Annotated in this window: 130 protein-coding genes (1 of these 130 running past the window's edge); 52 read left to right on the forward strand and 78 right to left on the reverse strand. The window is 64.5% G+C overall.

Translation table 11 applies throughout. The annotated features are described in order from the left end of the window. Positions 1–269 precede the first annotated feature (269 nt). Positions 270–1,298 carry a MerR family transcriptional regulator gene (locus G3N96_RS03770; RefSeq protein ID WP_206136262.1) on the forward strand — a complete coding sequence of 343 codons (1,029 nt, stop codon included), beginning with the start codon at positions 270–272 and terminating at the stop codon, positions 1,296–1,298. Between the two features lie 107 nt (positions 1,299–1,405). On the opposite strand, the gene G3N96_RS03775 is transcribed toward G3N96_RS03770, so the two are convergent. Both G3N96_RS03775 and G3N96_RS03780 read right to left on the reverse strand, forming a co-directional pair. Next, a complete protein-coding gene (locus G3N96_RS03775) occupies positions 1,406–1,936 on the reverse strand; it encodes a DUF4124 domain-containing protein (protein ID WP_206136263.1) in 531 nt (176 codons plus the stop codon). An 86-nt stretch (positions 1,937–2,022) separates the two neighbouring features. Further along, positions 2,023–3,420 carry a sigma 54-interacting transcriptional regulator gene (locus G3N96_RS03780; RefSeq protein WP_206136264.1) on the reverse strand — a complete coding sequence of 466 codons (1,398 nt, stop codon included), beginning with the start codon at positions 3,418–3,420 and terminating at the stop codon, positions 2,023–2,025. 248 nt (positions 3,421–3,668) lie between these two features. Here G3N96_RS03780 and G3N96_RS03785 point away from each other — a divergent pair, with 248 nt between their 5' ends. From G3N96_RS03785 to G3N96_RS03795, 3 genes are read left to right on the forward strand one after another with little or no spacing between them, the layout of a single operon-like run. Continuing rightward, on the forward strand, positions 3,669–4,553 hold the full coding sequence (locus tag G3N96_RS03785; protein WP_206136265.1) for an MBL fold metallo-hydrolase: 885 nt from the start codon (positions 3,669–3,671) through the stop codon (positions 4,551–4,553). 34 nt (positions 4,554–4,587) lie between these two features. Next, the gene (locus G3N96_RS03790) at positions 4,588–6,255 is read left to right on the forward strand and encodes a bifunctional protein tyrosine phosphatase family protein/NAD(P)/FAD-dependent oxidoreductase (protein ID WP_206136266.1); all 1,668 of its coding nucleotides are present in this window, start codon (positions 4,588–4,590) and stop codon (positions 6,253–6,255) included. An 18-nt stretch (positions 6,256–6,273) separates the two neighbouring features. Next, positions 6,274–7,080: a sulfite exporter TauE/SafE family protein gene (locus tag G3N96_RS03795; RefSeq protein WP_124583394.1), complete on the forward strand. Its 807-nt coding sequence runs from the start codon at positions 6,274–6,276 to the stop codon at positions 7,078–7,080. A 177-nt stretch (positions 7,081–7,257) separates the two neighbouring features. On the opposite strand, the gene G3N96_RS03800 is transcribed toward G3N96_RS03795, so the two are convergent. From G3N96_RS03800 to G3N96_RS03815, 4 genes are all read right to left on the reverse strand, one after another. Beyond that, the gene (locus G3N96_RS03800) at positions 7,258–8,079 is read right to left on the reverse strand and encodes an ABC transporter permease subunit (RefSeq protein ID WP_039357879.1); all 822 of its coding nucleotides are present in this window, start codon (positions 8,077–8,079) and stop codon (positions 7,258–7,260) included. Then, a complete protein-coding gene (locus G3N96_RS03805) occupies positions 8,076–9,002 on the reverse strand; it encodes an ABC transporter permease subunit (protein ID WP_124583393.1) in 927 nt (308 codons plus the stop codon). Before G3N96_RS03805 ends, G3N96_RS03800 begins: the two co-directional genes overlap by 4 nt. After that, the gene (gene potA, locus G3N96_RS03810; RefSeq protein WP_206136267.1) at positions 8,999–10,159 is read right to left on the reverse strand and encodes a polyamine ABC transporter ATP-binding protein; all 1,161 of its coding nucleotides are present in this window, start codon (positions 10,157–10,159) and stop codon (positions 8,999–9,001) included. Before potA ends, G3N96_RS03805 begins: the two co-directional genes overlap by 4 nt. An 86-nt stretch (positions 10,160–10,245) precedes the next feature. Then, the gene (locus G3N96_RS03815; RefSeq protein ID WP_124583389.1) at positions 10,246–11,340 is read right to left on the reverse strand and encodes a polyamine ABC transporter substrate-binding protein; all 1,095 of its coding nucleotides are present in this window, start codon (positions 11,338–11,340) and stop codon (positions 10,246–10,248) included. Between the two features lie 420 nt (positions 11,341–11,760). Here G3N96_RS03815 and G3N96_RS03820 point away from each other — a divergent pair, with 420 nt between their 5' ends. Further along, on the forward strand, positions 11,761–11,964 hold the full coding sequence (locus tag G3N96_RS03820; RefSeq protein ID WP_010095552.1) for a DUF1289 domain-containing protein: 204 nt from the start codon (positions 11,761–11,763) through the stop codon (positions 11,962–11,964). Positions 11,965–12,045: 81 nt separating this feature from the next. Here the strand turns inward: G3N96_RS03820 and G3N96_RS03825 are convergent, their stop codons facing one another. The 3 genes from G3N96_RS03825 to G3N96_RS03835 all read right to left on the reverse strand — a co-directional run bounded on the left by G3N96_RS03825 (position 12,046) and on the right by G3N96_RS03835 (position 15,502). Further along, a complete protein-coding gene (locus tag G3N96_RS03825) occupies positions 12,046–12,687 on the reverse strand; it encodes an OmpW family outer membrane protein (RefSeq protein ID WP_124583387.1) in 642 nt (213 codons plus the stop codon). A 65-nt stretch (positions 12,688–12,752) separates the two neighbouring features. Next, the gene (locus G3N96_RS03830; RefSeq protein WP_206136268.1) at positions 12,753–13,943 is read right to left on the reverse strand and encodes a nitronate monooxygenase family protein; all 1,191 of its coding nucleotides are present in this window, start codon (positions 13,941–13,943) and stop codon (positions 12,753–12,755) included. 122 nt (positions 13,944–14,065) lie between these two features. Continuing rightward, on the reverse strand, positions 14,066–15,502 hold the full coding sequence (locus G3N96_RS03835) for an aldehyde dehydrogenase family protein (RefSeq protein ID WP_206136269.1): 1,437 nt from the start codon (positions 15,500–15,502) through the stop codon (positions 14,066–14,068). 134 nt (positions 15,503–15,636) lie between these two features. Here G3N96_RS03835 and G3N96_RS03840 point away from each other — a divergent pair, with 134 nt between their 5' ends. Continuing rightward, positions 15,637–16,398, forward strand: a complete 762-nt coding sequence (locus G3N96_RS03840) for a hypothetical protein (protein WP_206136270.1) — start codon at positions 15,637–15,639, stop codon at positions 16,396–16,398. A 314-nt stretch (positions 16,399–16,712) separates the two neighbouring features. Beyond that, complete coding sequence (locus tag G3N96_RS03845) at positions 16,713–17,078, forward strand: hypothetical protein (RefSeq protein WP_069248063.1); 366 nt, start codon at positions 16,713–16,715, stop codon at positions 17,076–17,078. Positions 17,079–17,206: 128 nt separating this feature from the next. Here G3N96_RS03845 and G3N96_RS03850 read toward each other — a convergent pair whose 3' ends face one another. Next, on the reverse strand, positions 17,207–17,686 hold the full coding sequence (locus tag G3N96_RS03850) for a DUF2501 domain-containing protein (RefSeq protein WP_206136271.1): 480 nt from the start codon (positions 17,684–17,686) through the stop codon (positions 17,207–17,209). A 284-nt stretch (positions 17,687–17,970) separates the two neighbouring features. On the opposite strand from G3N96_RS03850, the gene G3N96_RS03855 reads away from it, so the two are divergent. Both G3N96_RS03855 and G3N96_RS03860 read left to right on the forward strand, forming a co-directional pair. Next, on the forward strand, positions 17,971–18,519 hold the full coding sequence (locus G3N96_RS03855) for a hypothetical protein (RefSeq protein WP_206136272.1): 549 nt from the start codon (positions 17,971–17,973) through the stop codon (positions 18,517–18,519). Between the two features lie 85 nt (positions 18,520–18,604). Further along, positions 18,605–19,180 (forward strand): polysaccharide deacetylase family protein, encoded by a 576-nt coding sequence (locus tag G3N96_RS03860; RefSeq protein ID WP_206136273.1) that lies wholly within the window; start codon positions 18,605–18,607, stop codon positions 19,178–19,180. Positions 19,181–19,192: 12 nt separating this feature from the next. Here the strand turns inward: G3N96_RS03860 and G3N96_RS03865 are convergent, their stop codons facing one another. After that, positions 19,193–20,158 carry an aminoglycoside phosphotransferase family protein gene (locus G3N96_RS03865; RefSeq protein ID WP_346778873.1) on the reverse strand — a complete coding sequence of 322 codons (966 nt, stop codon included), beginning with the start codon at positions 20,156–20,158 and terminating at the stop codon, positions 19,193–19,195. A gap of 25 nt (positions 20,159–20,183) precedes the next feature. Between G3N96_RS03865 and G3N96_RS03870 the strand changes: the two genes are divergently transcribed. Next, positions 20,184–20,873, forward strand: a complete 690-nt coding sequence (locus G3N96_RS03870; RefSeq protein ID WP_206136275.1) for a CmcI family methyltransferase — start codon at positions 20,184–20,186, stop codon at positions 20,871–20,873. Here G3N96_RS03870 and G3N96_RS03875 read toward each other — a convergent pair. The 6 genes from G3N96_RS03875 to G3N96_RS03900 form a co-directional block, all read right to left on the reverse strand. After that, on the reverse strand, positions 20,830–22,038 hold the full coding sequence (locus tag G3N96_RS03875; RefSeq protein ID WP_206136276.1) for a glycosyltransferase: 1,209 nt from the start codon (positions 22,036–22,038) through the stop codon (positions 20,830–20,832). The genes G3N96_RS03870 and G3N96_RS03875 overlap by 44 nt on opposite strands. A 7-nt stretch (positions 22,039–22,045) precedes the next feature. Next, a complete protein-coding gene (locus G3N96_RS03880; RefSeq protein ID WP_206136277.1) occupies positions 22,046–23,107 on the reverse strand; it encodes an asparagine synthase-related protein in 1,062 nt (353 codons plus the stop codon). Then, positions 23,104–23,982, reverse strand: a complete 879-nt coding sequence (locus G3N96_RS03885) for a radical SAM protein (protein ID WP_206136278.1) — start codon at positions 23,980–23,982, stop codon at positions 23,104–23,106. Before G3N96_RS03885 ends, G3N96_RS03880 begins: the two co-directional genes overlap by 4 nt. Before the next feature lies 1 nt (position 23,983). Then, complete coding sequence (locus G3N96_RS03890; RefSeq protein ID WP_206136279.1) at positions 23,984–24,976, reverse strand: phosphotransferase; 993 nt, start codon at positions 24,974–24,976, stop codon at positions 23,984–23,986. Further along, positions 24,977–25,726 carry an FkbM family methyltransferase gene (locus G3N96_RS03895; RefSeq protein ID WP_206136280.1) on the reverse strand — a complete coding sequence of 250 codons (750 nt, stop codon included), beginning with the start codon at positions 25,724–25,726 and terminating at the stop codon, positions 24,977–24,979. 243 nt (positions 25,727–25,969) lie between these two features. Continuing rightward, entirely contained in the window at positions 25,970–27,562 is a 1,593-nt protein-coding gene (locus G3N96_RS03900) for an ABC-F family ATPase (RefSeq protein ID WP_124583360.1), read from the reverse strand. A gap of 172 nt (positions 27,563–27,734) precedes the next feature. Here G3N96_RS03900 and G3N96_RS03905 point away from each other — a divergent pair, with 172 nt between their 5' ends. After that, positions 27,735–28,187: a lipocalin-like domain-containing protein gene (locus G3N96_RS03905; protein WP_089494962.1), complete on the forward strand. Its 453-nt coding sequence runs from the start codon at positions 27,735–27,737 to the stop codon at positions 28,185–28,187. A 12-nt stretch (positions 28,188–28,199) separates the two neighbouring features. Here the strand turns inward: G3N96_RS03905 and G3N96_RS03910 are convergent, their stop codons facing one another. After that, complete coding sequence (locus tag G3N96_RS03910; protein ID WP_206136281.1) at positions 28,200–30,497, reverse strand: AsmA family protein; 2,298 nt, start codon at positions 30,495–30,497, stop codon at positions 28,200–28,202. A 152-nt stretch (positions 30,498–30,649) separates the two neighbouring features. Between G3N96_RS03910 and G3N96_RS03915 the strand changes: the two genes are divergently transcribed. Together G3N96_RS03915 and fetB are read left to right on the forward strand one after the other, a co-directional pair. Next, positions 30,650–31,351 (forward strand): ATP-binding cassette domain-containing protein, encoded by a 702-nt coding sequence (locus tag G3N96_RS03915; RefSeq protein WP_206136282.1) that lies wholly within the window; start codon positions 30,650–30,652, stop codon positions 31,349–31,351. Next, positions 31,348–32,151 carry an iron export ABC transporter permease subunit FetB gene (fetB, locus tag G3N96_RS03920; RefSeq protein ID WP_039357836.1) on the forward strand — a complete coding sequence of 268 codons (804 nt, stop codon included), beginning with the start codon at positions 31,348–31,350 and terminating at the stop codon, positions 32,149–32,151. The genes G3N96_RS03915 and fetB overlap by 4 nt, the downstream gene beginning before the upstream one ends. Positions 32,152–32,192: 41 nt before the next feature. Here the strand turns inward: fetB and G3N96_RS03925 are convergent, their stop codons facing one another. From G3N96_RS03925 to G3N96_RS03935, 3 genes are all read right to left on the reverse strand, one after another. Continuing rightward, entirely contained in the window at positions 32,193–32,666 is a 474-nt protein-coding gene (locus G3N96_RS03925) for a PliI family lysozyme inhibitor of I-type lysozyme (protein WP_124583354.1), read from the reverse strand. A gap of 234 nt (positions 32,667–32,900) precedes the next feature. Next, the gene (locus tag G3N96_RS03930) at positions 32,901–33,452 is read right to left on the reverse strand and encodes a DUF6013 family protein (protein WP_206136283.1); all 552 of its coding nucleotides are present in this window, start codon (positions 33,450–33,452) and stop codon (positions 32,901–32,903) included. Between the two features lie 159 nt (positions 33,453–33,611). Then, positions 33,612–34,628: a zinc-binding alcohol dehydrogenase family protein gene (locus G3N96_RS03935; protein WP_206136284.1), complete on the reverse strand. Its 1,017-nt coding sequence runs from the start codon at positions 34,626–34,628 to the stop codon at positions 33,612–33,614. Between the two features lie 122 nt (positions 34,629–34,750). Between G3N96_RS03935 and G3N96_RS03940 the strand changes: the two genes are divergently transcribed. Further along, entirely contained in the window at positions 34,751–35,692 is a 942-nt protein-coding gene (locus tag G3N96_RS03940) for a LysR family transcriptional regulator (RefSeq protein ID WP_206136285.1), read from the forward strand. 166 nt (positions 35,693–35,858) lie between these two features. Then, on the forward strand, positions 35,859–36,704 hold the full coding sequence (gene serB, locus G3N96_RS03945; protein WP_124583346.1) for a phosphoserine phosphatase SerB: 846 nt from the start codon (positions 35,859–35,861) through the stop codon (positions 36,702–36,704). 87 nt (positions 36,705–36,791) lie between these two features. On the opposite strand, the gene G3N96_RS03950 is transcribed toward serB, so the two are convergent. From G3N96_RS03950 to rimO, 4 genes are all read right to left on the reverse strand, one after another. Next, positions 36,792–37,973, reverse strand: coding sequence for a cystathionine beta-lyase (locus tag G3N96_RS03950; RefSeq protein ID WP_206136286.1), 1,182 nt, complete (start codon positions 37,971–37,973; stop codon positions 36,792–36,794). 113 nt (positions 37,974–38,086) lie between these two features. Next, positions 38,087–38,629 carry a hypothetical protein gene (locus G3N96_RS03955; protein ID WP_206136287.1) on the reverse strand — a complete coding sequence of 181 codons (543 nt, stop codon included), beginning with the start codon at positions 38,627–38,629 and terminating at the stop codon, positions 38,087–38,089. A gap of 110 nt (positions 38,630–38,739) precedes the next feature. Next, positions 38,740–39,666, reverse strand: coding sequence for a sugar kinase (locus G3N96_RS03960; protein WP_206136288.1), 927 nt, complete (start codon positions 39,664–39,666; stop codon positions 38,740–38,742). 3 nt (positions 39,667–39,669) lie between these two features. Beyond that, positions 39,670–41,055: a 30S ribosomal protein S12 methylthiotransferase RimO gene (rimO, locus tag G3N96_RS03965; protein ID WP_206136289.1), complete on the reverse strand. Its 1,386-nt coding sequence runs from the start codon at positions 41,053–41,055 to the stop codon at positions 39,670–39,672. Between the two features lie 14 nt (positions 41,056–41,069). Here rimO and G3N96_RS03970 point away from each other — a divergent pair, with 14 nt between their 5' ends. Both G3N96_RS03970 and G3N96_RS03975 read left to right on the forward strand, forming a co-directional pair. Further along, positions 41,070–42,710 (forward strand): recombinase family protein, encoded by a 1,641-nt coding sequence (locus tag G3N96_RS03970; RefSeq protein ID WP_206136290.1) that lies wholly within the window; start codon positions 41,070–41,072, stop codon positions 42,708–42,710. 92 nt (positions 42,711–42,802) lie between these two features. Further along, the gene (locus tag G3N96_RS03975) at positions 42,803–43,165 is read left to right on the forward strand and encodes a hypothetical protein (RefSeq protein ID WP_206136291.1); all 363 of its coding nucleotides are present in this window, start codon (positions 42,803–42,805) and stop codon (positions 43,163–43,165) included. Between the two features lie 39 nt (positions 43,166–43,204). On the opposite strand, the gene G3N96_RS03980 is transcribed toward G3N96_RS03975, so the two are convergent. Next, positions 43,205–43,921, reverse strand: coding sequence for an SOS response-associated peptidase family protein (locus tag G3N96_RS03980; protein WP_206136292.1), 717 nt, complete (start codon positions 43,919–43,921; stop codon positions 43,205–43,207). A 42-nt stretch (positions 43,922–43,963) separates the two neighbouring features. Between G3N96_RS03980 and G3N96_RS03985 the strand changes: the two genes are divergently transcribed. The 3 genes from G3N96_RS03985 to G3N96_RS03995 all read left to right on the forward strand — a co-directional run bounded on the left by G3N96_RS03985 (position 43,964) and on the right by G3N96_RS03995 (position 46,472). Further along, positions 43,964–44,428: a hypothetical protein gene (locus tag G3N96_RS03985; RefSeq protein ID WP_346778875.1), complete on the forward strand. Its 465-nt coding sequence runs from the start codon at positions 43,964–43,966 to the stop codon at positions 44,426–44,428. Between the two features lie 79 nt (positions 44,429–44,507). Further along, positions 44,508–45,221, forward strand: a complete 714-nt coding sequence (locus G3N96_RS03990; protein ID WP_206136294.1) for an SGNH/GDSL hydrolase family protein — start codon at positions 44,508–44,510, stop codon at positions 45,219–45,221. Positions 45,222–45,284: 63 nt separating this feature from the next. Next, on the forward strand, positions 45,285–46,472 hold the full coding sequence (locus G3N96_RS03995; RefSeq protein ID WP_206136295.1) for an acyltransferase: 1,188 nt from the start codon (positions 45,285–45,287) through the stop codon (positions 46,470–46,472). Positions 46,473–46,508: 36 nt separating this feature from the next. Here the strand turns inward: G3N96_RS03995 and G3N96_RS04000 are convergent, their stop codons facing one another. Genes G3N96_RS04000 through G3N96_RS04015 form a run of 4 tightly spaced genes read right to left on the reverse strand, consistent with a single transcriptional unit; the run spans position 46,509 to position 48,199 of the window. After that, positions 46,509–46,985 carry a DUF2514 family protein gene (locus tag G3N96_RS04000; RefSeq protein WP_206136296.1) on the reverse strand — a complete coding sequence of 159 codons (477 nt, stop codon included), beginning with the start codon at positions 46,983–46,985 and terminating at the stop codon, positions 46,509–46,511. Continuing rightward, positions 46,982–47,530: a hypothetical protein gene (locus G3N96_RS04005; RefSeq protein WP_206136297.1), complete on the reverse strand. Its 549-nt coding sequence runs from the start codon at positions 47,528–47,530 to the stop codon at positions 46,982–46,984. The genes G3N96_RS04000 and G3N96_RS04005 overlap by 4 nt, the downstream gene beginning before the upstream one ends. Then, positions 47,527–48,024 (reverse strand): lysozyme, encoded by a 498-nt coding sequence (locus G3N96_RS04010; RefSeq protein ID WP_206136298.1) that lies wholly within the window; start codon positions 48,022–48,024, stop codon positions 47,527–47,529. The genes G3N96_RS04005 and G3N96_RS04010 overlap by 4 nt, the downstream gene beginning before the upstream one ends. Then, positions 48,017–48,199 carry a hypothetical protein gene (locus tag G3N96_RS04015; RefSeq protein WP_006495243.1) on the reverse strand — a complete coding sequence of 61 codons (183 nt, stop codon included), beginning with the start codon at positions 48,197–48,199 and terminating at the stop codon, positions 48,017–48,019. Before G3N96_RS04015 ends, G3N96_RS04010 begins: the two co-directional genes overlap by 8 nt. Positions 48,200–48,373: 174 nt before the next feature. Here G3N96_RS04015 and G3N96_RS04020 point away from each other — a divergent pair, with 174 nt between their 5' ends. From G3N96_RS04020 to G3N96_RS04030, 3 genes are all read left to right on the forward strand, one after another. Beyond that, on the forward strand, positions 48,374–48,664 hold the full coding sequence (locus tag G3N96_RS04020; protein ID WP_206136299.1) for an XRE family transcriptional regulator: 291 nt from the start codon (positions 48,374–48,376) through the stop codon (positions 48,662–48,664). A gap of 42 nt (positions 48,665–48,706) precedes the next feature. After that, positions 48,707–48,913: a hypothetical protein gene (locus G3N96_RS04025; protein WP_206136300.1), complete on the forward strand. Its 207-nt coding sequence runs from the start codon at positions 48,707–48,709 to the stop codon at positions 48,911–48,913. A 140-nt stretch (positions 48,914–49,053) separates the two neighbouring features. Beyond that, entirely contained in the window at positions 49,054–50,193 is a 1,140-nt protein-coding gene (locus tag G3N96_RS04030; RefSeq protein ID WP_206136301.1) for an acyltransferase, read from the forward strand. 139 nt (positions 50,194–50,332) lie between these two features. On the opposite strand, the gene G3N96_RS39080 is transcribed toward G3N96_RS04030, so the two are convergent. The 5 genes from G3N96_RS39080 to G3N96_RS04055 all read right to left on the reverse strand — a co-directional run bounded on the left by G3N96_RS39080 (position 50,333) and on the right by G3N96_RS04055 (position 55,550). Further along, positions 50,333–52,543, reverse strand: a complete 2,211-nt coding sequence (locus G3N96_RS39080) for a hypothetical protein (RefSeq protein WP_241022467.1) — start codon at positions 52,541–52,543, stop codon at positions 50,333–50,335. A gap of 61 nt (positions 52,544–52,604) precedes the next feature. Further along, entirely contained in the window at positions 52,605–53,267 is a 663-nt protein-coding gene (locus G3N96_RS04040; protein WP_206136302.1) for a DUF2612 domain-containing protein, read from the reverse strand. After that, positions 53,267–54,448, reverse strand: a complete 1,182-nt coding sequence (locus tag G3N96_RS04045; protein ID WP_206136303.1) for a baseplate J/gp47 family protein — start codon at positions 54,446–54,448, stop codon at positions 53,267–53,269. The genes G3N96_RS04040 and G3N96_RS04045 overlap by 1 nt, the downstream gene beginning before the upstream one ends. After that, the gene (locus G3N96_RS04050; RefSeq protein ID WP_206136304.1) at positions 54,445–54,798 is read right to left on the reverse strand and encodes a hypothetical protein; all 354 of its coding nucleotides are present in this window, start codon (positions 54,796–54,798) and stop codon (positions 54,445–54,447) included. Before G3N96_RS04050 ends, G3N96_RS04045 begins: the two co-directional genes overlap by 4 nt. Positions 54,799–54,806: 8 nt before the next feature. Then, on the reverse strand, positions 54,807–55,550 hold the full coding sequence (locus G3N96_RS04055; RefSeq protein ID WP_206136305.1) for a Gp138 family membrane-puncturing spike protein: 744 nt from the start codon (positions 55,548–55,550) through the stop codon (positions 54,807–54,809). Between the two features lie 9 nt (positions 55,551–55,559). On the opposite strand from G3N96_RS04055, the gene G3N96_RS04060 reads away from it, so the two are divergent. Next, positions 55,560–55,931, forward strand: coding sequence for a hypothetical protein (locus tag G3N96_RS04060; protein WP_241022468.1), 372 nt, complete (start codon positions 55,560–55,562; stop codon positions 55,929–55,931). Here G3N96_RS04060 and G3N96_RS04065 read toward each other — a convergent pair. The 24 genes from G3N96_RS04065 to G3N96_RS04175 all read right to left on the reverse strand — a co-directional run bounded on the left by G3N96_RS04065 (position 55,928) and on the right by G3N96_RS04175 (position 75,101). After that, positions 55,928–56,896 carry a hypothetical protein gene (locus G3N96_RS04065; RefSeq protein ID WP_206136366.1) on the reverse strand — a complete coding sequence of 323 codons (969 nt, stop codon included), beginning with the start codon at positions 56,894–56,896 and terminating at the stop codon, positions 55,928–55,930. The two genes, G3N96_RS04060 and G3N96_RS04065, sit on opposite strands and share 4 nt — an antisense overlap. Positions 56,897–56,937: 41 nt before the next feature. After that, positions 56,938–57,348 carry a hypothetical protein gene (locus G3N96_RS04070; RefSeq protein ID WP_206136307.1) on the reverse strand — a complete coding sequence of 137 codons (411 nt, stop codon included), beginning with the start codon at positions 57,346–57,348 and terminating at the stop codon, positions 56,938–56,940. Next, positions 57,335–58,036, reverse strand: coding sequence for a hypothetical protein (locus tag G3N96_RS04075; protein WP_206136308.1), 702 nt, complete (start codon positions 58,034–58,036; stop codon positions 57,335–57,337). The genes G3N96_RS04070 and G3N96_RS04075 overlap by 14 nt, the downstream gene beginning before the upstream one ends. 125 nt (positions 58,037–58,161) lie before the next feature. Next, the gene (locus G3N96_RS04080; protein ID WP_206136309.1) at positions 58,162–58,476 is read right to left on the reverse strand and encodes a hypothetical protein; all 315 of its coding nucleotides are present in this window, start codon (positions 58,474–58,476) and stop codon (positions 58,162–58,164) included. Further along, positions 58,476–59,051: a phage baseplate protein gene (locus G3N96_RS04085; RefSeq protein WP_206136310.1), complete on the reverse strand. Its 576-nt coding sequence runs from the start codon at positions 59,049–59,051 to the stop codon at positions 58,476–58,478. The genes G3N96_RS04080 and G3N96_RS04085 overlap by 1 nt, the downstream gene beginning before the upstream one ends. Next, positions 59,048–61,168 (reverse strand): mannosyl-glycoprotein endo-beta-N-acetylglucosamidase, encoded by a 2,121-nt coding sequence (locus G3N96_RS04090; protein WP_206136311.1) that lies wholly within the window; start codon positions 61,166–61,168, stop codon positions 59,048–59,050. The genes G3N96_RS04085 and G3N96_RS04090 overlap by 4 nt, the downstream gene beginning before the upstream one ends. After that, the gene (locus G3N96_RS39645; RefSeq protein WP_256991387.1) at positions 61,161–61,292 is read right to left on the reverse strand and encodes a hypothetical protein; all 132 of its coding nucleotides are present in this window, start codon (positions 61,290–61,292) and stop codon (positions 61,161–61,163) included. The genes G3N96_RS04090 and G3N96_RS39645 overlap by 8 nt, the downstream gene beginning before the upstream one ends. Before the next feature lie 59 nt (positions 61,293–61,351). Beyond that, complete coding sequence (locus G3N96_RS04095) at positions 61,352–61,912, reverse strand: phage tail assembly chaperone (RefSeq protein ID WP_206136312.1); 561 nt, start codon at positions 61,910–61,912, stop codon at positions 61,352–61,354. Positions 61,913–61,914: 2 nt separating this feature from the next. Continuing rightward, positions 61,915–62,355 (reverse strand): phage protein, encoded by a 441-nt coding sequence (locus G3N96_RS04100; protein WP_206136313.1) that lies wholly within the window; start codon positions 62,353–62,355, stop codon positions 61,915–61,917. A gap of 15 nt (positions 62,356–62,370) precedes the next feature. Further along, complete coding sequence (locus tag G3N96_RS04105) at positions 62,371–63,846, reverse strand: DUF3383 domain-containing protein (RefSeq protein WP_206136314.1); 1,476 nt, start codon at positions 63,844–63,846, stop codon at positions 62,371–62,373. Positions 63,847–63,855: 9 nt separating this feature from the next. Next, positions 63,856–64,446, reverse strand: a complete 591-nt coding sequence (locus G3N96_RS04110) for a hypothetical protein (protein ID WP_206136315.1) — start codon at positions 64,444–64,446, stop codon at positions 63,856–63,858. Beyond that, complete coding sequence (locus G3N96_RS04115) at positions 64,443–64,820, reverse strand: hypothetical protein (protein ID WP_206136316.1); 378 nt, start codon at positions 64,818–64,820, stop codon at positions 64,443–64,445. Before G3N96_RS04115 ends, G3N96_RS04110 begins: the two co-directional genes overlap by 4 nt. A gap of 61 nt (positions 64,821–64,881) precedes the next feature. Continuing rightward, a complete protein-coding gene (locus G3N96_RS04120; RefSeq protein ID WP_206136317.1) occupies positions 64,882–65,361 on the reverse strand; it encodes a hypothetical protein in 480 nt (159 codons plus the stop codon). Positions 65,362–65,389: 28 nt separating this feature from the next. Beyond that, on the reverse strand, positions 65,390–65,773 hold the full coding sequence (locus tag G3N96_RS04125) for a DUF4054 domain-containing protein (RefSeq protein WP_206136318.1): 384 nt from the start codon (positions 65,771–65,773) through the stop codon (positions 65,390–65,392). Between the two features lie 63 nt (positions 65,774–65,836). Beyond that, positions 65,837–66,292 (reverse strand): hypothetical protein, encoded by a 456-nt coding sequence (locus G3N96_RS04130; RefSeq protein WP_206136319.1) that lies wholly within the window; start codon positions 66,290–66,292, stop codon positions 65,837–65,839. 1 nt (position 66,293) lies between these two features. Then, positions 66,294–67,385, reverse strand: coding sequence for a DUF2184 domain-containing protein (locus tag G3N96_RS04135; RefSeq protein ID WP_206136320.1), 1,092 nt, complete (start codon positions 67,383–67,385; stop codon positions 66,294–66,296). Positions 67,386–67,454: 69 nt separating this feature from the next. Beyond that, complete coding sequence (locus G3N96_RS04140) at positions 67,455–67,961, reverse strand: hypothetical protein (RefSeq protein ID WP_206136321.1); 507 nt, start codon at positions 67,959–67,961, stop codon at positions 67,455–67,457. Between the two features lie 9 nt (positions 67,962–67,970). Continuing rightward, positions 67,971–69,440: a DUF2213 domain-containing protein gene (locus G3N96_RS04145; RefSeq protein WP_241022469.1), complete on the reverse strand. Its 1,470-nt coding sequence runs from the start codon at positions 69,438–69,440 to the stop codon at positions 67,971–67,973. A gap of 145 nt (positions 69,441–69,585) precedes the next feature. Next, positions 69,586–70,107 carry a hypothetical protein gene (locus tag G3N96_RS04150; RefSeq protein WP_206136322.1) on the reverse strand — a complete coding sequence of 174 codons (522 nt, stop codon included), beginning with the start codon at positions 70,105–70,107 and terminating at the stop codon, positions 69,586–69,588. An 80-nt stretch (positions 70,108–70,187) separates the two neighbouring features. After that, complete coding sequence (locus tag G3N96_RS04155) at positions 70,188–70,943, reverse strand: phage minor head protein (protein ID WP_206136323.1); 756 nt, start codon at positions 70,941–70,943, stop codon at positions 70,188–70,190. Beyond that, complete coding sequence (locus G3N96_RS04160) at positions 70,940–72,406, reverse strand: DUF1073 domain-containing protein (RefSeq protein ID WP_206136324.1); 1,467 nt, start codon at positions 72,404–72,406, stop codon at positions 70,940–70,942. The genes G3N96_RS04155 and G3N96_RS04160 overlap by 4 nt, the downstream gene beginning before the upstream one ends. Positions 72,407–72,426: 20 nt before the next feature. Beyond that, on the reverse strand, positions 72,427–73,980 hold the full coding sequence (gene terL / locus G3N96_RS04165) for a phage terminase large subunit (RefSeq protein WP_206136325.1): 1,554 nt from the start codon (positions 73,978–73,980) through the stop codon (positions 72,427–72,429). After that, positions 73,931–74,410 (reverse strand): DUF2280 domain-containing protein, encoded by a 480-nt coding sequence (locus G3N96_RS04170; protein WP_091923369.1) that lies wholly within the window; start codon positions 74,408–74,410, stop codon positions 73,931–73,933. The genes terL and G3N96_RS04170 overlap by 50 nt, the downstream gene beginning before the upstream one ends. Positions 74,411–74,432: 22 nt before the next feature. Then, positions 74,433–75,101, reverse strand: coding sequence for a putative metallopeptidase (locus G3N96_RS04175; protein WP_206136326.1), 669 nt, complete (start codon positions 75,099–75,101; stop codon positions 74,433–74,435). Between G3N96_RS04175 and G3N96_RS39650 the strand changes: the two genes are divergently transcribed. After that, a complete protein-coding gene (locus G3N96_RS39650; RefSeq protein WP_206136371.1) occupies positions 75,038–75,502 on the forward strand; it encodes a DUF6173 family protein in 465 nt (154 codons plus the stop codon). The two genes, G3N96_RS04175 and G3N96_RS39650, sit on opposite strands and share 64 nt — an antisense overlap. 83 nt (positions 75,503–75,585) lie before the next feature. Here the strand turns inward: G3N96_RS39650 and G3N96_RS04185 are convergent, their stop codons facing one another. The 7 genes from G3N96_RS04185 to G3N96_RS04215 form a co-directional block, all read right to left on the reverse strand. Further along, positions 75,586–75,978 carry a hypothetical protein gene (locus tag G3N96_RS04185; protein ID WP_206136327.1) on the reverse strand — a complete coding sequence of 131 codons (393 nt, stop codon included), beginning with the start codon at positions 75,976–75,978 and terminating at the stop codon, positions 75,586–75,588. Positions 75,979–76,233: 255 nt separating this feature from the next. Then, entirely contained in the window at positions 76,234–76,827 is a 594-nt protein-coding gene (locus G3N96_RS04190) for a DNA-binding protein (RefSeq protein ID WP_206136328.1), read from the reverse strand. After that, a complete protein-coding gene (locus tag G3N96_RS04195) occupies positions 76,824–77,150 on the reverse strand; it encodes a hypothetical protein (RefSeq protein ID WP_206136329.1) in 327 nt (108 codons plus the stop codon). The genes G3N96_RS04190 and G3N96_RS04195 overlap by 4 nt, the downstream gene beginning before the upstream one ends. 11 nt (positions 77,151–77,161) lie before the next feature. After that, the gene (locus G3N96_RS04200) at positions 77,162–77,632 is read right to left on the reverse strand and encodes a RusA family crossover junction endodeoxyribonuclease (protein ID WP_206136330.1); all 471 of its coding nucleotides are present in this window, start codon (positions 77,630–77,632) and stop codon (positions 77,162–77,164) included. After that, complete coding sequence (locus G3N96_RS04205) at positions 77,629–77,796, reverse strand: hypothetical protein (RefSeq protein ID WP_206136331.1); 168 nt, start codon at positions 77,794–77,796, stop codon at positions 77,629–77,631. The genes G3N96_RS04200 and G3N96_RS04205 overlap by 4 nt, the downstream gene beginning before the upstream one ends. Beyond that, positions 77,793–78,053, reverse strand: a complete 261-nt coding sequence (locus tag G3N96_RS04210; RefSeq protein ID WP_206136332.1) for a hypothetical protein — start codon at positions 78,051–78,053, stop codon at positions 77,793–77,795. The genes G3N96_RS04205 and G3N96_RS04210 overlap by 4 nt, the downstream gene beginning before the upstream one ends. Next, complete coding sequence (locus tag G3N96_RS04215) at positions 78,050–79,165, reverse strand: DUF1376 domain-containing protein (RefSeq protein ID WP_206136333.1); 1,116 nt, start codon at positions 79,163–79,165, stop codon at positions 78,050–78,052. Before G3N96_RS04215 ends, G3N96_RS04210 begins: the two co-directional genes overlap by 4 nt. Before the next feature lie 95 nt (positions 79,166–79,260). Here G3N96_RS04215 and G3N96_RS04220 point away from each other — a divergent pair, with 95 nt between their 5' ends. Next, positions 79,261–79,968 carry a hypothetical protein gene (locus G3N96_RS04220; protein WP_206136334.1) on the forward strand — a complete coding sequence of 236 codons (708 nt, stop codon included), beginning with the start codon at positions 79,261–79,263 and terminating at the stop codon, positions 79,966–79,968. Positions 79,969–79,991: 23 nt separating this feature from the next. On the opposite strand, the gene G3N96_RS04225 is transcribed toward G3N96_RS04220, so the two are convergent. Both G3N96_RS04225 and G3N96_RS04230 read right to left on the reverse strand, forming a co-directional pair. Next, positions 79,992–80,213, reverse strand: coding sequence for a hypothetical protein (locus G3N96_RS04225; protein ID WP_206136335.1), 222 nt, complete (start codon positions 80,211–80,213; stop codon positions 79,992–79,994). Beyond that, entirely contained in the window at positions 80,210–80,584 is a 375-nt protein-coding gene (locus G3N96_RS04230) for a hypothetical protein (RefSeq protein WP_206136336.1), read from the reverse strand. Before G3N96_RS04230 ends, G3N96_RS04225 begins: the two co-directional genes overlap by 4 nt. Before the next feature lie 455 nt (positions 80,585–81,039). On the opposite strand from G3N96_RS04230, the gene G3N96_RS04235 reads away from it, so the two are divergent. The 13 genes from G3N96_RS04235 (at position 81,040) to G3N96_RS04295 (ending at position 90,813) form a co-directional block, all read left to right on the forward strand. Further along, positions 81,040–81,432 carry a helix-turn-helix transcriptional regulator gene (locus tag G3N96_RS04235; RefSeq protein WP_089472953.1) on the forward strand — a complete coding sequence of 131 codons (393 nt, stop codon included), beginning with the start codon at positions 81,040–81,042 and terminating at the stop codon, positions 81,430–81,432. 1,210 nt (positions 81,433–82,642) lie between these two features. Further along, entirely contained in the window at positions 82,643–83,059 is a 417-nt protein-coding gene (locus tag G3N96_RS04240) for a hypothetical protein (RefSeq protein ID WP_206136337.1), read from the forward strand. A 51-nt stretch (positions 83,060–83,110) separates the two neighbouring features. After that, positions 83,111–83,701 carry a hypothetical protein gene (locus G3N96_RS04245; protein ID WP_206136338.1) on the forward strand — a complete coding sequence of 197 codons (591 nt, stop codon included), beginning with the start codon at positions 83,111–83,113 and terminating at the stop codon, positions 83,699–83,701. A 28-nt stretch (positions 83,702–83,729) separates the two neighbouring features. Next, positions 83,730–84,056, forward strand: a complete 327-nt coding sequence (locus tag G3N96_RS04250) for a hypothetical protein (RefSeq protein ID WP_206136372.1) — start codon at positions 83,730–83,732, stop codon at positions 84,054–84,056. Continuing rightward, positions 84,053–84,298, forward strand: a complete 246-nt coding sequence (locus G3N96_RS04255; protein WP_206136339.1) for a hypothetical protein — start codon at positions 84,053–84,055, stop codon at positions 84,296–84,298. Before G3N96_RS04250 ends, G3N96_RS04255 begins: the two co-directional genes overlap by 4 nt. A gap of 172 nt (positions 84,299–84,470) precedes the next feature. Then, positions 84,471–84,845: a hypothetical protein gene (locus G3N96_RS04260; RefSeq protein ID WP_206136340.1), complete on the forward strand. Its 375-nt coding sequence runs from the start codon at positions 84,471–84,473 to the stop codon at positions 84,843–84,845. Then, complete coding sequence (locus tag G3N96_RS04265; RefSeq protein WP_206136341.1) at positions 84,842–85,009, forward strand: hypothetical protein; 168 nt, start codon at positions 84,842–84,844, stop codon at positions 85,007–85,009. The genes G3N96_RS04260 and G3N96_RS04265 overlap by 4 nt, the downstream gene beginning before the upstream one ends. A 98-nt stretch (positions 85,010–85,107) precedes the next feature. Further along, a complete protein-coding gene (locus tag G3N96_RS04270; RefSeq protein WP_206136342.1) occupies positions 85,108–85,407 on the forward strand; it encodes a KTSC domain-containing protein in 300 nt (99 codons plus the stop codon). Beyond that, positions 85,404–86,213 (forward strand): PD-(D/E)XK nuclease family protein, encoded by an 810-nt coding sequence (locus G3N96_RS04275; protein ID WP_206136343.1) that lies wholly within the window; start codon positions 85,404–85,406, stop codon positions 86,211–86,213. Before G3N96_RS04270 ends, G3N96_RS04275 begins: the two co-directional genes overlap by 4 nt. Before the next feature lie 15 nt (positions 86,214–86,228). Beyond that, positions 86,229–87,515, forward strand: coding sequence for a hypothetical protein (locus G3N96_RS04280; RefSeq protein ID WP_241022470.1), 1,287 nt, complete (start codon positions 86,229–86,231; stop codon positions 87,513–87,515). Between the two features lie 30 nt (positions 87,516–87,545). After that, positions 87,546–88,430, forward strand: coding sequence for a DNA translocase FtsK (locus G3N96_RS39655; protein ID WP_206136344.1), 885 nt, complete (start codon positions 87,546–87,548; stop codon positions 88,428–88,430). Next, positions 88,427–90,193 carry an ATP-binding protein gene (locus tag G3N96_RS04290; RefSeq protein ID WP_206136345.1) on the forward strand — a complete coding sequence of 589 codons (1,767 nt, stop codon included), beginning with the start codon at positions 88,427–88,429 and terminating at the stop codon, positions 90,191–90,193. The genes G3N96_RS39655 and G3N96_RS04290 overlap by 4 nt, the downstream gene beginning before the upstream one ends. Beyond that, positions 90,190–90,813, forward strand: a complete 624-nt coding sequence (locus G3N96_RS04295) for a 1-pyrroline-5-carboxylate dehydrogenase (RefSeq protein ID WP_206136346.1) — start codon at positions 90,190–90,192, stop codon at positions 90,811–90,813. The genes G3N96_RS04290 and G3N96_RS04295 overlap by 4 nt, the downstream gene beginning before the upstream one ends. A gap of 89 nt (positions 90,814–90,902) precedes the next feature. Here G3N96_RS04295 and G3N96_RS04300 read toward each other — a convergent pair whose 3' ends face one another. The 3 genes from G3N96_RS04300 to G3N96_RS04310 form a co-directional block, all read right to left on the reverse strand. After that, a complete protein-coding gene (locus tag G3N96_RS04300) occupies positions 90,903–91,391 on the reverse strand; it encodes a hypothetical protein (protein WP_206136347.1) in 489 nt (162 codons plus the stop codon). 67 nt (positions 91,392–91,458) lie between these two features. Then, entirely contained in the window at positions 91,459–91,728 is a 270-nt protein-coding gene (locus tag G3N96_RS04305; RefSeq protein ID WP_206136348.1) for a hypothetical protein, read from the reverse strand. 165 nt (positions 91,729–91,893) lie between these two features. Next, positions 91,894–92,379 (reverse strand): hypothetical protein, encoded by a 486-nt coding sequence (locus G3N96_RS04310; protein WP_206136349.1) that lies wholly within the window; start codon positions 92,377–92,379, stop codon positions 91,894–91,896. Positions 92,380–92,688: 309 nt separating this feature from the next. Between G3N96_RS04310 and G3N96_RS04315 the strand changes: the two genes are divergently transcribed. Both G3N96_RS04315 and G3N96_RS39095 read left to right on the forward strand, forming a co-directional pair. Continuing rightward, entirely contained in the window at positions 92,689–94,596 is a 1,908-nt protein-coding gene (locus tag G3N96_RS04315; protein WP_206136350.1) for a DNA cytosine methyltransferase, read from the forward strand. Between the two features lie 16 nt (positions 94,597–94,612). Continuing rightward, positions 94,613–96,112: a hypothetical protein gene (locus G3N96_RS39095; protein ID WP_241022471.1), complete on the forward strand. Its 1,500-nt coding sequence runs from the start codon at positions 94,613–94,615 to the stop codon at positions 96,110–96,112. Between the two features lie 2 nt (positions 96,113–96,114). Here G3N96_RS39095 and G3N96_RS04325 read toward each other — a convergent pair whose 3' ends face one another. Next, the gene (locus G3N96_RS04325) at positions 96,115–96,375 is read right to left on the reverse strand and encodes a DUF1488 family protein (protein WP_206136351.1); all 261 of its coding nucleotides are present in this window, start codon (positions 96,373–96,375) and stop codon (positions 96,115–96,117) included. Positions 96,376–96,608: 233 nt separating this feature from the next. On the opposite strand from G3N96_RS04325, the gene G3N96_RS04330 reads away from it, so the two are divergent. The 7 genes from G3N96_RS04330 to G3N96_RS04360 are packed head-to-tail and all read left to right on the forward strand — an operon-like array spanning position 96,609 to position 99,991. Then, on the forward strand, positions 96,609–97,169 hold the full coding sequence (locus G3N96_RS04330) for a helix-turn-helix transcriptional regulator (RefSeq protein ID WP_206136352.1): 561 nt from the start codon (positions 96,609–96,611) through the stop codon (positions 97,167–97,169). After that, positions 97,166–97,402 carry a hypothetical protein gene (locus G3N96_RS04335; protein WP_206136353.1) on the forward strand — a complete coding sequence of 79 codons (237 nt, stop codon included), beginning with the start codon at positions 97,166–97,168 and terminating at the stop codon, positions 97,400–97,402. The genes G3N96_RS04330 and G3N96_RS04335 overlap by 4 nt, the downstream gene beginning before the upstream one ends. Further along, a complete protein-coding gene (locus G3N96_RS39100; RefSeq protein WP_241022472.1) occupies positions 97,399–97,848 on the forward strand; it encodes a hypothetical protein in 450 nt (149 codons plus the stop codon). The genes G3N96_RS04335 and G3N96_RS39100 overlap by 4 nt, the downstream gene beginning before the upstream one ends. Before the next feature lie 25 nt (positions 97,849–97,873). Next, positions 97,874–98,926 (forward strand): phage Gp37/Gp68 family protein, encoded by a 1,053-nt coding sequence (locus G3N96_RS04345; RefSeq protein WP_206136369.1) that lies wholly within the window; start codon positions 97,874–97,876, stop codon positions 98,924–98,926. Between the two features lie 38 nt (positions 98,927–98,964). Beyond that, on the forward strand, positions 98,965–99,120 hold the full coding sequence (locus G3N96_RS04350) for a hypothetical protein (RefSeq protein ID WP_174959596.1): 156 nt from the start codon (positions 98,965–98,967) through the stop codon (positions 99,118–99,120). Then, positions 99,117–99,707 carry a hypothetical protein gene (locus G3N96_RS04355; RefSeq protein ID WP_206136355.1) on the forward strand — a complete coding sequence of 197 codons (591 nt, stop codon included), beginning with the start codon at positions 99,117–99,119 and terminating at the stop codon, positions 99,705–99,707. The genes G3N96_RS04350 and G3N96_RS04355 overlap by 4 nt, the downstream gene beginning before the upstream one ends. Continuing rightward, complete coding sequence (locus G3N96_RS04360; RefSeq protein WP_206136356.1) at positions 99,704–99,991, forward strand: hypothetical protein; 288 nt, start codon at positions 99,704–99,706, stop codon at positions 99,989–99,991. The genes G3N96_RS04355 and G3N96_RS04360 overlap by 4 nt, the downstream gene beginning before the upstream one ends. Before the next feature lie 31 nt (positions 99,992–100,022). Here the strand turns inward: G3N96_RS04360 and G3N96_RS04365 are convergent, their stop codons facing one another. Together G3N96_RS04365 and G3N96_RS04370 are read right to left on the reverse strand one after the other, a co-directional pair. Beyond that, positions 100,023–100,361, reverse strand: coding sequence for a type II toxin-antitoxin system PemK/MazF family toxin (locus G3N96_RS04365; RefSeq protein ID WP_206136357.1), 339 nt, complete (start codon positions 100,359–100,361; stop codon positions 100,023–100,025). 26 nt (positions 100,362–100,387) lie between these two features. Beyond that, positions 100,388–100,660, reverse strand: coding sequence for an AbrB/MazE/SpoVT family DNA-binding domain-containing protein (locus G3N96_RS04370; RefSeq protein WP_206136358.1), 273 nt, complete (start codon positions 100,658–100,660; stop codon positions 100,388–100,390). Positions 100,661–101,805: 1,145 nt separating this feature from the next. Here G3N96_RS04370 and G3N96_RS04375 point away from each other — a divergent pair. From G3N96_RS04375 to G3N96_RS04385, 4 genes are all read left to right on the forward strand, one after another. After that, the gene (locus G3N96_RS04375; RefSeq protein ID WP_241022474.1) at positions 101,806–103,104 is read left to right on the forward strand and encodes a pitrilysin family protein; all 1,299 of its coding nucleotides are present in this window, start codon (positions 101,806–101,808) and stop codon (positions 103,102–103,104) included. Next, on the forward strand, positions 103,104–104,450 hold the full coding sequence (locus G3N96_RS04380) for a pitrilysin family protein (protein ID WP_206136360.1): 1,347 nt from the start codon (positions 103,104–103,106) through the stop codon (positions 104,448–104,450). Before G3N96_RS04375 ends, G3N96_RS04380 begins: the two co-directional genes overlap by 1 nt. A 290-nt stretch (positions 104,451–104,740) precedes the next feature. Further along, on the forward strand, positions 104,741–104,866 hold the full coding sequence (locus G3N96_RS39660; protein WP_260431380.1) for a hypothetical protein: 126 nt from the start codon (positions 104,741–104,743) through the stop codon (positions 104,864–104,866). A 116-nt stretch (positions 104,867–104,982) separates the two neighbouring features. Then, positions 104,983–105,231, forward strand: coding sequence for a hypothetical protein (locus G3N96_RS04385; RefSeq protein WP_089440216.1), 249 nt, complete (start codon positions 104,983–104,985; stop codon positions 105,229–105,231). Between the two features lie 127 nt (positions 105,232–105,358). Here the strand turns inward: G3N96_RS04385 and G3N96_RS04390 are convergent, their stop codons facing one another. The 4 genes from G3N96_RS04390 to G3N96_RS04405 all read right to left on the reverse strand — a co-directional run. Next, the gene (locus G3N96_RS04390) at positions 105,359–106,180 is read right to left on the reverse strand and encodes a lysozyme inhibitor LprI family protein (RefSeq protein ID WP_346778874.1); all 822 of its coding nucleotides are present in this window, start codon (positions 106,178–106,180) and stop codon (positions 105,359–105,361) included. A gap of 431 nt (positions 106,181–106,611) precedes the next feature. Next, a complete protein-coding gene (phaR, locus tag G3N96_RS04395) occupies positions 106,612–107,178 on the reverse strand; it encodes a polyhydroxyalkanoate synthesis repressor PhaR (protein WP_006485265.1) in 567 nt (188 codons plus the stop codon). Between the two features lie 119 nt (positions 107,179–107,297). Further along, complete coding sequence (locus G3N96_RS04400; protein WP_124583329.1) at positions 107,298–108,038, reverse strand: 3-ketoacyl-ACP reductase; 741 nt, start codon at positions 108,036–108,038, stop codon at positions 107,298–107,300. Between the two features lie 149 nt (positions 108,039–108,187). Continuing rightward, a protein-coding gene (locus tag G3N96_RS04405; RefSeq protein WP_046197065.1) for an acetyl-CoA C-acetyltransferase crosses the window boundary here: on the reverse strand, positions 108,188–108,527 show its final stretch. It continues 842 nt past the right edge of the window; the window shows 340 of its 1,182 coding nt (coding positions 843–1,182); the start codon falls outside the window, past its right edge — the gene reads right to left on this strand; the stop codon is at positions 108,188–108,190.

Raw genomic sequence — 108,527 nt, forward strand, 5'->3', positions numbered from 1 at the left:
CGCGGACACCGCGCGGCTTTACCAGGCGATGGGCACGCCGCCGGTCGACAAGCCCGGCCAGTCCGGCAGGACCGACAAGGCGGCCGACGCGCCCGCCACCGGCCAGCAAGCGCGCGCCGCCGGCGCCGACACGCCGCCTTCGCCGCAATAAGCCGGCCCTGCGATCGGGTGCGCGGAATTCCGCCGCGCACCCGATTTCCGATCTTCCGCTTGACCCTCACGTAGCGTAACGTTCGAGACTCCAGTGTGCGACCCGAATGGAGGAACGAATGCGACTGAAAGTGGGAGAGCTGGCGAAACGCAGCGGGCTGACCGTCCGCACGCTTCGTCACTATCACGCGATCGGTCTGCTGACGCCTTCGGCGCGCGCCGACAACGGCTACCGGCTGTACGACCGCCACGACATCGCGCGGCTCCACCAGATCCAGGCGCTGCGTCGCTTCGGCCTGTCGCTCACCGAAATCGGCGACCACCTGAACCAGCCCGACACACCGCTCGTCGAGATCGTCGCGAAGCAGATCGCGCTGCTCGACCGTCAGCTCGCGCAGACCGCGCAGCTGCGCGAGCGGCTCGTGAACCTGCATGCGCAGCTCGCCGCGGGCACGGAGCCGGAGCTGGCCGATTGGCTCACCACCCTGGAGTTGATGACCGTGTACGACAAATACTTTTCCGAGGAAGAACTCGCGCGCCTGCCGATGTACCAGAAGAGCCAGGCGGGCGACGCCGAATGGATCGCACTCGTCGACGCGGTGCGCGCGCTGCACGACGCGGGCGTGCCCGCCGAAGACGAACGCACCCGTGCGCTCGCCAGCCGCTGGATGGCGCTGCTCGTGCGCGACACGAACAACGATCCACGGCTGCTGGCGAAGCTGAACCTGATGCACGAATGCGAACCGGCGATGCAGTCGAAGATCGGCATTTCGACCGCGCTGCGCGACTATGTGCTGCGCGCGTCGGCGGAAACCAAGATGCGGATCTTCGAGAAGTACCTCACGCCGGACGAGATCCGCTTCATGCGCGCCCACTACGGTGAAAGCGCGATGGCATGGCCGCAACTGATGGGCGACGTGCGCGACGCGATCGAGGCGGGCGCCAGGCCGGATTCACCGGAAGGCCGCGCGCTCGCGCAGCGCTGGCTCACGCTGTTCTGCAGCTATGCCGGCAACGATCCGGCCACGCATGCGAAATTCCGCCGGGCGATGATGAACGAGCCGTCGCTGACGAAGGATTCGTGGATCGACGACACGTTGATCGGCTTCGTGCGGGAGGCGATGGCGCAGCTGGCGCCGGCGCGATGAACAGGTTGAACGCATGACGTTGCGGGCGGCGGGCGGGTTTTCCGCGTGCCGCCCGTTTCACCGACAGGCGCGCGTCGAACGCACCGTCGCGGCCGCCGCGCGCATGCCTACCGATAGTCGCGCGCGCTGATCCCGCGCCAGCGCTTCGTCATGTAACGCAGAAACGCGGGCTGCGCCTTCAGGTCCGCATTCGGCACGGGCGCCGCACCGCCGTCCATGAACTTGCCGTTGACCGTCACCGTCTCCTCGCCGCGCAGCACGTACTTCGTGCCCTGGTCGATCAGGAAGTACTTGACCTGGTCGACGCTCACATCGCCGCGACAACCGATCTTGTACGCGAACAGGAACTGCTTGCGGCCGTTGCCGAGCAGGTCGCGCATTTCGATCGACGCAGGTACGACGTCGAGAATCACGTCGACCGGGCATGCCTTCACGTAGTCACGCACGGTCCAGTCGGGCCGGCCGTCGAGCGTCGCGGCGACCTTGAGTTCGACGTCGTCGCCGGACTCGGTTCTCGTGAGCGTCACCGCATGCGCGCCGGCCGCGTCGGTCCACGTGTACTCGGCGGCGGCCTGCGCCAGGTTGCACAACGCAGTGGCTGCGAGAAACAGGCAAGGCGAAAGGAAGCGTCTCTTCATCGGCGACGTGGGAGGCGGGATCTGGATCGAACGCGCCATTATCGGCAAAGCCGCTTTTCGCCGCCAGCCGCGCGCAGCATGCGCGCTCAGCCTTCGCGCGTGCCAAGCCCGAGCGCCTTCATTCGCCGGTACAACGTCCGCTCGCTCATCCCGACCTGCTCGGCGAGCGCCTTGCGCGTGCCGTCGAACGTGCGCGCGATCCGCACGAGCTCTGCATCCGACACGCCGCGCACACCAGCCGCCCCCTCCTGCTGCACCGCCGATGCAACAACCAGCTCGGCCGGCAGATGCTCGATCCGGATCGTCCCGTCGTCCGCGAACAGGCACGCGCGTTCGAGCACGTTGCGCAGCTCGCGGATGTTGCCCGGCCACGCGTACGCATCGAGACACGCGAGCGCGCGCTCGGTCAGCACGAACGGCCGGGCCGCGAACGGCCGCGCGCCCGCGTCGCCCGCGCTGGCACGCGCGTTCGCGATCCGCCGCAGGATCGATTCGGCCAGCAGCGCGACGTCCCCGCGCCGCTCGCGCAGCGCCGGCAACGGAATCGGAAACGCGTTGATCCGGTAATAGAGATCCTGCCGGAACCGGCCGTCGTCGATCATTTCGCGCAGCGGCTTGTGCGTGGCCGCGACCAGCCGGAAATCCGCGCGCAGCGCCTCGACGCCGCCGACGCGCCGGAACGTGCCCGACTCGATCAGCCGCAGCAGCTTCACCTGCATCGGCAGCGGCACGTCGCCGATCTCGTCGAGAAACAGCGTGCCGCCCTGCGCGGTCTCGACGAGGCCCGGCTTGCGCTGGTTCGCGCCGGTGAACGCGCCCTTCTCGTAACCGAACAGCTCGCTCTCGAACAGCGTCTCGGCGATCCCCGAACAATCGACGACGACGAACGGCCCCATCGCGCGGTCGCTCGCCTCGTGCAGCGCGCGGGCGAACAGCTCCTTGCCGGTGCCCGATTCGCCGAGCAGCAGCACCGGCAGCATCGACGGCGCGACGCGCTGCAATGCGCCGAGCGCCGCATTGAACGCGTCGGCGCCGCCGACGAGCCCTTCCGCGCTCGGCTGCGCGGATGCGCTGCGCACCGTCGTCAGCCGCTCGACGTACGCGATCACATTGCCGTCGGCATCGAAGATCGGCCGCAATTCGACGTCGACATGCTCGGGGCCGCGCGGCGTGTGGTGGATGTGCAGCACGCGGTTCAGCCCGCGCGATTCGAGCGCCTGCTTCATCGGGCAATGCTCGCCGGCCTGGTCGCACGGCACGTCGTAGTGATGCGAGACCTGGAAACAGTGCCGGCCCACGTGCTCGACGCCCGCGACGCCGAACTGGCGCCGGTACGCATCGTTCGCCGCGAGGATGCGGTAGTCGGGATCGACGACGATCATCGGCTGCGGATCCTGCTCGAGATACGCGACGAGCGCGCGCACGTCGGGCATGGCGTCGCGGCGCGGCGCGGGGACGATCGGGATGGTGTCGTGCGGATTCATGCGGACGCTCGGTGAAGGCGTGCCTGACGAACTGCCAGGCAGACTGCCAATTCTGCCACGATACTGCCAGATGTGGCAGTCAGCAGTGACGAACGGAGGCCAACGACGTCCGTTCATTGCTGCAACCGCACCGAAAATCCGAGCCGAATCAAGTCCCTGGCGGATCGGCCGGTGCGTCGGCGCACGCTGGCACGCTTCTTGATTTACCCATCCCGATTGCAGATACAGAACCCGATCGAGGACACCCCGTGAGCCATGCCACCACGCTGTCGGTCGAAGGCTTTTTCGACCCGGCGACCCACACCGTCAGCTATCTGCTGCTCGATACCGCGAGCCGCGCGTGCGCGCTGATCGACAGCGTGCTCGACTACGACCCGAAATCCGGCCGCACGCGCACCGCGAGCGCCGACCGGCTGATCGCCCGTGTCGCCGAACTCGGCGCCGACGTGCACTGGCTGCTGGAAACCCACGTGCACGCCGACCACCTGTCGGCCGCGCCGTACCTGAAGGAACACGTCGGCGGCCGGATCGCGATCGGCTCGCACGTGCGCCGCGTGCAGCACGTGTTCGGCACGCTGTTCAACGCGGGCTCCGGTTTCGCGCAGGACGGCCGCCAGTTCGACCGGCTGCTCGACGACGGCGACACGCTCGCGCTCGGCGCGCTGACGATCCGCGCGTTGCATACACCGGGCCACACGCCCGCGTGCATGACCTACTGCGTCGACGACGCGACACAGCGCGCGGCATTCGTCGGCGACACGCTGTTCATGCCCGACTACGGCACGGCCCGTTGCGATTTCCCGGGCGGCGACGCGCGCACGCTGTACCGCTCGATCGCGCGCGTGCTCGGCCTGCCGCCCGACACGCGCCTGTACCTGTGCCACGACTACCAGCCGGGCGGCCGCGACGTGCAGTTCGAGACGACCGTGGCCGAGCAGCGCCGCGCGAACGTGCACGTGAAGGACGGCGTGACCGAGGACGATTTCGTCGCGATGCGCACCGCGCGCGATGCCACGCTCGCGATGCCCGTGCTGATGCTGCCGTCCGTGCAGGTCAACATGCGCGCCGGCCACCTGCCCGAGCCCGAAAACAACGGCGTGCGCTACCTGAAGATCCCGCTCGACGCGATCTGAGCGACACGCCCCGCCCCATCCGGAGCCCCCCGACATGACCCTCCGCAAGCTGACCGACACGCTGTCGGTCTCGCCGCAGATCGCGGCGGCCGACCTGCCCGCGCTTCACGCGGCCGGTATCCGCGCGATCATCTGCAACCGCCCCGATGGCGAAGGCCCCGACCAGCCGACCGTCACCGAGATCCGCGCGGCCGCCGCGCCGCTCGGCATCGACGTGCATTACCTGCCGGTCGATACCGGCAAGGTGACCGACGACCAGGCCGCGCAGTTCGGCGCGCTCGTCGCGTCGATCGACGGCCCGGTGCTCGCGTACTGCCGCAGCGGCACGCGCTCGGCCACGCTGTGGGCGCTGTCGCAAGCCGCCCTGCGTCCGCTGAACGACATCGTCGCGACGGCCGCTGCGGCCGGCTACGATCTGCACGCGATCGCGTCGCGTGTCGCGCAAGGCGGCAGGCAGGCGGCGCCGGCCATCGACGCGCGGCACGACATCGTGATCGTCGGCGCGGGCGCGGCCGGCATCGCGGTCGCGTCGAGCCTGCTCGCGCGTGACGCATCGCTCGACATCGCCGTGATCGATCCAGCCGACGTCCACTACTACCAGCCGGGCTGGACGATGGTCGGCGCGGGTGTGTTCCGCCCCGAGACCACCGCGCGCCGGATGACCGACGTGCTGCCGCGCGGCGTGCAGCACATCCAGGCCGCCGTCGCGGGCTTCGAGCCCGAAGCGCACACGGTCGTGCTCGACGGCTGCCGCCGCATCGGCTATCGCAAGCTCGTCGTGTGTCCGGGACTCAAGCTCGACTGGCACGGGATCGAAGGCCTCGCCGACACGCTCGGCCGCAACGGCGTCACGTCGAACTACCGCTACGATCTCGCGCCGTACACGTGGGAACTCGTTCGCGCATTCCGCGGCGGCAACGCGCTCTTCACGCAGCCGCCGATGCCGATCAAGTGCGCGGGCGCGCCGCAAAAGGCGATGTACCTGTCATGCGACCACTGGCGACGCGCGGGCCGCCTCGAGGCCGCGAACGTCGAGTTCCTGAATGCGGGCGCCGCGTTGTTCGGCGTCGCCGACTACGTGCCCGCGCTGATGGAGTACGTGAAAAGCTACGACATCGCGCTGTCGTTCGGCCACAACCTCGTGTCGATCGACGGGCCCGCGCGCCGCGCGACGTTCGCGCGCGCACTGCCGGACGGCGGAAAGGAAACCGTCGTGCGTGCGTTCGACATGATCCACGTCGTGCCGCCGCAGAAGGCGCCCGACTTCGTGCGATCGAGCCCGCTCGCCGATGCGGCCGGCTGGATCGACGTCGATCCGGTGACGCTGCGGCACAAGCAGTATCCGGACGTCTACGCGCTCGGCGACGCCACCAACACGACCAACGCGAAGACGGCCGCGGCCGCCCGCAAGCAGGCACCCGTCGTCGCGCACAACCTGCTCGCATCGCTCGGCCGCGCGCACGGCGACGCCGCGTACGACGGCTACGGCTCGTGCCCGCTCACCGTCGAGCGCGGCAAGATCGTACTCGCCGAGTTCCTGTACGGCGGCAAGGTCGCGCCGACCTTCCCTGCGTGGCTGATCGACGGCAAGCGCCCGTCGCGGCTCGCGTGGCTGCTCAAGGAGCGCGTGCTGCCGCCGCTCTACTGGAAGGCGATGCTCAAGGGCCGCGAATGGCTTGCGAAGCCCGCGATCGCACGTTGACCGGAGCGAGATGACGTCATGCTGATTTCCCTCGTCCTGGGCGGTTTCGTCGGTGCCGTGCTCGGCCTGACCGGCGCCGGCGGCGGCATCCTCGCGGTGCCGGCGCTCGTCGTCGGCATGAGCTGGCCGATGCAGCAGGCCACGCCCGTCGCGCTCGTCGCGGTGGCCGGCAGCGCCGCGCTCGGCGCGCTCGAAGGTTTCCGCCGCGGGCTCGTGCGCTATCGCGCGGCGCTGCTGATGGCCGTGGCCGGCGTGCCGCTGACCACGCTCGGCGTACGGCTTGCGCACGTGCTGCCGCAACGCCTGCTGCTCGCGTTGTTCGCGCTGACGATGCTGGTCGTCGCCGGCCGCCTGTTGCGGCAGGCGCTGCGGCGGGCGCCGGTCGACGCGGAAGCGTCGCCGCTGTGCGTCGGCCGCGTGAATCCCGATACGGGCCGGCTCGTGTGGTCCTGGCCGGTCGGCGTCGCGCTGGCGTCGACCGGCGCGATGACGGGCCTGATGACGGGATTGCTTGGTGTCGGCGGCGGTTTCGTGATCGTGCCGATGCTGCGCAAGTTCACGAACGTGTCGATGCACGGTGTCGTCGCGACGTCGCTGATGGTGATCGCGCTCGTCGGCACCGGCGGCGTGTTCGCGACGCTCGTGTCGGGCACGCGCGCACCGCTCGACGTGACGCTGTGGTTCACCGTCGCGACCGCGCTCGGCATGGCCGCCGGCCGCGGCGCGTCGCGCCACCTCGCCGCGCGGCACGTGCAGGCCGGGTTCGCGGCCGTGCTCGTGTGCGTCGCGCTCGGGCTGCTGGCGAAGGCGGCGTTCGGCGCGTGAGCCGGCGCGAGATCGGGCGCGGGAATCGAACCCGCGTCCCGTCTACGATGCCGTTCATCTGTCGCAATCGCGTATAGACCGGCACTGATCCACACGCAGCGCCCCCCAAACAAAACGCCCGGCCCGACTCGTCGTCGGCACCGGGCGCTTTTTACAGCAGCGATCCCAACCCGAACGTCAGGTCGCGAACCCCGCCATCCGCTTGCGTTCCTGGCGCAGCATCACGAAGTTCGCGATCACGACGCCGGCCGTCACCGCGACGATGAACAGCGTCGCGAGCGCGTTCATCTCCGGGTTCAAGCCCAGCCGCACACGCGAGAACACCACGAGCGGCAGCGTCGTCGAGCCGGGGCCCGACAGGAACGCCGACAGCACGAGGTCGTCGATCGACAGCGTGAACGACAGCAGCCAGCCCGCGATCAGCGCCTGCGAAATCAGCGGCAGCGTGATCGTGAAGAACACCTTCAGCGGTGTCGCACCGAGATCGAGCGCGGCTTCTTCCAGCGACGGGTTCAGCTCGCGCACACGCGACTGCACGATGATCGCGACGTACGAGATGCACAGCATCACGTGGCCGAGCCAGATCGTGAACACACCGCGCTCGGCCGGCCAGCCGATCCACTTCGCCAGCTCGATGAACAGCAGCAGCAGCGAGATCCCCTGGATCACCTCGGGAATCACGAGCGGCGCGTTGATCATCCCGCTGAACAGCGCGAAGCCGCGGAAGCGCCCCATCCGCGCGAGCACGAAGCCGGCCCACGTGCCGATGAACACCGACGCGAACGCGGTCAGCACGCCGATCTTCAGCGACAGCCACGCGGCCGTCAGCAGCTCGTCGTCCTCGACGAGCGCCGCGTACCAGCGGAACGAGAAGCCCGACCACACGGTGACGAGCTTCGACTCGTTGAACGAATAGACGATCAGGCTGATGATCGGGATGTACAGGAACGCGAAGCCGGCAAACAGCGCCGCGAACTGCAGGTAACGATTCGGCTTCATCGGCGGCCTCCCTGCTCCTTCGCCTGGAAGTGCTGGAACATCGCCATCGGCACGAGCAGCAGCAGCACCATCGCGCAGGTCACCGCCGACGCCATCGGCCAGTCTGCGTTGTTGAAGAACTCGTTCCACATCACGCGGCCGATCATCAGCGTGTTCGCGCCGCCGAGCAGTTCGGGAATCACGTACTCGCCGACCGCCGGGATGAACACGAGCAGGCAGCCCGCGATGATCCCGTTCTTCGACAGCGGCAGCGTGATCTGCACGAACGCCTTCCACGGCTTGGCGCCGAGGTCGTACGCGGCTTCGAGCAGGCGCAGGTCCATCTTCACGAGATGCGCGTAGAGCGGCATCACGAGGAACGGCAGGTACGAATACACCATCCCGATGTACACCGCGTAGTTGGTGCGATACAGCTCGATCGGCGTATGCGTGAGCCCGATCCACATCAGGAAGTTGTTCAGCAGCCCGTTGTTCTTCAGGATGCCGATCCACGCATACACGCGGATCAGGAACGACGTCCAGAACGGCAGCATCACGCCCATCATCAGCAGGTTGCGGGTCGCCGGGTTCGAGCGCGCGATGTAGTACGCCATCGGATAGCCGATCAGCAGGCACAGCAGCGTCGTGATCGCGGCGACCCACACCGAGTTCACGTAGGTCGCGAAATACAGGCTGTCCGTGAACAGGAACGCGTAGTGCGACAGGTTCAGCGCGACGTGCACGACGCCGTCGGTGTACGACGCGAGCTCCGTGTACGGCGGGATGCCGAGCTGCAGCTCCGCGAAACTGATCTTGACGACCAGCACGAACGGCACGAGGAAGAACAGCACGAGCCACGTGAACGGCCCGGCGACGACCGCCGTGGCGCCCGTCAGGTTGAAGCGCCGCACCGGCCACTCGAGCAGGGACTTGAACGCGGTCATGACGTCAGCACCACGCCGGCCGTCGCGCTCCAGCGCACGTAGATCTCGTCGCCGAGCGCAGGCGTCTCGAGCTCGGAAATCGCGAGGCTCGACACGTTCGCGATCACCGTCTTGCCGCCGTCGAGCTTCACGTGATACAGCGAGTAGCCGCCCATGTACGCGACGTTGCTGATCCGGCCGCGCGCCCAGTTGAACGCGCCTTCGGGCGGCTTGCGCGTCAGCGCGATCCGTTCGGGGCGCACCGACACGGTGACCGGCATCCCGAGCGGGCCCGAGATCCCGTGGCTCACGTACAGCCGGCTCGGCAGCTCCGGCGATTCGATGTACACGTGGTCGGGTTCGTCCTCGACGGTCACACCGTCGAACAGGTTCGTCGAGCCGATGAATTCGGCCGAGAAGCGGCTGTTCGGATATTCGTACACCTCGTTCGGCGAGCCGATCTGCACGATCTGCCCTTCGCTCATCACCGCGAGACGATTGGCCATCGTCATCGCTTCTTCCTGGTCGTGCGTGACCATGATGCAGGTGACGCCGACCTTGTTCAGGATGTTGACGAGCTCGATCTGCGTGCGCTGGCGGATCTGCTTGTCGAGCGCGGACATCGGCTCGTCGAGCAGCAGCAGCTTCGGCCGCTTGACCAGCGAGCGCGCGAGCGCGACGCGCTGTTGCTGGCCGCCGGACAGCTGATGCGGCTTGCGCTTCGCGTACTTGCTCATCTGCACGAGTTCGAGCGCCGATGCGACGCGCGCCTTCAGCTCGGCCTTCGGCGTGCCTTCCTGCTTGAGACCGAACGCGACGTTCGACTCGACCGTCATGTGCGGGAACAGCGCATACGACTGGAACATCATGTTCACGGGCCGCTTGTACGGCGGCATCTGCGCGAGGTCCTCGCCGTCGATCAGGATCTTGCCCGACGTGACCGTCTCGAGGCCCGCGAGCATCCGCAGCAACGTCGACTTGCCGCAGCCCGAGCTGCCGAGCAGCGCGAACAGCTCACCCTGGCGCACGGTCAGGTTGACGCTGCGCACGGCTTCGGTGTCGCCGAACTTCTTGACGACGTCGACGATCTGGACAAAGTTCTCGGCGCGCGCATCGGCGCCGGAGGAGGAAACGGAGGACGGCGCGCCCGCGACCGGCGCACCCGACTGGCTATTCATGATGTGCTGCTTCTCTCCTGCGTTGAACGAACAAAGCCCCCGGGGGCACCAGGGGCTTCATGACTGCTGATTCACTCCGGCTCGCGTCAGCGGCCCGACTTCAGCTCGGTCCACAGACGCGTCTGCAGACGCTGGATTTCAGGCGGCAGCGGCTTGAGCAGGAACAGCGTCTTCACGACGTCGGCCGGCGGATAGACGGCCGGGTCGTTCGCGACGTCGGGCCGCACGTACTTGCGGGCCTCTGCGTTGGCGCTCGGGTAGTACACCGCGTTCGTGATCGCCGCGTGCACCTTCGGATCCTCGATGTAGTTGATCCACTGCAGCGCGGCATCCTTGTTCTTCGCGTCCTTCGGGATCGCCATCACGTCGAACCACACCGGCGCGCCGCCCTTCGGAATGTAGTACTCGACCTTGTACGACTTCTTCGCCTCGATCGCGCGATGCTTCGCGATCACGACATCGCCCGACCAGCCGAACGCGAAGCAGATGTCGCCGCCGACCAGGTCGTTGATGTAGCCCGACGAGTTGAATTGCGTGATGTACGGGCGGATCTTCTTCAGCACTTCCATCGCGGCCTTGTAGTCGGCCGGGTTCGTGCTCATCGGATCCTTGCCGATATAGTGCAGCGTCGCCGCGAACATCTGGTCGGGTGCGTCGAGCACCGACACGCCGCAGGTCTTCAGCTTCGAGATGTTTTCCGGCTTGAACAGGATGTCCCAGTTGTCGAGCGGCACCTTGCCGAGCGCCTGCTGCGCCTTCGTCAGGTTGTACGCGAGACCGGTCGTGCCGTACGCCCAGGGCACCGAGAACTTGTTGCCCGGGTCCGCGCCGGCGACGAGCGCCATCAGTTGCGGATCCAGGTACTTGAGGTTCGGCAGCTTCGACTTGTCGAGCGGCGCGAAGATGCCGGCGGCGATCTGCTTGCCTGCGTAGTTGCTGGTCGGCACGACGATGTCGTAGCCCGAGCTGCCCGTCAGCAGCTTCGCCTGCAGCGTGTCGTCGCTGTCGTAGTTGTCGTAGCGAACCTTGACGCCCGTCTGCTTCTCGAAGTTCGGGATCGTGTCCTTCGCAATGTAGTCCGACCAGTTATAGACATTGAGCTGCGACTCCTTCGCCGCTGCCGCCGATGCACCCACGCACAGCGCGAGCGCTGCGAACCGGCCCACTACCTTTGCTTTCATCCCGTTCTCCCTCCGGCCGGACCGTGTGTCCGGCTGCCGTCTGCCTCGTCATGACGGCGCATTCTGGCGCGCCGCCCCTCGAAAACCCCGAAAACTACCATCATTCGCGCGCCGTCACAAAAAAATCATGCCGGTGTCGCGCAAACGGAACAGATTACCGCCGCCGGCCAGGCTGGCCGCCCGTGCGGCGGGGCGTTCCCGGGGAATTCTATCGGGTAATCGGCGGCTGTCCACCGGGAAAAACGGGCGGCGGCGCGCCCGCGTGCTCCGGCCGGACGCGAACCGCCCGGCGGCCGTGCCTGAACCCCGCCGTACTGTCACGCTGCTGCAGCGGTACGGCATGCCGGCCGCACCCGTCCGACCGTCCGGCCGCGATGCATTAAAATGGCGGCTGACGATTCAACTGCGTGAACCCTTTCGATGGCCTCCAATCTCCACGACCTGCCCGACAGCCCCTGCATCGGCGTGTGTTCGACCCTCTTCGACGAAGTCTGCAAGGGCTGCGGCCGCACGGCCGCCGAAGTGTCGAACTGGGTGTTCCTGAGCGACGACGAAAAGCGCGCGGTGTGGGAGCGCATCTCGCGCGAAGGTACCGCGATGCGCTTCCAGTACGACAAGCTGTAAATCCGCCGCCGCTGCGCATAAAAAAAGCGGCATGCCGACCGACATGCCGCCAACCCCAACTCTGTTCTGTTCCCTTCGCGTCTAGAACTTCATCCCGACGCCCACGCCGACGATCAGCGGATCGATGTGCAGCGTGCCGATGCCCTTGTCGCCCAGCGTCGCATCGGTGCTCATCCAGATCTTCTTCACGTCGACGTTCATGAAGACCTTCTTCGTCAATTGCACGTCCACGCCGAACTGCAGCGCGGGGCCGAAGCTGCTCTTGTTGATCGACACGCCCTCGCCGCCGACGTTGAGCCCGTTGTTGTAGAAGTACGTGTAGTTCACGCCCGCGCCGACGTACGGACGCACCTTGCCGGCATGGTTGAAGTGGTACTGCAGCAGCAGTGTCGGCGGCAGCACGCCCACGCCGCCGAGATTGCCGACGCTCGACGTCAGCTGGTGCCGCGACGTACCCAGGATCAGCTCGACGCCGAGGTAGTCGCGGATCATGTACGTGAAGTCGAGCTCGGGCACGATCGCGTTGTTCACCCCGACGTTCAGCGCGCCCAGCGTATCGCTCGCGCGTTCGTTCGGCTGGATGCTGATCGCGCGCAGCCGGACCAGGACGTCGCCCTGGTTGATGCCGTCGCCCGGCGAGGCTGCGTGCGACAGCGAAGGCATCGCGGCGAAAGCGGCTGCAACAGCGGCAGCGGTGACACAAGTTCGAATCGTTTCATGCATGGTACGGACCCCCAAAGAATGGTTTCCATTCTCCCTGTAGGGTCTTTTCTTCATCTTGATATTCGTCAAGCCAGCGTAAACGTGGGGCGGTTTGCCGCAGGCTCCGTCGCAGCGCCCGTCAGCAACAGGTCGAGCAGATCGCGCACGCTGCGGATCGCACGGCCGAACGGCAACGCTTCGCGGCCGCGGAAGAACAGCCCGTTCGCGACGTCGCCGCGCAGCGCGGCCGCGAGCCGCGTGTCGATGCAGAAATGGCCGAACTTCTCGATGCCGTCGCGCAAGCCGCATACGCTCAGGCATTCGAGCGCGGTCGGGCAGCGCTGTTTCAGCGCGCCGAGCTTGATGCGGATGCGCGTCTCGTTGCGCAGGTAACGATCGAGCCACGGCGTCTTCACCGCCCGCGCGGGCAACCCCGTCACGCTGACGAAGTCGACGATGTCCTCGGGCGTCGCGTCGGCCAGCACGCGCTTGAAGTGCGGATGCGCATCGCCCTCTTCCGTCACCGCGAACGGCGTCCCCACCTGCACGCCGTTCGCGCCGGCCTCGAACGCCGCACGCACCGTGTCGTGACTGTTGATCCCGCCCGCAACGATCAGCGGGATCGTTTCGCGCGCAAGGCCGAGCGACGCCATCACCTGGGCGGTCTCGTCGAGCACGCGCGCGAAATCGAAGCGAGGGTCGTGCATGTCGTCGATCTGCGTGACGCCGAGATGGCCGCCCGCATGCGCCGGATGCTCGATCACGATCGCGTCGGGCAGGCGCCCCTTCTTCATCCACTTCTTCAGCACGAGCGCGATCCCGCGGCTGTCCGACAGGATCGGAATCAGCGCGATGTCGTGTCCTTGCGTGAGGTCGGGCAGATCGAGCGGCAGGCCCGCGCCCATCACGATCGCGTCCGCCCCCTCGTCGCACGCGACCCGCACGTAGTCGGCATGCGCGCTCACGGCCTTCATCACGTTGACCGCGATCATCCCGCGCCCTTCGCTGTAGGTCCTCGCGAGGCGGATCTCGCGTGCGAGCGCCTCGAGGTTCGCGGCCTCGAGCGTCGCGCGATCGGGTTGCGCGCGGCAACGCGCGAGCAGGTCCGCATGATGGTGGCGCAGGTCGATGCTCGCGATCGTGCCGACCGCGCCTTCGCGCGCGACGCTGCCCGCCAGCCGGTGCGCGGAGATGCCGACACCCATGCCGCCCTGCACGACGGGCAACAAGGTGCGGCCGCGAATCGTCAGCGGCGGAAAGGAAGTGCGTACGGTCATCTGAAACCTCGTCGGAACATCGGAACCGCGATGATCGACGATCCACCGACGCGCACCTTGACGGCCGTCAATAAAAAACGGCACGCGAGCGTGCCGTTTTCATGTCATGCCGCGAGAAACGTTCAGGCCGGCTTCGCGGGCTTGAGCTGCATCGACTTGTACTCGAGATATTCTTCGAGTCCGTACACGCCGTTCTCGCGGCCGTGTCCCGACTGCTTGTAGCCGCCGAACGGCGCGGCCATGTTCCATGCGCCGCCGTTGATGTCGACCTGCCCGGTGCGGATGCGGCGCGCGATGACCATCGCGCGTTCGTCGCTGCCGGCCCATACCGCGCCGCCAAGCCCGTACGGCGAATCGTTCGCGATCCGCACGGCCTCGTCTTCATCGCGATACGTGATGATCGACAGCACCGGCCCGAAGATTTCTTCCTGCGCGATCGTCGATTTCGGATCGACGCGGCCGAACACGGTCGGCTTCACGAAGAAGCCTTTATCCAGCCCTTCCGGGCGGCCCGTGCCGCCCGTCACGAGTTCGGCGCCTTCGTCGATCCCGCGCTGGATGTAGTCCTGCACGCGCTGCTGCTGCACGGCCGATGCCAGCGCGCCGAGGCGCGTCGCATCCTGCCGCGGATCGCCGGCGACGTAGGTTTCGGCCGCCGCCTTCGCGAGCTCACGTGCCTCGTCGTAGCGCGCTTCCGGCACCAGCATGCGCGTGTGCGCGGAGCAGGTCTGCCCCGCGTTCAGGTAGCACGCGTTGACCGTGCCCTTCACCGCCGTCGCGAAATCGGCATCGTCGAGGATCACCGACGCCGACTTGCCGCCCAGTTCGAGCGCGACGCGCTTGACGCTCGCGGCCGCCAGCTCGGCCACGCGCTTGCCGGCGCGCGTCGAGCCCGTGAACGACACCATGTCGACGTCCGGATCCGTGGCCAGCACTTCACCGACGACCGGGCCATAGCCGCACACGAGGTTGAACACGCCGGCCGGCAGCCCGGCTTCATGAATCGCTTCGGCGAGCATGAACGCATTGAGCGGCGCGACTTCGGACGGCTTCAGGACGACCGTGCAGCCGGCCGCGAGCGCCGGCGCAACTTTCAGCGTGATCTGGTTGAGCGGATAGTTCCATGGCGTGATCGCCGCGACGACGCCGACCGGCTCGCGCACGACGAGCGAGTTGCCGACCTGTGCGTCGAACTCGAACGACTCGGCGAGCTTCGCGTACGCCTTCCAGTTGTAGATCGGGCCGCCGACCTGGATCGCGCGCGACAGCTTGATCGGCATCCCGACTTCGCCGGTGATCGACTGCGCGAGTTCCTCGCTGCGCGCCTGCAGATGCTCGACGATCTTGCGCAGGTAGCCCGCGCGCGTCGCGGGCGGCGTGGCCGCCCACGCGTCGAAGGCTGCGCGCGCCGCGCGGATCGCGTCCTGCGCGTCGGACGCGATGCCTTCCGGAATCCGGCCGATCACCGCCTCGGTGCCCGAGTCGATCACGTCGATCGTGCCGGTGCCGGCCGGTTTGCGCCACGCGCCGTCGATATAGAACTGGTCGTAGATTTTCATCGCTTTCCGCCTCCAGGAAAGCCGCCATTCTAGCGAGCGTTTCGGTGCGCCGGTGTGACGCGGCGTGACGATTGACAGCCATTCGAAAGGTCTTTAGCCTCGGCGCCTCATTCATCATAAGAAAGGAGAATGCCTTGAGCATCCTGACCAAAATCGAGGGCGGCTATCTTCAGGTATTGCGCGTGATCGTGCTGTTGTTCGCGACCGCGGTCCTGATCGGCGGGGTCATATTCGGCGCGGTCGCACTCGATGCGCGCCTGTCGAAACCGCCGAAGGTCGATTCGGCCATCCAGGTCGATCCTGCATCGTTCGCGTGGGAGAACGATGCGCCCGCCAAGGCCACGCCGGCCGCCGGCGGCGCCGCAGCCAGGGACGACGATGCGTCGCCCGCGCTGCGCCTGTCGACGCAACTGTCCGGCATCGTGCAGAAGCACGGCCGCGCGGCCCTGTCGCCGGACTACGCGGTCGACCGCGACGCGTACGAGCCGTCGTTCCAGCGCGTGCTCGGCGACGACGACCATCCGGACGTCGCGTACTACGAGCAGCAGATCGCGTATCTCGACAAGGTGCTGTCGCGCCCGGACGTCGCGGCCAGCGTCAAGAAGAAGGTCACCGGTCACGGCGACGAATATGCGCGAGAGCAGGCGTACACCGACGTCGTGTCGGCCGTCATGCGCGACTTCTCCGAGCGCTACGACGCACGCCGCACCGCGATCGACAACGAGAAGAAGGCCGCGGAAGAAACCGCTGCCGAGAACGGCCAGACCGCGCGCTACGCGGGCGTCGCCGCGCTCGTCGCGCTGTATTCGTTCGTGTCGCTCGCGGTGCTGATCATCCTGATCCGCGTCGAGCGCAGCATCCGCTCGATCGCGCGCGCCCCGCACACGACGACCTGAGTTCGCTCATCGGCAGCCGGGCCCGCGGGCCGGGCTGCGGCGGCCTCGGCGACGGGGCCGCTTCACGGCGCCGACGGCCGTTCACGGCCGCCTCATCCCGCGCCGCTCCTCACGCGCTTGCGCACTTTCCGTTCCCGCTGCCCCCCTGACTTCGCCTTCGGCGATCCTCGCGGGCACGGCGTCCGTTTCACCACCGCGATGTCAGCATCCGCCCGGGTGCGCGGTCGGGCCCGCATCGTGCTATGTTTTTATTATCGGCACCGGTGCAATGCAACCGGCGCCGCCCGGAATCGACGTATTTCGTGAGCGCTGCCATGTCCGACGCACCCCATATCCTCGGCTCGCAAGACCGCCTGGAACTGCTTTGCTGGCTCACCTGCGGCAATCTCGGCGCGTTTTACCTCAACGAATCGTGGCCGGACGCCACGTTCCAGGTCCAGGCCGCGCACCGCTGGCTCGACCGCCATCATCGCCAGGCCGACTGGCTGGCCGTTGCCAAGCTCGCGGCGCTCGCGCAGGACATCGCGAAGCGGCATGCCGGGTTCGTCGATGCGTCATGGGCACGCGACGCGGTCGAGGAAATCGTCGATACCGACGATCTCGACTATCGGGCGAAACTCGTGCAATGGGTCTACGAAGACTGCTGCAAGGCGCTCGCCGACAAGCGGCTGGCCGATTGAGTCCATCCGTACGGGCCGCGGCATCGCGCGGCCGCCCGTCTGTTCGTCAATGCGCGCATGGCCATCGCGATGATCGGCGGGCGCGGTACGCATCGCACCGCCCCCTGCGCCGCCACGCACCGCGACACTTACAGCAGCGACTTCGCCTGCGTCAGCACCTTGTCGCAGATCTGCTTGGTCACCTGCTGCTTCAGGCCGCCGCCGCTCAGGTCGAGCTTGCTGCCGTTGCCGGCATCGAGCACCCCGCTCGCGCCGCTGGTATAGCCGCTGTCGGACGATGCGTTGCCGCCGAGCTTGCCGATCAGCGCGTCCTTCACCGACGACGCGCCGCCGGACGCCCCGCCGAGATAGTTGTTCTGGATGCAGAACTGCAGCAGGCCGGCGACGTTCCCGGTGCTGCCCGGCGTCAGCGACGCACCGCCCCCGCCCGCCAATGCACCGCCGAGGCCGCCGAGATTGCCGAGCGCACCGCCCGCGCTGCCGCCAGAGTCGCCACCGCCGCCGACCTGCTTCAGGACGTCGCCCAGCTGCGCATGCGCGACCGAAAACGGCGCGAGCAATCCGATCAGCGCGCCGGCAACGGTCGCGCGGTATAGACGTGCATTCATGTGAAGCCTCCCGGTTGTGATGGCATGAGTACCGCGAATCGAATCCAAGGATACTCAATCGACCCGTGCATGACAGCTTTCGGATGCCGCCTGAAACGTCAGGCATCGTGATATCGCCACAATTTGACAAAGCTTGACGGCGGGCCGTGTGCGGAACGTCGGTTTGACGCAGGCTCGCGATCGCTGCGCCAGGTCGCCGGCGCGCGTGAAGCGTCATAGAATCGTCGGGCCGGCCGTTCGGACCCTCCGGCCCGATCCCCATCCCGAACCCGAAGGATGCTCGCGTGATGCTTGCCCATCGACTTCTGCTGATCGCCGGCGCATCGGCCGCGCTGCTTTGCGGGTCCGGCGCCGCCCGCGCGGCGACGGCCACGGCGGCCGCCGCATGCCCGTCGCCTTCGTTCGACCGCTATCCGGCACCCGCCGCGAGCGCGCCGCGCAAGCCGGCTGCGGCGCCCCGCCTGACCACCCGGGAAACCCGGCTCTACCGCACCGTCATTCGCGACGAATTCACGCAACCGGCCAATTTTGCCGGCCACTACCGGGTCGCGATCTGGGGTTGCGGAACGGATTGCCGCAATTTCGCGATCGTCGACAAGTACACGGGCGCGACGTACACGATGCCCGGCGTGCAGGCCATCGCAGGCGTGATGGGCAACGACGAGGCGCGCGTCGATTTCCGTCCCGGCAGCAGGCTGATGATCGTCGCGGGTTGCTTCAACGACGAATGCGACGACAACAGCGCGAAGGCCGCCCGGTTCTTCTACGAGTGGACCGGTACGCAGTTGCGTCGGATCGGCACCTGTCCGCTGGCGATCGAGCCGCTCCAGTAGCCGGCCAGTGAGCGCGCCGGCCGCCGCTCGCCGCGACTTGCGCTATCGTTGCTCCGGTACACCTTGAACGGCGCACCCATCCGCGATGTCCATCCGCCTCAGTTTCGACGACGGGCCCGGTCCCTCGACACCCTTCTTGCTCGATGTTCTACACGCCGCGTCCTGCCAGGCGACCTTCTTCCTGCTCGGCCAGAATCTCGAAGACGCGCTCGATGTCGCGGCAAGCATGGTGAGCGAAGGCCACCCGCTCGGCAATCACACCCATTCGCACGCGAAGCCCGGCGCGCTGGCGGACGATGCACTGATCGACGAGATCGAGACGACCGACGCGCTGATCCGCGAAGCCTATCGTCGAGCCGGCGTTCCGGCGCCGGACACGATTCCATTGCGCCTGCCTTACGGCCTGATGCCGCAGGACAGTCGCGCCGGCGTGCTGGCGCGGCTGCAGCGCGAACACACGGGCTGGACCGCGATACTGGACGACTGGCAGCGGCCGGCGCCGTCGCCGCAGGCGCTGTTCGACGCGATGTGCGCGCACGCCGACGCCAGCGCGGCACGGCAACATGACGTGCTGTTCTGCATGCACGACGGATCGCGACGCGGCGAGGCGCGGCCCCATACGGTCGAAGCGGTGCGCCTGTTCCTGAATCGGCCGCGCTGACGAAGCAGCCGGTTAACGTCCCGGCGCCGCACCATCGAGCAACTGCCACCAGCCGCCGAGAAAACCGATGCCCGGCCCCGGCGTCCACAGCCCGCGCTGTGCGGCTTCGAGATGGATCAGCGTCTGGTCCGCGCAGAACAGGCCCATCACCGCATCGCGGCGGCCGTGCAGCCAGTCCGGCACGTCATCGGCCCGAGTCGCGGCATAGGCTTGCAGGCCGACACCCCAGCGCCGCGCATCGAATACGAAGCGATCGTCCCTGCCCGCATCGCGCGACAGCGCGAACAGCGCAAACGCCGCCTCGAGCCACTGCGCGCCCTGCCCGACATCGTCGAAATCGAGCACGCCGTTCACCGCGTGCCCCACGTACAGCAGATTGCCCGCGTGATAGTCGCCGTGCAGCCAGTGCACCGCTCCCGTCAGCCAGCGGGCAGCAGCGCCGAGATGTGCGCCGATCCGACGCATCATCGTCTCGTAGTGGCCGCTCAGGTCACCCGGCAACGACGGTGCGGCACGCGCCGCTACGCGTGCGTGGCGCGCAGACAGCCAGGCGAGCGGCGCCGATTCGGTCACGGGTATCGCTGCCATCTCCGCATGCAGATGCGCAAGCGCACGCATCGCGTCGCTCGTGCCTGCCTCCTCATCACCCGGCAGGCCGGGGCGGCCGTCGATATGCTCGAACAGATGCAGCCAGCTCCCGTCGGGCAGTTGCACACCGGACTGGGCGTCCACGGTCGGCCGCAGCTTCGGCAGCGCAGGCAGCATCGGCGCCGCACGCGAGCGGCCGAGATGGCCGAGCATCGCCGCCTCGCGATGCACCTGCTCGATCGACTTGCCGGGCCACGACACGCGCAGCACCGTACGCCCCGCATCGCACTCGACGAGATACGTTTTGTTAGTATGGCCCGATGCCAGCGCCTGCAGGTGCGCCGGCCCGATGTTCCAGTACCGGTGAAGCCACGGTTCCAGCGTTTTCACGTCACTCCTACTCGTTGCATTGACCATGTCAAAGCGTCCCTCGGCCCGCATGCGGGACATCAATATCGAATGGCTGACGCGCGCCGCCGAATTCGACCATCTGTTCCAGACGCGCTGGCTCGGCGAGCGCTTCTTCCACCTGCCCGGCGACATGCTCGCGCTCCAGGAGCTGATCTGGCGCGAGCGTCCCGACTGCATCGTGCAGACCGGGATCGCGGCGGGCGGCGGCGTCGTATTCTCCGCGTCGATGCTGGAGCTCGCTGGCGACAGCGGCCGCGTCGTCGCGATCGAACCGCGCCTGCGCGACGAGGTCAGGCAGCGCCTGCAATCGCACCGGCTCGCCCACCGGATGACGCTGATCGAAGGCGAATCATGCGCGGACGACACGCTCGCATCGGTACGTGCGCACATCGATGACGACGCGCGCGTGATGGCGATCCTCGATCTCACGCACACCCACGCGCACGTGCTGCGCGAACTCGAATGCTATGCGCCGCTCGTGACGCCCGGCAGCTACGCGATCGTGATGGACACCATCATGGAGTACCTGCCCGCGTCGATGTTCGATGGCAAGCCGTACGGCAAAGGCAACAACCCGGCCACCGCCGCGCACGAATTCCTCGCTCGCGACAACCGCTTCGAGATCGACGACGACATCGAGGACCGCGTGCTCATGACGCTGTCGCCAGGCGGTTTCCTGAAGCGAGTGCGCTGATCAGGCGCGCCGCCTCGGCCGAACCGTCGCGCGACGCGTAGCTCGCGCGGATCCGCGCCGCCTGGTCGCGCAACGTCCCGGGCCGCAACAGGCGTTCGAGCGCATCGGCGATATCCGCCACGCCGGCTTGCTGCAGATCCAGCACGCACCCCGCGCCGGCCCGCTCGACGAAGTGCGCCGAATGGAACTGGTCATTGCAGAACGGCGACAGCAGCATCGGCACGCCGCACGCAAGCGACTCCATCACCGAATTCGCGCCGCCGTGACTGACGAACGCATGCGTGCGCTGCAGCAGCGCCAGTTGCGGCACGTAACGCACCGCGATCACACGCCCGTCGTCGGCCGGCAGCAGATCCGAATCGACCAGTTCACCCACCGACAGCACCAGTTGCGCCGACGTCGCGCGCGCCGCCTCGATGGCCTTCGCAAACACATCGGGATGGTAGTAAAGCTGGCTGCCGAGCGACATATAGACCAGCGGACGATCCGCATCGAGGCGTTCCCACGGGAACGGCGTCTCGTCGCCGCGCGGGCCGGACGGCATTGCCGGGCCGACCAGCTCGACGCCCGGCGGCGGCGCACCGACCAGCGCGTCGGTCGTGAACGCGAGCGTCATGTGCGGAGAGAGGATGTCGCATCCGCGAAAGCGCGCATCGAGCCCGTAGCGCGCGAACAGCCGCGTGCGTTCCGGCGTGAGCCATCGCACCGTGCGCAGCAGTTCCGAATCGAGATCGTCCGGCAGCACCGGATTCAGCGAATTCGACATCGAGACCCACGGCAGCCCTTCCAGCTCCGCCGCAATCGCCGCCGCATAGAGCAGCGGATCGATCACGACCACGTCGGGCCGCCAGTCGCGCAGCACCGCGCGGATGCCGTCCACCTGCGCGGGCGCGAGATCGATCAACAGCGTGCGGATCCAGTGCCGCAACCAGTCCGCGTCGCGGATGTTCGCGGCGAAGCTCGCGCCGCGCGACAGGTCGTGACGCTCGGGCGTCTCGCGCGGCCCCACAAACGTGAAACCGCCCGCGCCGTCGAGCTGTGCGCTGAGATCGGCCGGCGCATAGAACGCGACGTCGCACCCGGCGGTACGCAGATGCTGGGCCGGGCCGATACACGGATTGACGTGCCCCTTTTCGGGCACCACGCAGAACAGGACGCGTTTCATGAACGATTCAGGTTGGGCGATGCGCGGCATCGAGGGAATCGAAATGATCGAGAAGCAGGGAAAGCGTCGCCCACAGCACGCGTTCGGTATCCGCCTGCAGCGTGGGCGCGGCCAGGCCGAGCGCGTCGGCCAGCGCGTGCGTGCGGTCGCGATCGAGCAGCGCCGTAAGATCCATCGCCGGGGCGAGCCGCCCGCGCTTCGGGCCGTGTACGAGACGGTCCGGCAGGTTCAGGCACGCACCCAGGTCGCGCAGGCATTGCTTCTCCGGGTCGGGCGCGATGCTCGTCAGATGCGCGACGACGGCAGCGTCGACGAACGGCGGATGCAGGTCGACCGACGCCGCATCGAACAATGCATGGCACAGCGGCAGATAGTTGGCCGACTGGTCGCGTCGCAGCACCTGGTCCGCGCCGTCGCCGGTGATGGCCACCTCGACGCCGTCCCCGGCCATCGCCTCGGCGAGCAGCAGCTTCGCGACCGGATGCAGGTTGAACATCGGCTCCTCGACCGCATGCGTCGTTCTCGGCAGCGCCGCGACGAAATCGGCTTCGTTCGCGCGCACGATCTTCACGTTCGCCTGCATCTGCGCGGCCAGTTCGAGTGCGGCATCGCGTTCGCAATAGTCGGGCATGTCGGTCACGAGGACGTAGGACGTCACGTCCCGCTGCGCGCCGAGTTCGCGCAGCAACGCGAGCAGCAGCGCCGAATCGAGCCCGCCGCTCAGCGCCAGCGCAACGCGCTTGCCGCTGTCGAGCGCGCGCTGCAGCGACGCGCGCAGCACGGTTTCCAGATCGGCGTGCTGCGGCTGCCCGGGTGCCGGCTGCACGGTCAGCCCTTGCGGTGAACGGACCAGCGCATGGCCGGGCGGCACTGCGCGCACGTCGCGCAACACGGTGCGGCCGACCAGCCGCTCGCCGCTCAGGTAGCCCGCGATGGCCGCCGCGTCCGGCTCGCCGGCCGGTTGCCCCGACGTGTGCAGGAGGGCCCGGATGCCGGACGCCGCCGCACCGCTGCGCGGATGGTAGTGAAGCCGGTCGAAGCCGAACGGGTCGCGCGTGCCGACGATCATGGATAACGCGCCTTCAAGGCGTCCACTTCGATACGTTTGAGGATGCGATGCGGCGCCACCGGCGCGCTGCCGCCCTGGCAATGCAGGCACGCTTCGAGCGGCGCCTCGCGTTGCAGATAGGCGAGCATCGCGTCGAGCATGCCTGCGTCGTCGCGCAGCGGCAGGCCGTCGGACTGAAAATCCTTCTCGCCCCGGTAGAGCGTATGGAAATGAGCCGGGCGCGTGCACGTATAGAACATGCCGTCGCGAATCATATGGCAGCGCTCGCGAATCCAGCAATCGTGATAAAGGCGCTGCGCTTCGTCACGATCGGTACCGGGTTCCGCGCGGTTCATCGTCGTGAACACGTCCTGCACCTTCCAGTTCAGGCGCACGTCGAAGCGCGCGGCCTGGCGCTCGATGTGCGCGACCAGGTCGGGCGACAGCGACGGCTTCGGATAGCGCGAGATCGTCAGCGCATCCACCGCCTGCCAGAACGCGTCGGTCATCTCGCCGAGCTTCAGGCCGTTCGTCGTGACGGAGATCACGGGCGCGATGCCCGTGGCGCGCACGCGCCGGACGAGTTCGACGAGCGCCGGATGCAGCAGCGGCTCGCCGCCGACCAGCTTGAACATGCGCGGGCGCAGCACCTTCGCGGCGCGGCGCAGATCGGCTTCGATCGATTCGGGGCTCGCATACCACTCGGGCAGCAGCGGCGACAGCGAGCAGCATTCCGCGCAGGTCAGGTTGCAGTGATCGACGATGTGCGCTTCGAGCGAGCGCGTCAGCACGCGCCCGTCTTCGACGCGGTAATCGCGATCCAGCGGCGGCGGAAACACATGCTGCCGCTCGGTGGGCGGCGTCGGATTCGACATCCGGTTCAGATTCGCATTCACTTCAGCGTCCTGCTTCCATGCAACGGGAAAAGAAATCGACCAGACGGTCGCGCGCATCCACCATCGCGGAAGCCATCGTCACCGCGCCGTTCAGATACGATGCAAAGCGCGACGGATCGTCGAGCCAGCCTTGCACGATCCAGAGCTTGAGCGCGTGCTGCAGACACGCGGCATCGACCGCCCATGCAAGGCGCGCGGGATCGACCGGCCGGGTCCGCCGATAGGCCAGCACGAACGCTTCCGCCAGATGCGGCGCCTCCAGCGGTAGATGATTCAGGCAACGCACCAGCTCGTATTCGCGCGGCGCGCCGATCGACGCTTCCCAGTCGAGGATGAGCGGCGGCAGCGTGCCCGTGAACAGATAGTTGAACTGGTTGTAGTCGTTGTGGATCGGGTGCTGCGGATCGTCGGCGGGAAACGCGTCGATGCTGCCCGGATAGTAGCGGTCGAGCAGGCGCAGCGCGAGATCGACGTAGCGGCGCAGGTTGTCGGCGGCGTGGTTCGAGCGTGCGCGATCGAGTGCGTCGTGCAGGCGGCGGCGCACTGCGTCCGCGTCGATCGCGGTCAGGCGTGCGCGGATCGTGTCGAGCTGCGGCAAATGAAGCGGCTCGAGACTCAGATGCAATGCGGCCAGGCTCGCGCCGAGCGCATCCCATTCGGCCGGCGAAAACGTGTCGTAGGTTCTGAACTGCCCGGCTTCCCAGCGCGTCAGCATCGCGTGCGAGCGTTGCCCCGTCCACAGCGGCTCGCCGGATGTCGTGCGTTTCAGCGCCTGCACATGGAAACGCGCATCGCGATGCGTCTCGAAGTGCGCGAGCACGGCCGCTTCCTTGGCCGCACGCGCATGGTGTTCGAGCGCGTAGAGCTTGACCGCTACGCCGCCGTCATCGGTCGGCAGGTGCCATACGCGTTCGCCGACCTGGCGCGGCGGCCCGCTGCGGCCCAGCGCATAGGTATCGCGGATCTCGTCGAAAGTCGCGGCGAGCGAGTCCATTCAGATGTGCTCGGCCGGCCCGTATCGATACGGATGGCCGCTCAGGAACGTGTTGTGACCGACGTAGCGCACCTTGTACATCGCCGGGCGGAACAGCACCGAAGGATCGTTGTTCGCGATGCCGAGCAGCGGATACAGGTCCCGCCGCACGAAGAACGCGTTGTTGCCCATGTCGTCGCAGCAGACGAGTTCATAACCCTTCTGCCTGCCGAGCTGGACGAGCGATTCGAGGCTCGCGCCGTAATACGTCGAGCCGTCCCATTCGTGGTCCGGGTTGAAGCACATGACCCAGCGCTCGGGCGGCGTGTAGTACGGGTTGTATTCGATCACGACGATGCGCGGCTGGAACGCTTGCAGGCCGCGCCAGACCCAGTAGTCGTTGCCGTCGATATCGATCGACAGCAGGTCGAAGTCGGTTGGCGTGTTGGCATCGGCGAGCAACGTGTCGATCGTGTCGGGCTGGACGCGGTCGTGGTGCAAGCGAACGCGATCCGCTCCCGCGTAGTGGGCGGCCAGCTTGCCGAAGCGGTACGCACTCCCTTCCACCAGCACGCCGGACCAATCCCGTTCGCGCAGCAGCCGCGCGGTGTTGCTGTTGCGCAGGCCGTCGCTTGCGCCGATATCGACGCAGAAGCGGTGGGTCGGCGCGATCCGCTCCATCAGGCGCGACAGGATGCCTTCCTCGGTGCCCTGCGCATAGAGGCTTGGCGCAAGGCCGGACAGGTCGAGCGGGAAAGGATGGTCCTGCATCGAGGGAGCGGCTCCGGGTCGGAATGGAAGGTGGTATTCGGAGCGTAATTTACCCGAAGTCGATTGACGGGAGGAAACGGGAATGTGCGACACCCCGCGCTTCACCGGCACGGAAATGAAAAAGCCCGCATCGACAATACTGTCGATGCGGGCCCGATACGCTTCTGGCGGCTTCGCGCTGCTATGCGCCCCGGCTTCGTACTACTGCCTGGCAGCCACGCATGAGTGGAAGCGTCAGGACAATTACTCCTGCCCCTGACTCGTCAGGAACTCCTCGTAATTGCCGCCGAAGTCGAACAGCGTGCCATCCGTGCGCACTTCGATGATCCGGTTCGCCAGCCCGCTCACGAATTCGCGGTCGTGCGAAACGAAAATCAGCGTGCCTTCGAACTGCTCGAGCGCGATCTGCAGCGACTCGATCGACTCCATGTCCATGTGGTTGGTCGGCTCGTCCATCAGCAGCACGTTGTGGCGGCCGAGCATCAGCTTGCCCCAGATCATGCGGCCCTTCTCGCCGCCCGACAGCACCTTCACCGACTTCTTGATGTCGTCCGACGAGAACAGCAGGCGGCCCAGCGTGCCGCGCACCATCGTTTCGTCGTCGCCGTCCTTGCGGTACTGGTCGATCCAGTCCATCAGCGTGATGTCGTTCGGGAACTCCTCGTACGTGTCCTGCGGCATGTAGCCGACGTTCGCGTTCTCGGACCACTTCACCGTGCCGTGCTCGAGCGCGAGCGCGCCGAGCAGCGAACGCAGCAGCGTCGTCTTGCCCGCGCCGTTCTCGCCGATGATCGCGATCCGCTCGCCCGGCTGAACCGACAGGTTGAAGTTCTGGAAGATCGTGCGCTCGTACTTCTTCGTGATCTCTTCAGCGACCACCGCGACGTTGTGCAGCTTCTTCTCGAACTCGAAACGGATGAACGGGTTCTGGCGCGACGACGGCTTGAATTCCTCGATCTTGATCTTGTCGATCTGCTTCGCACGGCTCGTTGCCTGACGGGCCTTCGACTTGTTCGCCGAGAAGCGGCGCACGAAGTCCTGCAGTTCGGCGACACGCTCCTTCGCACGCGTGTTCGCCGCGGCCTGGCGCTCGCGCGCCTGTGCCGACGCGAGCATGTAGTCGTCGTAGTTGCCCGGCCAGACCTTCAGCGTGCCGAAGTCCATGTCGGCCATGTGCGTGCACACCGAGTTCAGGAAGTGACGATCGTGCGAGATGATGATCATCGTCGAGTTGTACTCGTTGAGCGTTTGCTCGAGCCAACGAATCGAGTTGATGTCGAGGTTGTTGGTCGGTTCGTCGAGCAGCAGCACGTCCGGCTTCGAGAACAGCGCCTGCGCGAGCAGCACGCGCAGCTTCCAGCCCGGCGCGACGTCGCTCATCGTGCCGTTGTGGAATTTCTCCTCGATGCCGATGCCGAGCAGCAGCGCGCCCGCGCGCGCCTCGGCGTCGTAGCCGCCGTATTCGGCGAACTTGCCTTCGAGCTCGGCGGCATGCATGTAGTCGTCGTCGGTGGCTTCCGGGTTCGCGTAGATCGCGTCACGCTCGGTCATGGCGGCCCACATTTCGGTGTGGCCCATCATCACGACGTCGAGCACGCGCACGTCTTCGTACGCGAACTGGTCCTGGCGCAGCTTGCCGAGACGCACGTTCGGCTCCAGCGCGACGTTGCCGGCGCTCGGCTCGAGGTCGCCGCCGAGGATCTTCATGAACGTCGACTTGCCACAGCCGTTCGCGCCGATCAGACCATAGCGGTTGCCCTCGCCGAATTTGACCGAGATATTCTCGAACAAGGGCTTCGGCCCGAATTGCATCGTGATGTTGGCAGTAGAAAGCACGGCAGGTCCCGTTAAAGGATAAATCGACGGAAAACCGTGTATTTTAGCAGGTGTCGGAGAAACTGCCGACCACGCCGTTCCGGCAGCGCATTTCCGGCCCTCCCCGTCCTGCCGCCCGACGGCCCGCCAACACGACGGCACGCGCCCCACCGCCGTCTCACCGGAATCCCGCATGCTTGCCAGCCAGCTTCGCGAACAACTCGTCGGCGCATGGCGCCTCGTATCCTACGAAGTCCGCCCGCGCGACGGCAGCGCGGTCACGTATCCGCTCGGCCGCGACGCGCGCGGCTGGATCCTGTACACGCCGGACGGCTACATGTCCGCCCAGTTGATGGCCGCCGGCCGACCGCCCTACGCGGACGGCGACCTGCAGGGCGGCACCGCCGACGAGCGCGCGGCGGCCGCCGGCGGCTACATCGCGTATTCCGGCCCCTTTCAGGTCGCCGACGACGGCACGCTGACCCACGAAATGGACGTCAGCCTGTTCCCGAACTGGATCGGCAACGTCCAGCAGCGCGCCGTCAGGCTCGACGGCGATCGCCTGCAGCTCGGCACGGCCGCCCCGGTACGGATCGACGGCCGGGAAGTCGATGCCGTGCTGCTCTGGGTGCGCGCGGGCCGCTGACGCGCACGCGCGTCACTTGCCGGCCTTCGCCGCTGCCCGCTGTGCCGCCTTCGCGTTCATCTGACCGAACAGCTCCGAACACGGCACGTCGCGGTTGTTGCTCGGCGCGATCAGCGGAATCAGGGCCGCAAACGGATTGATCAGTCCGAGGCCGACCATCGCGCCGGCGCGCAGCGCGAGTGCGCCCGCATCGACGCCGACGTTCGGGTTCTTGAACGTGCCCTTCGCGTACAGCGGCGAGCGCAGCGAGAAGATCCGGAAACCCTTCGTGTGCGGATGGATCTTCAGGTTCAGCGTTTCGTCGCGCAGGCTGATCGGGCCGTCGACGTTGATCAGCGCGTCGTCCGTATCGAGCGCGAACACCTTCGGGTCGAGAATGCCGTTGGTCGCGACGAAGTCGATCGCCGCGCAGTTGATCTTCACGTCGTTGTTGCCGAACAGCTTCTCGTAGACGACGTTCGCGACGTTCAGCCCCGCCGCTTCCATCAGCAGGCGGCTGATGCGACCGTCCGTCACGAGCGCCTTCACCTCGCCGGTCGACGTGGCGGCCAGCGCGGCCGGCGAATTGCCGGTCGCCGACAGCGACGCATCGCCGTTGATCTCGCCGAGCGCCGACTGCATGACCTTCTGCGCCGGGAACAACTGCTTGAGCTTCAGGTGCCGCGCGGCCACCGTGAAGCGGCCCTTCAGCGGCGCACCGCTGCCGTCGAGATGCGCGGTCGTGGCGAGCGTGCCGCCCGCGACGCCGAACTGCAGCGGCTCGAGCGACAGCACGCCATCCGTCATCACGATGTGCGTGTACAGGTTGGTGATCGGCAGGTCCGAACTCTTGACCAGCTTGCGCCCCGTGAACTTGACGTCCGCGTCGAGCGCACGCCAGCGGTCGGTGCGGAACGTCTCGACCGGCAGCACGCGGCCCGCCGGCTGTTTCGTCGTGTCGCCGCGCTTGGCCTTGCTCGCGGCCGTATCCGCGCCGATCACCGGCGCGAGATCGGAGAACTGCAGCAGGTTGGACACGAGTTCGCCCGACAGCTTCGGCCGCGGCTCGCGCTGCTCGTAGACGAGCGTGCCGCCGAGATCGCTGCCGCCGACGCGACCATTGAAATTCTCGTAACGGAAGGTGCTGGCCCTGCGCTTGAAGTTGCCGATCAGCCGACCTTCGGTCGCGTAAGGCGGCGTATCGGGCAGCGTGATGCCGCTGAGCTGATAGAGATGCGACATCGACGTGCCCTGCAGCCACAGCCGCAGGTCGATGGCCGCGAGATGCATCGGGTCGGTCAGCGTGCCGACGATCGCGAGCCGCGTGTCGCCGGCCTTCACGTCGGCCTGCAACGGGAACGGCCGCGACGCGTCCTGGATCGCGAGCACGCCGCCCAGCTTGCCGGTGCCGCTGATCGGCACGTTCTTGTAGCGGCCGTCGACCTTCAGCCCGAACGCATAGGTCGGGCCGGACGGCTTCGCGGGCGCCGCGACGCTGCTTGCACCGCTTGCACCAGACGCGGCAGCAACCACCGATGCAGAAGAGGTGCCCGAAGAAGACGATGCCGACACCACGGCAGACCCGGTCGAAGCACCGGTGGCCGAGGCCGAACTCGCAGCCTGCGCGGCGGACGCACTCGACGCGGCCTCCGCGTTGGCCTTCGCGCTCAGTTGCGCGGCGCCATGCTTGCCGACCCGCTGCGCCGATGCCGCGCGCGACGTCTGCTCCTGCTCCTTCAGCACGTCGCCGAGCGGAATCGGCTGCCCGAGCGTATCGATCGCGACGGTCAGGTCGGCCTTCGTGATCGCGTCGCGGTACGTGACGGTGCCCTTCGCGAAGCCGAAGCTGTCGAGCCGCACCTTCCACGGCGACGGCTGCGACGATTGCTTGAACTGGAAGGTCCACGTGTTGCGGCCGTCGGCGAGCCGCTCGAGGTCGACGGCCGGATTCACGACGTCGATCGACGGGATCACGATTTCATGCGCGAGCAGCGGCAGGATCGCGAGATCGAAGTGCGCGGCATCGAGCGTGACGAACTTGGGCATCTTCGCCCAGTCGGGGTTGCCGATCTCGAGCTGCGTGGCCGTGAAGCTCGGCCAGGGCACCCAGGCGCGCCAGCCGGTTTCGCCGTCGGGGCGGCGCCAGCCGACCTTCAGGTCGCCGTTGATCGCGAACGGGCGGCCGAGTGCGGCCGTGACCTGCTCGTTGACCCACGGCTTCGCGCGGTTCCAGTCGAAGATAAAGAGAAAGACGCCGGCCGCCGCGATGAGCACCGCGACGATACCGACGATCCATGCAGCCGATTTGCCGATGGCTCGGGCTAGCGTCATGGCGGTTCCGTTGTTGTTCTGAAATGTTGCCGCACCATGCCGGGCCGCTTGCGTGGACGAACGGCGCACGACACCCGCGGCTTTTCAATCGGTATTATGACGCACGCCATGGTGACGTTTCGGCGCCATTAACGCTTTTTTTCATTTGTGACATGACAGCCCCCACCGGCCTCATCGATGCAGCGCGCATCACGCGGCGCGATGCCAGCAGCGGCAAGACCCTGCTCGCGCCGACCGATTTCAGCCTCGCGGCGGGATCGCGAATTGCTATCACCGGGCCGTCCGGGTCGGGCAAGAGCGTGCTGCTGCGCGCGCTCGCGCTGCTCGACCCGCTCGACGGCGGCCACATCCTGTGGCGCGGCAAACGGATCCGGCGCAATGCGATCCCGCGTTACCGCCGCAGCATCGCCTATGTGCGCCAGCGCCCCGCGCAGATGGACGGCACCGTCGAATCGCAGTTGCGCTATCCGTATTCGCTCGCGATCTATCGCGACGTGGCGTTCGATCGCGCACGCGCCGAAGCGCTCGCCGCGCAGGCCGGTCGCGGCCCCGACTTTCTCGACAAACGCGCGAGCGACCTGTCCGGCGGCGAAGCGCAGATCACCGCGCTGCTGCGCGTGCTGCAGCTCGATCCCGACGTGCTGCTGCTCGACGAGCCGACGTCCGCGCTCGACCCCGAATCGGCGCGCGCGATCGAGGCGCTCGTCGGCGCGTGGTTTGACGCGGCACCCGACGACCGTGCATACATGTGGATCTCGCACGATCCGGCCCAGGCCGCGCGAATCGGCACGGTGCGGCTCGTGATGCAGGCCGGCGTGATGCACGTGGCCAACCCGACGGAGGCCGCGCAATGAGCCCCGCCCTGCAGGACCTGAGCCTCGTCGACGTCGGCATCGCCGCCGCGCTCGTCGCGGTCAACGGCGCGATCTCGATGGCCCTGTCGCTCGGCCTCGGCCGCAAGCTCGCGCTCGCGGCCGTGCGCACCGTCGTGCAGTTGCTCGCGATCGGCTACGTGCTCGGCTGGGTGTTCGGTCATCCTCACTGGTACATCGTGCTGCCGCTCACCGCGCTGATGACGCTGATCGCCGGGTTCGCCGGCGCGGGGCGCGGCAAGCGCACGTATCGCGGCCAGCGCATCGACAGCATCGCGTCGATCTGGTTCAGCAGCTGGTTCGTCGCGGCGGTCGGCCTGTTCGTCGTGATCCGCATCCATCCGTGGTACGCGCCGCAATACGCGATTCCGATCCTCGGGATGATTCTCGGCAACACGCTCACGGGTGTGTCGCTCGGTGTCGAGCGGATGATGGAAGAACTCACGGCGCGCCGCGACCGTGTCGAAACCGCGCTGGCGCTCGGCGCGACGCGCTGGGAAGCCGCGCAGGACGCCGCGCGCCAGGCCGTGCGCGCCGGCATGCTGCCGACGCTGAACCAGATGGCCGTCGTCGGCGTCGTGAGCCTGCCGGGGATGATGACGGGCCAGGTGCTGGCCGGCCAGTCGCCGCTGCAGGCCGTGCGCTACCAGATCGTGATCATGTTCCTGATCGCCGCGGCCTCCGCGCTCGGCACGGTCGGTGCGGTGCTGATGACCTATCGCCGGCTGTTCTCGGCGGACCACCGCTTTCTCGCGGCGCGACTCGAAGAACGCGCGCACTGACACGCGGCACCATCGCGCGATGCGTTCGCGCGGTTGGCCATTCAGCGCGCGCTGCGGCGCTTGCCGAGCGCCTGCCGCAACGCGGCTGCGATGTCCGCGTCTGGCGCGAGCCCGTCGACCGACGCGACGAGCCTTACCGCGCGCGGTGTCGTCACATACGCCTGCGCGCCGACATAGCCGCCGCTGCCGGCCGAGCGCGTCGTCACGACGAGCACCTGAGGCGCACGTGCACCGAGGTCGGCCGCGAATGCATCGGTGACCGTACCATCGCGCACATGCAGCGTGCCCGTCACGTAATCGTCGGTATCGAAGCCGGGGGCTGCATGCGCGGTCGAATACACGCGCACCGCATAGCTGCCGGTCGAGCACGGTTCGAGCGCGCCGCTCGATACGACCGCCACCTGCTGCCGCGACGGCAGCCCGACTTTCTTCACGAAACCGCAATCGTCGGCCGCGTGCGCGTGTGCGGCGACGAATGCAATGGCGTACAGCAACGCGCGCATTCGGTATTTCATCGGGATGTCGTGACAGGAAGGTGATGATGCGGGCGAGCATGGCGTGACATGCTCATGACGTCATGCGGGTCGCTACGCGACCCTGTCGCACGGCGAACGGCTGCCATGCCGTTGAAGCAGGTCGCGAGAAAGCACTGTGACGGCGACACGAAACGGTCACGTGTCGCCGCGTGGTACCGCAAGTCGAAGCCGTTGCGCGCGCACCTGGTCCGACGCGCGGCCCGCGCGCACCGCTCAACGCTTGATCGACACCGTCACCTTCGAGCCATCGCTCATCGTGACGGACTTCGACCCGCCGTTGGTCGGGATCGACACCCACTTCACCTGACTCACCGACACGACGTCCGGACACTGCAGCGACTTGCCGCCGGCCGTCACGTTGCGCGTGCCTTTCGGCGCGGCCGCCTGGAAGCTCAGCTGCACGTTGGCGATCCCCTTCGCGTCGATCGACGGCGCGAGCCGCACCTGGGTCTGGCGCACCATCGCGCCGTTCTCGTCGCGCGGCAGGCTGTCGGCGTTCGGGCAACCGTCCGGCATCGCGACCGCCCCGCTCGGCGGCACCGACTTCCAGTTGAAGTCGTCCGTCTCGCCCGAGCGGATCTTGCGGGTCTCCTGCGTATTGCCGAAGCTCTTCGATTCGACCTTGACGGTGTATTCGAGCTGTCCCGTACCGCCGCCCTTCAGGCTGCCCTTGACCGGCGGCGCCGCGAATACGCTCGCGCTGACGCACGCCGCCACGAACACGACCGACCACGTTGCGGCGACTGACAAGCTGCGTTGGCTCATGCTGACCTCCTTGGTATGCGGCGGCACGCGCGTGCCGCGCGGTTTTCGATGCATGATGCGCTGCCAGTCTACCGCCAAGCGGGATGCAATGCGCCGCAAACGCATCGGGTGTTACCCCGCTTGCGTTCGCGGCGCCGCAACCTTACGCGCGATGCCGGCTCAGAAGCCGCTCAGCACGAGCTTGCCGATCGAACGCCCGGCCTCGAGCAGCTGGTGCGCGCGCCGCACGTTCGCCGCGTTGATCGTGCCGAGCTGTTCGCCGACCGTGGTACGCAGCGTGCCGCCGTCGACCAGCCGCGCGACTTCGCCGAGGATCCGGTGCTGCTCGATCATGTCCGGCGTCTCGAACATCGCGCGCGTGAACATGAATTCCCAGTGAAACGCCGCACTCTTCGCCTTCAGCAGTTCGACCGGCACCGGCTTGTCGTTCTCGACGATCGTGCAAATGCCGCCCTGCGGCCGGATGACCTCCGCAGCGGCAGGAAAGTGACGATCCGTGTCGTTGAAAATCAGCACGTAGTCGACGTTCGGGTGCCCGGCCTCGCGCAGTTGCGCAGGCAGGTCGCCAAAATGGTCGACCACCGTGTCCGCGCCCAGCGTGCGCACCCATTCGGCCGACGCCGGCCGCGATGCGGTCGCGATCACGTGCAGCTTGCCGAGCGTCTTCGCGAGCTGGATCGCGATCGAACCCACGCCACCCGCGCCGCCGATGATCAGCACCGACTTGCCGGCGTCCGCGCCCTGCGGCGACACACGCAGCCGGTCGAACAGCGCTTCCCACGCGGTCAGCGCGGTCAGCGGCAGCGCGGCGGCGGCAGCGAAATCGAGCGTGCGCGGCTTCAGCGCGGCGATCCGCTCGTCGACCGTATGGAATTCGCTGTTCGCGCCCGGCCGCGTGATGCTGCCCGCGTAGAACACTTCGTCGCCGGGCCGGAACAGCGTGACGTCGGCGCCGACCGCGACCACCGTGCCGGCCGCATCCCAGCCGAGCACGCGCGGCGTGTCCTCGACCTGCGGCTTCGGCGCGCGCACCTTGAAGTCCACCGGGTTCACGGAAATCGCCTCGACCTTCACGAGCAGGTCGCGCGGGCCCGGCACGGGCTGCGGCAGCTCCACGTCGAGCAGCGCTTGCGGGTCGTCGATCGGCAGATAACGGGTCAGTCCAACGGCTTTCATCACGACACTCCTTCAAGGAAACCTGTGGGCCGCGGCGCAGCCCCATGAACGTCATCGTAGGCAACCCGATCATTCGAGAAAAGCGCTATATTTCCTGAAACATTTTCAGGAATTTCAGAATAATGGCCTCCGATCCGATTCCGGCTCCCGACAAGCCGCTCGACCTGCTCGACGTCGCGCTGTTCGTGCGCGCGGCGCTGCTCGCGAACGTCACGGCGGCCGGCCGTGAATTCGGTGTCTCGGCCGCGGTCGCGAGCGCGCGCATCGCGCAGCTCGAGCGCCAGCTCGGCGCGCGGCTGCTGCACCGCACCACGCGCCGCATCAGCCTGACCCAGGACGGCGAAGTCTTCATGGCGCACGCCGACACGCTGCTGTCGGCCGCCGATGCCGCGCGCGCATCGGTCGGCCACGGCCGCTCCGAGCCGTACGGGCGGCTGAAGGTGTCGATGTCGTCGTCGTTCGGCCGCCAGCATGTCGCGCCGGTGATTCCCGCGTTCCTGCGCCGCTATCCGTCCGTGTCGCTCGACCTGCGGCTGTCGGACGAGATCGTCGATCTCGTCGACGACGGCTACGACGTCGCGATCCGCCTCGGCGCGCTGAAGGATTCGACGCTCGTCGCGCGCAAGCTCGCCACGAACCGCCGCGTGCTGTGCTGCTCGCCCGCGTATCTCGCCGAACATGGCACGCCGCGCCATCCGGCCGACCTCGCGCAGCACGAATGCGTGATCCTCGGCGACCAGCGCGACTGGTCGTTCGCCACGCCGCAGGGCCCGCTCAACGTGCGGGTGGGCGGCCGGCTCGTCGCGAGCAACGGCGAGGCGATCCGCGAAGCGCTCGTCGACGGCTTCGGGATCGCGATCAAGTCGACCTGGGACGTCGGCCCGCTGCTCGCGAGCGGCGCGCTCGTCACCGTGCTCGACGACTATCCGTTCGCGGAAGACATCGCGATCTGGGCCGTCTACCCGAGCCGCGCGCACGTTCCGCTGAAGACGCTCGCCTTCATCACGTTCCTGGCCGAGCATTTCGGCGATCCGCCGTACTGGGATCGCGCGGACGGGCCATGACCGCCTCCCGCGCACGGTTTCGATCCTCACCCGACCGCCGCGTGCGGCCAACCGGCTACAATGGCGCGTTCGCCACGCAAGGGCCCGACGCCGGACGGGGCCCGCATCGGCAGGCGGCTGCCCGTTGGCCGCAGACGCATTTCATTCGCTTCCCAACCATCCCGTCATGACCCACAACCTCGTCATCCAGAGTCTTGCGCCGCTGTCGGACACCCATCACAAACCGCTGCTCGCGCTGTCGCGCGGCACCCGCATCGTGCAGACCGACGATCATGCGCTGCGGATCGACCACGCGAACCCGGCGCAGCGCCTCGACATCGATGCCTACTGCGGCACGCACGCGCTCGACTTCGCGTTCGTCGAGGCCGGCCTCTCGCTCGGCGATTTCGGGCTCGCCGTGATGGACATGGATTCGACGCTGATCACGATCGAGTGCATCGACGAGATCGCCGATTTCTGCGGGCTGAAAACCCAGGTCGCCGAGATCACCGAAGCGTCGATGCGCGGCGAGATCCGCGACTTCAATGAGAGCCTCACGCGCCGCGTCGCGCTGCTGGCCGGGCTCGACGCGCACGCGCTCGAACGCGTATACGAGGAACGGCTGCAACTGTCGCCGGGCGCCGAGAAGATGCTCGCCGGCGTGAAGGCCGCCGGCATGAAGACGCTGCTCGTGTCGGGCGGCTTCACGTTCTTCACCGAACGGCTGAAGGCGCGCCTCGGCCTCGACTACGCGCATGCGAACACGCTCGAGATCGTCGACGGCAAGCTGACCGGCAAGGTGCTCGGCGAGATCGTCAACGCCGACGTGAAGGCGCGCCTGCTGCGCGAGACGTGCGCGTCGCTCGGCCTCGAGCCGCGCCGGGCGATCGCCATGGGCGACGGGTCGAACGACCTGAAGATGATGGCCGAAGCCGGGCTGTCGGTCGCGTACCACGCGAAGCCCGTCGTGCGCGATGCGGCGACGGTCGCGTTCGATCATGTCGGCCTCGACGGGCTGCTGCGGCTGTTCTGATCCCGCGGCATCCGAAATGAAAAACGCCGGCGCGATGCAACATCGCGCCGGCGTCTTGTTTTTCTGCCGAACGTTGTCGGCGGGCGATCAGCCCAGCGCAGCCTGCATCGCGCGCTCGATGTCCGCACGCAGGTCGCCCTCGTCTTCCAGGCCGACATAGAAACGCACCAGCGTGCCGCGATGCGCCCAGTCCGGACGCATCGACGCGACGTCGTAAGGCATCGCGAGGCTGCACGCGCCGCCCCAGCTCCAGCCGATCGCGAACAGCTCGAGCGACTCGACGAAGCGGTCGACCTGCTCCGCACTGTAGCGTTCGTCGAACACCACCGAGAACAACCCGCCCGCGCCGGTGAAATCGCGCATGAACGACGCGTGCCCCGGGCAATCGGCGATCTGCGGGTGCAAGACCGCCGCGATCTCCGGCCGCGCCTTCAGCCATTGCGCGAGCGCAAGCGCGCTCTTGCTGTGCGCGTCGAAACGCACCTGCATGCTCGGCAGGCTGCGCAGCACGAGCGAGCAATCGTCGACCGACACGCCGATGCCGCAGCGCATCCGCGCGAGCTTCAGCTGTGCATGCAACTCCGCGTTCGCGGTGATCGTCGCCCCCATCAGCACGTCGCTGCCTCCCGACTGGTACTTGGTCAGCGCCTGCACCGAGATGTCGACGCCGTGCTCGAACGGCTTGAACGCGAGCCCGGCCGAAAAGGTGTTGTCGATCGCGGTGACGATGCCGCGCGCCTTCGCGGCCGCCGTGATCGCCTGCACGTCCGGCACTTCCATCGTCACCGAGCCGGGCGCCTCGATCCAGATCAGCCGCGTGTTCGGCTGGATCAGGTCGGCGATGCCGGCGCCGATCAGCGGATCGTAGAAGCGCGCGGTGATGCCGAAATCCTTCGCGAGCCAGTTGCCGAAATCGGCGTTCGGCCCGTACACGTTGTGCGGAATCAGCACGTCGTCGCCGGCTTTCACGATCCCGAAGTAGACGTTCATGATCGCCGCGAGGCCCGACGGCTGCAGCAGCGCATGCGTGCCGCCCTCGATCTCGGCCAGCCGCTGCGCAAGCGCGAGCGACGTCGGCGTCGCATGCAGGCCGTAGCGCCACTGGTTGTCGTTGTGCCAGACGAGCGCACGCATCGTCGCGAGATCGGGAAACACGACCGTCGACGCGCGTGCGACCGGCGGCACGAACGAACGGAAGCCTTCCGGGATCACGTCGTCGGGTTGAACGATGCGGGTTTGCAGTGCGCGCTTGGGAGTGGATGCAGTCATGACGGGAAGCGGGGCACGAGGCCGTTCGGTTGCGGAATATGCAGCTAGATTAGCCAAAATCGGCGCAATTGGCCCGGTACAATGCGCGGCGCGCACACCGAGCCAGCGCGGGTTCAGTCGTCGGTGCGCAGATTGACGACGCCGCCCACCGTCTCGATTTCCTGCACGCGGCCGTCGCGCACCTGCAGCGCCGCACGCTTGCCCGGCGCGAGACGCAGTACGACGGGCTGCGGATCCGACTCGTCCGAATTCATCCGGTCGGCCTTCAGATCACCCGTCGCGTCGAAGCGGCCGATCCACACGCCCGTGATGTTCGTGCCGTCGTTCGATTCCTCGATTTCGAGCGTGTCGCCATCGCGATCGCCCGCGAGCAGCACGACCTCGCCCGTATCGGCGAACTGGTATTCGCCGTGCACGCCTTCCTCGTCCGTCTTCGGGCCGAGATGCACGACGATCGGCCGGTCACCGAGCGTGCCTTCGTAGCGCGGCAGGCGGGCGAACTCGGGATTCGGCTTCAGCGGCCGCGCCATGGCCGGTTCATCCTGCTGCGCGCCCGGCGCGACAGCCTGCGCCGCGACGACGCCCGGCAACACCATGCCCGCCGCCAGCGCGCCCGCGACGACGAGCGCCCGTTGCCATTGCGAATATCGACCCACCGTGTGTTGCTCCTTGCTTCAGATTCGCTCGAAAATCGCGGCGGCGCCCTGCCCGCCGCCCATGCACATCGTCACGAGCGCATTGCCGTGGCCGGCGTGCGCATGCCGCGTCAGCCCTGCATCAGGCGCTCCACCGCAGCGCGGTGCGGAATCGGTGCGACCGCACCGTAGCCCGTCGTCGACAGTGCTGCCGCGGCGTTCGCATAACGCGCTGCCGCGAACGGATCGTCGCCCGCGACGATCCGCGTGACGAAGGCACCGCCGAAGCAATCGCCCGCGCCCGTCGCGTCGACGGCTTCGACCGCGAAGCCCGGCACGACGCGCCGTTCGTTCGGCGTCGCCACGTAAGCGCCTTCCTTGCCGAGCTTCAACGCGACGACCTGCGGCCCGTGTTCGAGCATCGCATCGACGATCGCATCGCGATCGTTCGCGCCCGTGAGCGCCGTCACGTCGTCCCAGCTGGGCAGGCAGATGTCCGTCTGGCGCAGCGCCTCGCGCATCACCGCGCGGGCGCGCGGCAGCGGCCACAGCTTCAGCCGCAGGTTCGTGTCGAAGCTGACCTTCGCGCCGTGGCGGCGCGCATGGTCGATCCCCGCGAATGCGGCGTCGCACGCGGCCGTGCTGATCGCCAGGCTGATGCCCGACAGATGCACGGCTTTCGCGGCAGCCAGTGCGTCGAGCGGCAGATCACCCGTTGCATAACGGCTCGCCGCCGAGCCCGCGCGCAGGTAGTCGAACTGGTGGCCATCGGCGCCGTGCGTGACGAAATACACGCCGGTCGGCGCCGTGCGGTCGATCCGCACGTACGTCGTGTCGACGCGTTCCGCGCGCCACATGTCGGCCAGCAGGCGGCCGAACGGATCGTCGCCGATCGCCGACACGAAACCCGTCGACGCGCCCTGGCGCGCCGCGGCGATGCAGAAGTTCGACGTGTCGCCGCCGAAGCCCTGCAGGAATTCAGGCCTGCCCGGCTGGGACTGGTTGAATTCGATCATCGCCTCGCCGAGCGCGAGGATCTCCGGAAATGCGGCGGCCATCGCTTACACCTCGCCCCACAGATCGTGGCCGTCGGCGCCCGTGATCTTCACGGACACGAAATCGCCGACCTTGTAGCGCTTCGATGCCTTCGCCGCCGGCTCGACGTAGACGACGCCGTCGATCTCCGGCGCATCCGCGGCCGTACGGCCGATCCCGCCTTCCTCGCTGACTTCGTCGATCAGCACCTTGAGGGTCTTGCCGACCTTGCGCTGGATGCGGTTCGCCGACACTTCCTCGGCGACTTCCATGAAGCGCGCGCGGCGTTCCTCGCGGACTTCATCCGGCAGCGCGCCGTCGAGTTCGTTCGCGCTCGCGCCTTCGACCGGCGAATACGCGAAGCAGCCGACGCGATCGAGTTCCGCCTCGCGGATGAAGTCGAGCAGCGTTTCGAACTGCGCTTCCGTCTCGCCGGGGAAGCCCGCGATGAACGTGCTGCGAATCGTCAGGTCCGGGCAGATCTCGCGCCACTTCTGCACGCGCTCGAGCACCTTCTCGGCGTTCGCCGGACGCTTCATGCGCTTCAGCACTTCCGGGTGCGCGTGCTGGAACGGCACGTCGAGGTACGGCAGCACGTGGCCCTTGAACGGGCCTTCGGCCATCAGCGGAATCACTTCGTCGACGCTCGGGTACGGATACACGTAGTGCAAGCGCACCCATGCGCCGTACTGCGCGGCGAGTTCGCCGAGCGCGGCGACCAGGTCGGTCATGCGCGTCTTGATCGGCTTGCCGTTCCAGAAGCCCGTGCGGTACTTCACGTCGACGCCGTACGCGCTCGTGTCCTGCGAGATCACGAGCAGTTCCTTCACGCCCGACTTGAACAGGTTCTCGGCTTCCAGCATCACTTCGGCGACCGGGCGCGACACGAGGTCGCCGCGCATCGACGGGATGATGCAGAACGTGCAGCGGTGGTTGCAGCCTTCGGAAATCTTCAGGTATGCGTAATGGCGCGGCGTGAGCTTGATGCCGGCCGCGGGCACGAGATCGGTGAACGGATCGTGCGGCTTCGGCAGGTGCGAATGCACGGCCTGCATCACTTCGCCCACCGCGTGCGGGCCGGTGACGGCGAGCACCTTCGGGTGGACTTCCTCGATCAGGTTCGAGCCGCTGGCGCTCGACTTGGCGCCGAGACAGCCGGTGACGATCACCTTGCCGTTCTCGGTCAGCGCCTCACCGATCGCGTCGAGGCTTTCCTGCACGGCTTCGTCGATGAAGCCGCAGGTGTTCACGACGACGAGGTCGGCACCGTCGTAGGTGCCGGAGATTTCATAACCTTCGGCGCGCAGTTGCGTGATGATCTGTTCGGAGTCGACGAGCGCCTTCGGGCACCCGAGGGATACCATACCTATACGCGGTGCCGGGGCGGGAGCCGGTGTAATTTTCTGAGACATCTGGAGTGTGGGGCGTGGCAGCAAAAGCGAGAGTTTACAGCTATTTACGGTTCAGCGACCCAAAACAAGCGGCTGGCGGCAGCGTCGATCGCCAGCTTGAGTACGCCGCGCGCTGGGCGGCCGACAACGAGATGGAGCTTGATGCGTCCCTATCACTCCGGGACGAAGGGCTGTCGGCATACCATCAGCGCCACGTGCGACAAGGCGCGCTGGGTGTGTTCCTGCGTGCTGTCGAGGATGGCCAAGTGCCGGCCGGGTCCGTGCTGATCGTTGAGGGTCTGGATCGCTTGAGCCGCGCCGAGCCGCTGCAGGCGCAGGCGCAGCTCGCCCAGATCGTAAACGCCGGTATCACGGTCGTGACGGCCAGCGACGGCCGCGAGTACAACCGCGAGCGCCTCAAGGCGCAGCCGATGGACCTCGTTTACAGCCTGCTGGTGATGATCCGCGCGCACGAGGAATCGGACACGAAGAGCAAGCGCGTGAAGGCGGCGATCCGCCGGCAGTGCCAAGGCTGGATAGCCGGTACCTGGCGCGCACCGATCCGGGTTGGGAAGGACCCGCATTGGGTGCGAGAAATTGAAGCCGGCGGGTTCGAACTGGCCGACGATCGAGCGGCGGCAGTGCGCCTCGTCATTGAGATGTTCAAACAGGGGCACGGCGCCGTGCGAATCGTGCGCGAACTCGCCGAGCGCGGGCTCAAGATCACCGACAGCGGCCGCTCAGCAGCCAGCCACATCTATCGGCTGCTGGCGAACCGGATGCTGATCGGCGAGAAGACGGTCGAGGTTGACGGCGAGACGTTCCGCCTCGAAGGCTACTACCCCGCCATGCTGACGCCGGCCGAATTCGCGGACCTGCGATACCTGGCCGAGCAACGTGGTCGGCGCAAGGGCAAGGGAGAAATTCCCGGGGTCGTGACCGGGCTGGGCATCACCTACTGCGGCTACTGCGGTGCGGCGATCGTCGCGCAAAACATCATGGGACGTCGGCGCGCCGCCGACGGACGCCCATACCCCGGCCACCGCCGGCTGCACTGTGTCACGTACAGCCAAAGCGCTGGATGCAAGGTCAGCGGGAGTTGCAGCGTCGTACCGGTCGAACGGGCCCTGATGCTGTACTGCTCGGACCAGATAAATTTGACGCGACTACTGGAGGGCGATACAGGAACCGCGTCGCTGGCCGCGCAGTTGGCCAGCGCTAGGCAACGCGTCGCCGAGCTCGAGGCACAGGTCCAGCGCGTCACTGATGCGTTACTACTCGACGACGGCGCCCCCCCGGCCGCCGTGTTGCGCCGCGTCCGCGAGCTCGAAACTCAGCTTGCGAGTGAGCGACGGGATGTCGACTCATTCGAGCATCAACTCGCCGCATCGGCGTCGAATGTCGCACCGGCCGCGGCTGACGCGTGGCGAGAACTGGTGAATGGCGTCGAGCATCTCAACTATGACGCTCGGATGTTGGCCCGCCAACTCGTCGCGGATACCTTCTCAAAGATCGTCGTCTTCCAGTCTGGATTCCGCCCTGACGATGACGATGGAACGATCGGTCTATTGCTAGTCGCGAAACGCGGCACCATACGCATGCTCCACGTCGACCGTAAAACGGGAGAGTGGCGCGCCGCAGAAGAGATCGACGTCAATAAAATGCTCGCCAATTGATCTCTATTCCGTAGAGAAGAAATCGCTTACCCTTGAGTTTCTGCTTCGTGTAGAAGCAGATTTCCGACAACTACACGACGGGGTTGACAGCGATGGCGATTTATTTTTATACGAACGATCCTAGCGGCCTTCTCGCGAACTTTAGAAAGCGAATTTCCCAAGAAGAACAAGCCGGGAAAATCACGACTTGGGAAGAAAAGGACGGCCACTTCACCCACAAAGCAAAGGAGTGGAAGTATGAAGCCTGGTTCAAACCATCGATTGAGGCAGGAAAGAATCTGACCTTCAACATCGTGAAGTCACAACAAAAGGAAGTAGTTTCGCAAACTGCATATGGCTACTACCATGGCCACTTGACGGAGACGTTCCTCAATCACTTTGACAAACTATTTTCGTCGGCTCAGTCCACCGCACTTCCGGTGGCTGGAGATATCGTCTCCGGACCGAAGAAATAGAAAACAAACATCCCTTGCAAGGGTAAACGCGTATAAATACTATTTGCCAATAGGTTCGGCCGACATTTCGTCGGCCGGATAAAGCTGCAGCATCGCGCGCGCCGCCTCGACGTTCGACGTCGTCAGCCATTCCTCCCAGTCGTCCGGATGCAGGATCACCACAGCCCGCTTCTCGTCGTCCGGCTTGTGCATACGCGAGAAGATCGGATGCCCCTCACCGTTGACGGTGATCATGGACATCGCGTGATGCTCCGCGCCGTCCGGCCCGGCCAACGTCCGCCAGATCCCGGCGACGCACATCGTGCGCCAATCGGCGAGCCCGATCCGGTGCCAAACGTTCTTCCCCGTCTCGTAGCACGGCTCGTAGATCCAGTCGGCCGGGATCAGGCATCGTCGGCCGGCTCGCCAGGCTGGTCCATACAGAGGTGACTTCCCGAGATTGTCGTCGCGCACGTTCATCGTGCTGCGCATGATCGGCGGCTTCCGGCCCTGTTCCTTCGCCTTATCGATGTTGGCCTTCTGCAGCGCGCGCGGCCAGAAGCCGAAGCCGGCCGCCAGCGGCTTGAGCGTCCCGTCGACGCTCGCGACGATCGGCGCGAGGTAGTCGGGGTAGATCTCCGGCTTCCACGGGAAGTCCCGATACAGCTCGCTGAACGGTTGGATATTCAGCTCTCGCAGCTCGTAGTCCTCATGCGGCGCACGGTAGTTGGTACACCTCGCCCCTTCCCCATTTTCTGGCCTTGACGGGACCAGCATATCTCAAAATATACTGTGTTTTTATACAGTGGTGGCGACGTGATCAAGCCGCAGTGGGCTTACATCTGGGAGTACGGGTTCCAAGGCGACAAGAATCGTCTGAGGACACCTGTCGAGCTCACGAAGCGGGAATTTGAATTTTGGATCGACCAGGACGAAAGATCGACATTCCTAGGGCACTGCCGGCCAATCGAAGCGACGCGAATCGACCGCAACCGCACCCCGTTGACGGACCCGCGATTTAAGGTAAAAGCAACGATTCCGGAATTCGATGCCCCGAGCGATGCAGAGCTGCGGGCGCTCTGGCGTGACTACGCGGACCTGCAGGTCCGATGGTTGATTCTCGAGATCCTTGCCCTACGGAAGTCCCTGGACAGGATTCAGGAGTGGTTCGACTATGTCGACAAGAACGTCGAGGATCGCGGTCAGCTTGGTGGTGGGAATGGGAAATTACAGGAGCTGCGCCACCTTCTGCGGAAGGAAAAGGGGCGCGCTGGGATGATGTGATTGGTCACGCTGCATCAGCGATGCTAGTTCGAGCATGGCCCGAAATCGACCGCTCTCGAATTATTAGATATGAGACGATGTGAAGGTCACAAAAATAAAATACGACAATATGAACGTTCTCAGAATTTTGCTGATCGTGCCCACGGTTGCGATTTTTGGATGCGGCGGCGGAGACGGATCGTCGCCCTCAGCTGGTAGGCCGATTTCCGTAGATATGGAGGGAGACTCGACGTTCTATGGCCTTCAGGCAACGGGGCGCAGCGCAAATCCGCCTCCGACGGTATTGCAGGCGGAATTGCAGAACACGTTTGGTCCGACGATCACGACAATCAACAGTGGCGTCTCGAGCTCAACAGTCAGTGAAAGTTTATACGGGATCGCACCCCACTATTCTCAGCCACTCGCATCGCGGCTAGGGGGTATGTCAGCTCAAATCGTCATCATGAACTATGGCCTCAATGACTCGGCCAATTCGTCCCTGTCAAGCTACATCGCGGACCTGAACACGTGGATCGACGTCGTGACTGCGAACGGGAAAGTTCCGGTACTGGAAGAACCGAATCCGTCTTGCAACCCGGCCATGGCTCAGTTGCCACAATTTGTGGTTGCAATGGACAAGGTTGCGCAGCAACGCGGCGTTCAGATCATTCAACAGTATGCATACATTCAGTCGTTGCCGAACTGGCAATCGATGCTGCCAGACTGCCTCCACCCCAACGACGATCTCTACAGAATCAAAGCGGACCGCGAATACGCCGTGGTCGCACCTATCGTCCGATCGCTGATGAAGTGACTTCTGTTCCGGGGCTGGCCCACCGGCTTGCTACAATGCCGCAAAGATTTTTGGCACTGAAGCATGAGAGATAACCTCCCCGCCCTGACCTCGCTGCGGTTTTTGGCTGCCGCAGCTATCATTGTCCACCACACTGGCGCCTATTTTGGATACGGCGCGTGGCTTCGGCAACATGTCCCACTCGACCAGGGCGTGTCGTTTTTCTTCGTCCTATCGGGCTTCGTGCTGTTTTATAGTCATCCGGAACTGCCCACGTTCAGAGAATGGGGACGATTCTGGGTTGCGCGTATCGCGCGTATCTGGCCCGCACACGTCGCACTGATCTTCCTGATCCTCGTGTTCCTTCCTTGGCCATGGGGCTATTTCGCCGACGGACTGAAGAGCCCGCCGCTGCTGCAGAATATCCTGCTGCTTCAGAGCTGGACGCCTCTACCGACACACTTCTATTCTTTCAACGAGCTGTCGTGGAGCATTTCGACTGAATCGTTCTTCTACGCGATGTTTCCGTTCTTGATCTGGCGATGGAACCGGACGTGGTGGTGGAAAATCGGATTGTGCGGCGCTGGCGCCATGTTCATGATCTGGTACGCAACACACATTGGCGCCACTGGGTTGGTTGAGGGAGAAGACAAGGTCAGTTACGACTCACTGGTCTACATCTTTCCGGTCGCCCGTATTTTTGAATTCTCGTTGGGCGTAGCGGCCGGATCCCTCTATCTGCATCTGAAGGATCGGATTGGAATGTGGTCGCCCGTCACGATTAGCATCGCACAAGCGACGGTCTTGCTTGGCGGCTTGGCGGCGGCGCACTATTTCCCGGGGTTGGCCGATTTGGTCGGCACCTATCTTCCGAGTTTCATGCCGCCCGCTGCACACAAGTGGTGGTATGAGTGCAGCAATGCGATCATCTTCGCCGTCATCATTTTCGCGATGGCGTTCAGCGTCGGCGTGTTTGCCCGCGCGCTCTCACCGACTCTGTTCGTCCGACTAGGCGAGATCAGCTTCGCAATGTACATGACGCATCAGATCGTGTTCCGCGCCCTACTGCATACGACGACTTTCCCAAAATTCGGCGACAGCCTGGCGCAAATCTTCGTTTTCTGGGCGATGGTCCTGGTGTTCTCTTACGGGCTCTGGGCGCTCGTCGAAACTAGTTGCCGGCGTACGATCGTCAATGCGTTTGACCGCATATTTACCCCAGCGCACGCCGCCCGCTCCGCGCAGGATCTCCGGCAACGTGCCGAGCATTGATCTATTTCCGCGATGCTGATCGCGCGCACTATCGCGTCAGTGCCCAGCCGTTAGCGCGTCGTAGTCGCGCTCGCACTGCTGGCCGGCAATGCGGGCTCGGTCAGCGTACTCTGCCAGGTCGCCCGCGCGCTGGTCAGCGCGGCCGAGCACGTCGGCAAGCAGATCGAGGGCGTCGCCGGCTGCCGGGCTTCCGGCGGAAGCGGCGGGATGGCGGGCGGCTGCGACGAGCTGGTCGACGCGCTGCTGCAGGCTGCCAGCGGCAGCACGAGCAGCAAAAGCATCCGCGAGCGCGGCAGTGCGTTGTTGGTTCGCATCGTTTGCGATCTCCTGTTGTGCCGCGCTGCGGCGTTGATCTTCGGCGCGCGCCGCGGTGACGGCGTCGAGTTGCGCCTTCTGCGCGGCGGCCGCCGCCGCGCGCCCGCCGTCGGCGTGACCCTTGAAGTAGCCGCCGGCCAGGCCGACGACGGCCGCCACGATGACGGCGAGCCAGACACGGGGATCAAACCAGGTCATTTGTGCTCCTTCGCGTGCAGCTGCTTCAGCTCGTCGGGCGAGTAGACGAAGCCCGGAAGCAGAAACGCCTGCACGCTCCAGACCGGGTCGCTTTCCTCGTGCCGCCCGTGATCCTTGCCCCGATGATGGAGCGCGCACAGCAGCAATTGGTTGTAGGTCGAGTCGACAAACGCCTCGGGCCGCGCCGGGTCGAACGCCTCCCAGTCGAACCCCTGCGTCAGCTTGATCAAGTCCCAGATCGGGTGCTGGAGCGGAATCGGCACGATGCGCCGCAGCTTGTGGCTGAACATCGTGTCGCACTTGTTGAGCGCAACCTCGCGGATCCACTTCCAGTCGATCGCATGCGAGAACGCCCACTCGAAGAACCGATGATGCGATTCGACGGCCTGGTCGTCACCGCAGACCGCGCAGACGTAGCCGCCGGCCGCCTTCATCGACCGCTTGCTCGCGCGGAACGTCGGCGACTCGGTGCGCGGCTCGTGATCCGGGTAGAACACATCCTCGGACAGCGTGCGCCGCGTCTCGTGAGATTTCGTGGTCGTCATATGCCGTGCTCGCAGAGCGCGCGCTCTTCCGCGCGTCGTTTCACCAGACCCGGCAGCACGCGGCCGCCGGCCGTCACCCACTGGGGCCGACCGTTGTCCGCCTCATTCATCGCGCGGCACGCCCCATTCCAGTCGCCCGCGTTGAACCGCTTCGCCGTCGTGCTGCCGCAGTACGCACCGGCGCCGACGTTGTAGGCGAAGCTCACGGCGGCCGCGAGCTGGTACGTGTGGCCCTTCAGGACCGGCGTGCACTTCAACACCGGCTCCGCATGCTCGATGAGCCGCTGCTCGAGGCGCGCGCGACATTCTTCCGGCGTGAATCGCTGGCCGGCGCGCACATCTTTCGTGTCGCCGTTGCACGCCGTGACGATCCCGATCGGGTCGGGCCGCGCGATCAGCTCGAGCCCCTCGAACTTCGGGACCATGGAAAAAAGAAGGGCTGCCGCAGCAGCCCCCACAACACCAGCGAGTGTCTTCTTCGGTACGTTAGCCATCGAGCAATGCCCTCTTCCCTTTGTTCTTGACCAGGTAGTACGCCTGCAGGCCGATGTACGCGATCGTCGCGACGGCTACCCACCAGTTGATGTCGTGGCCAGTCAGCCACAACCAGAAATTGCTTCCCACCGCCGGCGCTGCCTTGGCCGCGCTCACCGCGAGATCGTTCTTCATCGAGTCCCCGAAATGAAAAAGCCGCCCCTAGGCGACGATGAAATGTTCTTGACCACTAGACCCAATGGGTCTAAATTTGCGGACAGCGGTAGCGCATTCAGCGCAGCCCGACATCCCGAAAGGAAACGACGATGAAACTCACGCCTCGCACGCGCACCGTGCACGCTCACTCCCATGCCAATCAAGTACACACCTCCCGGAACGGCCGATCTCGCGACGCTCAAGCACGAACTGAACATGACGGGTCGGCAGATGGCGGACCTGTTCTGGCTGGGCGGCGATCACCAGTGGCGCAAATACACCGGCGGCCAATCGCCGCGGGAGTTGAGCCCTCACATGGCGTTCGTAGCAGCGGCGAAGCTCGAGCTGACACCGGACGAATTCGCTCGCGTTCTCGCGAAGATGGCGACGTTCGGTGCGCACGTCGAGGACGTACCGGATGGCGAGCCGTCGTCGACCGTATAGCATTTCCCAAGCAATCCAGACGGTGCACTGCACCCAAAAACTATGAAAAAGCTGCTTCTCCGGATCTGGCAACGCCTGAATCGCCCCTTGTCGACACCCGAGATCATGGAGACGTATGCCTACAAGGCTGGATTCAAAGCCTGGCAAGACATCGATCGCTTCAACCCGTATCAGCCGGGAACCGCGTCACACGAGCACTGGCAGCTTGGCTACGAGGACGCAGAGCATTCCGCTGCCACGCTCTGGTAGCGGGTTGCGTTATCGCATCTTTGTTCGCAGGTTGCTCGGCGGATGACATCGTCTCCGCAAGCCGGATTCACTCAGGGCGATCGGGCAATTTAAGGAGAGGGAACTGGTAAAATTCTGACCCGCCCAGAAATTTTACGACCATGGTTAAGGATATTCCTCATTTGAACGGCCTGAGGGCGTTCGCTGCCCTCTGGGTTGTTACTGCTCACTGTATGATCTGGGGTGGCTGGACCTTAACTTCTATCCCCGATCCCAAGATTGCCGTTGATCTTTTCATGCTGATTTCCGGATTTTTAATGGCCATGAATGCAGCTCAGCGAGAACAGATCGAGCCGATGGGAAGTGCACGATCATGGCTGGCGTTCTACGCCAGACGGTTCTTCAGGCTCGCCCCGAGCTATTACCTGTCCATGATTGTCGCCGTTTGTACCGCTCCAGTTTTCTTGCAAGGATACAAGGCGCTTCAGCTCGTCAATATCGGATTTTGGGGCACTGGTGGCGGCCCATATGATCCAGACCTCATCCAGTACACGACATCGAATCTATTGGCTCATGTGACACTGATGTTTGGTATATCACCGAGATTTACGAATTCAATGATGCTACCAGATTGGAGCTTGAGTCTGGAAATGCAATATTATCTAGCTTTCCCATTTATATTTATAACGTTCCGCAAATTTGGACCAGTTAAAACAGCTATTGCTCTTTCAGTTCTGGCGCTTCCATTGGCAATTCTTGCGCGCGACATATTTGTCGAGCCATCATTTCTCCCCCTGAAAATCTCCCTGTTTGCTGCCGGCATGATGCTGGCGCAGCTTAGATTTTACCGAATCAGCATGATCAAGTCAGCGATAATTGTTGCATTGACAGTTATATTGACTTCGATGCAGTTCAATGCATACAGCGATGGGAGCAGGTTGATATTGTTTGTGATATCCTCGCTATTCGCCCTCCTCACGCTTCCAGCATTCTCACAAATCCCGATGTTCAGATATCTGAACGCAATATTGAGCAGCCGCGCCGCCCATTTTCTTTCGGATGCATCATACGGAATTTATCTTTTCCATGGATTTTTCATCGCGTTTTCTGGGTATTTATTTTTCACAGGGGACGGGAACTGGGTTTCTGGAAATGAGCGCACTGCAATTCTTTTTGCCATTACAATGCCCAGCTCTATCATCACATCATATCTTATTCAAAATACGGTGGAGAAGTATGGCATTTCTGTGGGGCGCAAGATAGCGATAAGTATTGACGGTAAAATGTTGACGCAACGTTAATGCTTGCAAAAATGAATCAACGTAACCAAAGCGGATTGATGGCGGATCTTGTGAACAGAAAGTCACAATATCCGCAAACCCAGCACCATAAACTGTGACTTAGACCCAAGCACCTGAGTATTGCAATAATGTTCCCATATCAGATGGAATATCCAGTTACGTTGACAGCGAAATTAGGCGTGCCACTGGACACCGTGGCAAGTTTGTAATAGAGCGTCTGCGGAGTAATGAGCGGGATTCCAGAAAATGGAACCTGTATGCCACCACCGGCGATCACTGCGGTAGCAGAAAAATCCTGCTCAGCAAGTCCGGTAGCCGATGCTGCCAATGCTGCTTGCGGTGTATTGTTTGAAGCCGAGTTTGTCGCCGTCGCATTTCCGCTGACAGTCTTTGCGTTCAACGGGACATTGGTGAACGTGAACGACGTGAAGCTGCCTGCGAGAGTCGTAGTATTGAGTGCATTGGTAACAAAACTATAGATTTGTCGATCAATCTGATAGCCAGTATTGAACTGCCCACTACCATTCACGCCCCATACACTAACCAAAGCACTCGCCGTGTATCCCGCCGGCATGTTCGCGCCACCGTACACATTCGGCTGCACAGCGCTCGTCGCGTTCCGAGCCAGCAAAGCACTGTCCCCAGTCGTTGGGTTGTAGATCGCGTACAGGGCAACATAGCCGTTTGTCGGTGCGCTGCCCGTGTCCATGCCGCCCGCGCCAGTCGTCGCGAGGTTGATCGCCTTGTTGAACGCGGCCAACCGGAAAAATCCGCCACCTAGCGCGGTTTCGACAACGATCTCGTCGGCCGTGAAGGTAGCCGTTGCACTGGCAGCCGAAACGGACATGCTTGCGTTGCGAACCGCCCCTACGACACCGCCGGATGTGCGCTGAGCCGTTCCCGCATACGGCAATTGAGCACTACCGCCGATCGCAATCCACTGATTTGCCCCGTTTGTCGTTACCAACAAAAGCGAATCACCAGGATTCAGCACTACGCTCGTATTTGCACCAACCCCGACGATGGAATCGGAGCCAGCTCGCGACACCGTCAGCGCTGCGGAGCCGCTATTGATGAAATAGAGCGTTCCGCATATCGGCATTGCGTAAGCGGAAGGAAGTGTGAACGTCGACGCCGACGTGCCCCAGAAATTGATCACTGCGCCGGCTTGCGCACCAATCAGCGTTTGGGAAGTTGTGTAACTGTAGAAGTTCTGAAAGTTGCCGAGCGCACGCTGAACAAATGCTGTCGTTGCGAGACTCGTATCGTTGTCGAACTGCGCGGGCGTTTGCGCGATGGGGCTGCGCGTGTAGTGACTGATGACTGTCCAATTGGACGCATCGGAAACGAGTTCAACCGTTGCCCCCACGTCCAACGAAAACGTCGACGCGGCCGAAGCTTGGTTGTAAATGCTCGCGGACGGCGTCGAAATCGTTACTGCCGTGCCATTCCCCGTGACATTGGTGATCGTGTAAGTCAGGTTGCTCGTCGTCGGAGCCGGCAGGGTGATCGTAGTCGGCCCCGTGCCGCCAGCCTCGATCCATGAACCAGTATCCGAAGCCGCGAGAGTTCCAGAGCCGTTGATGTACTTGCGGGTTTGAAAATTCCCTCCGGCCTGCTGAACGAATGCCGTCGTCGCGAGCTTCGCGCTGCTGTCAAACTGCGCAGGAGTTTGCGTGGTCGCCCCCTGCACGTTCCGCAATGCGACAGTGCCTCCGCATACGTCCCACTGCCCGCCTCTGGAAAACAGCTCCAGCGAATCGCCCGAATGCAGTACGATCGACGAGACCAATCCACCGAAGTAAGACCAGATTTTCTCGGTACCCTGGGTGGCGATATTCTGATCGACACCCGACTGGTTGATGAATGCCATCCGCCCGCCCACCGCGACGACTGCGCTCAACGGTAGCGTCGTGGTGAACGTCGAAGTCCCGTTCAGCTCGACAATTTGTCCGGCGGCACCATTGGTCAGCGTGCTGGCTGCGTTGATCACTAACGCACCACCGTAGTTTCCAAGAGCGCGCTGCACAAACGCTGTTGTTGCGAGCTTCGTGCTGCTATCGAACTGCGGAGCCGTAATCCCCGCCGCATTGATCGCGGCTTGCAAGTTCGCCAGCAACGCTGCCGTAGTGCCGTCATCAACCGAGTTCTGGCCGGAGAAATTCGCCGTGAACTGCGCGAGTACTGCCGCCATGATCGAACTCTGCCGCCACACCTTGTTGAGCTGCGCCGACAGCGCGGTGCCAGACTGAAAGCCGGCTTGGCGTGCCGTGAGCGCCGCGTAAGTCGCCTGGTCGATTACGTTCGGCGAGCTGCCCCCACCAAACACGAGAAAGTCGTTCGTTGCCATCAATGCTCCGAGCATAAAAAAAGCCACCCGAAGGTGGCTTGAAGACAAATGCGATTGGCGGTTAGACGGGCCTGCTCCAGGCTCCGACGTCGAACCCCGCCACGAGCTGATTGCTCATGTCGAATCCGAAGAGCGGCGATCCGTCCACGGTCGTCACGATCGTGTAGTTGACGCGAACACCCTCGGGCTTCAGAGGGATGTATCCGCCGGAAAGCAGCGCAAGGAACGTAGCCGGCGGGACCTTGCCGGCGATGCCGATCGTCATCGACATGTCCTGGTGGTCTTCGATGAAGACATGTGTGTCCGCGTCGAAGATGCTGTTCAGGATCGCCGCGCTTTGCTCGAGCGTCCCGTCCCAGTGATTCGCGCCGATCTTCGCGCGGATGACCAGCCGATATGTGTCGTCGTCGAGAATCGTGAGCCCCGTATCGGGGTCGAACGGTCCCTTCCATGCGCCTTGGTCGAATCCGAGACCGGCAATGTCGAACGAAAAGTAGACACCCGTCAGTGGCGTACGGATACGGCGTGACACGCCAACCCACACGCCGATCGTATCGAGCTGGTCACCCACCGCGACGTCCAAGTCGAACTTGCCGGGCATGCTCTGGAGCACGTTCAACTGGTCGACGAGCGGCTGCACGAGCGCGCCCAGCACCGCCGCAAACTTGGGCAAGTTGCGATGCTCGGACGTGATCAGCGCGGTGTAATCGGTCAGCTCGGCCATCAGGTCACCACCAGAGTCACGTTCGCCGGCGTACAGGACGCCGCCTCGTTGAACAGCAGCGCGACGTCAGGCGCGCCTGCGCCGCGCGGGCCGGTGAGCGTCAGCCCAGAAAGCTTGAATGTCACGCCCCCGCCGACGCTGTTCGCCGCGGTCAATGCGTCACCCCATTCGACGCTGCCGGACAGGCCACCGCCGATCTGCACGCCGTTGATGTAGTCGGACACGGCCTGCTGGATCTGCCGGCCGGCCTGGCTGGTGTAACCCGCGAGCGCCTTGATAGTTACGGTGGCCACAGTCGGAACGGCCGCCGGCCGGAAAAAATTGATCGTGATCGGCCGGCCGTATATGTCCGTGACGGCGATCGACGTCGTGCCGAACGTGCCAGCTCCCGGCGTCTTCTTCGACGCAATCGCGTTGGCGATGGCCGTCGCGTCGCCACCTTCAACCACCAGCGAGATCGAATGCGGCGGGATGCCGTTGGCGTCGGTTGCGCTCGTATCGTTCTCATAGGCGACGTACCGCGTGACACCTGGCACGTTCGCCACCGCACCGATGATGCCGTCGAGCACCGTGAGCGACGGTAGCGCCGTCGACACCATCTGTCGCTGGCGCAGCGCCGCGTCGGATTCGACGGGCGCGCCCTCGGCTGCGTCCGCCGGGTTCGTCACAGACTGCCAGCCAAGTGCGGGCGTCGCGATCTGGTTGATCGAGCCCGCGCGCGCGGATACGTCGCCGATGGTTGCGCAAGTGGCCGTCACCGTGATCGTGCCACTCGGCGGAATCGTCACGGTGGCCGGCAGCATCCACTGCACACCGTTGGCGTCTTTCGCCGCGCCATTCGTGATCGTCTTGCCAGCTTGCCCGACCAGCACCAGGTCCGCGCTCGAATACGACGCGACCTTCCGCGCGATGCCATTGATCTTGACGTTGCTCGACAGCGCGTCGCCCTGCGCCGTCGCGGGGCTGAACGACCGATAGATCGCGATGGCGACCGAGTTGACGTCGCTGATCGCCTTCGCAAACACGCCGAGCAGCTGGCCGTCCTGACTATCCGGCTCCAGGTACGTGTCGGCGCCGTAGATCGAGCGGTACTGATCCTGCAGAAACGCGAACACATCCGCGTACGTCGGCGCGCTGATGCCATTCGCGTCGATGGTGGGTGCAAGGGTCGTGAGGGTCACAATGTCGCCTGTACCGTGGTGGTGCCGTAGATGGTGTTGATCGTCGCGGAGACAGGCAGCACGCGCGTCTCAGGATCAGCCGTGCTCGAATAACTCGTGAGCTCGGTCACGCCCTGCGTGCCGAGGATGCACTGGCGGATCGCAGCGTCGTACTTGCCGCTCGTGTATTTCCCGAGCACGTCGGTATACCATGGCATGCCGGCCAACGTGTCGAGGAACCATTCGCCGCGCAGCAGGCGAAGGCGCGTTAGCACCGCCTGCGCCACCGTCTCGGGCGTGTTCACGAGAAAGTCGGCCGGTCCCCCGCCGAAGACGTAGTCGCCGCCAGCGTCGAGTTTTCGATACCGCATGGAAGTCCTTAGTTCGGCGGGCTGGTATTGCTTCCCGCGCCGTTTTCTCGGTGGGTGTGCGTGTCGTCGACGCGCTTGCCATTCGCCGTGATCTGGCCGATCACGTTCAGGATGCCGTTAAACACCGCCGCGGCGCCGCTCGCAGCGCTCCCGACCATGCCGCCAACGAACGTCAGCAGGCCCGTGATCGTCACGGCCGCCGAAAACGTCGACAGTGGCGCGACGACGTCGAAGCCACCCGGCGCAACGATCCTGACCTTCTGCAGCGTCGGGTTCAGGTCGATGTACGTCGCGCCGTCGTCGCTGCGCAGTTGCGTCGAGCTGCCGCTCACGCCGGCCAGCGCGCGCGGCCGCGACCGGTAGCCGAGCAGCACGAACCCGTCCGACAGGTCATGCATGCGCAGCTCGGCCTGCTCCTGAACGCCGCCCGACTGCCACCAGCCGTCAATACAGCGCGAGGCAAACACGACCAGGCACTCGTCGAGCGGCTTCGCCGGGAACGTCAACGTACAATTTCCGCCAGCCGGGAACTGCACCGGGCAGTCGACCAGCAGCGGCAGAGCAACGCTCTGGATCGTGCCGTCGATGCCGCGCACCTGCGCCTTGATGGCCGGCTGTACGCTGCATGTCTGCGCAACGGGGTCAAACGACTGAATTTCGCCCGGAAGCGCGGTCCATAGGCTCGCGCGCATGCCGTCGAACGCTTCACGCAGGGCGACCTCCGGGTCGCCTACCCTTTCACGTCGATCCATGGAATGAAAATGAAAAAACTGCTGTTGACCGCCGCGCTGCTCACGCCGCTTGCCTCCGTCGCTGACGACGCCTACGTCTACCCGTTCGCGGGCATGAAGGTCGGCGCGACCGTCGAGAACGAATTCCCGACCATTCTGTACACGACGAAGAAGTGCGAACTGCCGCTCGCGAACGCGAAGAACATGCGGCGTTATGAGTCCTACCGCGGCGTGTGGGACATCGGCTGCTGGGGCGAGACGATCGACGGTGATGCCGTGATCATCGTGCCGAAGATGCCAACGAAGTCGATGCCGCTCAACGTGCTCGCGCGCGCAGACGTGAAGCGCAACGGCGAGAACACGACGATGACCATCAAGGCGCTGCCGACGTACGGCCGCTAGCCGAACCGCTTGATCACGTCGGCAGACGGCACCGCCGCCTTGTCCTTGAACGAGTCGGGCAGCACCGTAACGTCGGCCGCGAGGCAGATCACGCTCGTGTACCACTCTTCGCCGCGCGTATCGCCGCTCACCTCCGCGACCATCACGTAGTAGAAGCCGTCGTCCTGCAGCTTGGCCTGCATCTCGATCCGCTCGTTCTCGGCCTGCTGGCCGACGTTCAAGCTGTACTCGTACTGCTGGATGCTTGCGTTGTCCAGCCAGATCAGCCGGCCGATCTTTACGCTGGGGTTCAACAGCATCTTCACCTCGATGCCGTTTGCCGTCTGCTGCGGCAGCGCCACCATGCCAGTCGCGGAAGTGACCACCGGTATCTCACCTGGCATGTACGCGGTCTCCGGCACCAACACAACTTTCCCGTCCTGAATGCTCCAGACTGTCTGCGTTGTCTTCGCGATCCCTCGAAGAAAGTCGCGCGCCATCCCGAACATCACCTTGCCGCGTGGCAGCGGGTTCGACGTGACCTGCGGCATGTACCCGAGCGACACGCCGTATGGGTTCATGGCTGCCGTCGCGGCAGACACATGGTCCGTTGCTACCGAGCCGGCCGCCAGCGTCGTATTGACCACGGCAAAGTTGTAAGCCGAGTCACCATCCGCCGCGGTGATGTCGAGGAACGTGTCGGTCTGGCTCTCGCGCCCGCGCCGCACCTGCTTGATCTGGCCGTCGAAGATGATCCCGTAGTTGCCCTCGTAGCCGGCCTGCAATACGACGCGCGTGAATTCCTTCTGCGCGCGCCTCGCCGTCGTCGCGGACACGTTGTAGACGCGGATGCGCGCCGAGTTTGGTGTTTGCAGGTCGCCACGCTGTACGCGGAACACGATTCGGAGCTCGGACAGGTCGAGCGCCTCTCCGCTGTCGAAGCCGATGATCAACGATACCTTGCGACCGAATTGCAGGATAGTCATTGTCGGGAACCAATAAAAAACCCCGCCGGGGCGGGGTTCGATCACTCACTCTCGTTGTTGCGATATCTCTGAATGGCAACCTTCGTGAACTGCACGATTTTTTCTGCCATCGAGATGCAAGCACTGGCGTCAACATCCCAATCAGCATCAACTTTGTAGTCTGCTTGCACCCGCAATCGCTTCAACTTCGAGATCAACCTTGCTGCTTGCTGAGCCTCGGTCCGCCCAGGCACCAACTGACGGCCCCACCGTTCCATCGCGTCGATGATCGCCCTATGACTGCTTGCGTCGACGAACTCTTCAGCCTTCGGAGCAAAGTCTTTCGGCACGCATTCATTGCAGTTGTGAAGTGCTCCGTAATATGCACGTGAGACAGCACTTCTCATTGCTGCCTCGGAGTTCTGAGACCTCGCAAGCAATCTAGCAACCTCGATGAATTCAAGCGGAGACATCGGGAAATACCTCAATTGATGCACCGAACAGGCCAAGCTGCAAATCCGGAACTTGGTCAAACAGAAGCGGTGTCAGTCTCTCGTCAAGCTCTTGAACACGCTCAGCCGACTCCCGAACAAACAGTTCGAAATACAAACTTTCTTCGCCAGGGACGGTTTCTACGAGATCGCGAATACCAACCAACCGCACCTTTTCGTCAAACAGAAACCGGGTGCAGACTCTTACGACATTCGCGACTGTCGAACTCCTCAACCCCATTCTCGACGAAATTTCGATGATCTCACGCGCTCGCAACAGATACTCGTCGATCGACTTAGAGCGCTTCTCGAGTAACGAAAGCAGATTCTCAGTCTCCGCCCACCTTCCTGCCGTGAAATTGTTCGAAATTGCCTCTTGCAGATACATAAGAGCTTCTGGCGCCAAATTCGATGCTTCTTCGATCAAGATGGACGCCCGCTCCAGATCGTTCAAATCGCGAAACGCTCTCGCCCAGTTGGCAATGACTGCGTGACCACCACCTAAATCAACTGCTTTCGAAAACGCCCGATCGACGCCGTCAACATCCCACTTACAAGCAGCAATCACGCCAAGAAGTTGTTGCGACATAACCGGGTCGACGTTCATGCTCTCACGAGCATCCCGCTCGAACCGAGCCAATGAAAATTGGTCCGGTTCAATGCCTTTCATGCGGATGCCAGTAAGCGCCGTGAACGCACTGTGCGCTTTGGACAGCGGAACTGGATTTACCATGTCCTTAAAATACGTCGCCGGTTGAACTATTTGATTGAAATACTACACCAGTTGGCTCCAGCTCAGCCGGTCACCCAGAAAACGTGAGATCCGATGCCGAGATCCTCATACGTCGGAACGTCGTCAGGATCCGAAGCACCTTGCACCCACAGGCGCCCCTGGAAGCCAAGGTGCTTGTACTGCCCGAGTAGGTCTATGCCCGCCACCAGAGGTATGCCGGATACCAGCGGGTTGTCCTGCGCGTCCGCGACGTCGAGCACCCATCCCGCGCCGCCGGCCTTGCGGTACTGGATTGTCAGGCGATAGTCGGTCCCGCTCAGCGTCACCGTGAAGCGCTCTGGGCGCGGCGAAAACGGAATCTCGAAGAAACTCGGCATCACATACTCCCAGGCGGCACTGCCCCGCCCGGCGCCGGCGTCGCCGGCATTGCCGCCTTCGTCCCGCCGTTGCCAGTCTCCGCCGTCGACGCCGGGTCGGCCTGGTTCTCGCGCGGCGGCAACTTCGTCACCTGCGTCGATACGATCCGGATCTGCTTGAGCGTCGCAGTCAGGATCAGCGCGCTCGACGTCTTCTCGTCAGTGGTGAGACGCAGCCCCTGCAGAAGCATGTTCTGGTAGGTTCGGCGGCTCGTCGTGACGTCGAACGGCGTGCGAGCCTGCTGCAAGGCGAGCAGCTGCGAGTAAATCGCGTTGACGTACTGCGCCGATGGTAGGCCGCCGCCGTCGAACGTAGCCTCGGCCGCGCCCAGCAGCGCCTCGTAGTCTGCGTTGCTCCAGCCGCAGCGCATCGAAACATCCGGTTGGCGCTTGAACGCGTGATCGGTGATCTGCGCCCCCTGCTCGACCGGATGCTCCGTGATCGTCAGCTCGTCGTTGTAGACCTCCTCGATCGCGACCTGCACCGTGATGCTGCCGATCTTCTTCGGTGAGATCATGATCATGTCGAGGATCATGCGACTACTCCCTGAAGGTTTCGAACCAGGTCGGAATTCACCGCACGTTGCTCCCGCTCGACTGCGCGCCCCGCTGCGGCGGGGTCACCTGCACCATTCACGTGAATCTGCGTGGTCTGGTTCACCTCGACCTTGTTCGTGCCCGCCGACGCGGTCCCAGCTTGCGCGATCGCTGCCGCCGGCGGCTGGTAAGTCGCGCGAGTGTTGCGAAGCGCAGTTTCCATCTCAGCGGCGGAGATACTCGCGCGGTTGTTGCCCTTGCCCGCGTAGTAGCTGCGGCCGGTATCCGGATCGGCCACGCTCGCCCACTCTCGCGACGCCGCACGCAGCGCTGCACGCAGATCGTCGCTACGTCCCTCAACGTAGTCGGAGATCGAACGTCGCTTGTTGCGAACCAGGTACTGCTCGAAGATGCGGTCCTGCAGCTTCCGGTCGAACATCTCATTGCCGCTCAGCTTCAACCCGCGCGCCGCCTCGGCCAGTGTGGTGCCGATGATCTGGTAGCGTCCGGCCGCGTTGAACTGCCCGGCGCGCTGGGCTGCCATCACCTGCGCCAACGTCATGCCTTCGAGGTTCTCAGTGCCGGCACGGTAGCCGCCGCGCGCGCCACGGTTCACGCTGTTGTAATCGCCTTCGCCGCGTGCGATCAACTTGCCGAAGGCCGTGTCCGCTAGCTGGCCGAGCCGATCGGCAAGACCATTTTCGCCAGACGCAGCAACACGCTCGATCCGCGGCGCCGGTGCTGAAGCCGAGCCCGATGCGCCTGTAGGAGTCGATGCCGCCGCTGGAGCTGACGCCGGTGCCGGAGACGATGCCCGACCAGGAGTCGGTCCCTGCGCATCTGACGGCGCCTGAGCCGTCCGCTGATCAGTTCGCGGCGGCGTCAGCTTCGCGCCCCCGCCATCCTTCATGCTGTCGATTTCCTCCTGTGTGTAGCCACCGGTGGAATCAAGGCCGCGCCGATCCTTCAGCGTGAGGATGTCCCACAACGAGCGGAAGCGGCCACCCGACAACTTGGTGATCAGGCCGTCGATCTGATCGCGCACGCCGTCTCCGATCTTCCAACCGAGGAATGCGGCGCCGACGGCGGCCGCGCTCGATGCGAGGGCTGCAAGCTCTACACCCATCGCCGAAAGCAGACCCGTCGCACCGCTCGCGGCCGCCCCACCCGCGCGCAGCGCTCCGACAATCTTCCAGATTCCGCCGGCGATCCGAAATACGCCGAGCGCCTTGAGCGCCAGGCCGAGCAGCAGGATCTTCGTTGACCAGCCGTCGGTGCCACGATCGAGTTCAACAAACTTGTCGGCCAGCCACCCCAGAGGCGGCCCCATCGCGGCAGCCGCCTTCACGACTGCGTTCGCGATGTCGGTGATCCTGTTGGCGATCTCGTCGCCATGCTCGTCCATCCACCGCTGAAACCGTTCGAGCTGCGGCCCGATCTTCTGCAGCATCGCGCCCTCGACGCGGATGCCTAGGTTCTCGAACGACGTGCCGAGCCCGCGCAACTGCGTCATGAAGCGGTGCGAGTCGTCGGCCGCCTTGTCGAGGCCGGTCGACTTCGACATCTCGCGATACTGCGCCAGGAGCTTCTCGAAGTCCCCGTTGCGCATCGCGAGCATCAGGTTCTCGTCGATGCCGAGAATGTTGCCGTACTGGCTGGCAAGCCACGTGGGCTTGTTCGCCAGCGACTTCCCGAGGTCCGACATGATGTCGACCGTGTCGCGCAGCTCACCGTTCGCGTTGCGCGTCTGCACACCGAGCGTCGCGAGGTATCCCTCCCCGGCCGGGTTGTTGCGCAGGAAGCGCGCGAGGTTCTCGATCGTGCCAGTGGCCGCTTCCGCCGAGACGCCCATGTTCCGCGCAGCGAACTCGAAGCCGCGCAGGTTGGTCGCCGACGCGCCGGTGCGTTGCGACACGAAATACAGGCGCTCGAGCTTCGACGCGAACGCCGCGACGCCGGCGCTCACCGTGAGCGCGGCGCCGGACACCGTGGCAATCAGCTGCTTGACGCCCTTCGTCGTGCCTTCGACGCCTTCCTTGAAGTTCTTCAGGCCCTTCTCGTCGACCTTGAAGCCGAGCGCGACCAGGAACTCGCGGATGACGACCGAATCAGCCATTTTCTCTTTCCATCTTGCGGCGGAACGCCGCTTCGTTGTCCGCCCGGACGGCGAGTGAATCGTTCATGAGCGCGATGTCTGCCAGGCCGAGCGCTCCGTCGAGCAGCGACTCGTACCTGCACATCTGGGCGTGCACCGGCGCGAGCAGCCAGTCCTCGCCACCGGGCAGCGTGCGAATCCAGCCTACGTCGCCGCCGGGCTGCTCGCTTGGCTGGTAAGCAGCCCGCTGATAAAAGGGCCGAGGTTTGCCACCACGACGCGCACGACAAGCGGCAGCATCACGTCGATGCCGATGTCGTCGAACATCGACGTCTTCTGCGCAGCGGACCAGATCTTCGCCCAGCCGGGCCCCTGCCAACGCTCGACAACGGACAGGCACGTGCCGAAGACGTATTCCACGTCTTCGTCCTTCAGGCCGGCCAGCGCGTCGGCGAACGGCTGAAGCACCGGGGCGATCGCGTCGACCAGCGACAGCAGCTCGCGCGACCGGTCGGCCTCGCGTGCCAGCGATGCAGTGCCCGACGCTTCCGTCTTGCTGGCGCCTTCGAGCGCCGCGAGCGCTGCATTCGCGCGCGCCTGCTCGCGCGCGACGTCGGCCTGCTCGAGCTCGGCGTAGAACTTCATCAGAACCGGGATCATCGGCGGGATGATCGGCGCGATGCGCCGCGACACGTGGAACTGCTGCATCGCGCTCAGCTTGCCGATCGCGTACCGCGCGCCGTTCAGTTGGACTTCGGTCGTCATGCTCAGTACGTCCCGAGGATGTTGTCGATCTTGATCGCGTCGAAGATCCATTCGACGATGTCGCCGTCCTTCGCGTACTTCAGGTCCGGCGCATTCTTGAACGCACAGCTGCGCGCGGTCGTCACGTCGCCGGCGGCCGTCTGCCGAACCTCGATCAGGTTCTTGCCCCACAGTCGGCTGTCGAGCGACTGCGCGTCGTACAACGCCATCAGCTTCGCGTTGATCGGCGCGGTCTTGAGGTACCTGAGCGTGACCTGCCCGGATTTATCGGCGTGCAGGCTGTGCATGCCTTCGCCATCCGAGCCGACGGTCATCGTGTTCTTGTCGCCCGCGCGTACGATCGTGATGCCTTCTTCAGCAGTCGCTTCACCGTAGCCGAGCGAGAATGCGCCACCCGGACCAACGATCGTCGCCGCGACGTCCTGAAAGCTGTAAGTCGCCATGTTGGGATGCCCCTGTTAGCGGTTGATGTTGACGAGGATGTCGGCGCCATGGATCGCACCGGCTTCCTTGCCCGCGACCTGGAACACGACAGACTTGCGGGCCTCGCGGTCGGCCTGCGACTGCGTCGCGATCGCCGGCTGGTACACGTAGTAGCCCTTCGCGAGCGTGTCGCCCTGGTTCAGTGCGCCGAAGCCGGCCGAATTCCAGACGCCTGGCGCGAGATACCCATTGTTCACGCCGGCCTCGCAGGCTGCGGCGATCGCCGCAGCGATCTGCGCGTTGCCGCCGTCGGTCTGCGGGATCTTCGTGGGGCTCTGGTACAGCAGGTTGTAAACGTCCGTCTCGATGCGGTTGCGGAACCAGATCGCGTTGTAGACGGAGTCGGCGAACAGCCCGCTCGGCGTCACACCGTACTGGATGATCGACGTGTTGTTGCTGTATCCAACGAACACGTTGCAGTTCTTTGCCTGAAGCGTGTTCGCCTGTGTGCTGGTCAGCTGCTCGGCGGCGACGCTCGGCTCCTGCTTAAACATGAGCGTGATCGTCGTGTTGTTGCCGTTGAAGTTCACCGTCAGCAGCCGGCCGAGCAGCGACGACACCGCGTACGGCGTCGCGCTCGAGTACTGCACGATCGTGTACTTCAGCTTCAGCGCCTGCAGCTTGCTAGCGATGTCGGTCGACACGGTCGAGTCGAGCGTCTGCGGGTTCTGCGTCGTGATGCCGTAGATATGGCGCTGATCGGCCTCGATGAGCGTTGCGACCGCGATGTGCTGCGTGTCGGTGATCGACGCGTCAGCGAAGTCGAGACCGAGGAACTGGTTCGCAAAGCGGTCGAGGAACACCGCAGCAGCGTCGACCGGCTGCTCGGGTGCAATACCGGCCGCCGGCGTACCGGCGAGGCTGCTGGTCAGGCCGAGCATGGACGAGACGTCCGTGCCACTGCCCGGCGCGGTCGCGTAGCCGACGGTCGAGCTGGTACCGGACGTGCTCGACGTCACCACGAACTGCGAGCCATTCCACGCGATCGTCGCGCCGGTCAACTTCGCGTTGATCACCGTCGCAACGCCGTTCAGGTTCGTCTGAGCCGAGAAATCGAGCGCAGTGACAGTCTTCGCGGTGCCGTCGATCGTGATGTTGAAGGCGCCAGTCGTGATCGCCTTCCAGGCGGTCATGTCCTGCTGCGCCGTCGACAGCACGCCACCACGAAGCGATCCGGAGGTGGCGGTCTTTGCCCACCGGCCGATCATCAGCTGTTGCGGCTGCGGCGTCTGGTTGAAGTACAGTGCCGCGGCGTAGTACTCCGGCGTGCTCGTTCCGAAGTCGGCCGTCACCTCGTCGATGCCGCCATACGAACGCGCGCGCTCGTTGGTGTCGATGATGGCCGACGGGCCGAGAATAAGCCCGGTGTTCATGTTCGCGCCTTGCGCCGCGAGAGCGGCAAGGTTGATCGTCACGTGGATCAGACGCGATACCGGCAATCCGTTGGACATGCTGGTCCCCTACGAGTGAATGTTCGAAACGCCGGCCACCGGCGTCGACGAGTCGGTCGTCGTCGCCACAGTGGCCGACTTGAGGTTAAGGACCGCATAGGTCCGGGTGATCTTGCGGCGCAGCGTCACGGTCATGTCGTAGCGCCGCACCCACTGCTGGTTGACCAGGTCGGGCGCTGCGCGAATCGGGCCAACGCTGACGAACGCCATGTCCTGGAGCTGGAGTTGCTCGCGGTTCTGCGGGATCGCCAGCCCGTCGGCGAGCCGTTGCGCGTAACCCTTCGCGCGCGGGCCGTAGAACGTGCACATCACGTCGACGTCCAGATGCCGGATGTACGTGTCGTGCCCATCGCCGGTCCCGTCGTGACGGATCGCCGGGCCGGCGTCTGGCTCCTGCTCCTGCACACCGAACGCGCACCAATCGACGGACGGCTCCGGTTGCTTCGGCACAGTCGGCTGCCAGCGCGGCCGCACGAGGTTTGGCGCCAGCGCTGTGATGCCGGCGATCAAGTCATGGACCAGATCGTCGAGGGCATCGTCCTCGGCCGGCGGCGCATCGACGGCCGGCGCCAGGTATCCGCCGGTCGAGCTGTCGTTCATGAGGTCCCCGCGAGAGGCTTGATGTCGCACGTCGCGCAGACGAAGCCACGGCCGAAGTGCGAGTAGTTGTTCACGTTGACGACGGTGTACGTGCAGCCCGCCCACACGACCTCGTCAGCGTCGTGGCCGGCGCTGCCGTCCATCAACCGGAACATCGTGTGCAGCGTGATCGAGCCGATGATTCGGCTGCCGTCCGCGTTGCGATGCAGGATGTCGCCCTTGTCGCTCGTCACGACGGCCGAAAACGGCGTCGAGGCGGCGGTGTTCTGCGCGCGACCGTGAGCATCGACCGTCTGCGTCATCCGATTGCAGATCAGGCCCGTGTCCATGAAATCCGGATCGAGCAGGACGTCGGTGACGTCGAGGAAAGCCATAGCGCGGGCACCAACGAAAAAGGGCCGCACGCGGCGGCCCTTGGATCGGGGAGACTGGAAACTACTTCTTGCGGACCACGTATGTGATCGCGTTTCGATACTGAGCGGTGTCGACGAGCGTGTTCTCACGCGTGACGCCGCGGCGCCGGCGCGCGGCCAGCGTCGAGTCAGCCAGTTTGGGCTGGATGTTGCTGTTGATCTTCGCGCGTACGCCGTTTTGTCCAGCCAGCCCGGCGAGCTTTAGCCGGCGCTCGACCTGTTCGAGATCGCCGTCGAGCGCAGCTTCGACGCCCTTCTGGAGCTGCGGCTCGAACTCCGGCCGCGCGTCCTGCACACCCGGCACCAGGTGCGGCCGCGCCGGGATATTGTTCGCCGGCGAGCCGTTTTCCATGATGTAGCCGATCTCGGCGTTGCTGAGCGGCTCGCCTTCGTTCTTCCGGCCGGCGGTGCTGTCGGGCACGCCGACGAGGACCTCTTTCTGGACGAGCCCGCTGATCGACTTCAGCACATCGTCGAGGCGGTCAATTTTCATGCTGCCCATGGGATTCTCCCGACGGGCAGAGGCAGCGTTACAGCTGAATGCCGCCCGAGCCCATCATCTGCGCGAGGCCGAGATAGCGGACGCCGTACATCGTGGCGTTCCAGAAGCCGCCGTCCTTGATGGCGACGGCCTCGGTGTTGTAGCTGGCGCTGACCTTGTCGACGGCCTTCGACGACTGCGGCCCCGTCACCTGCCCGGGCACGCCGCCGACCGCCGCCGTCTTCTGATCCTTCAACGCCAACGCGAGATGATGCGCGGTGACCAGCGCGACGCCCAGATCGGTCAGCTCGCCCCACCGGTCCGCGTTGACGAGAGACACCGCGACGGTCATCCAGAACTGGACGAGGGAGTCAGGGTAAGTCGTCGTGTCGTTGAACTCGGGAAACGATTGTCGGAACTGGGCGATGTCCACGTGCCACCTTGCCAAAATGCGGATTCCCGGCGCGCGCCAGCACGGCGCGGCGCCGGTAGGCCATTATGCCTTCTTCCCGCTGCCGGACTTCTGGGTCGCGCTGTCGGTTGCGCTGTCCTTCGCGGCCGCGGCGGCATCCTTCTGTGCCGCCTCGAAAGCGGCGACACGCGCGGCGAGATCCTGTTCGCCCGCCGCGACCGCAGCTTCGCGCGTATCGAGCGCCGCCGCGCGTTCGTCCAGCCCCTTGCCGAACGTATCGAGCTCGGCGCGCAGCTTTTCCAGGCGGTCCGACTCGGCTTGGAGACTCGCCGTTGCCGCCGCCTGGTCCGCCGCGCCGTCTTGCGAGCCGCTCGAATCGCCGGATTTCTCCGGCAGCGGGCCAGTGTGCGCCTTCGCATACCAGTGTTCGGCGATGAAGTCTTCGACCTCCTGCACGCCGGCCTCGACGCGGCGAACGACTTCCTCGCCCTCATGGAGCAGCCGGATCGTGAACGCCGTCAGAACGTTGATCTTCGCCATGTCAGATCCCGTCCCGGTAAGCGGCCGTCGTGCCGTAGCGCCATTCGACGCGGCCGATACGCGACCAGTAGGTCGTGATCTGGAACAGCGAGCGGTACTCGAGCGGCGTACGCTGCAGGTCCGTCATCGGGAACTGGACGTACTTCTTGTCGCTGTTGTACGCGACCATGCGATCGACGGTGTTGAGCTGCCCTTGCGTACCGCCTGCGCCGGCGCCGATCAGCCACTTCAGCTCGAGGATTTCGAGCGGCGTGCCCTGCTGCGTGCAGATGTTGTTCTCGAGCAGGTACGTGAGGATCGACTTGCTGCCGGCCGTGCTGATGAGACGCGACGCGACGCCACCGAGCGTTGCCGGCGGCAGCATCAGGCGGTTCGGCTTCACCTTCCAGCCAGAAGCTTGCCAGGCCGACGTCAGGATCTCGTTGACGTCCTTCAGGATCTCGTCCGGCGTCTTCGTGTTCCACTGCGGCGTGCCGGCAGCGCCGTTCGCGACGTTCGAAACGCTGCCGACGGCGCCGATCGAGTTCACCAGGCCGGTGAAGCTCATCTGCGGATCGCCGTAGTAGACGATCTGGTCGAGGTCCATGTTTCGCTTCATGTTCATCGCCTCGACCTTCTGCGAGTCGATCGGCATGCCGAGCTGCTGCGACTTCACGAGCTCGGGCACCGTGTACTTGACCTCGGCACCCCAGAGCAGCATCGGCTGTGCGGTCTTGCCGATGTCGACCGACGGGCCCGCCAGCGCGTTGCCCTCGTTCGAGATCCAGTTCAGGCCATTCGGGTTGATACCGCCGCTCATCCCGAATGCCGAGTTCGTGAACGACGCGACTTCGTCGGCCGCCGACACGTCGCTGCGGATGTAGATGTCGCGCGACCAGGTGTACTCGACGAGCGGCTCGTTCAGCGTCTGGTCGAGGCGTTCGAGCTGGCCGACGAGGAATGCGCCCGTCGAGTCGATCGTCTGGCGATCGTAGGTGTACTGCTGGTCCTGCGTGCGCGCGCGGATCAGCCGGCGCGTCGCGTCCGCGACGGCCGCCGACATCGGGATCGAGGCCCCGGCCCGGCGCAGGTGCTTCAGTTCGGACATGTCCATGTAATGGCTCCAGAAATGCAAAAGCCCCGCATTTGCGGTGCTTCGGGTGAAGCGCTGTTCAGCGCCGGATCAGATGTTGACGGCGATTTCGACGATGCCGTATGCGTCGGCCGGGCCGGTGAAGTACCAGTTCGCCGGCATCGCGACGGTGTTCGTGCCGTCGGCCGCCGCTTCGAAACCACCGAGCGGCTTGCCGGCGGCGGCCGCCGCGACGCGCACGTACACCGTACCGTTCTTCGTGGCCGGCGCGGTACCGCCGAGCGCGGCGTTGAAGTAGCCGCGCTTCAGGATGTCGGTCGGGCCGCTCGTCGGCGGCGTCGACGTGCCGAGCGGATCCGTGCCGTTGCCCTGGATCGGATACGCGCGCAGGTTCACGCCGTAGACGAGCGCCGCGGTGTCGGCCGCGTTGTTGATCGGCTGGATCTTGCCGTTCACCATCTTCACGGGGACGCCGAACGCCGTCGGCGGTGCGGCCGGGTCGATCAGTTGCGTCTCGATCGTGGCGACTTCGGCGCGCTGGAGGTCGCCGGCAAAGCCTGCCGGCATGCGAAATTGATAAGCTTGCAACGAGGGCATGTCGGCTCCTTACTTGCGGACCTTCCAGAATTCCGCGTGGATTGCGTTGATGTCTTTCCGCTCGGTCTGAGTGGAATCGTTCGTCCGGCGCTGCGTGACGCCGGAGTTCTTGCTGCGCACGACCTCCGACGCGGCATTGAAGAACGCCGCGACGGAATCGCAGGTCATGCTGGCGACGTTCGCGCCGCCGACCACCGACTTGACGAGTTCAGCGTTCTCGTTGTCCATCGCGGCGCGCAGCGCGCGGCGGCGCAGCACGCAGATGGCGTCCACCGTCTTCTTGCGGACCGCCTTCGCATCGAACGTCGGCAGCCGCACGCCCGGGGCGAGGATCTCGGCGCGCGACAGCGCGTCCTGAAACTGGTCGCGCAGTGCGGTGCTGTCGCCGGTACGCGCCCCGGTCTTGTCGTCGTCGCCCTCGCCGGCGCCATCGTTGTCCGTCGTGCCGGTGCCGTCGAGATCGTCGTCATCGCCGTCACCGTCGCCGGTCGGCGTGCCGCCGCCCTCGAGCTTCGTCACGCGATCGGCGAGCGCATCGATCTTGCCGTTGGTTGCATGGATCGCGTCGAGTACCTGCTTGAGCGGATCGCCTTCACCACCGCCCGCACCGTCGTCGCCCGTCGCGGAGACACCCGCTTTCGGATCAGCACCGGTACCGGGCATGTGGATATGAATCTGGGGCTGGCCGTCGCCACCCTCGCCGCCTTCGTCGCCAGTCATCTCGCTCGCGACCTTCTCGAACGCTTCGGAATCGCGCGTCATGAACGCCTTGCGCAACGCGTCGACGAACTTGGAGCCTTTTTTGGTTGCCATGCTTGCATCTCCTGTCGGGAGTAGGTTGGAACTGCTATCCCCGATCGAACACACGGGGCCACAGCGGGCGCTTTTCACGAGGGCGACGTGGTTGCCCACAATCACCACCTGTCGCGCCCGCCCAGGCGCAATCTGTTCGTAGTCGGCGTCGTAGCCATTGCTAACCTGCGTGAGCGCGTCAGCGCCCTTGCTCTGGACGCGGCGGATCGCTTCGGCGTCGGTGATCAGCAGGTCGGCGAGCATCAGCTCAGCCTGGTCGCCTTCGCCTTGCCGCACATTGCGGACCGTGCCGCGCGCCACCGACATGTAATTCACCGGCGTCACGAAATCCGGCGGGTGGTCGATCGTGATCGGCTTGCCTTCGAAGCTGGCGAGCGTCTCGGGACTGAACAGCACGTCGGCGGTACGCTCAGCGACGATGACGCCGTCCTTCGCCTCGATCTCCGGCAGCTCGAAGTAGGCATAGTCCTGCGCGCCGACGCGCGCGATCGGCACGGCCTCGCAGAGTAAGAAGCCCTCGGGCGTGATCGACTGCCGCTCGCCGAGCTGCTCGGTCGCGTATACGCCCGACGCGGTGATGCCGTCACGGGTATGCGCGCGAGCGCGCGCAGTACCAGCACCGCAGCTGCAGGCGTGGTCCGCCGTGGGAATTCGAATGGTCCGCATCTGGAACGAAATTTGAAGTAAGTCGATGATTCGGCAGGGATTCCGCAAGGCTTGAGGACTTGGCTATAATGCGAACTGGGACGGTCGCCGGAGGTGAGCCGACTGCCGAAAGGCAGGGGGTGCCTTATTTAAACGACGACTGGCCCTATTCCCCTTCCCGCACCAGGCCCTGGTTGTAATACCGGTGGCCGTCGTAGAACACCTTCACCGTGATCACCGCCCGATAGTTCTTGCCGTCAAGCTTGAGCGCGGCTGAGTACGTCTCTACCGCCTTAACGTTCGGGTCGCCGCGCTTGTCCGGTTGCGTTTCGATCAGCCGAGCGTTCGTCAGGAGGTCGGGCAACGCGGGGATGGAACGCAGCACTTCATCGTGGCCGGTCGCGACGGTGTGCCTGATCCCGCCGTTCGTCACTTCGATCTGGTTGCCTGTCGCCGCATTCTTGAACTTCTTCCCAGCGAACTGCTTGCCATAGGCGATGGCCTTCTGGCGCAGTTCCTTCATGCTGGTGAAGTCGCCAAGCTCGTCGCCTTTCAGCGTCGTAGGGCCGGCCGCCGCTCTACCTGCGGCACCTCCCGATCCGAACTGGCCGTTCGCGGAGCGCGGGTGCTTCGATTCCTCCCACGACGCGTCATACGTGTGGAAGTAGATATGCAGATGCTTTGCCATGGGCCTGTCGGGTCATGCGGGCTCGGCCCGGCAACTACTCAAAACGAAGGCCAACGACCGGCCCCCCTCATCTCGCAACATCAAGCCGACGGCAAAACCACTTCCGCCCAGCATCGGCAGTTGTAGATGCAGCCCGGATGCGCCCGCGCGCCGGTCCGCTTGTCTGCGATCGGTGGTTTGTCCCACGTGAAGAACTTTCCTTCGAGATCACGGTGGTCCTCACGCACGTCCGAGTCTCCAGACGTCCGCCAGAAATATCCCGGGCTGCTGACGTCGAGCGCGCGCGCCTCGGTGAGCGTCGCGGCCGTGCGACTGACCTCGGTTCTCGCGATCGTGTCGGCCCGGCTTTTCGCGACCTGCCCGGACTCCTGAATCGCCTTCGAAATCTGCGCGGCGCGCGTGCTGTCGACGATTCCTTCCAGCGTCAGCCGGTGCACACGCTCGGCCGCGTCGAGCGGGATCGACTTGATCAAGCGCACCTGGTCGGACAGGAGCGCACGCATCGTCTCGCCGGTGGCCGCGCCGCGAATCTCGTCGCGCAGCGCGCGCGACATGTCGGCGGCCTGCTTCATCCACATCTGCTCGTCGCGCCGATTCAGGTCTGCGATCATGCGTGCCGCCGTCGCCTCGGCCCATGGGGCCAGCGCCTCGGCATACCGACGTAACAGTTCCTCGATCGTCGGCGCATACGACGCGTCATCGGCCGGAAAGCCGTTCACGAGCACGCCGACTTGATGGGCGATCTTTCGCAGCTGGCTGCCGTATTGCCGCTCGGCACCGCTCAACCGGACGGGATTCTTGCGCCGGTCGCGCTTTCGATCGAGGGTGAGGATCATCGACGTCGGAATAGCCTGCGAAGCAGAGAATCGTTCGTTCGCGCGGCCGCGCCGGGCGCCGGGCCGAGCGGAAGCGCCGGATCAATTCCCGGCGGATCCTCGCCCTCTTCGTCGCGCTCAGCCTGCTCGATCGCTTCGTCCGGGATGTCGCCAAACATGCCGGTGTCCGGCGACGACGCCTTCAGCTCGCGCATGCCCTGGCTGCGCGGAATCAGGTCGGCGTCGACGGCCTTCGTCACCGAGTCGACCGTCTTGTTGCCGATCTCCGCCTTCTCGGCGGCCGACATCTCCTGCAGCGGGTTGAACTCGTACGAGAAGTCCTCGGGCAACGGCTGCCCGATTTCCGAACGACACATCACGTCGAGCAGCCCGTGCAGCGGGTTGCGCAGCCGGCGCTCCTGCCGCGTATGCACCTTCTCGTGATACAGCAGGCGCGACCCTTCGCCGGTGTCGCTCAAGCCGGCCGGCTGCTGGCCGAACAGTCGATCGAGCGGAATACCCGTTGCGCCGCTGAGCTGCATCGCGAACTGGAGCATGACGTCGGACAGACCGCTGAACGTGTACTGGTGCGTCTCGAACTTGTCGGTCGCATCGATGAGTGTGAGGCCTTCGTTCGACTGCCCTAGCCGGATCATCTCGACCTGCTTCAGCAGGCCGTTGAGCGCCGGGCCGCCGGCCGCGATGATCTCACGCAGCTTCTCGACGCTCAGCGTGCGCAGATGTGCCTTATAGACGAGCTGCCCGGCGCCGACGGTCGCGCTGTCGAATGCGATGAGCCGATCCCACATCGGCTCGAGGATCGACAACCCCCAGCCGTTCTCGCTGATGCGCTGGTAGAACGGCAGTGCTTCGCCGTCCATTCGCAGCACGCGCGAGTGGTGAATGCGCCCCTGCGGCAGTCCGATTGCCGTCGGCAGCACATCGTAGAACTTCGGCATGCCGAGGTCGGGACCGAACTCGGTCACAACTTCGCCGACGGGCGGCGCAACCATCCAACGGTCAAGCACGAGCAGGCCCTTGAACTGGCCTTTCCCGATGGTCTCGCGCCGAAGCGGCTGCGACATGTCCTGGCCGTCGATCAGCATCACCGCGATCGCACCGCCGTACAGCTGCGCCCACTTGCCGGTGTCGCAAAGCTGGTCCCAGATCGCCTTGCGCGTCAGCGCCGTCTCCATCTTCGACACGTCGGTCGGATCGAGCCCAGACATCTCGATGCCCTTGCGGGTCATGTCCTCCGGGATCGCGTCTACCGCGGCGCGCACGATCCACGATCCGCGATATGCGGCCTCCAGCCAGACGCGGTTGCGGCTCTGGTACGTCAGCGTGTACTGCGCCGCCGACGCTTGGTTGTCGGCGCCCCAGCCCAGCCGCGCCTCGAAGTTGGCGAACGAGTCGACCGTGCGGTGGGCGTGAGTTGCCGCCGGCGCGCGCGGCGGCCGGGTCTGTTGCTTCCGTTTCGACATTCCGGGAAATCCTGTCGTACTCAACCGGCAAGCCGCTCCCAGACCGACAGGTCCTTCGCGCCTCCCAGCATGTCGTTGATTGCGTCGACCATCGGATCGATCTGGTCGTCGTGCATGTGCGTGTCGTCAGCCGTGAACGAGTCGCACTCGGTCAAGAAGTCGCTGACCCATGGGGCATCCAGCGGGACTGCGACGTTGCCCGAGTCGATATGGCTCACGACGTCCATCACACGTGTCAGCTTGTCCTTCACGCGCTCGATGCCCTCGATCGGGATGCCGCCCTCGGCCTGGATGTCCTGAATCAGCCCGGTACCGCTGGACTTGTCTTCGACCTTCATCTGGCGCAGCACCGGTGCGCCCGGGTCGTCCGCGCCGATGGCCGCGTGCTTGTTCCAGAAGTCGATCGCGCGGCGCTTCAGCTCGGGCGCCTTCCACTTCCCGCGCACCAGGTCGATCAGGTACAGGCGGTTGTCGTACCCAAGGCCCCAGCACTCGAACACGCTGTAGTCGTTCCGCTCGGCGGTCTTCTGCGCCGTGTCCGCGAAGATCTTCCGGTACTGGAGCTGCGGCAGAGCGCCGTAGCGCAGAAACTTGCCGCTTTGGATGATCCCGCCGCCCAGCGGCGACGGCCGCTGCATGTACTGGCCGTTGAAGACGTACGCGTCGGCCTTCTCGGACGCGAGCAGCTCCTGCAGCGGCTCCTTGTACGGCCAATAGCTGTACCGGCCGTCCGCGTCACGCCCGTCGCACTCGACGCGGTCGCGGATGTGCGCCGGCAGCTTCGCGACGTACTCGTCCGTGATCAGCGCCGGGATCTCGATAAACTCCCAGTCACCCGGCAGCTTGCCGGCCTTGATGAAGCCTGTCGGGTCTTCCTCGGCGAGCCGCTGCATGATCACGATGATCGGCGTGTCGGGATTCGCCTTCCGGCTCTTCACCGTCGACAGCAGCTTGCGGTTCGCCTTGTCACGCGCGGTCTTGCTGTACGCGTCGTCAACCTTCAGCGGGTCGTCGATGATGATCGCGCCCTGCCAGCCCTCGGTCATGTGCCCGGCACGGAAGCCGGTGATCTGGCCGCCGAGCGAAACGGCGTACACGCCGCCGGCCTTGCGGCCGTCGATCATCACGTTCCAGCGCTTCTTCGACTTCGCGTCGTCTGCGATCGCGAGTGGCCAGAGCGCCTGGTATTCGCCGGACGCGACGATGTCGCGCGCCGTCTCACTGTTCAGCAGCGCGAGGTCGTCCGAATACGAGATGTGTAGGAACCGCGCGCGCGGATTCAACGCCAGGCCCCGCGCGATCAGGTTGATCGCAACCAGCTCAGTCTTCGACGAGCCCGGCGGCACGTTGATGACGACGTTCTTCAGCGTGCCGTCGATCACGCGCTGCACCGTGTCGGCGATCAGCACGTGGTGCCAGTTGACACGGAACTTGATCGCCTGCCGATGCTTGAAGAAGTACCGGCTGAAAAACAGGTGGTCCCGCTCGCACTTCGCCTTCAGAACGGCCCGCTCGATGGCGGGGTCAATACTCGTCTTCGAGCTTGGCGACGGCGGCTGCGACCTGGCTTTCATCGACGACGACCGTCCTGTTCTCGATCGGGCCGCCGTTCTCCCCAGTGTGTTCGAGGCGGCGCCGGTTCGTGTAGGCGTCGCCGGATTCCTTCGCAGCCTGTTCGAGCAGCTGCGCCATCAGCGGCAAGTTGTTGCGTCGCTCCGCTTCCGCGACGGCACGGTCGAGCGCGCGCAGGCGCACCGCGCGGTGCGATACACCAATGCGGGACGTGTCGTTGAGGAACTCCTCGCGCGTGCGCTCGAAGATCTCGCGGTACTTCTTGCTGAGCGTCTCGCCGGCGCGCTTCGTCGGGTCATAGCGCTCGCACTGCTGCGGCGACACCTCGACGCCGAACTCCTCGCGCACGGCCTTCGCGGTGCGCGAGATCGTGTCGAAACACGCCAGCGATTGCACGATGAACAGCTTGATCGTTGCGGGAAGTGCGGCCATGACGGGAAACGTTCAGAAAGGGCTACGCGGCACGCAGGATGCAGGTGCCGCAGGCCCGGGCGATGTCGGCGTCGCCGACTTCCGGCGCGTGCTGGGCTGCGGCGACGAACTTCGCGGTATGTCCCGCGCCGCCGGACATGCCGTAGCGCCGGACGATGCCGACGAATTCCTCGACGTCGTGCCCGCGGATACCGAGCTTCGGCATGCCGTCCTTCGTGAAGGCCGGCGCGCCGAACGCATCGGTGCGCTGGCCGATGTGATACAGCTCGTGCTCGACGAGCGCACACCACTGCAGGTCGTTGCATTCGCGCGCATAGTGCGCGTCGAGCGTGATCAGGAACGCCGGCACGCGGCCGAACCATTCGAGGTATTGCTGTTCCTGCCGGGCACGCTGCCAACCGCCGGCGCGGATCATCACTTCTTCGCACTGGCCAACGACGCGGCGCATCCGGCGCACGTTCTCGACGGCCGCCCAGAGATAGGCGACGTCGGCGTCGACCAGATGTGCGTGATCAGGGTTGTGCAGCGGCGCGCCTTCGCGCAGCAACGTCTCCCTCACCCACTCGGCGACACCGTCTGCCGGCACGATGCGCCGGATCCAGTTCGAATCGCCGAATAGGATGTCGGGTGGCGCCGGACGAGGCGGTGCCGCAAGATGAGCGACGTCGGTGCGGTGGGAATTACGCGCCATATCGTAAAATCGTTCTGCGGATCGTCCGCGACAATCACACGGAGATGATGATGATGACCCCGGGGATATTTCAACGCGACTTGGCGGCTTATAAGCTTCCCGAAATTAAAACAGCGAGTGAGTACGCCTTTGACACCCTTGTGCAGGAAATCAAAACGTTCGAAGGTTCGCTTGCCGAAGGTGAAGCGGTTGGCGGGATGCTGGCGTCTTTCGGCAAAGCGATAACGATTCAGATAACGAGAATTGCGCTCAGTGGCCAATTCGTTTGCTTCGACGGCCTCACCGAAAACGGTGACGACGCACGGCTAGTCCAACACTTCACTCAGGCGTCGCTGTTGCTCGTGAAACTTGCTAAGCCGGTTGCGCCGCCGAACCCTATTGGATTTGTGCACAGCTCCTAAGGGCACGCCACAACGAAAAAGCCCGCTGGCTTTCGCTCAGCGGACTTAACGTGACTGGCACCACAAAGTCCGATTCGTCTAGGTCACAGTGTGATAACGACTGGCGCCAAAGATTCGCATACCCAATCCTTCGACGCCTGATCGAAGAATTTTGCAGCTTGGCGAACCATTTCCGGGTTCCGTTCGTTAGTGACCTCGTCACCATAAAGGCACGATCCGCTCTCGCCTTGCTGACCCAGTATCATTTTGAATTGCTGATGACCGTCCATTCGAAGAACCGTGACCGGGAGGTCGATGCTCAACGGAGGCACCTCAATTCGAAGAATGAAATCGAGAACAAAACCCGTCGTGATCGGAACAGCATCGAAATCCGAAACCTCTACCACGCGGTTATCGTCGGTTTTCACCATGATCTTGACCTTTCCAGCGGCATTCATGAAGTTCTGAAGGTCGACCCAGAAATGTTGCGCGATCATGCGAGCGATTCCTGCATCAGTATTGAATCGCTTGATACTGCTCATTACGTTTGACTGTACATCCCCATATGCCATTTTGGTCTCCTTGTGCCCGCGAATAAGGTATGTGCTCGCTACGCGAACGATTATGCCGCATTCGCATCACAATAGATCGCCATGGAATACAAAAAGCCCGCTTTCGCGGGCTTCTTTGCTTTGGACGCACATATGACGTGTATCGAATATGGCGGATTATTGTGTGTGAAACACACATTGTCAAGTAGTCGATCGTTCCTGCAGCAATCCGAGCTCGCTGAACCGTCGCTCGATCACCGACCACGCAAGCCCCTCGACGCCCGCCTCGCCGGTTTTCTTATCGCCCTCGATCCACTTCCGCACCGCAGCGTTCTGTTTGCTGACGGTGTTCACATGCGCCTCGCAATCGTGCGCGATGTCGACCAGGTCGCACTTCACACCGAACAGCCGCTCGATGATGGCCCGCCGCACACGGTAGTGCGAGAAGCCAGAACAGTACGCGGCGGACGCCCGAATCAGCCACCCGATCGCGGCCTGCCACTCGATGTTCGGCGTCCGGCCGCTGCAGCACGCCGCGCCGCACGAGCACGGCAAGTCATGCGGCGCCGCGCGCGCGACGATCACGGACAGATGCAGCTCGGGCAGCTCCCAGAGATGTCGGCGAATTTCCCCGGCCTGTCCGGCGCCGTCGAGGCCGACGAGCCCCATGCCCGTGCCGATCGACTCGCCGCGCAGCCGCTTCGCCATCATCGTCTCGCCGTACTGCTGCCCCGAGTAGCAGAGCGCAAAGCGCACGGCGTCGAACGCCGACTTGAACTCGACGACGTCGCTCATCGTGCACCTCGCGTCGCCATCGCCAGCGCCTGCCGCGTGTTGAGCTCGAGCATGTAGCCCGACAGGTTGCTGGTGAAGTCCGGCCGGATGCGCGTATCGACGTGCGAGCCCGGCGAGCGGCTCGTGCCCGCGAGCGAGTACATGCGGCCGCGGCTCTCCGAATGGCAGTCGAGCCGCGCGAGCGCGACGTCGAGCGCAAGCAGCTGGCGCACCGACGACACGGGGTGCTTCAAGCGTCGAGCGAGGTCGTGCGCCGAATATCGGATGCCGGGCTTCATCGCCTCGATCAAGCCGTTGATGGTGAGTTTGCTTTTTGCTTTCAAGGCCCCGCTCCTTATGCTGACTTCAGATTCAACTCGATCGCCTCGACTCGCACGCCCGGCGTGCGCGCGTAGCGCTTCGACACCCAGAGGTCGACGACCTGGCCGTCGTCGACGTACACCACCCCGTTCATGCCGTCCTTCAACGCCTTGACAACGTTGTCGGCGTCCGGCTTCTTCGTCGCGCCGATGGCGCCGGCGGCCGCTTCGCCCTGGCGCTTCATCGACCAGCTCGCCGGGATCGGCAGGCCGATGTACACGATCAACCGGATCGGGCCGGCGTATGGAGCAGCGCTCCGCATCGCCGCGCGCGCGGCCATCTTCACGAGGTTTTCGTACCGCTCGGTCTTCTCGGGTGTGTAGGCCGTGACATGCGTGCCGCGGCGGGCAAACTTCGGACGCCCCTTCGCGACCGGCGCACCGGGAACGACAAACTCGACGCGCTGCGCGATCGGCGACGCCGTGATGAGCGATTGCTGGGTCATGCGCGCACCTCGCGGGCGGGCTGCGTCTCGGCCGGCTTGTGGGCATCGCAGTAGTCGCGCCCCTTGTGCGTCCAATGCGCTTTCACGCGCGGGCCATGAGCCGCACATTCGCAGCAGTAGCGATGGCCGCCGGCCCGCTTCATCGCCTTCGTGATCCGGTTCATGCCGTCACCTCGTTGCTGACGCCGTCGGTCACCGGCACGCCACTGATGGGGCGCAGCCACGCATCCGGAATCCACCCGGTCTTCAGCTCGCACGATCGAAACGTGACAACGTCCGTCGCCGGAATGGGCGTCGGCGCTTCGACGTACCAGCAGAAGCCAAGGTGCAGGAAATCGCCGTACGGCGCCTTCACCTCGACGATGCGGTCGCGGGCTTCACCGCGCGTGATCACGGCCATGTCGCCGACTTTGCAGTTCATCGCCCTTCCCCCATCAAAGCGCCGGCCGAGACCGGGCCGGCAGTGTTGCGAAATGCGCGGTTGTGGTCGTCCCACCACGGGCCGTCGCCCGCGGCGTCGAAGACGCGCAGCTTGAAATCGAACGGAGGTTCGTCGCGGCACTGCTCGATGCCGAGCGTGCCGCCGTGCTCGACGATGCCGGTCCACGAGCGCCACCAGTCGCCGACGGTGCGCGTCCCCGTCACAGGCTTCGCGGCGCGCGCGGCGAGCAGATCGCCGAGGATCAGGTCGAGCAGCCCGGCATTGAGCGGCTGGTCGGATCGCTCACGCTCACGGCGCTTACGGCCCGTGGCGATCGCCGCACGCAGGTCGTCGGGCGTCACGCCGCGCCCGGGCCAACTCGCCAACCGCGTGTCATCGGCGGCGAAGCCGACGCCCGACGAGCGAAGGATTTCGACCAAAGCGGCGGCGGCGATCTGCGCGTCGTCGCGCGTTACCGCCTGTGCTGTGCCGCCGCCGCTTAGGTTTACGTTTACTTCTCCCTCTCCTTCTCTCTTGCGATCGGGGGGCGAATCGGGGGGCGATGCTTCAGGTGATCGGGGGGCGATCGGGTCGGGATCGCGACGCGAATCGGATACGATGTCCTTCACCTGCTTTTTTCGCAGCCACTCGGATTGGGGGGCGACGCCCTTCAGCAACGTTGCAGCCTCAACCACCTGTGCGCGTACGGCGACCGTGTCGATCTCGATGCCCCACCGCTTGGCGTTGCCGACGGAGCCGGACAGGCTGCTCGTGAGCTTCGACAGCCACGCCTCCAGAACCTTTTCGGCGGCCACGGGGTGATACAGACGGCCATCGGCACACTTCACCCAGCCGCGCAGCGCGTGATCCTTCACGCGCTTCCAGTTCTTCGCCTGCGACAGATGGCCGAGCATGCGGTCGTCGGCCGGCAGGCTCGCGGCCGGGATCTGGTGCCAGCTCTCCAGCCAAAGCGTGATCGCTGCGGCCCGCTCGTCGCCACTGCCGAGGATCCATGTTTCGGACGTGAGGAGCCGCTTCACCTCGATCGGCATGAACGGAAAATCGCGAAGGTTGCAGTCCGCTGGGGTGAGAGGATTCGGGAGGTCGTTCATCGCGCCTCCCACACCAGCCTTTGCCCGTGCGCGCGCGGCGCGATGTAGAAGCGCGGCCGTGCTACGATCGCCGAAAAATCAAATACGGGGAAAAAATGAAACACCGGGTCACCTTGCGCGCGGCGATTAAATACGGAACTGTCGCGCTGCTGTCGATCGCAGTCGGTCGTCTGTCGATTCTTCTCATCACGTGGCCTCACACACCACAATGGATGGATCTTGACGCCACTGGCGTGGTCGTAAACGGAGTTGTTGCAGTGGGCACATTCACGGCAGCTGCGGTCGCTTTGTGGGCAGCACTTGTTGAACAGATAAAAAGCCGAAACGAGAAACTCACGGCCGCGAGACTGGTCGCGATCAACATGTCGAAGCGCCTTGCTACATTGAGTGCAACCGTTAACTTGGTTCACGCAACGATAAATGCCGCGAAAGATCTTCCGGAGGTCTACGACCCGCGCACTCCGGAAGGAAGTCGGCTTGAAAAGGACAAACACTTCGATGGTCGAATCGAAAAAACCAAAGGCGCGCTCGTTCGGCTTCAGAGTGTAAGAAGTATTCCGATTTCGGAGATTCAAGGACTTGTAGGTATTGCCGACCAATGCGCAATCCGAGTGATCGACATCAACGACGCGCTGCAAGATGCGCACACCCACATCGCATCTGTATTGCGGCAAAATCATCCGAAGCAACAGATTCGAGTGCTCGGCGAAGTATCGGATTCGCTCGCGAAAGCGGCTCACGAGCTCGACAGAGTCATTGCGGCGTTCCGACATGAACGAACTCAGCTTGAACGTACGCTCTGATTCCCTGCAATCGAGCAGCTCGGTCAACACGCGCCCCCCTCCTTCGTGTTGTCGATCGGCGCCGCATCGGGCCGCACGCGCTCCAGCATCCAGAGCTGGTCAGGACGGAACGCGAGATAGTCCTGCGGGGGATCGCGGTAGATGAAGAGGTGCTTTTCCTCGACGATGCCGAGGTAGTTCATGGGGCGCCCGAGCTTGACGGCGAAGGGCTTGCCGATGTCGCGCTGGCTGAGAGTCAGCGTCATGCCGCCGCCTGCCGCTGGCCGAATGCCTGCTGAACGTACTCGCCGATCGCTTCGTTGCTGATTCGGCGGTATTCCTCGATCGCCTTGCGCTCCTGGATGGCGAGCCACTGGCGCGGGTAGTCGCAGCCCGTGAACATGCAGAACAGGTGCAGCTTCGTCGCCGGAAACGGCCGACGGCCGGCGACCAGGTCGCCGAAGTGCGGATAGTGAATGTCGCAGTTGCGCGCGAGCGTCTTGCGATCGAAGCGCCGCAGCCCGAGCTCGAGCGCGTGCGCGAGGCAGTCCTCGAAGCTCATCGCTTCGATCTCGCCGTCCGGCAGCGTCGCCGCCTGAACCCACGGCGCGAACATCCTGAATTCGGTCTGGTTCATACGAAAAATCAATCGTTACCCAGTTGATTACCCACTTGCTTACCCAGTTGAGCCGGGCTCGAAATAAAGGCCAGGTCCACACCTGGCCAACATTGGAGAAAACAGCCTTGCCGCGATGAACGAATCGGCTACGCCACAAAAAATCGAGGCGGTCCGAACATCGCTCGGCCCGAGGACACCCGCTTCACGCGCTCACGTTCACAGACGCACACCGTTCCGCATGCAGGGCCATCACGCGACTCGCGATCGCAAACGAAACACGCGAGCCGCGGGCTCCCCTGAGAAGCGCGGAAATGAGGGATTGCGAGCACGGAATCAGGCCGGCCAGCTGAGATTGGGTGAGCCCCGAACCAAGGAGATCGGAGACGGCTTTTTGGATGTCCATGGCCCAGTATCACATTTGTGTTTGATGCGGTCAACACAAATCGAATGGGTAGTTCTATTACGATTGTGATATGTACACGCTAGCCGACAGACTGAAATGGGCGCGAGCCCGAGCCGGCCTATCCCAAGAGGAATTGGGCGAAAAGGCCGGCGTTTCCCAATCGACGATTGGGAACTTGGAGGCAGGGACACGCAATAGCGCGCGTCGCCTTCCTCAAATTGCCGACACGCTCGGCGTGAGTGCGCTATGGCTCGCCGAGGGGAAAGGCAAACCGACATCGGATGCCGATACCGCGGAAAGCTACGATTCCGCGCTGGTTACCGCGAGCGCAGGCGCGAAGGCGCTGATTGACGCGATCCTCAAGGCAGACAAGGCTGGTGAGCCGGCACAAACGTTCGCGCTGATGCTTCGGATGCTTCCGAATCCGGACGAGCCATTTCGCCTGGAAGACCCGTCCCGCTGATAGGCGTCAAATTCCAGTCGTTCAGCAATGCACGCCGGCGCAGAGTAACGTCCCCCGTTACAGCGCCGCGCGCCCAAACCCCTGGCCCTTGCAGTATTACGAGCCAGTCATGCTGCCCATCCCAGCATCTCTCAATCACCCGCACCAGTAGCCCGATCCGATCGGACACCCCGCACTTCGTCACGATCGCCAAATCCCCAGGCTTGCATCGCAGACGCACCTTCACTTCTTGTTTCATCAGTCGCCCTCGTCTCTGCATCGAACACTGTATGAATGTACAGTAGTTTAGTACCAGATCCGGGTAGCTTTCAACTGGTGTCAGCAACTGCTTAATGGCGGGGCGTCTGCCGCACGCTCACCGCCCCTTGTTACAAACTTTTCCCGCCAAAATCACATTTGTGTTGACTGTGCTAAATCACGTATGTGATTATTCGTTCAACGCGGCACCGACGCCGCGCCACCGCCCGAAGCGGATCGCTCTCTAACAATCGAAGGCAAGCCGGGACCGCACACGCGGAGCAACCGGCCGGCGCGATCAGCGTCGTGAGTCAGGACGGACGCCGCGGAAGACCGCGGTGGCATGCAAGACCCGAGTGAACCTGACACAAGACAGCCAGCAACACGTGACCGATGGCTTGGTAATCGGCACAAAACCGCAGGGCAGCTGGAGCCGTCTCGGACGGGTGTAGTCAGCGCCCTGCGGTGAATCACCACTCACGGCAAGCGCATTCGACGAGTGTTCTTGCCGGGACTGGATGACCTCTTCGTCCAAGACGGTCCCCTTAAATGTCCACGGACGGACGTTGTGCCGACTTCGAGATAGTCGGATCGCAGAAGGCAGACGGGCGAGACCGTAGAGCGCGAGCAGCCGGCCAACGTGGCGCTGACGGCGTGGAAAGACACGCACAGACATACGAAATTGCACCCGGGTAGATGGGCAACAAACCCCATCGGTGAGTGCGACTCGCCTGCCCTGCGAGAGATAAACGAAGTGGGCCCGTCACCTTCAACCAGGGCTTGGCAAGCCGACGGAAGGTCAAGAGGACGGCCGGGATGCTAACCGGCGCCGGATAACGTAACCGGCACTTCTCACAGCTCTGACCGGTGGCGGTTCGTAATCTCGAGGCGTCACCAGTGAGAGCTGCGCACGCAGCGTTGCAGTTCAAGACATCAATTCAGTTAGCAATCCTACTTTCATACGGAGGATGCGATGCGCCTTCCTCAAACCGACAACAGCAACATCCGGCAGCTGCCGGCGCGGATCGACCGACGCACCGACCAGCTGCAAGCGGCGGCGGACGATGCCGCTCTGGCGCGCGACGAACGCAACGAAGCGATCGCTGACGCCATCACGTTCGACGTGCTGCCGTTCTCGATCGAGCAGGTCGCCGTGCTCGACGCCGCGCTGCGCCGCGGCTACATCGAGGACGTGTACGAGGTCTGGAACGTCTGCAAGGACGCGCTCGCTGCAGAAATCAAGCGGCGCATCGCCGAAGCCGATCTGGGCGCGGCCGCACCGCGTTTCGAAAACATCGGTTGTTCGGAATGCGGCCGCGGCTTCGGCCCGGGCAACGCCGGGTTTTCCCACTGCAGCGACCACATCGGACGTCACGCGCTCGACTACTGACCAGTCGCGCGTGCTGCTGCGACCAATTACACCACGCCATCCGGAGGACTTATGTCAGCAGATAAGCGCAGCGTCGCGACCGACGCACTCGAAACACTCGGCACGATCATCAGCGAAGCAGAGAAGCGCGACGCAATCCACCTCGCAGTCGAGCCGGTCGTTGCAGCTGACGATTTCTGGCCTGGCGACCGCGTTGCGCTCGGCCCGAATGGCACCGCCGTCCGCGCCGGCAAGCCGGCCGGCATCGTAGATCCGTTCCTTGAAGATCGCGTAAAGCGCGGTCAGAGGTTCTGGCTCGTTGTGCTGCCACGCACGATCCGGTCGCTGCGTCACGTGTGGGAGCACCCGGATTTTCCGGCGAGCGAGATCACGAACGTGACCGCTGACGAGCCTCATCTGGATCCTGTAGCCGCCTCGCGTAAATGGATCGAGGCCTTCGCCGCACGTATCGACCAGACCTATAGCCGGCTGATGAGCGCGGCAGAAAACTGGATCGAATGCCAAGACTACACGTACGACAACACTGAAGCCTACAAGGACCATTGGGACCAGTTCCCCGAGTTCTGGAAGCACTACGAAATCGTAACCGGCAAGACTGTCGACGAAGACAAGCGCGAATCGTTCTTTACGTGCTCGTGCTGACCGTCACCACACCACACCGAGAGACCACATGGACAAGATCAACACGCCAGTTGCGATCGAGCCGTCCAAGGCGCAGATCGACGCATTCGTGCGTGCGTATTTCAGCGCCGACCTCGACGGGCAAGTCGCGCGCCAAATAGCAGGGCTGCGTGCTGCACTGAACGTCGCGCCGCAGGCGGACCTGCTCGCCGAAACGCTCATGGCCGTCGAGCTGATCGCCGCCGACGCTGACGCAGGTAACAGCCGCCTGACGTCCGGTGTGCGCCTCGCCCTCGACGCCGCGCTGATCAAGGCCGGCCGCAAGGCTGCGCCGGAGCCGGTGCGGCACATCACCATCGCCGGAGTCAACCGATGAGCACTCTCAAATCCCCCGCCCAATGCGGCGACCTCGCTGAAAAGCTGATCGCCGACTATGTGCGCGAATCCGGTGCGTACGGCAATCCGAATGCCCTCGCGAACGTGATGGAGATGCTGATCAGCAAGGCAGCGCTCGGTATCGCCATGGTCGGCAGCGAGACGATCGCACAACAGATCCTCGACCGCACGAAGCACAACGTCGCGACGTTCGCCGAGCGTACCCTGCGGAGGAGCCGCTGATGCGCACGCCTCTCAACAGCCTCTCACCTGTATTGCGCGGTTACAGGCCAACGCCTGTATCTCGGCTGCGCTACGTCGTTGAAGGCTCGGCATGGGCTGCCGCGTTCGGCGTTGCGATCGGCTTCCTCTGGTACGGCGCACTGATCGCCGGCCCCTACTTGCGGAGCCTCGGATGAGCAGCCTGTTCTACGTCCAAGACAGCCGCGCGTATGTCGGGAACGACATGCTTTGGTGGGCGGAGGCAGGCTACACAACAGATCTTTCGAAAGCGCGCTTGTTCACTCAAGAGCAGGCCCAGGCGCAGCACAACGCACGCGAAACCGACATTCCGTGGCCCAAGGAATATATCGCCGGCAAGACGCGAATCGTAGTCGACATGCAATACGTCAATCGCGCCGCCGCGCTGCGCAATAGCGGAATCACGTTGATCAAACCTGCGAAGCAACATGCTTTCCAGCTCAACTGCGTTGGATGCGGACGGTTCTTGAGGGACGCCGATCGATATTCACAGAACTGCCCGAACTGTGGCGCGGACAACCGACCATGACACCCTTCGACCTCCTCGGCGCTCTGCTAGACCGGATCTTCGAATGGAATCCCATAGTTGGTTACCTTGCGGCACTCGCAATCGCGGCACTGTGCACGGTGATTCTCGCCGACCTCAACGCTGACGGAACGTCCGCCGCGACGCTCTTCATGACGCGCACGTAAGCGCATTTTCGCTTGCTTCCCCCATTCGACCACCAGCATCCGCACGCGCGGATCGGCGCGTCACGCCTGTCGCTTTCATATTTCAGGAGATCCCTCGCATGAAAACCATCGACACCCTGCCCGTCGAGTCGTCGCAAATCCACAGCATCGGCTACGACGCCGAGTCCGAGACCCTCGCGGTTCGTTTCAAGGATCGCCGCACCGGTGGTCCGACGTCGTTGTACCACTACACCGGCTTCACGCAGGCGAACTTCGATGCCCTCAAGGGTGCCGACTCGATCGGCTCGCATTTCTACAAGCACATCAAGCCGTTCGATCAGCGCTTCCCGTACGTGTGCATCGAGAAGATGCCAGCGGCCGCTCAGCCCGCGAGCGACTCCGAGGACGGATCGGAATGACCAACTCCGTCTACACCGTTCGCGCATCGAGCTGGGGCGCACTTTTCGAATGCGCATACAGGTGGGAAGCGATCCACCTCCTGAAGATGCGAAACGTGGTGGGCCTGCGCGCGGCGCTCGGCACCGCGATCCACGCCGGCACAGCCGCCTATGACCAGAGCGTTCTCGATGGCTCGGGCCTGACCGTCGACGACGCGGCCGGTGCGTTCGTCGACAAGCTCTACGACCCGTCGAACGAGTACAACCCGGAAAGCGACGATCTCAACCTGAAGGAAGCCGAGCGCATCGGCATCTCGCTCACGACGAAGTACTGCCTCGAGGTCGCACCGCGCTACAACTTCGTCGCCGTCGAAATGGAGACGAAGCCGCTCGACATCGATTGTGGCGGCGGCATCGTCATCCGTCTCACCGGAACGATGGACCGCGCGCGCATTCGACGCACTGCGTTGGGTCCCGGCATCGCTGACTTGAAGAGCGGTTCGAAGGCCGTCGCCCAGGGTGTCGCAGTGACGAAGGGGCACGGACCGCAGATCGGCACGTACGAGCTGCTCTACGAGCACACGACGGGCGAGGAAATCAGCGACACCGCCGAGATCATCGGCCTGAAAACCAAGGGCACGCCCGAAGTCGCGACCGCGCCGGTGAAGAACGCCAAGCGCGTGATGGTCGGTACCGAGGAAACGCCCGGCCTGATCCAGTTCGCGGCGGACATGTTCCGCTCTGGACGCTTCTACCCCAACCCCAAATCGCTGTTGTGCGACAAGAAGTACTGCCCGCGCTACGGCACCTGTCAGTTCCACGAATAACGAGAGTCCATTCCTATGAACGCCCCCCTTCAACTGAATGACGTGAATAGCGCCGGCAATGCCGTGCAGACGATGCCTGATCTGGCCGTCGACATGTTCACGGAGCGCGGCTTCTCGCTCGCGAACCGGATTGCGAAGGCATATGCCAGCAGCGACGCCGTACCCGCGCAGTTCCGTTCACACAACCTGAAAAAGGCTGGGAACGAAGAGCACTGGGTCGAGAACCCGTCAGCGATCGGCAACTGTCTCGTCGCGATCGAGGTCGCGCGCGCCGTTCGTATGTCGATCACCGCCGTGATGCAGAACGCAGACATGATCGAGGGCAAGCTGCGCTGGTCCGGCAAGTTCGTAATCGCGGCTATCAACGCGTCCGGGCGATTCACACCGCTTCGCTTTCAGATGGTCAACCGCGGTCGGATCAAGGCGAAATACAAGGAAAAGACCGGCTGGAATCAGCAAGCTCGAAAACCGATCTTCGAGGAGCGCGAGGTCGAGGTCGATGACATCGAGTGCATCGCCTGGGCACTTCCGAAAGGCACGCCCGAGCCGCGGCTGTCCCCCGAAGATGTACGGAAATACGCGGGCCGCATGCTCGACCTCTATCGTGACATCGGCATGCCGGTGATCGAATCCGCCCCTGTCAGCATGCAGATGGTCGTTGAGGAAGGATGGTTCGGGAAATCCGGATCGAAGTGGCAAACCGGCCTTCGGACGCTGATGTTCCAGTACCGTGCCGGCAGCTTCTTCGGCAACATCCACGCGCCCGACATCGTCATGGGCATGGGCCGAACGTCCGAGGAAGAGGCAGATGTCGTCGACGTCTCCCCGGACGGCTCCTATACGGTCTACAGCACGACCGTCGACGAGCTGCGCGGCGGCCGCGCTCAGGCCGCCGAAGAAGTCCCGCGAGGCACGTCGGAGGCGCAAATGGGGCCCGCGACCGAATCGCACACGCACGGCGCGTCACCGGCGGCCACGCAAGCAGATCCGGTCGACGACGAAGGCGGCCCGCAGGAGGACGACGGCCGCGGCCAAGGCGGTTTCGACTTCGACGTCGCCGGCCTCGTGCGCGGCATCCGCGAAGACATCGAGTCCGCCAAGACGCCCGAAGACCTCGACCTCGCCCGCAGCGCGATCAGCGGTGTACCGGATGAAACCGCGAAGGCCGAGCTGAACGCCCTCGCCTCGGCGCGCATGCGCGCCATCACCGCCGCAGCTGAACAGTCTGCCGCCGGCAAGCCAACTGCCCAGACGACCGCGCCGGCTGGCCGCCGACCGCGCAACCCGATCAACGCCGACTAACGCGCGCCTACCGCCGCCAAGGATTTCGACATGACCGACAAGAACGTCCTCCAGATGACCGCCGACAGCATCGGCAAAGACCTGCTTTCGGCGCTGGTGACCGAAATGAAGCTGATGCCCGACATCTGGGTGAAGCTGTCCGAGAAAAAGCAGAACGACGTCATCGACCGGCTGCGGGCGCGCGTCGAGCACAACGTGAAGATGGCGACGCACCTGATCGCGAGCGATGGCCGCATCGTCGTCCAGGGTGACCTCGACCAGATCACGATCAAAGACGGCGTCAAGGCAGTCGTGAAATTCGGCGGCTCTCAGCCGAACCTGCACGAGCTCTACGAAGCCAGCGGGAAAACCGTCCTGGTCGTCGTCGCAAACCCGAGCGAGCACACGGGAGGTATGGACGAGGTCCGCGGTGAATCCGATCAGCGCGGTTTCGACCTCGGCCGCGAATACACCGACCAGGACGGCGACGGCATGGATGGCGATCGCGCCGACGCAGACGACATCGTCGACGCAGAGTTCCGCGAGGTGCCGAAGCTCGGCGACGGGCCGACGCAAGCGCAGATCGACGAACAGCATCAGGCCGGCCGACAAGCGGCTGCCGACGGCAAACCGGAAAGCGAATGCCCGGTGATGGCCGGCGAGCTCTGCATCGCATGGGTGAAGGGCTGGAAGGAATGGCATGAGGAACAGGCAAGCCGCGGCGACGAAGATCCGCTGTATGCCCAGGTCGAAGCCTTCGTGATCGAGCAGCAGAAAGTCACGATTTCGAGCGTCCAACGCCAGTTCAAGATCGGCTACAACCGCGCCGCGCGGCTGGTCGAGCTGCTCGAGGCCAAGGGCATCGTCAGTGCGATGGATTCGGACGGCGGCCGCACAGTGCTGCGGCCGCGCGGAACGCAGGGAGAGGAATCGTGAAAATCACCGACATCTACGTGGCGAACGTGCTCGGAATCCGCACGGCGGACATCCGGCTCGCGAAGCCCGTCGCCCTCTTCACCGGCCCGAACGGCGCCGGCAAGAGCAGCCTACAGGAAGCCGTGCGCATGGCGCTCACCGGCGACACCGTGCGCGTCTCGCTGAAGAAGGAATACGGCTCGCTAGTCACCGAGGGGGCCGATGGCGGCCAGATCGTGGTCGCCTGCGGCGAGCAAGCGAACAGCGTCATGCTGCCGTCCGGGAAGCTGAAGCGCGAACTCGCCGAAGACCCGCGCCTTCCGCTGGTGCTCGACGCGCAGCGCTTCGCGCACTTGGGCGCGGCCGAGCGCCGGGCGTTCCTGTACGACCTGATGGGCGTGAAGATCGGCGTCGACGAAATGCGCGCTCGGCTGCTGGACAAGCTCGGATTCCGCGCCGATGCAGTACCGGCACCGGCCGCCGCGCGGCTCGCGGCGATCACGCCGATGTTGCGTGCCGGATTTGAAGCCGCGCAGAAGGAAGCCGCCGACCGCGCGCGCGGCGCGAAGCAGTCGTGGCGCACCGCGACCGGCGAGACATACGGCAGCCAGAAGGCAGCCACCTGGCGCCCGGCACCGGTCGAGTTCGACGAGGCAGCATTGCGGAAGCTCACGGGCGACCGCGCGGCGCTTGACGACCGGATCGGCGAGCTGCAGCAGCAGATCGGCGCAGCTGACGCAGCGGACACCGCAGCACGTGCGCGTGCGTCGAAAATCGCCGACCTGCGCACGCGCGCCGCCGGTTACGCGAAGGCGGTCGAGCTCGCGCAGCTCGCCGACGAGCAGGTCGCCGAATTCCAGCCGAAGGTCGAGGCGCTTCGGGTGCGCGCCGGTGCGGCGCCAGCCGGCACCGAATGTTCGTGTCCGGAATGCGGGGCGCTCCTGCGCTACCTCAACGGCGTGCTGTCGGCAGCTGCCGCAGCCGGCGCGCGCGACGATGAAGCCGCCGCGAAGCTGCCCGAGTATGAGCACGGCCTGAAGACGCTGCAAAACGCGGCCGCGAACCGGAAACGTGACGTCGAAGCGGCTGAATCGGCCGCGACACAGCTGCGGGCGCTCGAAGACGACGCGGAGGACAGCGGTGCGGCCGCCGCACGCGAGAGCGGCGACGCCGCGCGCTCGGAACTCGCGGATCTCCAGCGCCGCCGCAAGCAGCTCGACACCGACATCGCGACGCTTCGCGAAATCGAGCGGCGCGCCGCCGGTGCTGCCGATCTGGCAAAGCAGGCTGCGGCGCTGCACGAAGACGTCGCGGCATACGAGGCGATCGCCGACACGCTCGCGCCGAACGGCATCCCCGCCGACCTGCTCAGCGAGGCGCTGACGCCGATGAACGAGCGCCTGACGGACCTCGCCGAGATGTCCGAATGGGCAGACGTGACGATCACGCAGGAGATGGAAGTTCTCGCCGATGGCCGCGCGTATGCCCTGCTCTCCGAATCGGAGCGCTGGCGCGTCGACGCGCATATCGCCGCGGCGATCAGCCACTTCTCTGGCCTGAGGCTGCTCGTGCTCGATCGTGCCGACGTCCTGGTCGGGCCGGAACGCGACCGCCTGCTCTACTGGCTCGACGATCTCGCCTACAGCGACCAGATCGACACGGCGCTAGTGTTCATGAGCCTGAAAACGCCGCCCGGCGGCCTGCCGGAAGCCATCGAAGCATTCTGGGTTGAAGGCGGTCAGGTCGCGCCGGCCGCGCAGCATGCAATACGGGAGGCAGCGTGAGAGAGGACATCGAGAAGTATCTCGCCGCGACATCGGAAGCCACGGCGAAGGCCGTGGCGACCGGAACCGGGCTCCCGCATCTCGACGTGACGAAGGAGCTGAATCGAATGCTCGGCGAGGCGATCGTCGAGCGCGAGAAGCGGGCCGGCGGCGGCAACGAGTACGTGTACTGGCTCGCGCGCGCAGCGCAGCCAGCGACACCGCCTGACGACATGCCAGCGGCCGACGCTGCGCCGGCTCTGGTATCGGTTGGCCTGGTCGAGACGTCGCTGGACCCGCATGCCAACGTCATCGACGTCGCGCGGATCATCGCGGACCTACGCGCCGACGTCGAGCGGCTCACCGCCGAGCGCGACGCCGCGCAACAACGAGCTGACACCTGGCGCGCGAACGCCGCGGCACTCGAGGCTCGCATCGACGAGCTGACGCTCGGACCGGTCGGCGCTCACGCGCCTCTGTTCGTGACGGTCGGCAGGTATTGCAAGCCGCGGCGTCACGCGTCGCTCGAGAAAGCCCAGCGGCGCGGGAGCGCGCTCGTGCGCAGCGAGAAGGAATCCGAGGTGCTTGTGCTCGAACCCGTGGGCCGGATCGTGCGCGGCACCGAGTGGCGCCCGAAATAGTCAATCACCTTATCGCAGTGCAAACTCCGCAGTCTTGTGCGACGTTTCGATGAGCGGCCTTCGGACGGCCCTTTTGTCACAAAATCAGACTACTTTTCATCGATCCAGCGCTTCGCTTTACGCTCTCCTAGACTAGCCATTTCGGCTTTCGAGCCACGATGCCCAAGGTCGCCACTTTCCACTGTGTCGCCTTGCGCATTCGGGTGATTGTTTCGTGCGGACCACCGGGCTCCAAACTCCCCGTCGCCGCAGTCCAACGGTGTGAAGTCGATGCTGTAATCGTTGTACTCGATCTCGTAGCCGTGTCGCGAGATCAACTTTCGCGCCAGCATAAGTGCATCCCCAGCGGCCTGCCGCTCCTTAGCTTGCTGACTGGCGTTCGGATTGAACTCGGTCACCGTTTGCATCGCGTTAGACCGCGTCAGCGTTGTTCGTTGTGGAACCGGGCTCGCCTGCCAATTCTCAATTTCGCTATCGAGTGACCGGCAGGCAGCTTCCAGGTACTCGGAGGGTAACTGCTCAAAGACATGTTTGATCGCAATCTCCAATGCGGCCAATCGTTTTTCAGTGTCGCTCACGGACGTGTCCTATTTGGGTGAAGTTCGTTGAGAGTGCCTCGAGCTCGCCGTGCCGGAGACTCCACATTCAAAGCCCGTCTATCGTGAGATCGGGGTGCGTCCGATCGATTATTGATCGACCCTCTTCGAATGCAGCCTGAGCTGCCGTCGCCTCGTCGGGAAAATCGGCTGACGAATGAGTGAAACGACGAACATTCGCCTCCACCTTAATGCCCGCACCAGGTCGATTCACGTACCCCGTATAGCCATATGGAACGTGTTGCCCAGGCAATGGATTGTGCTTCAACACGGGAAGAACGTGAATTTCAAAGCCGTTGTACGTTTCATCGCGCCACATCACCGATCTCCTTTGGAAGGTTCGTTGAATCCTATAGCACGGCCCTTTCGAACGTCCACAGGTCCACAGTTTCCGGCAGCAGATTACAAGCATGCGGCTTACCTCGGTTCACGCGTTTTGCTGAGGGCACCGCGCTTGTCGGTGCCCTTCTTTTTGTGATTTCAGCTAGTCGTTTTGAGCGGGGAGCGATGGCTTGCGGCGAATAGCTAGCTCCATTGAACGAACCACGCCAATCGCAGCGTCAGCATGATTAAAGCATTCCTCGATGCGATCCAGGTGATGTCGCCACGGCTTTCTTGGAAACGACGCATTTCTGTTCACGAATCCAGACTCAAGAGGCAACAGTCCTTTTTTGCAATCTCGGACTGCCGACTGCATTTCAAGAGCTGATCGACTAATTTGCCACCATGGAATCGTGTGGAGCGGTAGGCGATCAAGCGCTTGATAGATGTGTTCGAACTCTGTCGCCCAACTGACGCTCTCAAAATACGCAGCCACCTTGTCGTCAGACCACGCCTTTCTCGGCGTTTCGTCGATCACTCGATATGCCTCTTCCAAGATCGCGACGATACCACCAAGAATCTGCTCGCGAGCGGAGTAATCTCGATCGAGCTCGCGCTCCAGGTCGTTTCTGCGTTGCAGCGCGGACACAGCTATCGCCGCACAAACCGCCCCGATTGAGCCTATCGCTTGGACCCAGTACGCCATCACTGCTGGGTCATAGGGTCTCGTCCAACCTGTGGTAGCGCCACCCCACGCCACAAGCACGCCAGTTGCAGCTCCAACCCCGAGCCAACTAATCATTTTCCTGTTTCTCATCGTGCCCCCGCTTGTTTTGGGGCGAATCGTAGCACGATCAACTTACCCCCAAGCCGCGCAAATTCCGGTGCCTCGGATGCGCGGCTTTTTTTACGGGCGGCCAGCACGGCGCCCAATTTTTTTTGAATTCCTCGGACATCTATGAACGTTCAGCGCGTGTACAACAGCTTCGGTTTCTGCTGCGGCCTCGGCGGCGGCGCCAAGGGATTCACCAAAGCCACCTCCCGCGTCGGCAGCATGACCGCGACGTGGCGCTGCATTGGCGGCATCGACAACGATCCGGCGGCCGCGCGCGACTTCGAAACGCTCGTCGGCACGCCGTGCACGGTCATGGACCTGTTCACGCGCGAGCAGTACACCGCATTCCATGGCACCGAGCCGCCGGCCGGCTGGCGCGAAGCCACTCCCGACGACGTGCGCCACGCCGCCGGCTACCAGCATCCGCACTGCGTATTCATCTCGTCGCCTTGCAAGGGCGCGTCCGGTCTGCTGTCGGAAACGCTCAGCCGCACCCCGAAATACCAGGCGCTCAACGAACTGACGCTGCGCTGCGTGTGGCTGATGTGCGAGGCATGGAAGGACGATCCGGTCGAGCTGATCGTGTTTGAGAACGTCCCCCGGCTCGCGACGCGCGGCCGTCACCTGCTCGACCAGATCGGCCAGCTCTTCCAGCACTACGGCTACGCCAAGAACGAGACGACGCACGACTGCGGCGTGATCGCCGGCCTCGCGCAGAGCCGCAAGCGCTTCCTCCTCGTCGCGCGGCACGTGGAAAAGGTGCCGGCGTTCCTGTACGAGCCGCCCGTAAAGCGCCTGCAGGGCGTCGGCACGCTGCTCGGCCGCATGCCGCTGCCGGGCGACGTCGAGGCCGCCGGCCCGATGCACCGCGTGCCGTCGCTGCAGTGGAAAACGTGGGTGCGCCTCGCATTCGTCGAAGCTGGCAGCGACTGGCGCAGCCTGAACAAGCTCGCGATCGAGAACGGCCACCTGCGCGATTACCTGATCGTGCCGGACATGCACAACGGCGTGCTCGGCGTGAACCGCTGGGAAGAACCCAGCGGCGTCGTCGCCGGCGCGAGTCGGCCTGGTAACGGGTCGTTCTCCGTAGCTGACCCGCGATTCGCCCAGAGCGCCAAGTGGAATGACGGGCACGCATACGGCGTGCTCCCATGGGACGATCATTGCGGCACGATCGCGGGCCAGCAGACGCCTGGACAGGGCTACTACACCGTGGCAGATCCGCGTACCGGCGTGAAGCACAACAACTGCTTCCGCGTTGTGCCATTCGACCAGCCGGCCGGCGTTGTCACGGGTGGTACCGGGCCCAGCGCTGGCGGTCAAGGCGTTGCCGATCCGCGGCCGCCTGCCGGCCCGCTCTTCAGCAAGTACAAGGTGACCGAATGGGCTAGCCACGCCGGGACCGTCATCGGTGGCGACGACCAAGGTGCGTACGCGGTCGCCGATCCGCGCGCGAGCACCAGCTTCGAAGGCGCCGGCAAGTACCGCGTGACTGGGTTCGACGAGCCGGCCGGCACGGTCATCGCGCGCAGCGATAGCGGTCAAGGTGCGTTCGCCGTGGCCGACCCGCGTCCGGGCATGCGCCGCGAGCGCGGCGACGCGTACCTGACCGGCGGACACTACGGCGTCGTCGGTTGGGATCAGCACACCGGCGCGGTGTCGGCCGCCGCCGGCCACGACAACGGGCGTTGGTCCGTCGCCGATCCGCGCATGCCCGCGGCGAACGAGAAGACTGTCGCCGTGATCCGCGCGCTCGATGGCACATGGCATCGACCGTTCACGACGTTGGAGCTGGCCGTGCTGCAGTCGCTCGTCGAGCCTGAAGAGCAGCTCGAGCTCGACGGCCTGTCCGACCAGGCGTGGCGCGAGCGCATCGGCAACGCCGTACCGCCGGACGCGGCGCAGGCGATCGCGGAGGTGATGGGCACGACACTGCTGCTCGCCGAATCCGGCGAAACGTTCCAGCTCTCCGCGACGCCTGTCTGGGTACGCCCGATCGCTATCGCACTGACGCTGCCGCCCGCTGCCTGACCACCTGAGGACCACCATGAAGACCACCGACAAGAGCCGCGCTGATGCGCTGACGCGCGAATCGATCGATGCAATCGCACGCAAGTACGCGGGTTCGTATTTCTCGGGAATGCTGTTTCAGGATGCCGACTCGTTCGCTCGCTTCTCCGACGACATCATCGCCACCGCATCCCCTGTCGAGCAGCACGAAGCAGCGCCGGCCGACGGGCTGACTGCGCAACAAGCATTGGCAGCAATCGAGACGTTCGAAATCGTCGGAGAGAACAACGATTCGCGCGAGCCGAACGACGATGATCGATTCATCATCACCGAGTTCATCGCGCATGCGTTCGGCGGCTTTCCGGTCGAGCAGCCATCGACCGATGCTCGTCAAGCATGGGAATACAGCTTCATCCACAGCAGCGCGACCGGCCGCGGTGACACCAAGATCGGCCCCTGCCTGACCTATGACCGTTCGACGGCCTTCGGTGTCGGCTGTATCGAGCAGCGAGAGGTTTTCGTGTCGGCTAGCCGCACCGTCGCGCAGCCCGAACCGCAAGCGGCAGACGAGCGGGCGGCGTTCGCTGAATGGTGGAAAAGCATCGCGCCTTCAAATTTCGACTATACCTCCGCTCTGGCTGGCTATTTGGCCCGCGCCTCGTCGCCCAATGCGGCGGGGGCGCAGATCGGCTGGGCGTGGATTTCTCCGACCGGCCACGTCTCGCGCTTCTCGGTCGAATTCGATGGGAAGCACGATCAGCTTTCGCCGGGCTGGCAAGTGCGTCCGGTGGCGTTCTGTGACGAAACTAATGCGGCGGGGGCGGAAGGTGTGAAGCCGTGCGAAACGTGCGGCGGACGTGGGGAGGTCGGCGGTTTCGTTGTCACGGGTTTCGGCGAAGGCGGCTATGACGCCGTACCGTGTCCTGACTGTGCAGCCCCCTCGCAGGCGGCGGAACCGGTGGCGTGGTGTGTGCCAAACAAGAAATCCGGCAAGCCCGAGTGGGGGAAGGACTGGATGTTCTCTCCAATTCAGCAACAAAAGGCGGTCATGCCGCTCTACGCCGCCCCGCCCCCTCCCGCCTCGGCATCCGGAATCATCGAGGCGATCGCGACCCAATGGGATGGCTGCATGTTTGAGGGTATCGGCCACGACATCAACATTGGGAATGCAATACGCGACGCGTGGAAGCGGCTCGCCGGTTCTGCCGCCCCGGCATCCGCTCCTGTCGGGCTGACGGCTACGCATTTCGTTGCGAAATACGGAAACGGCACGATCGAATACAGCACCTGCGTCGATGGCTTTGATCTGGACTGGGCTGAAACGCGCGGTGGCGTCGAAATTGTGGGCCTCGTCGAATTCGAACGCGCCCTTCTCGCCGCCCATCCGGGCCAGCGGGAGCCGCGCGCCGAGGTGACAGCCCTCATCGCGGCAGCAGAACAGGTCGTCCGAGCCGACCGCGCTTGCGCGCTCGACGATTCCGACATCAACGCGTTGGCTGCAGCCATCGACGCCGCCCGTGCAGGAGACGGCCGGTAAAGTCAGAAATCGAACGTACCAACAACGAGGACGCCGCTCGCCGGAATACCCTGTTTGCCGGCAGCCGCCTGGTAGATCCGCTCTTTCCCGCGCTCGAACGCGGCCAGCCGATCAGAAGCGGTCCCGGGCGGGTCACCGAAGTGATCCTCCAGCGCCTCTCGCGAGACGCAAAAGCGTTGGACGACCCCGTCGACGGTCAGCGAGAAGTGAACGTCGCCGTCTTTTTCAAGCGGTTCGGTACCTGGTGTCGGTTCGTATGCCACGGCCTTCTCCTCTATTCGTCTTTCATGCACTTCAGGCCCTTACCGGGCGTCGTGAAATCGACGAAACACATGTCGTGACTCCATCGGTCCCAGACCATTGCGTTATTGACCGGCGTGTACCGCAGCATCCACGCGGCGCCCATGATCGCGAACGCAACAACGATGAGCGCGCAGGCGCCGAGCGAGAGCTTCCCCATATCTACCCCGAGTTGTTTTGTGCGAGGAATCGTAGCATGTCGAAGTCGACACCCAACCTGTGGACGACTGGCGAGGCGCGCCTGCTCGCCCGCCTCTACCCGTCGTCCATCCCGCCCAAAGCTCTATACGCAGCATTTCCGCGTCATTCGCGTAAGTCAGTCCAGACCTTTGCCACCAGGGTGCTCAAGGTCTCGCGGCCGCCCCGAAACTACAAGACTATCGCCGCACCGGCATGGAACCGGATGCGCACCATTCTCGAAGCGGAACAGCTGTCGGTTCGCGAGTTGGTGAAGCGCTGCGGCGTCTCGCAGCAGCGCGTCAGCGAGATGTTGAGAAATCACCGCACCGAGGTGCGCATCGTGGACTGGATCCCGCCAATCGGCCGTGCTCAGTGGCGTCCCGTTTGGGCGGTCGGGAACGCTCCCGATGTGCCCTGCCCTGCGGCGATCAAGTCGGCTGCGGCACGCGCGGCACGTAGCGCCAAGAAGCGTAATCCGTTCCTCGCCGCAGCGGGTCTCGTAACGATCCCCTCCGGCGAGCGCGGCCGCGTCTTTCAGCAACCCATGGACGACACCGATGAGGAACTCGCCGCATGAGCACGCGAACGATCATCGAGATCAACCACGACTTCCTGCTTCGACTGCTGGCCGATCCCCTCGCCCTCGCCGACACACTGCGCTCGGCCTGCGCCGACCACCAAGCCGAGTTGAACGACGACAACGGACGCGGCCGGCCGCTAGAACTCGGTGGTGGTATTCGCATCATCTACCGCCGTCACCACAGCGAGGACGCGCGCTTCGTCACCAAATACGTGGACATCGACCTATGAGCGAGAACAGCAAAATCGAGTGGTGCGACCACACGTCAAAGGCCCGGGATGCCGGCATACGCATGCGCCATCCAGTGGCAGTGCTCGCAGAGCGTTTTACCGTTGCTCACATCGAGGCGTCGCTCCGGGCAATCAGCAAACGGCTGGACATGGTGCGCTTCGAGATTGCCGCCGCGGTCGTCACCGCAATGCACACAAACGAATTCGTCTCGGCTCATGACATCGAATCGCCACTGCCTACCTTCAGGCGTCGAGCGAAGGTCTTTTCGCTCCTTCGATTTGCCGTCGACGTAACTGTGGCATTTGTCGCCGCGCGGCGTGTTCTTGCGTGTCCGTTGACTTATCAATGCCCTCGTCGCCGCGCTGTGCTTCTGTCCAAGCCGATTACTCGGTCGAGCCTTCACAGCCGCGCTCATCTTGGCGCGGCTCTCAGCGGACATCTTTGAGCCCTTCATCACCATAGGAAACACCGTGAGCACGAAGACAAGTATTGAGTGGTGTGATTCTACGTGGAATCCGTGGGAAGGCTGCCAGAAGGTCGGCCCCGGTTGCGACCATTGCTACGCCGAGACGCGTAACGCGCGCTTCGCCGGCGGCATGGCGGTCAACTGGGGGCCCGGAGCGCCGCGCCGCCGCACGTCGCCGGCGAATTGGCGGAAGCCGCTCGCCTGGAATGCCGCGCACGCGGAGTTCTTCGCCGCGCACGGCCGGCGCCAGCGCGTGTTCTGCGCGTCGCTCGCGGACGTGTTCGACAACGAGGTCGACCTGCTGTGGCGCCGCGATCTGTTCCGGCTGATCGCCGACACGCCGAACCTCGACTGGCTGCTGTTGACGAAGAGAATCGGCAACGTGCCTATGATGCTGCGCCACATCGGCGTCGAGCGGCTGCCGGATAACGTCTGGCTCGGCGCGACGATCGTGAACCAGGAGGAAGCCGACCGCGACATCCCGAAGCTGTTCGCGGTGCCGGCGCGCGTGCGCTTTCTGTCGATGGAGCCGCTGCTCGGGCCGGTCGACTTGCGCCTTCCCACCCGAATCTGGACCAACAGCGCTGGCGGCAGAAATTGCGATCACTGCTGCAACGGCGATCGGTGTGACGATCCAACGCATTGCGAACGCGGGAGGCCTGATTGGCTGGTGCGGTGCCCATATTGCCGTGGCACTGGGCGCGGAAAGCCGATCGACTGGGTGATCGTCGGCGGCGAAAGTGGCCCCGGCGCGCGGCCGATGCACCCAGACTGGGCCCGCTCGCTGCGCGACCAGTGTTCAGTCGCCGGCGTCGCATTCCATTTCAAACAACACGGCGAATGGGCGCCGGGTTCTGGCGACTTCGGCACCGGCCGCTTCGAAACCGCCGCGATCGCGCGCGACGGTCGCATCGCTGCTGGCGGCCACCGCGTCGAAGACTATCCGGCAGGTGCGGCCAGTGCCGACGGCTGGGCGATGGTCCACCGCGCCGGCAAGCGCGCCGCCGGCCGCGAGCTCGATGGCCGCACGCACGACGAATTCCCGGAGGCACGATGAAGTCCGAATTCAAGATTCAACGACCTGACGACATACCGATGACGCTCACCATGACGATGACGCTCGGCGAGTGGAGGAAGCTGCAGGAGCAGCTCGCGTCGACGTATCCGTCATGGAAGTTGTCGTCCAACATCGGGGCAATGGTGCGCCTCGCGACGACCACATTCGCCGAAACGAAGGAGCTCGACCTGTGACCGAACGGCAGATTCCTTTCAGCGCGCCCATGGTTCGGGCCGTCATCGGTCGCTACAAGCGACAGACTCGACGTGTCGTGCGCGGCCAAGCGCTCGACTGGCTCAATTCAGCCAACTTCGCGCCAGCCTATGTCGCTTTACCCTCCAACGGCTTCAGTCCGTATGGCTATGCCGGCGATCACCTCTGGGTACGTGAAGCATGGCGTACGACCGGTGACGATGGTCGGTGTGACGACATGCCACCGCGCGATCTTCAGCCGCACCGGGTCTGGTACGAGGCAGACGGCAATGCCCCGGCAGACGAGTGTGTAGGCAAGTACCGGCCGTCCATGTTCATGCCGCGCTGGGCCTCTCGCATCACGCTTGCCGTAACCGGCGTGCGCATCGAGCGCCTGCAATCGATCACCGACGATGACGCATTGGCCGAGGGCATTTTCCCTCCTGGCATGGAGTGCCTCATCGGCACGCCACGCGACGGTTACCGCAACCTCTGGAACAGCCTCAACGCCGCACGCGGCTACAGCTGGGACACGAACCCATGGGTATGGGTCGTCGACTTCAATCGAGTAGGAGGTACGTCGGAATGACGAAGAAACAATCGAAACAGGAAAATCCGACTGCCGACACGCAAATTGCAGCAGCGATCTCGAGCACGATCAGTGCCGTCAGCTTTCAGGGGCTCAGCATCGTGACGCCTGACGGCATTCCCGCAACGCTCGCCGTCGTCGACCAGAATGGAAAAATCGTCGAGGCCGGCCCGAGCGTGATGCGTGCGGTGTGGGACGTCGCGATTCGGTCGTATCGAAACTTCCTGATCGGCAACGGGCACCTACGCGTGCTTACGCAGCCGCCCAGCACGCGGATCAAATAAACAACGGCGCCCATGAGGCGCCGTTGTTTCGCTACAGGTCGAGGAACATCCGAACTGCGTATTTGATCGCTTCCATCTCTTCATCCGTCGCACGCTCGCCCTTGTACTGGAACTCACGAGCCTTGAACGATAGGTTCACGATCTGATCAACGAGCGCTACACCTGGCCGCGCGAGGCTCGAGATCGGAATCTCCGATTCCCAGCCCCGCACCGTCGACGTGATTGGCAAGCCGACAAACCTCCCCGTCAACTCATTGATATCGACAGGCGTGATGACCACTACTGCGCGATAGCCATCCTGCTCGTTCCCCTTGCTCGGCCCGATATACAGCCGAACAACATCCCCTGCTTCCGGAACTCCGTTGTGCATCTTTTGCAGATCCCTCTGGTTCCGCGTCAGGGCCGTTCGTCTGGTCCCTCGAACTCATTTCCCTGCGGTTCGCCGAAGTCGATGATCGGATGCGGCTCCAGCTTCGCCTCGCGCAACTGCTGCAAATATCGTTCGCGAGAAAAGCGCTTGATCGCACTGTGCGGACGAATCTGCACTTGGCCATCAACCACATGAACATCCACCTCTTGACCCTCGGCGAACGCTACTTCTTGCGCAACGTTTGCCGGGATTCGCACCGCAAGGCTATTTCCCCAACGCTTTAGCGTTTGAATAGCCATATGACACCCATCACCCCGATGGACGGCTTTCTCACCCTCACCGTCCACCTCGTCATTGAATATGTATCAACGGATGTTGATACGCCTCCAATACTAGACCTGAACTACTGGCGTGTCAACGACGTTGATACGTGAAAGGTCACGCCCAGTTTGATATAGATATGGTTACTTTCGGGCACCCGAGGGATACGAACCCTACTTTGGGGGATTGGGACATCTGGAATGTGGGGGCGTGGCAGCAAAAGCGTGAGTTTACAGCCATTTAGGGGTGGCGAGGCAAAACAGGCGATCGGCGGCGGCATCGACCGTCGAATCGGACGCACGACGCGCCGGCGGGCCGTCATGCGACGGCTGCCCGATGCGTCCCTTTCATCTTGAAACAGTGCATCGCCGCGCGACCGGCTCACGCGATGTCCGAAACCCACGCGTTTGAAGCGCTGGCGGCGCCGCGCTTCCTTTGATCCTGGCGAGACTCTCGATCGAGCGGAAGGCAAAGCGCACCTGCATTCACGATCTTTCATGGCCGGGTCCGGCCGACGAGAGTGCGCCGGCTGTGTCCCAAACATTCGAACTCGTCTCATTTCACGATAATGGGGCGCAAAGTAGCATTGCGCATGAGCCTCCCTCCCCCTCGGCTGCACTGCCGCATGGGGTCGAATCTGGCTCATCGGCTCGCCGCGAGGCCGCGTTGTCCTCGATGTCGCGACGTCGGGCCGCCTGAGCACAACGATTGCCGTCACGCTGCACAGGGGCACGGGCAGCAAGTCCCGATTTTTCGCCGGTACATCGGCTTCGAACGACGATGCGCCACTGAAGAAGCTCACGCCCGACAATCGCGTTCAGGTGATCGGCACGTTCAACGGGGATCGCGCCGTCTGTCGCTACACGTCGATGGTCAAGCAACGTACGGCCGTCGACGAACGCGTCACGGCTGCGATGTCCCCGCAACGCGCCATCGGTCAACATACATCGGAGAATATGAAAAACTTCGCGTTCGCCGCGCTCGACGCATCGCAGTCAACTGACCGCCGAGCCGGCGCCCGATCTTCCGCGTTCATCCTGCCTATACAAAAGGACGCTACATGTCAGTACGACGTTTGATATGCACGTGGTTCTCGCTGTGCCCGTTGATTGCAGGCACGGCGATGGCCCAACCCGTCGAGGTACCGGGCTTGACCCACGTGCGCTCCCTGGGCGGCATCGACGAATACCGTCTGGATGCCAACGGCCTTACCGTGCTTGCCGTGCCCGATTCCGCTGCGACGGTGGTCAGTTTCCAGGTGTTGTACCAGGTGGGTTCACGCAACGAAGCCGCGGGCACGACCGGCGACACTCACCTGCTCGAACACCTGATGTTCAAGGGCAGCCGGCACTACAACAAGGCGCTCGGCAATTCACTGAACAGCTACATGGAGCGCGTGGGCGCGTCCTTCAACGCCACCACCTCGATGGACCGCACCAACTACTTCGGCACGCTCGGGCGCGATGCGCTGGAAGGCTACATCGCGATCGAGGCCGACCGCATGCGCAACCTCCTGCTGCGCCCGGAAGACCTGGCCAGCGAAATGACGGTGGTACGCAACGAGTACGAGCGAGGCGAGAACAGTCCTTTCACCGCCTTGTTCCAGCAAGTCATGGCCACGGCTTACCAGGCACACCCCTACCACCATCCCACCATTGGCTGGCGTAGCGACATCGAGCATGCGAGCGTGGACAACCTGCGCCGTTTCTACGACACCTACTACTGGCCGGACAACGCCACCGTCATCCTGGTCGGCGATTTCCGGCCGGACCAGGCGTTGGGGTGGGTCAGGCAGTATTACGGCGGCATCCCGCGCGCGCCCAAGGCCATTCCCGCTGTCACGACCGAAGAGCCGCCGCAGCAGGGGCCGCGCAGGCTGGTGCTCAAACGCGCGGGCGCAACGGGCAGTCTGATCATCGCGTTCAAGGGTCCGCGCGCGCTCGACCCCGATGCGCCTGCGTTGACCGTACTGGGCCTGGTATTGAGCCAGGGCAAGAGCAGCCGGCTGTATCGCGCCCTGGTCGACACCACGGTTGCCACGCAAGCCGGCGCCGGCTTCCATGCGCTGCGCGATCCCGGTCCGTTCGTCGTGACGGTCAGCCTGCCGCCCGACGCGAAACACGAGCAGGCCGAGAAAATCGCCTGGACCGAACTGGAGCGGATCAAGACCGAGGGCGTCACTCGCGAGGATATCCAGCGGGTGCTGGGCCCTTACCGGGCCGATCAGGTCTACCAGCGTGACGGCGTCCGTGCGACGTCCGCCCGATTGGGCCACGCGGTCTCGCAGGGCGACTGGACACGGTTCGTCACGGAGCTCGAAGAACTGGAAAAGGTGACGCCCGCCGACGTGCAGCGCGTCGCCCGCAAGTACCTCATTGAAAACCAGAGCACCACCGGCTGGTTCGTCCCGGAGAAATCCTGATGAAGCATGTTCGTTTCAACCCTCTGCGGACGTGGATCGTATGGTTCGCCGTGCTATGCCTGCCTGTTGCGGCTCAGGCAGGCATCGCCGACCGCGTCGTGCGCGCCCAGGCCGGCAGCATCACGCTATTGACCTATTCGATGTCGCCGCAGGAAATGGTGTCCGTGACCGGGGTGATGCCCCTGGGCGATGCCGACACGGCCAGCAAGGCGGCCAATCCCGCCGTGCCGTTGCTGACGGGCATCTTGCTGCAGGAGGGCACCACCCGTCGCGACAAGGTGGCGATCTCCGCGCTGCTGGAGAGCCTGGGCGCTCAGTTGTCGTTCCAGACCGACGGCGGCTATGTCGGCATACACGGCCAAAGCCTGACCAAGGATTTGCCGACGCTGATCGACCTGATGGCCGAGCAGTTGCGCCTGCCGGCCTTCAAGCCGGAGGAGCTGGCCAAGGCCAAGAGCCGGCTGGAGGCCGCGATCCGTAACGCCGGGGAAAACCCGCCGGTTCGGGCCACCGAGGCGCTGAATCGGTCCATTTACCCCGCTGCCCACCTCAACGCACCGGTGCCGCGCGAACGGATGCTCGACGCAATCGCCGCTGCCACGCTGGACGACATCAAGGCCTTTCATCACGCCTATTACGGGCCCGCTCACATGACGCTGGTCGTGGTCGGCGGCGCGGACCCTCGCCGCCTGCAGTCCATGGTGACCGAAGCCTTCGCGGGCTGGAGCGGGGGCCGGGCACTCGTGCGACAGGGCCCGCCGCGCAAGACAAGCCGGCCCGACACGCAGCGCATCGCCATGGGGGACAAGGAATCCGTCAGCGTGATGCTGGGTCAGGCCATCGACCTGCGCGCCAACGATGCCGACTATCTGCCCCTCAGCGCGGCTGTCAACATCCTGGGCAACGGCTTCACCGGCCGCCTGATGGCAGGGGTCCGCGACAAGGAAGGCCTGACCTATGGCATCCGCGCCGGCCTGTCCGGGCTCTCCCTGATGGACGGCGGATTCGTCATCACCAGCAGCTTCGCCCCGCCCCTGCTGGACAAGGGCGTCGCCAGCACGCGCCGGATTCTGGATGCCTGGTGGAAACAGGGCGTGACCCAAACGGAACTGGATGCGCGCAAGGACGGCATGATCGGCCGCCATCAAGTCGCAATGGAAACCACCGGGCAGATGGCCGCCATGATCGCCCAGACGGTGCTCCAGGACCGCCCGCTGAGTGACCTGGACACCTATCCCGAGCGCGTCCGTGCGTTGACCGTCGAGCAGGTCAACACCGCCATCCGCACGTACCTGGACCCCGACAGGATGACATTGGTGGAAGCAGGCACGTTTGCGGAGAAATAACCGCCGCGTCGCTTCGTACCGTGCCCCGCCCGGCTTCGGCCCGGCGGCTGCCACCGCACGATTTTGCGTGCGCCTGCGCTTCGCAGAACGCCACCGGATGCACCTTCCCGCCGACAGTCACAATCACCGACCGGTCGTGATCATCCGCGCCGGTCGCCCGGCCCTCGCTCTGGCTGCCGATCCGTGCACGATGCTGCGCGTGGACCACGCCGAAACATGCATGGGAAACGTGCGTGCCGCCCGCGTCGGTTTGATGCGGGATGACGGGCTGTCGGCTTACCGTCAACGCCATGTGCGGCAAGATGCGTGGCCACTTCCCGAACGACGAGGCGGCGATCAAGCTGCCTTGGCTGGCGCTGCGCAACGTGCCGGCCAAGACCGTGCGGTCCGCCTTCGACTGGAAATCGGCGAAGTGACGGAGATCCACCCGCAAGCGTCGCTTCCCGACAATTCCGCCGGAACCGCCCCGTCGCTATGCGAAAATCGCAGCGTCCACGCTCTTGCCTCTCTTCCATTACCCAACGGGGTTCGCATGACCACCCACATCACGATCGAGTTCACCGAACACGCAGCCGAAACCATCGGCGAGCAAACCAGCACCAGCTTCTCCTACGACCAGGGCGCGCACGTGCCGCAACCGGGCGACTTCGTCGAGCTCGAGAATTCGCGACAGACGTTCCTCGTGATCGGCCGCGTGTTTTCGCTCAAGGCGAACTACTGCGCGGTCAAGCTCGTGCTCGATCTGCCGCCGCACGACGACGAGCAAGGATTCCCGGCATAAGACAAGCCGGGCCGGTAACATCGGCCATTGCGCACGCCCGGCCCGCCTCGTATTGAACCGCCAACCACGAGCGCGTAAAAAAGCCCGCCGAAGCGGGCCCACACAACAGACCAATCCAATCCGGCGCTCACGGAAACTTCGCAGCGGTCAGGCAGCGCTCGAACCACAAAGCATCGTCGCCATCGCCGATCGGCCGCATTTCCGCATCGAGTTGCGGCAGCCCGGCTACCGGCGCCGACGCGTGGTTATCGCCACCGGATGCCCCCGCACGCATCCACGCCGATTGCGCGCCCCCGGTGTCGCACGCACTCCCATGGGCCTGCGCTTCGCAGTACGCAACGGGTCGCACCTTCCCGCCATCGGCCGTGCTCACCAACCGGTACTGATAGACCGCCCCGGTCGCCCAGTCCTCGCTCTGGCTGCAGACCCGCGCACGATGCTGCACATGGACCGCGCCGAAACATGCGTAGGAAACGTGCGTGCCAGTCGCATCGTCGGGAATGAAGTCGCAGTTTGCATCGAAACCGGTAAGCGGGCCGCCCGTGTATTTCGCGAGCCACTGGCGCTCGGCCTGCGCGCGCGCGATCAACCCTTTGTTCGATTGATCGGCCAGTACGGCGGTGCGCCGATCGATTGCCTTGCGCACTTCTTCGACGGCGAGCGGACGACCCTCGTAATCGGCGTCGAGACGGTTGTTGCGCGCGCTGATCCAGCGGCGCTGGCTGCGCACCAGCATGTCGCGTGTCGCCGTGTCCGGTGCGGCCTTCAGCGCACCGATGTACGCCGAATTCATCCGCGAGTCGGCTGCGCGCAGGATGGAGCTCGCGCAGATGCGCTTCTCGATCGACTGCACGGTTTTCGCGCAGTCCATCGCAAAGGCAGGCACCGCCACGCCAACGCCCAGCATGAACATCGAAGCCAAACCAGCCACCCGCCCGGCTGGTGCCACTCGAATCCCACGCATGCTTTCTCTCAGTCGGCTTTTTCTTGGTCGCATTGCCTCGACGCGGCATCGCGCATCACGGCCTGTCGTACCCGGGCGGCGTTATTGCATTTCACCGAACGCAGCTTCCACGCCACACCGCGCAGCGCCGCTCATGGTACGCGTGCGTGCACGAACGCGCACCATCAGGCACGACACGCCCCGGTGTTCCTTCGCAAGTGACGGGATCTCGATCGACTGAACGACGGCCACGCACGCCCGAACCCGGGATGCGCATTCGGCGCCGACGGTCATGAACGACCGTCGGCGAGAGGGTCCGGCAGGCGGCGGCCGCACATCGTCGCGCCCGAATGCACGATCGGCCGACCCGCGCCGCGCCGCTTCGCGGCACCGACGCCCGACGGGTCGCCCGGCGCGGTCGGCCTGCCGCGAAACCGTTACTTCTTTTCCGGCTCCGACGCGCCCGGCTGCTTGAACGGGAACGTGCTGAACATCGACTTCGCCTGGTTCTGCATCTGCTCCTGCATCTGCACGAACATGTTCTTCGACTGCTCGATGTAGCTGGTCATCATCCCTTGCATCATCGGCGCCTGCATGTTCATGAACTGCGACCAGACTTCCGGATTCATCGCATTGCCTTCGTACAGGTTCTTCGACTGATCCGCGAGCTTGTTCTGGATGTCGATGAACGCCTGGATGTTCTTTTCCAGGTACGTGCCCATCATGCCCTGCATCGCATGCCCGTAGAAACGGATGATCTGCGACAGCATCGACGACGAGAACATCGGCACGCCGCCGCTTTCCTCCTCGAGGATGATCTGCAGGAGGATGCTGCGCGTCAGGTCTTCGTTGGATTTCGCATCGACGACCTTGAAGTCCTCCTGCTCCAGCACGAGTTGCTTCACGTCGGTCAGCGTAATGTACGTGCTTGTCTCGGTATCGTAGAGCCGACGGTTCGGGTACTTCTTGATGAGCCGTTCGGCCGTCTTCTTTGTAGTAGTCATGTAACGCCTTTGAGTGCAGCGTAGCGGAAGTGACGAATCCCCGCCGCCCGAATCCGGGAGGCGGGGGCCTTCGGAAAACGTCCGGCTGCGCGGCCACCCGGCCCGCGCAGCGCGGACGCTCAGCCCATGTGCAGGCCGCCGTTCAGCGAGAAGTCTGCGCCCGTCGCGAAACCGGAATCGTTCGACGCGAGCCACGCGACGATCGAACCGATTTCCTCCGGCCCGCCGAGACGCCGCACCGGGATCGTCGCGACGATCTTCTCGAGCACGTCCGGGCGAATCGCCTTCACCATGTCGGTGCCGATGTAGCCCGGCGACACGGTGTTGACCGTCACGCCCTTCGTCGCGACTTCCTGGGCGAGCGACATCGTGAAGCCGTGGATACCGGCCTTCGCGGTCGAGTAGTTGGTCTGGCCGAACTGCCCTTTCTGGCCGTTCACCGACGAAATGTTGATGATCCGGCCCCAGCCGCGTTCGACCATCCCGTCGATCACCTGCTTCGTCACGTTGAACAGGCTCGTCAGGTTGGTGTCGATCACGGCGGTCCAGTCTTCGTGCGTCATCTTCCGGAACACGACGTCACGCGTGATGCCCGCATTGTTGACCAGCACGTCGATCTCGCCGACTTCGGACTTGACCTTGTCGAACGCTTCCTTGGTCGAGTCCCAGTCGCCGACGTTGCCTTCCGACGCGATGAAATCGTACCCGAGCGCCTTCTGCTCCTCGAGCCATTTCACCCGGCGCGGCGAGTTCGGGCCGCAACCTGCGACCACCTTGAAGCCGTCTTTCGACAGGCGCTGGCAGATGCTGGTGCCGATGCCGCCCATCCCGCCCGTTACGTACGCAATTCGCTGAGACATAAATCTCACTCCATTTTTTGGTTTCGAGAGCTGCCGGATGCCCCCTCTGACTTCACGTGACGCCGGCCGAAGCCGCAATCGGCCGGCACACGAATTCGGTTCGCTTGTTGTGAACGACCGCTGACGGACTGCCGGTTACGGAGGGCCGCTTACGGACGCTCGACCGCGAGCGCGACCCCCATCCCGCCGCCGATGCACAGCGACGCCAGCCCGCGCTTCGCATCGCGCTTGGCCATCTCGTGCAGCAGCGTCACCAGGATCCGGCAGCCCGACGCGCCGATCGGGTGGCCGATCGCGATCGCCCCGCCGTTCACGTTCACCTTCGACGTGTCCCAGCCCATCTGCTTGTGCACCGCCAGCGCCTGCGCCGCGAACGCCTCGTTGATTTCCATCAGGTCCAGGTCGCCCGGCGTCCAGCCCGCGCGCTCCAGCGCACGGCGCGATGCCGGCACCGGGCCCATCCCCATCACGCTCGGATCCACGCCCGCG

The organism is Burkholderia sp. Se-20373, from assembly GCF_017104705.1.
Classification (GTDB): Bacteria; Pseudomonadota; Gammaproteobacteria; order Burkholderiales; family Burkholderiaceae; genus Burkholderia.

Excerpts from the sequence above, each read along its gene's own strand:
- G3N96_RS03830 (WP_206136268.1), bottom strand. The coding sequence starts at position 13,943 with ATGACCGTACGCACTTCCTTTCCGCCGCTGACGATTCGCGGCCGCACC.
- G3N96_RS39645 (WP_256991387.1), bottom strand. The coding sequence starts at position 61,292 with ATGTGCAGGTACGAGTCGCTGCTCGACGGAGCGCTCGGCCTGGCAGAC.
- G3N96_RS03780 (WP_206136264.1), bottom strand. The coding sequence starts at position 3,420 with ATGAATCCGCACGACACCATCCCGATCGTCCCCGCGCCGCGCCGCGAC.
- G3N96_RS04190 (WP_206136328.1), bottom strand. The coding sequence starts at position 76,827 with ATGAGCGACGTCGTCGAGTTCAAGTCGGCGTTCGACGCCGTGCGCTTT.
- G3N96_RS04230 (WP_206136336.1), bottom strand. The coding sequence starts at position 80,584 with ATGAACCAGACCGAATTCAGGATGTTCGCGCCGTGGGTTCAGGCGGCG.
- G3N96_RS03795 (WP_124583394.1), top strand. The coding sequence starts at position 6,274 with ATGCTGATTTCCCTCGTCCTGGGCGGTTTCGTCGGTGCCGTGCTCGGC.
- serB (WP_124583346.1), top strand. The coding sequence starts at position 35,859 with ATGACCCACAACCTCGTCATCCAGAGTCTTGCGCCGCTGTCGGACACC.
- G3N96_RS03995 (WP_206136295.1), top strand. The coding sequence starts at position 45,285 with ATGAGAGATAACCTCCCCGCCCTGACCTCGCTGCGGTTTTTGGCTGCC.
- G3N96_RS04370 (WP_206136358.1), bottom strand. The coding sequence starts at position 100,660 with ATGGCTATTCAAACGCTAAAGCGTTGGGGAAATAGCCTTGCGGTGCGA.
- G3N96_RS04135 (WP_206136320.1), bottom strand. The coding sequence starts at position 67,385 with ATGGACATGTCCGAACTGAAGCACCTGCGCCGGGCCGGGGCCTCGATC.
- G3N96_RS03870 (WP_206136275.1), top strand. The coding sequence starts at position 20,184 with ATGTCAAAGCGTCCCTCGGCCCGCATGCGGGACATCAATATCGAATGG.
- rimO (WP_206136289.1), bottom strand. The coding sequence starts at position 41,055 with ATGTCTCAGAAAATTACACCGGCTCCCGCCCCGGCACCGCGTATAGGT.
- G3N96_RS04145 (WP_241022469.1), bottom strand. The coding sequence starts at position 69,440 with ATGCGGACCATTCGAATTCCCACGGCGGACCACGCCTGCAGCTGCGGT.
- G3N96_RS03960 (WP_206136288.1), bottom strand. The coding sequence starts at position 39,666 with ATGGCCGCCGCATTTCCGGAGATCCTCGCGCTCGGCGAGGCGATGATC.
- potA (WP_206136267.1), bottom strand. The coding sequence starts at position 10,159 with ATGAATAGCCAGTCGGGTGCGCCGGTCGCGGGCGCGCCGTCCTCCGTT.
- G3N96_RS04120 (WP_206136317.1), bottom strand. The coding sequence starts at position 65,361 with ATGGGCAGCATGAAAATTGACCGCCTCGACGATGTGCTGAAGTCGATC.
- G3N96_RS39095 (WP_241022471.1), top strand. The coding sequence starts at position 94,613 with ATGAAGACCACCGACAAGAGCCGCGCTGATGCGCTGACGCGCGAATCG.
- G3N96_RS03805 (WP_124583393.1), bottom strand. The coding sequence starts at position 9,002 with ATGACCGCGTTCAAGTCCCTGCTCGAGTGGCCGGTGCGGCGCTTCAAC.
- G3N96_RS39080 (WP_241022467.1), bottom strand. The coding sequence starts at position 52,543 with ATGGCAACGAACGACTTTCTCGTGTTTGGTGGGGGCAGCTCGCCGAAC.
- G3N96_RS03775 (WP_206136263.1), bottom strand. The coding sequence starts at position 1,936 with ATGAAGAGACGCTTCCTTTCGCCTTGCCTGTTTCTCGCAGCCACTGCG.
- G3N96_RS39660 (WP_260431380.1), top strand. The coding sequence starts at position 104,741 with ATGTGCGGCAAGATGCGTGGCCACTTCCCGAACGACGAGGCGGCGATC.
- G3N96_RS04245 (WP_206136338.1), top strand. The coding sequence starts at position 83,111 with ATGTCAGCAGATAAGCGCAGCGTCGCGACCGACGCACTCGAAACACTC.
- G3N96_RS04115 (WP_206136316.1), bottom strand. The coding sequence starts at position 64,820 with ATGGCTTTCCTCGACGTCACCGACGTCCTGCTCGATCCGGATTTCATG.
- G3N96_RS04365 (WP_206136357.1), bottom strand. The coding sequence starts at position 100,361 with ATGCACAACGGAGTTCCGGAAGCAGGGGATGTTGTTCGGCTGTATATC.
- G3N96_RS03895 (WP_206136280.1), bottom strand. The coding sequence starts at position 25,726 with ATGCAGGACCATCCTTTCCCGCTCGACCTGTCCGGCCTTGCGCCAAGC.
- G3N96_RS04005 (WP_206136297.1), bottom strand. The coding sequence starts at position 47,530 with ATGACGACCACGAAATCTCACGAGACGCGGCGCACGCTGTCCGAGGAT.
- G3N96_RS04265 (WP_206136341.1), top strand. The coding sequence starts at position 84,842 with ATGACACCCTTCGACCTCCTCGGCGCTCTGCTAGACCGGATCTTCGAA.
- G3N96_RS04170 (WP_091923369.1), bottom strand. The coding sequence starts at position 74,410 with ATGGCCGCACTTCCCGCAACGATCAAGCTGTTCATCGTGCAATCGCTG.
- G3N96_RS04055 (WP_206136305.1), bottom strand. The coding sequence starts at position 55,550 with ATGGATCGACGTGAAAGGGTAGGCGACCCGGAGGTCGCCCTGCGTGAA.
- G3N96_RS03935 (WP_206136284.1), bottom strand. The coding sequence starts at position 34,628 with ATGAAAGCCGTTGGACTGACCCGTTATCTGCCGATCGACGACCCGCAA.
- G3N96_RS04215 (WP_206136333.1), bottom strand. The coding sequence starts at position 79,165 with ATGAACGACCTCCCGAATCCTCTCACCCCAGCGGACTGCAACCTTCGC.
- G3N96_RS03850 (WP_206136271.1), bottom strand. The coding sequence starts at position 17,686 with ATGAATGCACGTCTATACCGCGCGACCGTTGCCGGCGCGCTGATCGGA.
- G3N96_RS04275 (WP_206136343.1), top strand. The coding sequence starts at position 85,404 with ATGACCAACTCCGTCTACACCGTTCGCGCATCGAGCTGGGGCGCACTT.
- G3N96_RS04090 (WP_206136311.1), bottom strand. The coding sequence starts at position 61,168 with ATGGCTGATTCGGTCGTCATCCGCGAGTTCCTGGTCGCGCTCGGCTTC.
- G3N96_RS04280 (WP_241022470.1), top strand. The coding sequence starts at position 86,229 with ATGAACGCCCCCCTTCAACTGAATGACGTGAATAGCGCCGGCAATGCC.
- G3N96_RS03880 (WP_206136277.1), bottom strand. The coding sequence starts at position 23,107 with ATGATCGTCGGCACGCGCGACCCGTTCGGCTTCGACCGGCTTCACTAC.
- G3N96_RS04040 (WP_206136302.1), bottom strand. The coding sequence starts at position 53,267 with ATGGCCGAGCTGACCGATTACACCGCGCTGATCACGTCCGAGCATCGC.
- G3N96_RS04030 (WP_206136301.1), top strand. The coding sequence starts at position 49,054 with ATGGTTAAGGATATTCCTCATTTGAACGGCCTGAGGGCGTTCGCTGCC.
- terL (WP_206136325.1), bottom strand. The coding sequence starts at position 73,980 with ATGAAAGCCAGGTCGCAGCCGCCGTCGCCAAGCTCGAAGACGAGTATT.
- G3N96_RS04010 (WP_206136298.1), bottom strand. The coding sequence starts at position 48,024 with ATGGCTAACGTACCGAAGAAGACACTCGCTGGTGTTGTGGGGGCTGCT.
- G3N96_RS03815 (WP_124583389.1), bottom strand. The coding sequence starts at position 11,340 with ATGAAAGCAAAGGTAGTGGGCCGGTTCGCAGCGCTCGCGCTGTGCGTG.
- G3N96_RS04155 (WP_206136323.1), bottom strand. The coding sequence starts at position 70,943 with ATGATCCTCACCCTCGATCGAAAGCGCGACCGGCGCAAGAATCCCGTC.
- G3N96_RS04375 (WP_241022474.1), top strand. The coding sequence starts at position 101,806 with ATGGCCCAACCCGTCGAGGTACCGGGCTTGACCCACGTGCGCTCCCTG.
- G3N96_RS04210 (WP_206136332.1), bottom strand. The coding sequence starts at position 78,053 with ATGAACTGCAAAGTCGGCGACATGGCCGTGATCACGCGCGGTGAAGCC.
- G3N96_RS04070 (WP_206136307.1), bottom strand. The coding sequence starts at position 57,348 with ATGTCTCCGCTTGAATTCATCGAGGTTGCTAGATTGCTTGCGAGGTCT.
- G3N96_RS04060 (WP_241022468.1), top strand. The coding sequence starts at position 55,560 with ATGAAAAAACTGCTGTTGACCGCCGCGCTGCTCACGCCGCTTGCCTCC.
- G3N96_RS04270 (WP_206136342.1), top strand. The coding sequence starts at position 85,108 with ATGAAAACCATCGACACCCTGCCCGTCGAGTCGTCGCAAATCCACAGC.
- G3N96_RS04080 (WP_206136309.1), bottom strand. The coding sequence starts at position 58,476 with ATGCCGAGTTTCTTCGAGATTCCGTTTTCGCCGCGCCCAGAGCGCTTC.
- G3N96_RS04225 (WP_206136335.1), bottom strand. The coding sequence starts at position 80,213 with ATGACGCTGACTCTCAGCCAGCGCGACATCGGCAAGCCCTTCGCCGTC.
- G3N96_RS03845 (WP_069248063.1), top strand. The coding sequence starts at position 16,713 with ATGTCCGACGCACCCCATATCCTCGGCTCGCAAGACCGCCTGGAACTG.
- G3N96_RS04350 (WP_174959596.1), top strand. The coding sequence starts at position 98,965 with ATGACGCTCACCATGACGATGACGCTCGGCGAGTGGAGGAAGCTGCAG.
- phaR (WP_006485265.1), bottom strand. The coding sequence starts at position 107,178 with ATGACTACTACAAAGAAGACGGCCGAACGGCTCATCAAGAAGTACCCG.
- G3N96_RS04100 (WP_206136313.1), bottom strand. The coding sequence starts at position 62,355 with ATGGCGACTTACAGCTTTCAGGACGTCGCGGCGACGATCGTTGGTCCG.
- G3N96_RS04175 (WP_206136326.1), bottom strand. The coding sequence starts at position 75,101 with ATGGCGCGTAATTCCCACCGCACCGACGTCGCTCATCTTGCGGCACCG.
- G3N96_RS03905 (WP_089494962.1), top strand. The coding sequence starts at position 27,735 with ATGCTTGCCAGCCAGCTTCGCGAACAACTCGTCGGCGCATGGCGCCTC.
- G3N96_RS04330 (WP_206136352.1), top strand. The coding sequence starts at position 96,609 with ATGTCGAAGTCGACACCCAACCTGTGGACGACTGGCGAGGCGCGCCTG.
- G3N96_RS04250 (WP_206136372.1), top strand. The coding sequence starts at position 83,730 with ATGGACAAGATCAACACGCCAGTTGCGATCGAGCCGTCCAAGGCGCAG.
- G3N96_RS04025 (WP_206136300.1), top strand. The coding sequence starts at position 48,707 with ATGAAAAAGCTGCTTCTCCGGATCTGGCAACGCCTGAATCGCCCCTTG.
- G3N96_RS04385 (WP_089440216.1), top strand. The coding sequence starts at position 104,983 with ATGACCACCCACATCACGATCGAGTTCACCGAACACGCAGCCGAAACC.
- G3N96_RS04000 (WP_206136296.1), bottom strand. The coding sequence starts at position 46,985 with ATGACCTGGTTTGATCCCCGTGTCTGGCTCGCCGTCATCGTGGCGGCC.
- G3N96_RS04220 (WP_206136334.1), top strand. The coding sequence starts at position 79,261 with ATGAAACACCGGGTCACCTTGCGCGCGGCGATTAAATACGGAACTGTC.
- G3N96_RS04380 (WP_206136360.1), top strand. The coding sequence starts at position 103,104 with ATGAAGCATGTTCGTTTCAACCCTCTGCGGACGTGGATCGTATGGTTC.
- G3N96_RS03860 (WP_206136273.1), top strand. The coding sequence starts at position 18,605 with ATGTCCATCCGCCTCAGTTTCGACGACGGGCCCGGTCCCTCGACACCC.
- G3N96_RS04400 (WP_124583329.1), bottom strand. The coding sequence starts at position 108,038 with ATGTCTCAGCGAATTGCGTACGTAACGGGCGGGATGGGCGGCATCGGC.
- fetB (WP_039357836.1), top strand. The coding sequence starts at position 31,348 with ATGAGCCCCGCCCTGCAGGACCTGAGCCTCGTCGACGTCGGCATCGCC.
- G3N96_RS04185 (WP_206136327.1), bottom strand. The coding sequence starts at position 75,978 with ATGATCGCGCAACATTTCTGGGTCGACCTTCAGAACTTCATGAATGCC.
- G3N96_RS03770 (WP_206136262.1), top strand. The coding sequence starts at position 270 with ATGCGACTGAAAGTGGGAGAGCTGGCGAAACGCAGCGGGCTGACCGTC.
- G3N96_RS04085 (WP_206136310.1), bottom strand. The coding sequence starts at position 59,051 with ATGATCCTCGACATGATCATGATCTCACCGAAGAAGATCGGCAGCATC.
- G3N96_RS04110 (WP_206136315.1), bottom strand. The coding sequence starts at position 64,446 with ATGAACGACAGCTCGACCGGCGGATACCTGGCGCCGGCCGTCGATGCG.
- G3N96_RS03835 (WP_206136269.1), bottom strand. The coding sequence starts at position 15,502 with ATGAAAATCTACGACCAGTTCTATATCGACGGCGCGTGGCGCAAACCG.
- G3N96_RS04095 (WP_206136312.1), bottom strand. The coding sequence starts at position 61,912 with ATGACGACCGAAGTCCAACTGAACGGCGCGCGGTACGCGATCGGCAAG.
- G3N96_RS03950 (WP_206136286.1), bottom strand. The coding sequence starts at position 37,973 with ATGACTGCATCCACTCCCAAGCGCGCACTGCAAACCCGCATCGTTCAA.
- G3N96_RS03980 (WP_206136292.1), bottom strand. The coding sequence starts at position 43,921 with ATGCTGGTCCCGTCAAGGCCAGAAAATGGGGAAGGGGCGAGGTGTACC.
- G3N96_RS03910 (WP_206136281.1), bottom strand. The coding sequence starts at position 30,497 with ATGACGCTAGCCCGAGCCATCGGCAAATCGGCTGCATGGATCGTCGGT.
- G3N96_RS04205 (WP_206136331.1), bottom strand. The coding sequence starts at position 77,796 with ATGAACCGGATCACGAAGGCGATGAAGCGGGCCGGCGGCCATCGCTAC.
- G3N96_RS04105 (WP_206136314.1), bottom strand. The coding sequence starts at position 63,846 with ATGTCCAACGGATTGCCGGTATCGCGTCTGATCCACGTGACGATCAAC.
- G3N96_RS04050 (WP_206136304.1), bottom strand. The coding sequence starts at position 54,798 with ATGCGGTATCGAAAACTCGACGCTGGCGGCGACTACGTCTTCGGCGGG.
- G3N96_RS03790 (WP_206136266.1), top strand. The coding sequence starts at position 4,588 with ATGACCCTCCGCAAGCTGACCGACACGCTGTCGGTCTCGCCGCAGATC.
- G3N96_RS04160 (WP_206136324.1), bottom strand. The coding sequence starts at position 72,406 with ATGTCGAAACGGAAGCAACAGACCCGGCCGCCGCGCGCGCCGGCGGCA.
- G3N96_RS03940 (WP_206136285.1), top strand. The coding sequence starts at position 34,751 with ATGGCCTCCGATCCGATTCCGGCTCCCGACAAGCCGCTCGACCTGCTC.
- G3N96_RS03975 (WP_206136291.1), top strand. The coding sequence starts at position 42,803 with ATGGCGATTTATTTTTATACGAACGATCCTAGCGGCCTTCTCGCGAAC.
- G3N96_RS39100 (WP_241022472.1), top strand. The coding sequence starts at position 97,399 with ATGAGCGAGAACAGCAAAATCGAGTGGTGCGACCACACGTCAAAGGCC.
- G3N96_RS04255 (WP_206136339.1), top strand. The coding sequence starts at position 84,053 with ATGAGCACTCTCAAATCCCCCGCCCAATGCGGCGACCTCGCTGAAAAG.
- G3N96_RS39655 (WP_206136344.1), top strand. The coding sequence starts at position 87,546 with ATGACCGACAAGAACGTCCTCCAGATGACCGCCGACAGCATCGGCAAA.
- G3N96_RS03800 (WP_039357879.1), bottom strand. The coding sequence starts at position 8,079 with ATGAAGCCGAATCGTTACCTGCAGTTCGCGGCGCTGTTTGCCGGCTTC.
- G3N96_RS04015 (WP_006495243.1), bottom strand. The coding sequence starts at position 48,199 with ATGAAGAACGATCTCGCGGTGAGCGCGGCCAAGGCAGCGCCGGCGGTG.
- G3N96_RS04315 (WP_206136350.1), top strand. The coding sequence starts at position 92,689 with ATGAACGTTCAGCGCGTGTACAACAGCTTCGGTTTCTGCTGCGGCCTC.
- G3N96_RS04140 (WP_206136321.1), bottom strand. The coding sequence starts at position 67,961 with ATGCCCTCGTTGCAAGCTTATCAATTTCGCATGCCGGCAGGCTTTGCC.
- G3N96_RS03915 (WP_206136282.1), top strand. The coding sequence starts at position 30,650 with ATGACAGCCCCCACCGGCCTCATCGATGCAGCGCGCATCACGCGGCGC.
- G3N96_RS03925 (WP_124583354.1), bottom strand. The coding sequence starts at position 32,666 with ATGAAATACCGAATGCGCGCGTTGCTGTACGCCATTGCATTCGTCGCC.
- G3N96_RS04360 (WP_206136356.1), top strand. The coding sequence starts at position 99,704 with ATGACGAAGAAACAATCGAAACAGGAAAATCCGACTGCCGACACGCAA.
- G3N96_RS03820 (WP_010095552.1), top strand. The coding sequence starts at position 11,761 with ATGGCCTCCAATCTCCACGACCTGCCCGACAGCCCCTGCATCGGCGTG.
- G3N96_RS03825 (WP_124583387.1), bottom strand. The coding sequence starts at position 12,687 with ATGCATGAAACGATTCGAACTTGTGTCACCGCTGCCGCTGTTGCAGCC.
- G3N96_RS03890 (WP_206136279.1), bottom strand. The coding sequence starts at position 24,976 with ATGGACTCGCTCGCCGCGACTTTCGACGAGATCCGCGATACCTATGCG.
- G3N96_RS04200 (WP_206136330.1), bottom strand. The coding sequence starts at position 77,632 with ATGACCCAGCAATCGCTCATCACGGCGTCGCCGATCGCGCAGCGCGTC.
- G3N96_RS04235 (WP_089472953.1), top strand. The coding sequence starts at position 81,040 with ATGTACACGCTAGCCGACAGACTGAAATGGGCGCGAGCCCGAGCCGGC.
- G3N96_RS04075 (WP_206136308.1), bottom strand. The coding sequence starts at position 58,036 with ATGAAAGGCATTGAACCGGACCAATTTTCATTGGCTCGGTTCGAGCGG.
- G3N96_RS04020 (WP_206136299.1), top strand. The coding sequence starts at position 48,374 with ATGCCAATCAAGTACACACCTCCCGGAACGGCCGATCTCGCGACGCTC.
- G3N96_RS04305 (WP_206136348.1), bottom strand. The coding sequence starts at position 91,728 with ATGTGGCGCGATGAAACGTACAACGGCTTTGAAATTCACGTTCTTCCC.
- G3N96_RS04065 (WP_206136366.1), bottom strand. The coding sequence starts at position 56,896 with ATGACTATCCTGCAATTCGGTCGCAAGGTATCGTTGATCATCGGCTTC.
- G3N96_RS04260 (WP_206136340.1), top strand. The coding sequence starts at position 84,471 with ATGAGCAGCCTGTTCTACGTCCAAGACAGCCGCGCGTATGTCGGGAAC.
- G3N96_RS03930 (WP_206136283.1), bottom strand. The coding sequence starts at position 33,452 with ATGAGCCAACGCAGCTTGTCAGTCGCCGCAACGTGGTCGGTCGTGTTC.
- G3N96_RS04335 (WP_206136353.1), top strand. The coding sequence starts at position 97,166 with ATGAGCACGCGAACGATCATCGAGATCAACCACGACTTCCTGCTTCGA.
- G3N96_RS03875 (WP_206136276.1), bottom strand. The coding sequence starts at position 22,038 with ATGAAACGCGTCCTGTTCTGCGTGGTGCCCGAAAAGGGGCACGTCAAT.
- G3N96_RS04240 (WP_206136337.1), top strand. The coding sequence starts at position 82,643 with ATGCGCCTTCCTCAAACCGACAACAGCAACATCCGGCAGCTGCCGGCG.
- G3N96_RS04150 (WP_206136322.1), bottom strand. The coding sequence starts at position 70,107 with ATGGCAAAGCATCTGCATATCTACTTCCACACGTATGACGCGTCGTGG.
- G3N96_RS04130 (WP_206136319.1), bottom strand. The coding sequence starts at position 66,292 with ATGGCGAAGATCAACGTTCTGACGGCGTTCACGATCCGGCTGCTCCAT.